We start from the raw sequence: 112,155 nt of genomic DNA, 5'->3' as shown, positions 1-112,155 counted from the left end.
CGTCGAAGATGCCGAACACGTCCCGCACGTGCGCCGCGTACTCGAGCGGGGACCACGTGCGCTCGTCGGGGCGCACCGCGACGTCGGGGCGAGCCAGCACGTCCAGCCAGCGCGGGATCGTCGCACGGACCGCGGGCCCCACCCTGTCCGGGTCGACCGTCCCCGACTCGAACCCGCACTCGGGGCACGGGCGGTCCAGGACCCAGGTCCAGTCCTTGGTGTCAGGGGTGATGCCGGAGGGGTCGGCCGGGCCGGGCTGCTGAGGCGTCGTCATGCCGGGATGCTAGGGCCCCGGCGCGCGGCGCGGAACCCCCGGTCCATCCCGTGGGCCTCACTCCTGCGGGGCGGGTGGCGGGATCTCGTCGAGGAGGAGGACGTCGAGCGGCTCGAGCATCCACTCCTCGAACGGCACGCTCCGGAACAGGTCGAACAACGCGTCCTCGCCCGCGGTGAAGGCTTCCGACGACTCCCAGGTCGTCGTGAGGACCAGCCGCTCCTCGTCGCCCTCGGACCACACCGCTGCCTGTACGAGCCCGGTGATCGACCGCGTGACGAGGGCAGCCTGCTGGAGGTAGGCGAGCGTCACGTCGCGGAACTCGGGGCGCGGACGGTGCACGACGACCTGCGTGAACATCGGTCCTCCCCGGTCTCGGCTTCAACGCTACGAGCCGCTGGCGACCCCTGGGAAGAGTACGACAGGGTGATGTCCTGAACGTCATGCTGCCCGGGCCCCGTCGCCCATCTGGTCGAGGGACCGTCCCTTGGTCTCCGGGAGGAACCGCAGCACGAAGAACACCGCGAACGCCGAGACGGCGGCGAAGGTCCCGTAGGTGGCGGGCAGCCCCCACACCTCGCTGACCACGGGGAACGACCGCGTCACGGCGTAGTTCACGAACCACTGCACGGCCGTCGCGACCGCCAGCGCCGTCGCCCGGATCGCGGGCGGGAACATCTCCCCGAGCAGCACCCAGCCGAGGGGGCCCCACGTGAGCCCGAACGAGACGACCATGAGGTTGACCGCGACGAGCGCCGTCATCGCCCACGCCATCGGGAAGACCAGCTCGCCCGAGGCCGACGTCGTCGCCTGCCCGAACGCGAACGCGGTCACCGCGAGCGCGACCGCCATGCCCACGGACCCGGCCGCGAGCATGGGCCGGCGCCCGAACCGGTCCGCGAGCCCGATCGCCACGACCGTGACCGCGATGTTGACGCCGGCGGTCACGAGCGACATCGTCAGGGCCTCGGACTCGGTGAAGCCGACCGACTCCCACAGCGACGTCGAGTAGACGAACACGGCGTTGATGCCGCTGAGCTGGATGAGGGCAGCGACGCCCAGGCCGATCCACACGATGGGCCGAAGCCCCAGGGCCGGGCCGCGGAGGTCCCGGAGCGAGGACGTGGCGTGCGCCCCGATCGAGGCGCGAAGGCGGTCGACCTCCTCGTCCACCTCGTCGTCGCCGAGGCCGGTGAACCCCTGCAGGACGCGCTGGGCCTCGATCTCGCGACCACGGCCCACGAGGTAGCGAGGCGACTCGGGCAGTCGCAGGGCCGCAAGCCCGTACAGCGCTGCGGGGACGAGCTCGGCCAGGAACATCCACCGCCACGCGGGAATGCCCGCCCAGAGGTCGTGCACCGCTCCCCCGGCCGCTCGCGACATCGCCAGCCCGACCGCGAGGGCCACGAAGATCCCGATCGTGATGAAGAGCTGCTGCAGCCCGCCGAGGCGACCGCGCGAGCGCGGCGGCGCGATCTCGGCGATGTACGCGGGGGCCATGACCGACGCCGCGCCGATCCCCACGCCCGCGAGGAAGCGCACGGGCAGGAGCACGCCCACCGACGGGGCGAACGCAGCAGCCACCGCGCAGAGACCGAACAGCAGCGCGGAGAGCAGCATGACGCGCACGCGCCCAAGACGCTCGGACACCGACCCGGCGAACCACGCACCCACCGCGCACCCGAGCAGCGAGAGCGAGGCCACCATGCCGCGCAGGCTCGCGCTCAGCTCGAAGTGCTCGCTCAGCGCCCCGACGGCGGAGTTGACCACCGACGTGTCGAACCCGAACAGCAGGCCGCCGAGCGCAGCGGCGACGCACGCGAGGACCACCTTGCCGGGGACCCGGGGTCGCGGCCGCGCGTCGGTGGTCATGGTCGGAACCGTTCGCTGCTCATGGTCCGAACACTGCCACGGGGTGGCGGGCCGGGTGCAGCGCACGGCGGGTGATCCTCGCCGCGGTCGCACGTGCCAGAACCGGCGAGCACCCGGGACCACGCGCGTCCTGACAGGACCTCAGAGCACCTGGCCCGCGAGCGCCGCCGACTCCTCGTCCGAGAAGAGCCGGGACCGGATGATGAACCGCACGCCCTCGGGCGCCTCGACGCTGAACCCCGAGCCGCGCCCCGGCACCACGTCGACCGTCAGGTGCGTGTGGCTCCAGTACTCGAACTGGCTGCGGCTCATCCAGAACGGCACGGTGAACGTCGGCCCCGCGAGGTCGACGGCGTCCGCGCCCCCGTCCCCGTCGAGCACGATCCCGGCACCCAGCGGACCCGCGGGGCCGCTCAGCGCGACGTCTGCCAGCTCGGGCTCCGCGAGCTCCGAGAACGAGTCGACGACGACCAGGTCGCCCAGGTGCACGTCGGCCTCCGACGTGAGGAACTCGCCCTGCGGGTAGCACATGGGTGACGACCCGTCGCAGCACCCCCCGGACTGGTGGAACATGAGCTCGCCGTACTGGACCCGCAGGCGGGCGAGCAGCTCGGCCGCGGCGGGGGTCAGCGCCACCCGCTCGGGCAGCACCCGGCCGGGCGAGGACCCCACCGCCCCGGGTGCGGTGACCTGCGGGCCGGACGTGACGTCGTCGGGCATGATCCTTCTCCCCTCGTGGCGGACTGGACGGCGGAGCCGCTGACTGGACGAGCGGGCGGGGCCGTGCTTTCTGGCCCCGCCCACGACGGCGGGCACGGCCTAGAAGAAGCCGAGCCTCGTGGCCGAGTAGCTGACCAGGAGGTTCTTGGTCTGCTGGTAGTGGTCGAGCATCATCTTGTGGTTCTCGCGGCCCACGCCCGAGCCCTTGTACCCGCCGAACGCGGCCGCCGCGGGGTACGCGTGGTAGCAGTTCGTCCACACGCGGCCCGCCTGGATCTCGCGGCCCGCGCGGTAGGCGATGTTGGCCTCGCGCGACCACACGCCCGCACCCAGGCCGTACAGGGTGTCGTTCGCGACCGTGATCGCGTCGTCGAAGTCCGCGAAGTCCGTGACCGCGACGACGGGCCCGAAGATCTCCTCCTGGAAGATGCGCATCGAGTTCTTGCCCTCGAAGATCGTCGGCGTCACGTAGTAGCCGCCCGCGAGGTCGCCGCTCATCTCCGCCCGGGTGCCGCCCGTGAGGACCTTGGCCCCCTCGGCCTTGCCGATGTCGATGTAGCTGAGGATCTTCTCGAGCTGGTCGTTCGACGCCTGCGCGCCGATCATGGTCTCGGTGTCCAGGGGGTTGCCCTGCTTGACGGCCCGGGTCCGCTCGATCGCGTCTCCCAGGAACTGGTCGTAGATCGACGTCTGGATGAGCGCACGCGACGGGCACGTGCACACCTCGCCCTGGTTGAGGGCGAACATCGTGAACCCCTCGAGGGCCTTGTCGTAGAAGTCGTCCTTCTCGCGCGCGACGTCCTCGAAGAACAGGTTGGGCGACTTGCCGCCCAGCTCGAGCGTGACCGGGATGATGTTCTGGCTCGCGTACTGCATGATGAGCCGGCCCGTCGTGGTCTCGCCCGTGAACGCGATCTTGCGGATGCGCGGGCTCGACGCGAGCGGCTTGCCCGCCTCGACCCCGAACCCGTTGACCACGTTGAGGACGCCCGGCGGCAGCAGGTCCCCGATGATGTCGATCAGGAACAGGATCGACGCGGGCGTCTGCTCGGCGGGCTTGAGGACCACGCAGTTGCCCGCAGCGAGCGCCGGGGCCAGCTTCCACACCGCCATGAGGATGGGGAAGTTCCACGGGATGATCTGCCCGACCACGCCCAGCGGCTCGTGGAAGTGGTAGGCGATGGTGTCCTCGTCGATCTCGGAGATCGACCCCTCCTGGGCCCGGATCGCGCCCGCGAAGTAGCGGAAGTGGTCGATCGCGAGGGGGATGTCCGCGGCGAGGGTCTCGCGCACGGGCTTGCCGTTCTCCCACGTCTCGGCGACCGCGATCTTCTCGAGGTTCGCCTCCATGCGGTCGGCGATCTTGTTGAGGATCACGGCGCGCTCGGTCGCGGTCGTCTTCCCCCAGGTCCGGGCGGCGCCGTGCGCGGCGTCCAGGGCGCGGTCGATGTCCTCGGCCGTGCCGCGCGCGACCTCGGTGAAGGTGCGGCCCGTGACGGGGCTCGGGTTCTCGAAGTAGCGGCCGCTCGCCGGGGCGACGTACTCGCCGCCGATCCAGTGGTCGTAGCGAGACTTGTACTCGGCGATGGCTCCGGGGGTGCCCGGGGCAGCGTAGACGGTCATGTGCGTCTGCCTCCTTGCAGTGCTCTGTGCCGTGCGTGGCCCGCCGCCTGCCGTCTGCCCGCCGTCCGGCGCGGTCCACATCCCGGGGCGCACCGTTGCGCCCGGGTGCACCGGACGTTACGCAGCGCAGGGTTGCAGGAGGGTTGCAGTCACGGTGTCAGAACGATCCCGGCGTCAGCGCAGCGAGCGGTCCAGCAGCGCGAGGCGCGCGCGGGCCCGGGCTGCCGCCGGGGTCCCGGGGGCCGCGAGCGCCGCGAGCCGGCGCCACGCCGCGTGGTCGTCGGCGCCCTCGTCGCTCGCGAGCCAGCGCCCCAGCACCCCGACGTCGCCCGACGCGACGACCGCCCCGCGCACCTCGGCCGACAGCTCGTCGCGCAGCCGCTCGACGCCCGGCGCGACCGACCGCGGCAGCACCGGGCCCGGGTACGCGGTGAGCGCGGCGTGGACGTCGCCCGCGGCGAGGAGGTCCCGCACGGTGTCGAGGTCGGTGCGCAGCGGCGCCCCGAGCCGGTAGGGCCGCGACCCGCCCAGCAACGGCCCGACGGCCCGCCGCAGCCGCGACACCTCCGCGCGCACCGTCACGTCGGACAGCTCGCCGGGGTGCAGCAGGACGGCCAGCTCGTCGGCGCCGAGCCCCCGCGGCGACGCGGCGAGCAGCAGCAGGATCTCGCTGTGGCGAAGGCTCAGCCGGCCCGACGGCGCAGCGTGCGTGCCGCCGTCGGGCGCGGACGCGTAGGCGCCCGGTGCGGGCCAGCCCGCTGCTGCGCCCGCCGCGGCGCGGAGCACCCCGTTGGACACGCCCAGCACGTCGAGGCGCGGCGCGAAGGGGCCGATCGGCAAGCCGGCGGCACTCTGCTCGAACTGCTCGGACCGCTCGGCGAGCTCGCGCTCGACCGCGGCGACCGAGGCGCGCACGAGGGACAGCACGAGGCCTGACGCCGCGACCTGGCCGCCCGTGACGTCGAGGACCCCGAGGATGCGCCCCGTGCGCAGGTCTCGCACGGGGGCGGCCGCGCAGTTGAACGACTGGACGGGGCGTGTGAAGTGCTCGGCACCGAGGACCTGGACGGGACGGCCCGTCGCGAGGGCCGTGCCGGGTGCGTTGGTCCCCACGCGCTCCTCGCGCCACACCGCGCCCTCGACGAAGCCGATGCGTCCGACGTCGTCGCGCACGCTGGCGCTGCCCTCGACCCACAGCAACCGGCCGGCGTCGTCGGTCATCGCGACGACCGCGCTCTCCCCCGCGAGCCCCGCGACGAGGAGGTCGCGCACGATCGGCATGGCGCGCGCGAGCGGGTGCCGGGCACGGTAGGGGCCGAGGTCGGCGTCCGACATGGACACGTCGGGGTGCGGGACGTCGGGGTCGACGCCGCTGCGGGCGCTGCGCCGCCACGACGCGGCGACGAGGGGGCGGACGCCGGGCGGGAGCGCTCCCGTGCTCAGGAAGGCGGCGTGCGCGGCGCTCACGGCCGTGGGGTCGGTCATGATCGCCTCCTTCGACGCCTTCGTCGAGTCCTGCCGGTCCTGGGGCCCAGTGTAGGTGGCTCGGGGCGCGGCGTCCTGGGCCGCGGAACGACACGAATTAGCAATCTGACACGTAGTGCCTATGATGTCAGCATGCCGAAGATCATCGGCGGTTCGCTCCACGAGCACCGCGCACAGACCCGTCAGAAGCTCTTCGCGGCGCTCTCGAACCTCATGATGGACCGCGGCTTCGACGCGATCTCCCTCGCGGACATCGCCGCCGCGGCGGGCGTGGGGCGCACCGCGGTGTACAACCACTTCCCCGACAAGGAGTCGCTGCTCCTGGGGTTCATCACGCACGAGACCGAGCAGTACGTCGGGACGCTGGAGCGCGCGCTGGAAGGCGTCGACGACCCGGTCGAGCAGCTGCGCACCTACATCCGCCAGCAGGCGCAGCTCAAGCGCGTCTTCCACCTGGCCCCCGGACCCGACCTGCGCACCGTGCTCTCGCGCGGCACGCAGCAGCGCCTGCGCGAGCACGCCGTGATCGTCGAGGACACGCTGCGCCGCATCCTCACCGCGGGCATCGCGTGCGGCGAGTTCCCCGAGCAGGACCTCGGCACCACGGTCCAGCTCGTCAACGCGTGCCTCTCGGGCCGCCTCATCCCCGAGGACCCCGCCCAGCGCGAGCGCGCGATCGAGGCGACCGAGGCGTTCGTCCTGCGGGCCGTGGGCACCCAGGAGCTCGTCGCCGGCTGAGGGTTGACACCCCGCGCAACAGGCTGCGAGCCTGCGGCGTGACCTCGACCGCCCCGACCCCAGCGCCCCGCGCCTTCCTCGCCCCGACCCTCACGTTCGTCCTGGCGACGTTCGTCGCGTCGGGCGCGCTGCTCCTCCTGCAGCCGGCCTCGGGGATCGACCCGTCGGTGCTCGCGCTCGTCCAGCTCGCCCCCGCGGTCGGGGCCGGGGTCACGTTCGCGATCTTCCGCAGCCGCCTCGCACCGCTCCTGCCCGACGCCGTACCGCGCCGTCAGGTCGTCGCTCACCTGGTCCTGGCGTTCGCCGCGTGCCTGCTCTACTGGGGCGTGCTCGTGGCCGTGCTCCTGGTGCAGGGTGAGCCCCTCGAAGGCGCGCACGGCGTCGCGGGCGTGCCGTTCGTCGTGCTGACGCTCACGTACCTCGTGGGTGCGGCCGGCGAGGAGATCGGGTGGCGCGGCATGCTCCAGCCGCTGCTCGAGAACCGGTTCTCGCTCCTGGTCGCGAGCATCGTGACGGGCCTCGTGTGGGGCGTGTGGCACGTGCAGATCTTCACGGCCGGCCCCGTCGTGATCGTGGGCTTCCTCCTCGCGACCGTCGCCCTGTCGGTGCTCCTCGGCCACTTCGGCCGCGGGACCGTGCGGCAGCGCGTCGCGCTCGCGACCCTCGTGCACTGGCTCGTGAACCTCGCGCTGCTCGTCACGCTCGGCGACCGGCACGGGACGCCCGACGGCGCCGTCGCCAACGCGATCGCCGCGCTCGTGACCACGGCCGTCTTCATGGCGATGTTCGCCGCGGCCCAGCGCAAGCGCGGCAGGAGCGCGCTCGTGGCACGCCGGACGCAGGACGTCGCGGCATAGAGCGCACGCGCGCGCCCACCGTCGTCTCTCGCCACACGGTGCGCGCGCGCCCACCGTCGTCGCTCGCCACACGGCCCTCCCCCAGGGGTGTGGTTCTACGAAGCCGCAACAATTGTTGCGGCCCCGCAGTAGACGAACCCTCCCGGAGCCGTCAGGATCCGCTGCCGTGGCGCGGCAGGACCGCACCCGACCGACGCGGCCGGCGCTCCGCCGTCGGGCCGTCGCGGGCTCGCGCCGACGGGCGCCTAGAGTCTTCCGGTGCCCCCAGCCCTCCCCCCGCTCCCCCCTGACGACACCCCGACGCCCCCCGGGCGCCCCGAGGAACCCACCCGCCGGGGGCTCGGCCGGTCCTTCACCAACGTCTTCACGGCGAACATCAGCTCGAGCCTGGCCGACGGGATCGCGCGCGTCGCCGCGCCGCTCCTCGCCACCCGCCTCACCGACGACCCGCTGCTCATCGCCGGCATCGCGGCCGTCGCGATGCTCCCCTGGCTGTTCTTCGCGATCCCGTCCGGGGTGCTGCTCGACCGCATCGACCGCCGCCACGCCATGGTGATCGCCAACGGCGCCCGCACCCTGCTCGCGGCCCTGCTCCTCACGCTGTTCGCGACCGGCACGCTGACCATCTGGTGGCTGTACGTCGTGATCTTCGCGTACGGCGCGCTCGAGACGCTGTACGACGGCGCGATCCGGGCCGTCGTCCCCGCGATCGTGCGCCGCCCCGACCTGCCGCGCGCCAACTCCCGCATCGAGGCGGGCGAGCTCGTGGTGCAGAACTTCCTCGCCGTGCCCCTGACGTCGGCGCTGTTCGCGGTGGCCGTCGTGATCCCGCTCGGGATCGGTGCCCTGTCCTACGCGGTCGCGGGGGTGCTCGCGTTCTTCCTGCCCGCCGCGGCGGCCGGCGCCCACCGGGCGCACCGGAACCGGCTGCGCCGCGCCGACAGACCCGACGGGCCCGGCGATCCCGCGGTGCTCGCGCCCGTCCGCACGACCTTCGCCCGCCAGCTCACCGACGGCTTCCGCTTCATCATGAGCCACCCCATGCTGCGCCCGCTGTGGTTCCTCAGCATCCTGATCGCGCTGTTCTTCGCGGCGGCCATCGCGACCGACGTGCTGTTCGTGCTCGAACGGCTCGACGTGCCCGAGCGGTGGTTCGGCGTGTTCATGCTCTCGGGGGCCGTGGGCGGGATCGTCGGCGCCGTGGTCGTGAGCCCGCTCAAGGTCCGGTTCGGGGCGGGCCCGGTCATGGCGGCGGCGAACTTCGTCGGGCCGGTCGCCCTCGTGGTCATGGGGTTCTTCCCGACGGTCCCGGTCGCGGTCGTGTGCTTCGCGGTGTCGTTCGGCTCGACGTCGGTGTGGAACGTCCTGGTCATGTCGCTGCGGCAGGCAGCGATCCCGGGGCACCTGCTGGGCCGGGTCCACGGCACGTGGCGCACGCTGCTGTGGGGGACCATGCCGCTCGGCTCGCTGCTGGGCGGGCTGCTCGCACGCGTCGACCTCACGACGCCGCTGCTCGTCGCGGGCGGGCTCACTGTCGTCGTCGCGGCCGTCGGCTACCGGTTCCTGCACGGCCTGCCCAACCCGGAGGACGTCGCAGAGCACGCGCTGCCCACGCGGTGAGGCTCCGTCGCCGCCTGCCCACTCCGTGAGACCTCCCCCACAGAGCATAGGTAAACCTCACCTCACTGTTGTATCGTTCCTGACGCGACGTCATGACGATGTGTCACGACACACCGCCGACCCGGCGCCGACCTCCTGGCGCACGTGCCGACGTCGTGCACGTGACACGACGAAACCGCAGGAGCCCGCTGAGATGACCGCCGAGACCCTTCCCCCCGTGGATGCCGCACCCGCGTCCCTGTCGCTGCGCCTGCGCGAGGGCACCCGCCCCGAGCACGAGCAGGCCGAGACCACGGGCTTCGTCGAGAAGCTCATGGGCGGCGAGCTCGACGTCGCCGCGTACACCGACCTCGCCGCGCAGCAGTACGCGATCTACGGCGCGCTCGAGCAAGCCAGCGCCCAGATCCGCGACGACGCCCAGGGCGCGACCCTCGTGTTCGACGAGCTGACCCGCACACCCTCGATCGAGAAGGACCTCGCGTTCCTCGTCGGCCCCGACTGGGCCACCGAGATCCGCATCCTGCCCGCGACCGAGGCCTACGTGGCCCGCCTCCTCCAGGTCGGCACGTCGCTGTCCGCCTACGCGGCGCACGCCTACACGCGCTACCTCGGCGACCTGTCGGGCGGCCAGATCATCAAGCGCATGATGGAGCGCCACTACGGACTCGGCCCCGACGGCCTGGCGTTCTACACGTTCGACGAGATCCCCAAGGCCAAGCCCTTCAAGGACGTCTACCGCGAGCGCCTCGACGCCCTCGACCTCACGGACGAGCAGATCGCCGAGACGGTCGAGGAGGCCAAGCTGGCGTTCCGCCTCAACAGCGCACTGTTCGCGGAGCTCGGCGCGGTCCACTGCTGACTGCGCACTGAGCAGCACCGGGCACCACCGAGCGCTGCTGCCGCTTCACCCCCCGGCCCCTCGGCCCTCGCGGTTGCCGAGCATGCGGTGGGCGTCGGCCGAGCATGCGGTTGTGGTCGAGATTCCCAGGATTCTCGACCACAACCGCATGTTCGGCACCGGGGGCGGCCGCGCCCGACGTCTCCAAGATCACAGAAGATCCTGGGGACCGGCATGCCTCCTGACGGGCTGCGTAGGTTAGCCTCAACTTACCCGAAGCCGCCCTCTCGCGTGGGCGGCCGACCTCTGCTGGAGCCCTGTGATGTCGCACCCTGCCCGCGTCCCGTCCCCCGAGCAGCGACGCCGTCCGCTGACGCGTGGCCTGCGCCGCTCGTCCGTCGCCGGTGTCGCGACGCTCGCCGCGGTGCTGCTCGCCGCAGGCTGCGCGCCGCTCCCGTACGAGGCACCGACACCGACGTCCGCACCCACCACCGACTCCGCGCCCGCCGAGGCCGAGGCCGAGGCCGAGGCGGTCACCCTCGACGCGTGCGTGGCCCTCGAGACGGGCGAGCGCCCCGCCGTGGACCCCGCGACGTTCCCGACCGGCCCCACGACCGCGACGTTCGCCGACAACGTGATCGACCCGATCACCACGGCGCCCGCCCCGACGCTGCCCGTGACGGTCCAGTCGCACGACGGCCGCCAGGTCACCGTCACCGACGCCTCCCGGATCATCGCCGTGGACCTGTACGGCACGCTCGGCGAGATCGTCTACAGCCTGGGGCTCGGCGACAACGTCGTCGGTCGCGACCTGCCGACCGGCTTCCCCGAGGCCGCCGACGTCCCCGTGGTCACGGGCGCCGGGCACGCCCTCAACATCGAGACCATCCTCGGCCTGAACCCGAGCGTCATCCTCACGGACGCCACGCTCCTCACGGACACCGCCCGCACCCAGCTCGAGTCCTCGGGCATCCCCGTCGTCTACTTCGACGAGGCCCGCACGCTCGACGGCATCGACGACCGCATCGTCGCGGTCGCGACCACGCTCGGCGTCCCCGAGGCCGGCGCGGCGCTCGTCGCACGCACCGACCAGCAGGTCTGCGCGGCCCTCGCGGGCGTCCCGGCGGACACGGGCAACCCGCTCGTCGCGTTCCTGTACCTGCGTGGTTCCAACATCAAGATGCTGTTCGGCCCGGGCTCGGGCGCCGACGACCTGGTCCGCGAGATCGGCGGCCAGGACGCCGGCACCGCGATCGGCCTCACCCAGCAGTACGCCCCCGTGACGAGCGAGGCCATCATCTCCGCGGCCCCGGCCGCGTACCTCGTCATGACCGACGGCCTCGAGTCGAGCGGCGGCCTCGACGCCATGATGGCGATCCCGGGCCTCGCCCAGACCCCTGCGGGCCAGAACCAGCGCGTGATCGACATGGACGGCAGCCGCCTCCTGACGTTCGGCCCCCGCACGGGCGAGACCATCGCGTCGCTCGTCGAGGCGTTCTACGGCGTGCCCGCACCGGACCTGAGCACGGTCGGCTCGGCCGCCGCCGCGGCGGACGCAGGGTCGACCACCCCGTGACGCAAGGCACCCGCCCCGCCGGCCCGACGACGTCACGCACCACCGCGGGCTCCCTCACCACCGAGCAGCGCACCCCGCCCGCGACGAGCACCACCGGCGGCGCGCCGGACGGACCGGTGAGCGGCGCCGTCGGGCCGGGTGCCGCGGGTGCCGCCGGTGCGCAGGACGCGCTCCCCGGCGCAGGGAGGTCGCGGCGACGTGCCGCGACCTGGCTCATGATCGGGCTGGGCGTCGCGCTGGTCGTGCTCACGGTGCTGTCCGGCATGACCGGGCAGGTGCCCGTGTCCCCGTCGGAGGTCCTCGGCTCGCTCATGCACCACATGGGCCTGAACATCGGCCCCATGCCCTCGCACCCGCAGGGCGAGAACACGCTGTGGGTCGTGCGCTTCCCGCGCGTGGTCCTCGCGATCCTGGTCGGGGCCGCGCTCGCGTGCTCGGGCGCGCTCATGCAGGGCGTGTTCGGCAACCCGCTCGCCGAGCCCGGCGTGATCGGGGTCTCGGCGGGCGCGGCCGTGGGTGCGTGTGCCGTCATCGTCACCGCGGGCTCGCTCGTGTCGGGGACCTGGGTCGCCGCCGCGGCCTTCCTGGGCGGACTGATCACGACGTTCCTCGTCTACGCGCTCTCCCGCTCAGGAGGCCGGACCGAGGTCGTGACGCTCGTGCTCACGGGCATCGCGGTCAACGCGTTCGCGGGCGGGCTGCTCGCGTTCTTCACGTTCGTCGCCGACCCCGCCGCGCGCGAGCAGATCGTGTTCTGGCAGCTCGGCTCCCTCGGTGGGGCCACGTGGGGGTCGGTCGCGGTCGTCGCACCCATCGCGGTCGTCGGCGTGACCGGCGCGATGCTGCTGCGCCGCCAGATGGACCTCCTGTCCCTCGGCGAGCGCGCCGCGCACCACCTGGGCGTGGACGTCGAGCGGCTGCGCCAGATCGTCATCGTCCTCGTCGCGCTGCTCGTCTCCGCGGGCGTGGCGTTCACGGGGATCATCGCGTTCGTCGGGCTCGTCGTGCCGCACCTGGTCCGCATGGTCTGCGGGCCGAGCCACCGCTGGCTCATCCCGGCCTCGACGCTCGGCGGCGCCGTGGTGCTGCTCCTCGCGGACCTGGTCTCACGCTCGCTCGTCGCGAACGTCGAGCTGCCGCTCGGCATGATCACCTCGCTCGTGGGCGGGCCGTTCTTCTTCTACCTGCTGCGCCGCACGCGCTCGCGGCAAGGAGGCTGGGCATGAGCCGCACGCTGGTCGAGCTCGACTCTCGGCACGAGGGCAGCAGCTTCCTGTCGTCGCTGCGGACCGCGGTCACGGGGCGGCGACGCTCCTCACGGCTGCCCTCTGTCGCGGTGGCCGGCGACGTCGTGACCGAGGCGCGCGACGCGACGCTCTCGCTCGACGGGACGCCCGTGCTGCGCGACGTGTCCGTCCAGGTGCGCGCGGGCGAGGTCCGCGCGCTGCTCGGCCCCAACGGCGCGGGCAAGTCCTCGCTGCTCGGGGCGCTCACGGGCGACCTGCCGCTCGACGGCGGGGCGGTGCTGGTCGACGGCGCACCCCTGCGGTCCTGGACACCGACCGAGCTCGCGATGCGCCGGGCCGTGCTCATGCAGCAGATCCACCTCAGCTTCCCGTTCACGTCGCTCGACGTGGTCCAGATGGGTCGCGCGCCCTGGCGCGGGACGCCCCTGGAGGAGCTCGACGACGAGGTCGTGGCCGAGTCCCTCGCCGCGACCGACGTGTCGCACCTCGCGGGCCGGCACTTCCCGTCGCTGTCCGGGGGCGAGAAGGCGCGCGTCGCGCTCGCCCGCGTCCTGGCCCAGCGGACCGGGCTGCTCATGCTCGACGAGCCGACCGCCGCGCTCGACCTCAAGCACCAGGAGCTCGTGCTGCAGATCGCGCGCCGACACGCGGCGGCCGGTGGCGCCGTGGTCGTGGTCGTGCACGACCTGGGCCTCGCGTCGGCCTACGCGGACCAGGTCACCCTGCTGTCCGGCGGGCGCGTCGTGGCAGACGGCTCTCCTCGCGAGGTCCTGACGGCCGAGCTGCTGAGCGAGGTGTACGACTACCCGGTCGAGGTGGTCGAGCACCCCGACGGCGGTGCGCCGATCATCCTGCCGACGCGGTCTCTGACGTCCTGAGGCCGAGGTAGAACGTGCCGCGCGAGATAGAACTCCCCGGGTTCTACCTCGCGCAGCACGTTCTACCTCGGTGCCTACAGGTTCCGCTCCGCGTACACCGCCAGGGCGTCGCGAACCAGGCGCGCACCCTCCTCGCCGCCGTAGTTCGCCGCGAACCGCTCGTCGGCCACGTACATCTCACCCAGCCCGACGACGTACTCCTTGACCGGCGCCCCACCGTGGCCCGGGGTGCCCGGGATGCTGCTCAGCCACTCGACGTGGCGCTGCGCGAGCGCCTGCGCCTCGTCGCTGTCCGGGGTGACGCCCGCCTGCGCGGCGGCCGTCCAGTCCGCCGCGAGCTGCCGGGTCCGTTCCTGGTAGGCCGTCTTGTCCTGCGCGGAGAGCCCGCGCCACCAGGTGTCGCCCGTCCGGTAGGCCTCGGCCCCCCACCGCTCGGTGACCTCTGCCTCGTGCTTCGTGTGGTCGAACCCGTCGAACATGTCGTCCGCCATGAGTCGCCCACCTCCTTCCATGGTCGTGATCGTGCGCTCGACCGACGCGATCTGTCGCGCCAGCCGCTGCTGCTCGGCCCGGAGGGCGTCCAGGTGGGTACGCAGAGCCCGCGCCTGCACGGCAGGGCTCTCCTCGTCGTCCCGCCCCAGGATCTCGGCGACGGCCGGGAGGCTCACGCCGAGGTCCCGCAGGAGGAGGATCCGCTGGAGGCGGACGAGCGCAGGCCCGTCGTAGTACCGGTAGCCGTTGTGCCCGACCCTGCTGGGCGCGAGCAGCCCGACGTCGTCGTAGTGACGCAGCGTGCGGCTCGTGGTCCCGGCGAGGCGGGCGATCTCCTGGATGGACCAGTCGGTCGCGGTCCCCGGTGTGCGTGCGGTCATGCGCTCTCCTCCTTTCCTGGGTGCTGGACGCCTCGGGTGAGGCAGCACGATCGACCCTAGAAGTTGACGTTACGTCAAGGTCAACCCCGTTCCCGACGGCGTCACTCCCCTCGCAGGACCCGTGCCAGCTCGTCGGTGGTCGTCACGACCCGGAGGGCGCCCGCCTCCTCGAGCTCGCCCGGCACCGCATAGCCCCACGAGACGCCGAGGCACCCGATGCCGTGCGCGGCGGCCCCGAGCACGTCGTGCTCCCGGTCGCCGACCATGACGGTCTCCTCGCGCGCCGCTGCACCGGCAGGTGACTCGGCCAGCGATGCGAGCGCGTGCTCGATCACGTCGGCCTTGGTGCCGCGCGAACCGTCGAGGGTCGCGCCGTAGACGCCCTCGACCAGGTCGTCGATCCCGAAGTGCGCGGTGATGCGGCGCGCGTAGACCTCGGGCTTGGACGTCGCGACCACGAGCCGGACGCCTGCGTCGCGCACCGCCGTCAGGCCCTCGAGGATGCCGGGGTAGAGCGAGTTCTCCATCATGCGCCCGGCGGCGTAGACGTCGCGGTACGCCGCGACCGCCTCGGGGACGCTGTGCGCCGGGACGCCGTGCAGCGCGAACGTCTCGGCGAGCGGGGGCCCGACGAACAGGCGCAGGGCCTCGTCGGTCGGCGGCTCGATGTCGAGGGTCGCGTAGGCGTGGCGGACCGAGGACAGGATGCCGGGGGCCGAGTCGGTCAGGGTGCCGTCGAGGTCGAGGAGGGCCAGTCGGTAGGGAGGGTTCACGGTGGTCACGGGACGATTCTCCCGCGGCCCTCTACCTCGACGGGTCGCTCGGCCCAGCCTGTCCGCCCCGACGCCTCGCGACCACCCACCCGGCGACGAAGCCGAGCACCAGCAGCCCGACGCCGACCGCGACCATCCCGAGGGTCTGCGCCCACGGCCTCGGCGGCGCGAACGTCTCGCCCGACAGCGGCGCGTAGGCGAACCACCCGAACGAGGTCCACCAGTAGGGCCGCGACGCGAGCCACGCCCCCACGCCCACGAGGAGCACCCCGCCCGCGAGCCCGAGCACGGCGCCACGGCTGCGGGGACGAGGACGGGGGGCGGGGGCGGGTGCGGGCGGCGTCATGCCGCACATCCTGGCGTGGCCACCGCGCGGTCGCAACGCCCCGCGCCGACCTCTATCTCGGGCCTGCGTGTGCGCGGCGTCGCGGTGATCATCGCGTCAGTCAAGCACGCGTCACTCCCCGACGAGCCCCCGCACCACGCGGTACGACAGGTGCGTGACGAGGTGGTTGCTGCTCACCGGCCCGGGCTCGACGCGCAGGCCTCCCAGGCCCTCGAGCAACCGCTCGCCGGCCCCCAGGAGCACAGGGGCGACGTGCAGCCCGAACTCGTCGACGAGCCCCGCGGCGAGGTACGCCCGCATGGTCGAGGCGCCGCCCGCGATCCCGACGTGCCCGTCCCGCGACGCGGCGAGCGCCTGCGACAGCGCGGACTCGATCCCGTCGGTCACGAAGAAGAACGTCGTCCCGCCCTCCATGACGAGGGGGTCGCGCGGGTGGTGCGTGAGCACGAACACGGGTGCGTGGTACGGCGGCTCGTCGCCCCACCAGCCCCGCCACGACTCGTCCCACGGGCCGCGTCCGGGCGCGAACATGTTGCGCCCCATGACGAACGCGGTGGGGGCCGCGACGGACTCGAGCGCGGCCGTGTTGGCCTCGGGCTCCTCGAACATCCACCGGTGGAGCTGCTCACCGCCCTCGCCGAGCGGGTTCTCGAGGGACTGGTGCGGTCCCGCGACGAACCCGTCGAGGGACAGCCCGACGTCGAACGTGACCCTGCCCACGGCGCTCACACCGACTTCCTGGTCCGACGGATGCCGACCCACAGACCGACGGCGCACGTGACCGCGGCCGCGACGACGCCCCACAGGACCGTGGTGCTCGCGAACGTCCCGCCGAACAGCTCGCGCTCGGCGTCGACCATGTAGGTCAGCGGGTTGAACTTCGCGGCGGTCTGCATCCACGACGGCCCGGCCTCGAGCGGGAGCATCATGCCGGACAGGATGAGCAGCGGGAACAGGAGCGACTGCTGGACGCCCCAGAACAGCCACTCGCGGTTCTTCGCGGCGAGCGCGAGCGCGCAGGACAGGGCCCCGACGCCGACCCCGAACAGCCCCAGGAGGGCGAGCCCCGCGAGCGCGTGCAGCGGGTAGAACGTGAACCCGAACGGGATGCACACGAGCGCGATGAGCAGGCCCTGGACCACGAGCGGCGCGAACTCCTTGAGCGCGCGGCCCACGAGGATCGCGGACCGGTCGAGCGGGGTCGCGAGGACGCGCTCGTAGGAGCCGGTCATCATCTCGTAGAGCAGGTTGGAGCCCGTCATGGAGGTCCCGAACAGGGAGATCATGACGATCACGCCGGGCACGAACCACTGGAGGGTCGCGGCCGTGGACCCGCCGGGTCCGCCCATGCCGCCGCCCACGGCGCCGGTCAGCAGCGGCCCGAACAGCCCCAGGAAGATCAGGGGCTGGAGCAGCGAGAAGATCAGGGTGAAGGGGTCGCGCAGGACCAGGAGGATCTCGCGCGTGAAGACCGCCCAGGTGTCGCCGAGGAACTTCGCGGCCCCCGAGCGCCCGACGTCGGAGCGCCGGTCGGTCGCCTGCCTCGCCGTGGCCTGTGGTGCGGTCCGGGTGTCGAGCCCGGGGTGCGTCAGGCTGCGCTGCCCGGTGGCCTGCCCGGTGCCCTGCCCGACCTCGGGCTCGGCCCCCTGGCCGGGGTTCGTCTGCTCGTCCATCACGCCGCCTCCTCGCGCAGGCTCCGACCGGTCAGGTTGAGGAACACGTCGTCGAGGCTCGCCTGCTTGAGCCCGGCCGACCGGACCGAGAGGCCCGCGACCCGCAGGGACTCGATCGCCTCGGGCAGGCGGTCCGCGCCGTGCGTCGTGGACAGGGTCACCGTGACGTCTCCCCCGGCCCCGACGGTCGCCTGCAGCCTCCCGTCCTCGGTACGTTCGGCACCGTCGCCTGCCCCGCCCTCGCCCACGACCGGGGCGAGGGCTGCGCGGACGCGCGTGACGTCGTCGGGCACCTCGCCCTGGGAGCCGGGCGTGCCGGCGACGACGAGCGTCACGACGTCGTCGGCGTGGTCGCGCTTGAGCGTGGCGGGCGGGGCGTCGGCGACGATCGTGCCGTGGTCGATGACGACGACGCGCTCGGCCATGGAGTCGGCCTCGTCGAGGTAGTGCGTGGTGAGGACGATCGTCATGCCGTACCGCTCACGCAGGACGCCGATGTGCTCCCACAGGTTCGCGCGGCTGTGCGGGTCGAGGCCCGTGGTGGGCTCGTCGAGGAACAGCAGCGGCGGGTGGTTCATGAGGCCGAGCGCGACGTCGAGGCGGCGACGCTGACCGCCCGACAGGCTCTGGACCGTGCGCTTGCCGAGGCCGTCGAGCTCGAGCGCCTCGAGGAGGTCCGCGGCCCGGCGCTGGTACTCCGAGGCCGCCAGGCCGTAGAAACGGCCCTGGTTGTGGAGCTCGTCGGCGACGCGGTAGGAGAACCCTCCCCCGTTGCCCTGGCCGATGTACCCGATGCGCGACCTGACCTCGGCGGGCTGGGTGCGGATGTCGAAGCCCGCGACCTCGGCCCGGCCCGACGTGGGTTCGAGGAGGCTCGTGAGCATGCGCAGCGTCGTGGACTTGCCGGCGCCGTTGGGGCCGAGGAACGCGACGAGCTCGCCCTCACGGACGTCGACGTCGATGCCCTTGACCGCCTCGACCACCTCCTTCTTGCGATGGAAGGTCTTGGTCAGCCCTTCGGTGTGGATCATGGCTCACGCCTCTCGCGTACGGTGTACTGGAATAGGTTTTCACGCTAGCATACGGTGTACGGGAATTGAAGGGTCCCCGGCACAGCGCGAAAGTGGGAGGATCAGGCACCATGGCCAGCAACACCGTCGCCCCGGTCCCCTCCGACGGGGTGGACTCCGCGCGGACCCAGGACTCATCGGCGGACGCGCCGCTCGACGTCTCGCTCGGCACCCCCGAGGACGACGCACCCGAGGACGACACCGCCCCGGACCCCACCGACCAGGTCCCCCGACCCGCCGACGTGACCCGGCGCCTCGCACTCCTGTGGGACCCGCCCGCTCCGCCGACCCGCGGCCGCAAGGCACGCCTGACGCTCGACGAGGTCGTGACCGCCGGGATCGCCGTCGCGCAGGAGGTCGGCCTCGACGCCCTCTCGATGCGCCGCGTCGCCGCCCGCCTGGGCATGGGCGCGATGTCCCTCTACACGTACGTCCCCGGGCGCACCGAGCTCGTCGACCTCATGATCGACCGGGCGTTCGCCGAGCTCGACCTCCCTGCGGCCGACGCCCCCTGGCGCGACGGGCTCTCGCGGTACGCGCGCGAGGTCTGGCACCTGTACCAGCGCCACCCCTGGATCCTCCAGACCAACATGTGGCGCCTGCCCCTCGCGCCGCACGTGCTCGACGCCCAGGAGGCCGGGCTGCGGACGCTCGTCGACACCGGCCTGTCCGCGGAGCGGGTCGTCGAGATCCTGGGGCTGGTCGACGCGTTCGTGCGCGGGCTCGCGCGTGCAGCCGTCGCCGAGTCCGTCGAGAACGACGCGAGCGGCATGAGCAGCGACGAGTACTGGACGTCGATGAGCAGCTTCTGGGCCGACTGGTTCGACGTCGAGCGGTACCCCGTCATGACGCGCATCTGGGAGGAGGGCGGGTTCCACGCGCCGAGCGACCCGTTCGACGCGTCGCTCGACCGGCTGCTCGACGGCGTCGAGATGACGATCGACCGGGCCTGACCCGGGTGCCGAGAACGAGGTTGAGGTCGTCCTGGCGCCCGTAGCGACCTCTACCCCGTTCTCGACCGCAGGGAACCTCGTGGTCGGCGGGCCAGCCTTTCGACGGGTCCGCCGCGCGCCCGCCGCACCCGCGCGCTACGTTCCGAGGACGAGGTCTGCGACGCCCCACGGACCCGCTGCGGGGCCGGCCGCGCGAGGACGGTGGATCCCATGACCGAGCAGGACGAGACGCTCACCGGACGCACCACCAAGATCGCCCGACGCCTGTGGGGCCTCGCCTACCTGCGCGGAGCCCTGTTCCTCGTGATCGGCGTCGTGCTGTTCGTCGCGCCGGACCGCGGCATCCAGTGGCTCACGTGGCTCGTCGCGGCGATGGCCGTCCTCCAGGGGATCCTCTTCCTGGTCGAGGCCGGGCGGCAGCGCAAGGACGGCGAGGGCGCGGTGTGGCGCTGGGTCGTGGGCGGCCTGAGCATCGTCGTGGGTCTCGTCCTCGCGTTCTGGCCGTCGGCGAGCGTGACGCTCGTGCTGCGGCTCGTCGGGGTCTGGGCGCTCGTCGCGGGGGTGATCGGCCTGGTCGGGGCGCTGCGCGCTCGCCGCACGCGCGAGCCCGGCTGGGACTGGGAGCTCGCGACGGCCGCGCTGTGGGTCGTGTTCGGCGTCCTGGTGCTCGTGAGCCCCGTGACCGGGCTGCAGACCATCACGGTGCTGCTGGGCCTGTACCTGGTCGTCACGGGCGTCGTGATCCTGGTGGCCGCGTTTGCGCAGAGCACGGCTGCGAAGGACGCCAAGGCGGCCCTCGCGGGGCCGACCCCTGCGGGCTAGCGGTCGAGCCCGTTGGTGGGTGAGCGGTCGAGCACGGGGTCGAGGTCGGGATCGGCGACAGAACGACCTCGACCCCGTGCTCGGCACGTCGGTCCTACCAGGCGTCCAGGTGCCGGTGCTCGTGGCCGGGCGGCGGCTGGTAGTCGGCGTGCGGCTCGGGCTGGAGGTAGGTGCGCGCGAACGCGAGCGACGCCGCGAGGTCCTCGTAGCGTTCTGCGGCAGTGCGGGCGCGCCGGGTCGCGATCTCGACGACGACGTCCCCCTCCCAGCCGCGGCGCACGAGCTCGCCGAGCACCTTGTCGCACGGCTGGGTGCCCCGCCCGGGGACCATGTGCTCGTCCTTCATGGAGTCGGTGCCGTCGGCGAGGTGGACGTGGGCCAGCCGGTCACCGAACACGTCGAGCAGGTCGAGACTGTTCTGCCGGGCGACGGCCGCGTGCGAGAGGTCGAGCGTCACGGCGTCGTAGGGGTGGTCGGTCGGGTCCCAGCCGGGCAGGTAGGCCTGGACCTCGCGCTTGCGCCCTCGCCACGGGTACATGTTCTCGACCGCGACCGTGACACCGGTGGCGGCGTTGAGCTCGCGCACGTGGTCGGCAAAGCCGCGCGCGTACAGGCCCTGCCAGCGGAACGGCGGGTGCACGACGACGGTCTGCGCCCCGAGCTCGAGCGCCAGGTCGACGGTCTGCTCGAGCTTGGGTCCGGGCAACCGTCCCCACACGCGCTGGCTCACGAGGAGCGTCGGGGCGTGGACGCTGCGGATGGGGATGCCGACGTCGGCCGAGAGCTTGCCGAGCGCCTTCGCGTCCTGCGTGGTCGTGTCCGACCAGACCATGACCTCCATGCCGTCGTAGCCCAGGTGGGCTGCTGCCTCGAAGGCGAACGGCGCCTTGCGCGGGTAGACGCTGGCGCTGGACAGGGTGACCTTGATCCGGGGCTCCTCTCCCCTGCCTGCTTCACCCCCTCTGGCCTCGCCCTGGGCGGGCGGCTGGGCGTCGGGCGTCGTCGCTTCACGCATGTCCGACACCCTAGACCCAGCGGGTGAGCGGTGTTCACAGGGGCGTCCTGGGCGCCGCTCGAACTCTGGCAGGATGCTGCTCGACCGAACCTCCCGGAGCACTGGAGTGCGCATGGACCGTCCCGACGCCGTCTCGTCCTCGACCGTCGGTACGACGCGTCCGGGCTTCGGCCCGGGCGACGACGTCGTCCTCTCGACCGAGACCGACGACGCGCGCGCGCTCGCCGCCCTCGAGTCGCTCGTGGCGTACCTGGAGCAGGACTCGGCCTGAGCGGGCGGGTCGGGCCGGGCTCCGGCCGCCGCCGTCGTCCGCCTCCGCTACAGTGGACTGGTCTATACCACTTCCAGGAGGAGCACGTCATGGAACGAACCGTCACCGTCGCCATCGCCGAGGGACTCCACGCACGCCCCGCGGCGCTGTTCGTGGCCGAGGCGGGCAAGCAGCCCGTCGCCGTGACCCTCACCAAGGAAGGCGCCGAGACCGTCGACGCCGCGAGCATCCTCGGCGTCATGACGCTCGGCGCGGCAGCAGGCGACCAGGTCGTGCTCGCGACCGAGACCGACGGCGCGGAGGCCGAGGCGGCCCTCGACGCCCTCGCCGAGTTCCTCGGGCGCGAGACGGTCTGACCTTCTCGTCCCGGCGCCGTCGCCGGGCCCACGCACGACAGCACTCAGCCCGTGGCCCCTCGTCCGAGGGGGCACGGGCTGAGTGCTGAGTGGCGGACGGTGAGGCAGCACCGCCGCAGGGCTACAGCCCCAGCTCCTCCAGCACGGGCAGCTGCGCACGGACCGCGTCGCGGGCGGCCGACGCGGTCGGCGAGGCCACCGCGATCTTCGCGAGCGCCGCGCACTGCTCGGAGGTCGTCGCCGCGAGGACGGCCGCGACGTCGCCGAGCGCGCGCGGCGTCATCGACAACGACGTGACCCCGAGGCCCACGAGGACCGGCGCCAGGGCCGGGTCGGCCGCAGCCTCCCCGCAGACGCCGACCGGGCGGCCGTGCTCGGCCCCGCCCGCGCACGCGGCACCGACGAGCGAGAGCACCGCGGGCTGCCACGGCGTCGAGAGCGCGGCGAGGTCCGCCGTCTCCCGGTCCGCGGCCATCGTGTACTGGGTCAGGTCGTTCGTGCCGATGCTCGCGAAGTCGACCTGCTCCAGGACCCAGCGCGACTGGATGGCCGCGGCGGGGACCTCGATCATGACGCCCGCGGTCGCCAGACCCCGCTCACGGCAGGCTGCCGCGAACTCCTGGGCCTCGTCCGGGGTCGCGACCATGGGGGCCATGACCCACACGTCGGCCTCCTCGGCGGCAGCGGCCTGGGCGATCGCGTCGAGCTGGCGCGCCAGGACCTCGGGGTGGCGCACCGCGGGGCGCAGCCCACGGACGCCGAGCGCGGGGTTGGGCTCGTCGTCGGCCGTGACGAACGGCAGGGGCTTGTCGGCGCCCGCGTCGAGCGTGCGGACGACGACCTTGCGGCCCCCGAACGCGCTCAGCACGGCCCGGTACGCCGCGACCTGCTCGTCGACACCGGGCTCCTCGGTGCGTCCCAGGAAGCAGAACTCGGTCCGGAACAGACCGACCCCCTCCGCGCCTGCGGCCACCGCGGCCTCGGCCCCGGCCGGGTCCGCGACGTTGGCGAGGAGCTGGACCCGCACGCCGTCGGCCGTCCTGCCCTGGCCGTCGAACGCACGCGGACCGCGCGGGCGGTCGAGCACACGGGCGACGTCCTCGGGCGACGGATCGCGCTCGACCGTGCCCTGCGAACCGTCGACCAGCACGGTCTCGCCGTCCGCGAGCTCGGTGGCTCGGGGCGCCGCGACGACAGCCGGGATCCCGAGCGAGCGGGCCAGGATCGCGGTGTGCGACGTGGGGCCTCCTCCGCTCGTGACGATCGCGAGGACCCGCGCGGGGTCGAGCGTCGCGGTGTCGGCGGGCGCGAGGTCGGTCGCGACGAGCACGAACGGGTGGTCGAGGTCCGGGACACCCGGCGCCCGGCGGCCCGTGAGAGCCGCGACGATGCGCTCGCGCACGTCACGGACGTCGTGCGCGCGCTCGGCCATCATGCCGCCGAGCGACTCGAGGCGGGCCGCGAGATCACCGGCCGCCTCCCACACGGCCCGCTCGGGGACGGTCCGCTCGTCGCGGACCTTGCGGGCGGACTCCTTGGACAGCGTGGTGTCGGCGGCCATGGCGGCCGTGACCGTGAGGACCTCGACGGCGGTGCCGGTCGCCCTCGCGGCGCGTGCCGCGAGGTCCGCCTGGACGCTGCGGACCGCGTCGTCGATCGCGGCGACCGCCGCCTCGACGTCCGCGTCCGGCCCGAGAGTCGCCGCGGCGGGCTCGGGCACGGGGGCCGGCATCGTCACGACGACACCGGCCCCCCGCCCGGGGCTGACGCCCACACCGTCGAGGACGGAGGTCACCTGCCGCCTCCGCCGTCGGCCTTCGCCCCGGAGCCTCGGGCATCGAGCTCCGCGGGAGACAGGTCGGCCTCGGCCGCCTTCTTCTCCTCGGCGACCAGGACCGGGTCTGCGGTCGGGTCGGCGCCCACGGCCGAGTCGTCGTCCTCGCGGCCCGGCGTGCGCAGGTTCCACTTGGTGATGACCCACCGGAACAGGAAGTAGTAGATCACCGCGTACCCGAGGCCGATCACGATGATCCACAGGGGCATCGTCGCGATGCGGAAGTTCAGGATGTAGTCGATCGCACCGGCCGAGAACCCGAAGCCGGACTTGATCCCCAGGGCGTTGACAAGGGCGAGCGAGGTGCCCGTGAGGACGGCGTGGATCGCGTACAGCGGGTAGGCGACGTACACGAACGCGAACTCGAGGGGCTCAGTCACGCCGGTGACGAACGCGACGAGCGCGGCCGAGCCCATGATGCCGCCGATGAGCTTGCGGTTCTTGGGCTTCGACGTGTGGATGATCGCGAGCGCGGCCGCCGGGAGGGCGAACATGAAGATCGGGAAGAAGCCCGTCATGAAGGTGCCGGCCGTGGGGTCGCCGTGCAGGAAGCGCGCGATGTCGCCGTGCCAGACGGCGCCGCTCGCGTCGGTGTAGCTGCCGAACTGGAACCAGGGCAGCGAGTTGAGCAGGTGGTGCAGGCCGATCGGGACGAGCAGGCGGTTGGCCGTGCCGTAGACGAAGGCCCCGAGGACCGTGGAGCCTGTGACCCAGTCACCGATGGCCGTGAAGCCCGCGTCGAACCAGGGGTAGATGAGCGCGCCGATCACGGCGATGATGACTGCGGCACCCGCGGTGACGATCGGCACGAAGCGGCGGCCACCGAAGAAGGCCAGGTAGGGCGGCAGCTTGATGCGGCTGTACTTCTGGAACATGATCGCGGCGGTCAGACCGATGACGATGCCGCCGAGGACGCCGTAGTTGATGAGCTTCTGCTCCGGCCCGCCCGTGATGGCCGCCGTGACCAGGTCGAGGAAGTTCCCGTCCTGCGCCGCGGTGATGGCGTCGGGGTCGGCCCCGGCCAGCCATGCGGCCGGGGTGTCGGGCTTGCCGAGCACGTACGGCGAGAGCGCGTCGCTCACGCCCTTGAAGACCAGGTACCCGATGACGGCGGCCAGGCCGGTCGAGCCGTCGGCCTTCTTGGCGTAGCCGACCGCGACACCGACCGCGAAGAGCAGCGCGAGGTTCGCGAACAGCGCGTTGCCGGCGGACGCGAACACGTCGGCGACGGGCTGCAGCCAGGGGAAGGTGCCCGCGGCGCCGTCGGCACCGAGCATGTCGGCCTGACCGAGGCGCAGCAGCAGTGCTGCGGCGGGCAGGGAGGCGATGGGCAGCATGAGGGATCGACCGACCCTCTGCAGCTGGGCGAAGCCGGGAATCCCCTTCTTCACCTTGGGTGTTTCGGCCACGGACGTCATGTTCACTCCTCGTTGATCGGGTGCATCCGAGGCCGTCGGACCGCACCGCTTGAACTGGGAACTGCCTTGATCACGACGCCGGCCCGGACTCTGGAGCGCGTCGTTGCTGTAACCCGAGCCATCACCACCGTCTGTGGTGGGATAGTTGTCTGGACCACTTGCGGACAGAGTGGTCTAGACATCATGATGTGTCAAGCCCCGGCAACTCCGGGGCGACCGAGAGCGAGGAACACGTGGCAGCGACGACGCAGGCCAGAGCACCTAAAGGCGGGCACAAGCACCAGATCGTGCGCGCCTACCTCAGCGACCTGATCGCGAACGAGCTGACCATCGGCGACGCCGTCCCCTCCGAGCGCGTGCTCACCGAGAAGTTCGGCGTCTCCCGCATGACGGTCCGCCAGGCCCTCGAGTCCCTCGTGGCCGACGGCGTCCTCCAGCGAGAGCAGGGCCGCGGCACGTTCGTCGCCCCGCAGCACACCGACTTCGAGATGCGCCTGACGACGTTCGGCGAGGAAGCACGACGTCTCGGTCTGGTGCCCAGCACCCAGGTCATCGACAGCGACACCCTCGCCGCGGGCCGGGTCGTCGCCGAGGCCCTCGGCATCGCTCCCGAGGACCGCGTGCACTACGTCGAGCGCCTGCGCTTCGCGGACGGCACGCCCATGGCCGTCGAGCGCGCGTGGGTGCCTGTGACGCTCGCCCCCGACCTGCTCGACAACGGTGTCCCCGACAGCCTGTACGGCGCACTGCGCGAGCGCGGCCACTCCCCGACCTGGGGCGAGGACACGATCATGGCGGCCGAGGCCAGCGCGGCCGAGCAGACGATCCTCGCCATGACGAGCGTCCGGGCCGTCCTGCGCGCGCACCGCAAGACCTACTCGGACGACGGCGCCTGCATGTACTCCCAGATGTGCTACCGGGGCGACCGGTACTCGGTCGTCGTCCCGCTCCGCGAGGCGCGGCCCACGATCGTCCCCCGGCCCGCCCCCGCACCGGAGCTCGAGGCCGAGCCCACCTCCGGGTCCGGCACGGCCGAGACCGCATGACCCCCACGACCGGCGCGACCGACGCCGTACCCACGACCCACGCACCAGAGAGGATGCAACGATGACTGCAGCCGATGCAGCACGGGCCGCCGCGATACTCGCCGGCCTCGGCGGGGTGAGCAACATCGAGGAGATCGACCCCTGCACCACCCGACTGCGGTCGCTCGTCAAGGACCCCAGCCTCGTCGACGTGGCCGCCCTGCGCGCCGCCGGCGCCTTCGGGGTCATGACGACGGGACGAGTGGTCCAGGTCGTCGTCGGCCCCCAGGTCGACACGATCGCCTCGGACCTCGCAGACCTCATGTGACCCCGTGCCCGCTGTCCGCGGGCACCTCGACGTACGTCCGCACCAGCACACGAAGGAGCACGACATGAGCAAGGCAGAGCAGATCCTCAAGGGCCTCGGCGGGGATGCGAACATCCTCGACCTCGAACCCTGCATCACGCGTCTGCGCGTGGAGGTCGAGGACCCGAGCCTGGTCGACGAGAAGACCCTCACGGGCGCCGGGGCCATCGCGGTCGTCCGGACGGGCAACGCGATCCAGGTGATCGTCGGCCCCGAGGCCGACAACCTCGCCTCGGACATCGAGGACCTCCGTTGACCGCAGCGCCCCTGACCGTCCTCTCCCCGGTCACCGGGACCGTCGTCGCCCTGTCGGACGTCGACGACCCCGTGTTCTCCGCGGGACTCGTCGGTCCGGGTACCGCGATCGCTCCCGACCCCGCCGAGGGCGGCCTCGTGTCGGCCCCGGTCAGCGGGACGGTCGTCAAGGTCCACCCGCACGCGTTCGTCATCAAGCACGACAGCGGCCAGGCCGTGCTGGTGCACCTGGGCATCAACACGGTCCAGCTCGCGGGCGAGGGCTTCACGCTGCACGTCGCCCAGGGTGACGTGGTCCACCAGGGCACGACGCTGGTCACCTGGGACCCTGCCGCGATCGAGGAGGGTGGCCGCTCGGCCGTCTGCCCCGTCGTCGCGCTCGAGGGCAAGCCCGACGCCGTGACCCCGCTGGCCCCGGTCGGGACCTGGGTCGCGCGCGGCGAAGAGCTCCTGATCTGGGAGTGATGCTGGCGTCAGAACGAGCGTGACCTCGAGGTCACGCTCGTTCTGGCATGTCTGCGCCCGTGGCGCTGGACCGGCGGCCGAGCGGTCGCGCGCCTATAAATGGTGCGCGGTCCTTCCTTATGCCAGGCTCTGTGATCGACGCCACGTCCACAGGGGGCGAGCATGGTGTCACGATGCCTCGTGCATCACGACCCTTCAAGGAGAACGATGAAGTTCAAGAAGGCCATCGCCGTCATCGCCACGACCGCCGCACTGATGCTGGCAGCACCCACCGCCGCCAACGCCGCCGAGACCAAGACGTACACGAACACGGCCTCGAGCTGCCGTCTTCTCGTGGTCACCTGGGTCAACGCCGGGGGTGGCGGCCCGTTCAACTCGACCTATGCCGTCAACAGCGGCCAGTCCAAGACCTTCAGCACCGCGGGTCACATCCTGAGCCACAAGTGGACGCCGGGCTGCTTCTGACGTACTCATCCCCGGGGCCGGGCTTCGTCGCCGAAGCCCGGCCCTGGGCGTGTCCCCGTCCGATCTCAGCCTGTCCGACGGCGCGGGCTCACCCCCGGAGCGGGAGCGTCAGCACCCGATCGTCCGGGGAACCGTCCACGACCCGCACCGGCACGCCCCAGTCCTGCTGCGCGAGGTGGCAGGCAGGGAACACGTCGGGGTCGGGCGTCCCGTCGTCGAGCAGCGGCACGACGTCGCACGACGCGGCCTGGGCGGTCACGTGCAGCACGCCCTCGCCCACCGCAGGGTTCACGACGAGGGCTCGGACGAGGTCGGTCCCGGTCCCGGCGCCGTCGAGCAGCAGCTCGGGCGGCGTCGCGCTCACGGTCAGGCGCGTCGAGGGCCCGTACCGGTCGTCGAGCTTCTGCCCGGGTGCGGGCGAGAACGGCACGTCGAGCCGCAGTTCCCCGGCCACGACGTCGGTGACGGGTCGCTGCGTGCGGTGCGCGCCGCCGTCGAGCACCTCTCCCGCGAGCGTCGCCGGGAGCGCGACGCGCGTGATGCGGTGCGCGGCGGACTCCACGACGAGCAGGTCGACGCGCGCCCCCGCCTCGGTGGCCTCACCGGGAGCCCAGGGCTCCCCGTCCAGGAGCACGACGACGTCGCTCGGCTCCGCGAGGCCCGTCGCCAGGGTCGTCACCGTGGCCGGTGACGCGTCCACCCCGGTGTCCGCGGGGACGTAGCGACGGATCGCCCCGTTGTAGGTGTCGGCGACGACCACGCTGCCGTCGGGCAGCGTCGCGACCCCGAGGGGGTGCTGGAGCAGCGCCTGGTCGGCGGCCCCGTCGCGGTGCCCGAAGTCGAACAGCCCCTGCCCGACGGCGGTGCTCACCTCTCCCTGCGTCGTCCCGGCGACCGGGGTCACCACGCGCAGCGCCGACGTCTCCGAGTCCGCGACCCACACGCGCCGGTCCGGGCCGACGGCCAGCCCGGACGGCTGCGCGAACCAGGCGTCGACGAGCGGCCCGTCGAGCAGACCTTCGTTCATGGTGCCGCCGACGAGGTCGATCGATCCCTGCTCTCCGTCGAAGGCCCACAGCGAGTGGTTGCCCGCCATCGCGACGAGGAAGACCCCCATCTGCTCGACCCAGGCCACGTCCCAGGGCGAGGACAGCTTCTGCAGCACCGCGCTGCCCGCGTTCTCGATCGTCGCGGGCAGGCCCGCGGGCCTGGGCTGCTCCGGCGTGTTCGCGCCGACGAGGACCGTGAGTCGCGACCCGAACGGACCGTCGACCTCGGCTAGCGTCCCACCGACCGGCGCACCACCGTCAGCGGCCGCGAGCACGTTGTCGACCGCCCCCACCATGTACTGCTGGCCGTTCCCCGCGACCGTCGTCACCCGGCCGTCCGCGAGGCGCACGCCGCGCAGCGCGTGGTTGACGGTGTCCGCGACCAGGACGTCGTAGCCGAGGTGGGCGCGCAGCTCGGTCGGGACCAGGCAGAGCCCGTTGGGCTCGCTGAACCGCGCCACGTCCGGCCCGCCGTCGACGAGCCCGCGCTCGCCCGAGCCGATGCGCCGGACGAGCGTCTCGCCGTCGGGCCCGAGCTCGGCGAGCGAGTGGTGCCCCGCGTCCGCGACCAGGAGGTTGCCCCCGGGGAGCGCGATCGCCTTGGCGGGGAAGCGCAGCGTGCCCGACGTCGGGGCGGGAGGCACATAGACGTCGCCCGCCCCCGCGGCCACAGAACGCAGCGTGCCCTTGGCGCGGTGCTCGGTCACGAGCTCGTCGACGAGCGCGGCGAGCGCCGACGCGTGCCCCTCGCCCGCCATCTGCGCGACGACGTAGCCCTCGGGGTCGATCACGACGAGCGTCGGCCAGGCCCGCGCGGTGTACGCGGACCAGGTGACGAGCTCGGGGTCGTCGAGGACGGGGTGGCGCACCTCATAGCGCTCGACCGCGGCGGCGAGCGCGACCGGGTCTGCCTCGTGCTCGAACTTCGGCGAGTGGACGCCGATGATGACGAGGTCGTCGCGGCGCGCCTCCTCGAGCTCGCGCAGCTCGTCGAGGACGTGCAGGCAGTTGACGCAACAGAACGTCCAGAAGTCGAGGACGACGACCCGCCCGCGCAGGTCCGCGAGCGAGACGTCGCGGCCGCCGGTGTTGAGCCACCCCCGGCCGACGAGCTCGGAGGCGCGGACGCGGGGCAGGCGGGCGTGGGGGGTCGTGGAGGTCACCGGACCATTCTGCTCGCACACCGGGCAGCGCTCGACCTCGCCCTGTCGGCAGCGGCTACCCCCGTGCGAGCAGTACGAGCCCTAGCCCGATCGGTCGATCCGCCCCGTGACGCGCACGACGACCGCGACGCCGTCGACCTCCTGCGGTACGTCGCCCGTCGCGGCGGCGTCGACGACGTTGACCTGGAGGCACCAGGTGTCGGCGGCCTCTGACCGTGCCTTCGCAGCACCGGAACGCCCGGCCGCGTCCGCCCCCTCGTGCCTCAGGCCGATCCCCGTCACGCCGTCCTGGCCCGCGAGGGCCTGCTTGAGCGCGGCCTTGGCCTCGCGGGCCTGCTCGATGCTCGCCACCGGTACCACCCTCCGACCGTCCGCCGCGGGTCGAGGCGGGCTCAGCGCGCGAGCCGGGCGTCGAGCGCGGCGAGGACGGTGTCGATCGGGTTGACGTACGTCAGCCCGGTCCCATTCTCTCCCCCGGTCTCCGACCCGGCAAAGAGCAGCCCGAGCGCGACGCCGTCCGCGCGGTACACGAGCGACCCCGAGTCGCCGCCGCGCGAGAACGGTCCGGTACCGGTCGACTCGACCTCGATCTGGTCGTCGAAGCGCAAGGCGCCGAGGTCCTCGCCGTAGCCGACCACGACGTCGTCGAGCTCGATCGCGGTGACACGCCCCGCGGTGACGGCGGTCGTCCGGCCGATCTTGCCGACCGTCTCGCCGCCGAGCGCGACGGCCGTGGTCGTGATGAGGCCCACGGGGTAGTCGAGGTCGACGTCGGGGTCGTCGAGCAGAGCGACCGCGGCGTCGACCGTCGCGGTCCGCCCGCGCGCGAGGGGCACGGTCGCGGCGAGGGTGCCCACCTGGTCGGCGGGGGCGCGTCCGCCGTCGGCGGGCCCGGGCTGCACGACGGCGTCCCCCACCTGCGCGCGCGGCGAGCCCGCGAGCACGTGGTAGTTGGACAGGGCGTGCAACGTGTCCCCGACGAGGACGAACGCGCCGAGCGTGCCCGCCGTGACGTCGACGTGCGCGATCGAGACCCCGGGGCGCAACGGCCGCACCCGGCCGGTCTCCCCCGCCGCCAAGGCGGTCACGACCGGCGGACGCGGGCCGGTGCCCGTCGACCGGGAGAGCGCACGGATCCGCCCCGTCCGGCGGACGTCCACGACCGGGCCCGCCTCGGACGCGACGCGTCGGGCGATGCTGCGCACGGCCGGGACCCCCAGGCGGTAGCGGACCGCGATGCCGTACCCGCCGCCCTCGCGCGGCGCCAGCCCGAGCGCGAGCGTGGGAACCCACGCGTCCCGGCCGTCGGGTGCTTCCTGCTCTCCGTCACCGGCCGGCTGCGCCGCGCTCGCCGTCGCGTCCGTGCCCGCGGCGAGATCGCGCGCGAAGTCCGCGAGCTGGCTCTTGATCTCCCGTGCCTCGTCCCTGTCCATGCGTCGAGAGTGGCACGGTCCACCGACACGCACGTGACGAGCGTCACCGTGTCGCTGAGGCCGTTCGCTTCACAAAACAGACTGTCAGGAAAACTTCTTCCGTGAAGTCGCGTCATGAAGTCCGGGTTCGCCCCTCTTGAGAGGTGTACACAGTTTCTCCGCCGCGAGACCCGCGGCCCTCACCTTGAGAGTGATCATGCACCTCGACCACGCGTTCCGGCCCTCGACCGACGAGCTCCGTTGCGCCATCCTCTGGGCCCTCGACCACGACCGTGCCGCCCTCGTCGAGCACCGGGCCTACGCGCACCTCAACCTGCGCAGCCCGGTGCGCCGGGCCGCGGACGCCCGCCTCGTGCGCCGCTGGCTCGAGGCCTCGGCCGTGTCGTCCGTCATGACCAGCTCCCTGGCCATGGCAGCATGACCGCGTGATCGACTTCGACAACGCCTCGTTCGTCAAGCTCAGCCCCTGGGACCTGACGAGCGCCCAGAAGGACCTCCAGCAGATCCTGCACGCCGACGAGCAGGTCTACCTGGCCTTCAAGGGCATCCGTGACTCCGTGACGTTCACGAGCAAGCGCATCCTCGCGCTCAACGTCCAGGGCATGACGGGCAGGAAGAAGGACTTCACGACGCTGCCGTACAGCAAGATCCAGGCGTACTCGGTCGAGACCGCCGGGACGATCGACCTCGACTCCGAGCTCGTCCTGTGGTTCTCGGGGCTGGGCAGGGTCACACTCGAGTTCGGGCGCGGCGTCGACATCTACACCGTGAACCGGCTCCTGGGCGACAAGGTCCTCTGACCTCCGCCGTCTACCGGCTGACGTCGACCCACTGCGCCCCGGCGAGCTCCGCGAGCCGTCCGGGCGTGATCGCGAACGCGCTCGTCGGGCTGCCCGCCGCCGGGTAGACCGTCTCGAAGCCCTGCAACGACACGTCGCAGTACACCGTCACGGGCCCGCTGTGCCCGAACGGCCCCACCCCGCCGATCGGCTGCCCTGTCAGAGCGGTCGCGCTCTCGGCGTCGAGCATGCGCGGCTTGGTCCCGAACGTCGCCTTGAACTTCGCGTTGTCGACCCGTGCGTCGCCCCGCGTCACGAGCAGGAAGCTGCGCTCGCCGTCGCGCAGCGCGAGCGTCTTCGCGATCTGCCCCGGCTCGACCCCGAGCGTCGCCGCGGCCATCTGGACCGTCGCGGTGTCCTCGCCCGTGTCGAGGACCGTGAGGTCGGGGGCCTGGGCGTCGAAGAAGGCGCGGGTGCGGTCGGTGCTCACGGCAGGTCTCCTCGGGGTCGGCAGGTGGCCATCATCGCGCGGACTCCTGGAACGCGAAACCCTCGACCGTTCAGGCGACGGGCACCGCGCCCGACGGCGGGGTCCCCACCTCCGCGACCGGCCGCGGCACGTACGTCTCGCCCGTGAGGTCCGCGCGCTCGACGCGGTCCAGGCGGAACCAGCGGACGGCGTCCCGGGACCGGCACCACGCGACGAGGTACCAGGCATCCTCCCTGTGCGCCAGGATCACGGGCTCGACCCGGCGGGCCGACTCGTGGCCGCGCGCGTCGCGGTACCGGATCGCGAGCACGAGCGACCGCGCGAGGGCCTGCTCGACCGCACGCAGGACCTGCAGGTGCACCCGGGCGCGCGGCACAGGTCCGCCTGTCGTGCCGTCGCCGTCGGTCGTCGCGCCGCCGGGCGCGGGGATCGTCCCGTCCGGGGCGGGCCGCGCCCCGGCACCCCGGTCGATCCACACCCTCGCCGCGAGGGCCGCCGCCCGCTCGCGCGCCTGCGGACCGAGCGCGTCCCAGACCTTGCCCTGTGCGGCCGCGGCGTCCACCGCGAACGGGCTGCCGGGTGGGAGGGCGGCGAGTGCGACCGCGACCGCGACCGCCTGCTGCGGCGTGAAGTTGACGGGTGGCAGGGACGCGGACGGGTCGAGCACGTAGCCGCCGCCCGGCCCGGCCTGCGCCCAGATCGGCAGGCCGGCCTGCTGGAGCGCCGAGACGTCGCGCTTGATCGTGCGCTCGCTCACCTCGAGCAGGCGTGCGAGCCGGGGGCCCGTGGTCCCGCCGGGCCCTGCGCGGCGCAGCTCCTCTGCCACGGCGTAGAGCCGCTCGGTCTTGTTCACGTGCCGCCTCCGTCGGGTCCGGGGCCGCGGACGCATCTCGCCCGGAACCCCTCGAACAATGGTGACAGACAGGTGTCACCAGCGCCCCGGCAGGCTGGGGGCATGACCACCACACAGCACAGCGAAGACCAGCAGGTCCACGTCGTCCTCGTCCCGGGCTTCTGGCTCGGGGCGTGGGCGTGGGACGACGTCGTCCCCCACCTCGAGGCCGCGGGCCTCGTACCGCACGCCGTGACGCTCCCCGGGCTCGACGACGTCGCGACCGACCGCAGCCACCTCACCCGCGAGGACCACGTCCAGGCCGTGCGCGACGTGATCGCGCCCCTCGACGGGGACGTCGTGCTCGTGGGGCACAGCGGCGGGGGGCCCGTGATCCACGAGGTCGTCGACCGCGACCCCGCGCGCATCCGTCGCACGGTCCACGTCGACACGGGGCCGCTGGTCGACGGCGCGTCGCTGTCCCCCGACCTGCCCGCGGGGACGGTCGAGGTCCCCCTGCCCTCGTGGGACGAGCTCGCGGCCGCGGGGTCGAGCCTCGACGGGATCGACGAGGCCGGGCTCGCCCGGTTCCGCGCACGGGCCGTCCCCCACCCGGGCGGCGTCGCCGGCGGCCGGGTGCACGTGAGCGACCCCGGGCGGCTCGACGTTCCCGCGACCGCGATCTGCACGAGCCTGCCCTCGGAGGTGCTGAAGCAGATGGCGCACCCCGGGCCGCCCCTGCACACCGAGCTCGGCGAGCTCGACGTCACGTACGTCGACCTCCCGACCGGGCACTGGCCCATGTTCTCGCGGCCCGCCGACCTCGCGGCCGAGATCGTCCGGGCGGCGAGGGCGTAGTCCCGAGCCGTTCCGGGGCCGAGCCGTCCCACCGGGTGCAGCACCGCCGAACGGGTGCATCCTGGAAGGAAGGGGTTCCGCCCGGAGCTCCCCGCTCAGGGAGGAACGTCATGTCCGGTCTCACGCTCGCCGCCAGCGTCGACGCCGCGGTCTACGTGCCCACGGGGTCGGGCCCCGCGAACTGGTTCCTGCTCTTCGGCATCGTGCTCGTCGCGTCCATCATCGTGTTCATGGTCGTCGAGCTGGTCCGTGCCGCGCACGACCGGCGCCTCCCGCCGCACCGGCGCCTGTCGCACTGACCGCGAGGTCGGGTCGCAGACGGCCGGCGCCCCGCCGAGGCAGGACGTGCCGCGGGGGGGGGGGCGCGACGCGCCCTGCCTCGCCCCAGCACGTCCTACCTCGCGCGGCCGCGGGTACCCGGTCAGCCCAGCGTCGACGGGAGCCGGGCCGCACCCTCGCCCGGGGCCTGGCCGAGCACGCGCTCGGCCAGGAACGCCTGCACCACCTGGTACCAGACGATCGAGTGCTGCGGCTGGAGCACCCAGTGGTTCTCGTCGGGGAAGTACAGGAACCGGTGGTCGGTGCTCCCGTCCGCGGCCGCGGGGAGCCCCGACGCCGACAGCAGCTCGTACCAGAGGCGCAGGCCCTCGCCGATCGGGACGCGGTAGTCCTTGTCGCCGTGGATCACGAGCATGGGCGTCACGATGTCCCCGACGTAGCGGTGCGGGGAGTGCTCGGCCGCCATCTCGGGCGTCATCTCCCGCTGCCAGTAGTACGACGCGTCGGTCGTGGGACCGAACTGGTCCAGGGCCCACAGGCTCGCGTGCGTCACGATGGCCTTGAACCGGTCCGTGTGTCCCGCGACCCAGTTCGCCATGTACCCGCCGAACGAGCCGCCCATCGCGGCGGTGCGGGTCTCGTCGACCTCGGGCAGCTCCTCGGCCGCGTCGGTGATCGCGAGCAGGTCCGTGTAGGGCGCCGCACCCCACGACCCCCAGCCGCGCTGCACGAAGTCCTGCCCGTACCCCGTCGACAGCGCGGGGTCCGGCAGCAGGACCGCGTAGCCCTGGGCCACGAGGATCCACGGGTTCCAGCGCCAGCTCCACGCGTTCCACGAGCCGAGCGGCCCGCCGTGGATCCACAGCAGCAGCGGCGCGGGGTTCTCGGCGCTCGCGCCGTGCGGCAGGGCCAGCCAGCCCCGGACGCGCACGTCGTCCGACGCCGCGGTCTCGATCTCGGTGAGCGTGCCGGGCAGGTCCGGGCTCTCCACGGGCCCGCGCAGCGCGGTCGCCGCGACGGGCGTGCGCTCGCCGGCGGGGGCCGCGAGGAAGTCCGCGAGCTCGATCCGCACGGGGTGCGAGGGCTCGAGGTAGCTCGTGCGCTGGGCGTACGCGGCCGAGGCGTCGGGGGCGACGCGGACGTCGGTGAACGTCGCGTCGTCCGAGGTGAGGCGTGACACGGTGCCGTCGGCCCCCGACCCGTCGGGCGTGAACGCGACGTGGAAGACCGGGCCGCGCCCGTCGTCGTCGGCCGTCACGAGGAGGCCCGAGCCGTCCGGCAGCCACGCGGCCGACGTGGGCCAGCGGTCCCAGCTCGCCGCGAGGGAGCGCAGGCCGTGGTTCGCGCCACCGTCGTCGGGGTCGCCGTCCGAGCCGTCGCCCGGGCGCAGCGGCACGACGGCGAGGCCCTGCTCGGGCGCGTCCTGCGGGGTCGAGAGGGTCTCGCGCACGAACACGACCCACGCACCGTCGGGCGAGATCACGGGCGAGGACGCCTCGGCGCCGGGCTCGTCGACGAGCGTGCGGCGCTCCCCGGTCGAGGTGTCGATCGCGACGAGGATCGAGCGCTGGGACGCGCCCGGTCCGGCGACGGTCCAGGTCGTCACGAGCGTGGTCCCGTCCGCGGACAGGTCCGCGGAGTGCTCGCGCAGCGCGGGCCCGACGGCGGAGGTCACGTCGCGCAGCTCGACGCGTCCTGCGGGGAGGTCGGGGGCGGCGTCCTCGGCGGTGCTGTCGTCCGCCGGGAGCGGACGGGCCGGCTCGTCGGTCAGGTGCGAGAGGTCGGCGACGAAGCGGTGCGGCTCGGACGGGCCCAGGTCGTGGTCCCAGTACCGCACGGGGTAGCCCGTGTGGAGGATCGCGGCGACCTTCTTGTCCTTGCGGGCCGTGCGCAGCTCGGCGTCGTGCGCGAGGTCGCGCGCGCTCGGCAGGACGTCGGCCGCGAGCGAGAGGACGGGCGCGCTGCGCGCGACGAGCGGGGCCGATACCCCGGCGGGGGCCGAGGCGACGACGCGCGCCTCGCCACCCGTCACGGGCAGGAGCCACAGGGCCGACGTCGGGTCGCCCTCGGTCGATGCCGAGGCGTCGCTGTCGGGCCGGGCCGAGGTGAAGAGCAGGTCCCCCTCGGCCGTGAAGGCGGCGCCCGACTCTCCCTTGGTGCTGCGCGTCAGGCGGCGGGCGGGCGACTGACCCGTCGGGTCGACCTCCCACAGCGCCGAGACGTAGGCCGTGCGCTTGGCGTCGAGCGTCGACACGCTCGTCACGAGGCGCCGCCCGTCGGGCGACATCACGAGGCCGCCCGTGCGGGGGATCGCGACGTACCGGTCGAGGTCGTGGAAGGGGGTCGGGACGGAGTCTGCGTCGTCAGTGGTCACTGCACCGTCCTATCACGACGCCCCGCCCTCGGTGCCGAGCAGCGCATACTGGACCCGTGCCCAAGGCTCCCTTCCTCCCCCTGACCGTGAGCGCCGTCGTCGGGCTGCTCCTGACCGGGTGCGGGTCCGAGCCCGCGCAGGACCTCGACGACACCGTGCTCGCCGGGATCGCCGCCGCCGGCCGCGCGGACGGCGACCTCGACCTCATCTCCACGACCCACTTCGACTGGCAGAAGGCCGTGATCGTGTGCCCCGGTGACGATCCGACCGAGGTCGCGGAGGCAGCCGGGGCCGACGGCCCCGTGCAGGGCGAGCTCCCGAGCACGGTCGACGTCGGCACGGGCTACCTCGTGTTCGTCAACGACGACGAGGTCGCGCAGGTCGCGGACCTGCGGCTCGCCCAGGCCGACGTGTGCTCCGAGGACCTCTCGATCGCGAACCGCGTCCTGAGCCCGGGCGCGAGCCTGCACGTCGCCCGCGGCACGGGCGACGGCTGGGTCGTCACCCGGGGCTGAGACCCCCGCGCTCCGGGGTGCCGGGTGGGGGTCAGGCGTTGAGGCGCGCCACGAGCTCCGGCAGGTCGGCGACCGAGTCGAGCAGGAAGTCGTGGCGCTCGCGCCCCAGGTCCGCCGCGCCGAGCTTGCCCGAGAGCACCCCGACGACCGCCCCTGCGCGAGCGTTGACCCCCGACCGCAGGTCGAGCACGGTGTCGCCCGCGACGAGGACGCGCGCGACGTCGAGGACGCCCGTGCGCTCCATGTCGCGGTGGACCATGTAGGGCGCCGGGCGGCCCAGCGGCACCTCGTCGGCACACGTCACGGCGTCGAGCGTGACCTCGGGCGAGAGCCACTGCTCGGGGCCGGACGCGACGGTCCAACCGAGCACGTCGAGGATCCCTCGGGTCACGTCGCGCGTGAAGCCCGTGGTCAGCGCGACCTTGACGCCCGCGGCGCGCAGGGCCGCGAAGGCCTCGGGCGCGCCGGGGACCGGGGTCGGCGGGTTCAACCGGTAGGCCTCGTGGAGCAGCGCGGTGAAGCGCGCGAACGCGGCGTCGACCGTCGCGTCGTCGGGAGCGTCCCCCGGCGCGCCGGAGGTGCTGGCACCGATCGCGAGCAGGGCGGTGATCGCCGCGCGCTTCTCGGCCCCCATCCAGTGCTGGATGTCCGACGACCTCGCACCGCTCCCGTGCTCGAGGACCGCCGTGTGCAGCGCGTCGTAGACCGCGCCACCCTCCTCGACGGTCGTGCCCGCGACGTCGAGCGCGACGAGCTCGATCGCGAGGGGCGGGCGCGGGGCGGGCACGGTGCCGGGAGTGCTGGTGCTGTTGCTAGTCATGCGGAGGGCTCCTGGGTCGGTTCGATTTCGGTGGTGCCGGTGGTGGGCGACACGAGGGACGCCGCGGCGACCGACGCCGTCGGGAAGCGGACCATCGAGAGCGACGTGTCCTGGGTGTTGTCGATCGTGAAGGCCGCGAGCTCGGGCAGGTAGCGGTCGTCGGCGTACTCGACGGGGACGCCCGCGGCGTTGCGCGTGGTGCGGCGCTCGCGCAGCAGCGGGGCGCCCGCGGGCACCTCGAGCAGGTCGGCGTCGGTCTCGTCGGCCGCGACGGCGTCGATCACGTGGCGCGCCGCGTGCAGGTCCGCGCCGCGCGAGATGAGGTGGTCGTAGATCGAACCGGTGTCCGGGTCGAACTCGAAGATGAGGCGCCCCACGGGCTCGATGAAGGTGTCGCGCTCGACCATCGCCGGGACCCCGTCGAGCAGGCGCAGGCGCAGCACCTCGACCACGGGCGTGCCCTCCTCGAGCCCCAGGGCGTCGGCCGCGACGCCGTGCACACCGCGTCGTGCGACCTCGACCGTCCGCTGCCCGGGCACGCGCCCCACCCCCGCGGCCCAGCGGCTGAACGACAGGAACGTCTCGAACGGCTGCGGGACCGCGCGCGAGCGCACGACCGGCGGACGTCCCTGTCCCCCGCCGATGAGCCCCTCGCTGCGCAGCGTCCCGAGCGCCTGGCGGACCGTGCCGCGCGAGATCGAGAACTCGGCGCACAGCGCGGACTCGGACGGCAGGGAGTCGCCGATCGCGTAGGTGCCGGACACGATCCGACGGCGCAGCTCGCCCAGGACGTGCTGGTGCAGCGGGCCGTTCGACGGCTGGGGCGGGTGGGGCGGACGGGCTGACGACGACGGCCGGGCCTGCTGGTTCGGCGGGGACGGAGCGGTACGCGGGGACGACGAGGACGGAGCCATGACTTGACCATACAGGCCGCTCCCGCACCGAGAACGGCGTACCGATGACGGCCGCGTGAACCCCGCGCACGGAGCGTCAACGCCAGGTGAACACTCCGGAAACTTGTCTGGACAAGTCCTGGAATCGCTTGCTCCGTGCTCGTTCTGCACGGCAGTGTCCGTGTCGTGAGCAGCACAGCACCTCGACGCCCGGCCTCGTCCGGCCGCACCCACGCCCTCCCCGCCGGCCACCCCGGCACGCGCAGCCCGTCCACCGGGAACGACCTCCCCGCCCGCGTCGACCTCGTGGTCGTCGGCGCCGGGATCGTCGGCCTCGCGCACGCCGTCGAGGCCGTCGGCCGCGGCCTGTCCGTCCTCGTGGTCGAGCGCGACGACCGCGCCGTCGGCGCCTCGGTCCGCAACTTCGGGCACGGCTGCTTCACCGCGCAGGACGGCACGGCCCTCACGTACGCCTTCGCGGCCCGCGAGCGCTGGATCCAGCTCGCCAAGGAGGCCGACTTCTGGCTGCGCGAGTCCGGGACCGTCGTCGTGGCCCGCGCGGACGACGAGCGGCAGGTCCTCGAGGACTTCGCCCACGGCCGCGACGGCCACGTCCGGCTGCTCGACCGCGACCAGGTCCTCGACCGCGTCCCGGGCGACCCCGCCGAGGTCGTCGGCGGCGCGTTCCTGTCCCAGGACATCCGCGTCGACCCCCGCGAGGCGGTCCCCGCGATCGCCCGCTGGTACGCCGAGCAGCGCGGCGCGCACCTCGCCTGGTCCACGACCGTCCAGGGCTTCGAGGCCGGCAGCGGCGTGACCCTCGTGCGCACCTCCCGGGGCGACGTCGTCGCGACCAAGGTGATCCTCGCCGTCGGGCACGACGTGGACCGGTTCTTCCCCGACACCGCCGCCGCCGCGGGCATCCAGCGGTGCACGCTGCAGATGCTGCGCGTCGACGCCCCCGCGGGCGCAGACGGCGGCCCCCGGGAGATCGGCCCCGCGATCTTCACCGGCACCTCGCTGCTGCGCTACGACGGCTTCCGCCACTCCCCCGCGACCGCCGCCGTCCGCGAGCGCCTGAGGGTCCAGCACCCCGCCCTGATCGACGCCGCGGTGAACCTCATGATCACCCAGCGCCCCGACGGGACGCTCACGCTCGGCGACACGCACGCCTACGCGACCACTCCCGGGCCGTTCCACCCCGAGGCCCTCGACGAGCTCCTGCTCACCGAGGCCGCGCGGCTCCTCGGCAGCGGTCCCCTCACGGTCCGCGAGCGCTGGCAGGGCGTCTACGCCTCCGCGCCCGCGCCGTTCCTCGACGTCACGCCCATGCCGGGCGTGCGCGCGGTGTCGGTCACGTCCGGCATCGGCATGACCACCGCGCTCGGGCTCGCCCCGCGCGTGCTCGACGGCTTCCTCTGACAGACGACCCTCTCTCTCGCCCCTCCGACCAGTCCAGCCTCTCTCGCGAAACCCCCACCCCAGGAGAAGACATGCACCGCAGCCGCACCGGCCAGGCCACCTCGGTCCTCGCCGCCGCACTGCTCCTCGGCGCCCTCAGCGCCTGCTCGACCGGCACGGCCGACGCAGGGACCAGCACCGACGGTGCCGCGTCCGCGACGTGCCCGAACGGCGCGATCCGGTTCGGCATCGAGCCCTACGAGGACCCCGCCAAGCTCGAGCCCGCCTACCAGCACCTCGCCGACGCCCTGTCGGAGAAGCTCGACTGCCCCGTCGAGCTGACGATCGTCGAGGACTACTCGGCCGAGGTCCTCGCCATGGAGAACGGCAAGCTCGAGCTCGCGCAGTTCGGCCCGCTCGGGTTCGTGTTCGCGAGCGAGCGCGCCGACGCCGAGCCCCTCGCCTCGTTCGGCCTCGCCGACGGCTCGCTCTCGAGCTACACCGCGGGCATCTGGGTCCCCGTCGACTCCCCGATCCAGAGCATCGAGGACCTGCCGGGCCACTCGCTCGCGCTCGGCTCGACCGGCTCGACGTCGGGAGACGCCCTGCCCCGCTTCGCGATCCTCGACGCGGGTCTCGCCGAGACCGACGTCGAGATCACCTATGCGGGCGGCCACCCCGAGGCGCTGCTCGCCCTGACCAACGGCCAGGTCGACGCCGCGCAGATCAACTCCCAGACGCTCGCGACCGCCGAGCGCGAGGGCACGTTCGACGCGTCGACGTTCCGCCAGGTCTGGGAGTCCGACGCGATCCCGAACGACCCCATCACGGTCGCCGGGTCGCAGAGCCAGGAGTTCAAGGACGCCGTGCGCGAGGCCCTCCTCACGCTCGACACCGCCGACGTCGAGGCCATCGGCGCGTTCCTCGACGTCGACCCGGCGGGCCCGCTCGTCGAGGTCGACGTCGACACGTACCAGCCGCTGTTCGACCTCGCGAAGACGCTGAAGCTGACCGCCGACGACGTCTGACCCCTCGCGGGCGGTGCGGGTGGACGCCGGGTCCACCGGGCCCGGCGGCCCACCCCGCTCGTCCCGTCCGGTCGGCCGCGATCCCGGTCGACCGCCCTCTCTCCCTCGCGGGCTCGCGTCCCGCTCCAGCAAGGAGTTGTTCCAGATGGCTTCACACCACGGCGCAGCCGAGGGCGTGCTGCACCTGCCCGACGGCGTCCGCTCACCCGGTCTGCACGTCCGTGACCTGCGGGTCCAGTTCAGCACGCGCTCCGAGACCGGCGACGCCGTGCTGCGCAGCGCGGTCGACGGCATGGACCTCGACGTCGCGGCGGGCGAGCTCGTCGCGATCCTGGGCGCCAACGGCTGCGGCAAGTCGACCACGCTCAAGTCCGTGATCGGGCTCGCGCCCGTGACGTCGGGCGAGGTGTGGGTCGACGGCGAGCAGGTCCTCCCCCACCACCGGACCTCGGCGGCGGAGCAGCACGAGGCCAGGCGCCGGGTCGCGATGATCTTCCAGCAGGTCAACCTCGTGCGGCGACGCACCGTGCTCGACAACGTGTGCGCCGGGGCGCTCGGGCGGCTTCCGCTGCGACGGTCGCTCGTCGCGTCGCTGTTCCCCCGCGAGCTGCGCGCCGAAGCCATGCTCTGCCTCGACCGCGTCGGCCTCGCCGACCGCGCGCTCGACCGGGTCGGCCAGCTCTCGGGCGGCCAGCAGCAGCGCGTGGCCGTCGCGCGCGCCCTGTGCCAGCGGGCGAGCGTCCTGCTGGCCGACGAGCCGACCTCGGCCCTCGACCCTGCCGCCTCGACCCAGGTCATGGAGCTGCTCGCGACCCTCGCGCACGACGAGGGGCTCGCGGTCGTCGCCGTCCTCCACGACCCCGAGCTCGCACGCGAGCACGCCGACCGTCTCGTCGGGATGGTCGCCGGACGCGAGCGCCTCAACGGTGCGCCGGACGCGGTGACGCGCGACGCCGTCGAGCACCTGTACTCGGCCGAGACGGCGACCGTGACCGTCACACGGACGACCGTCGGAACGAGGGTCCCCGCATGACCGCCACCGCCCCCACCCGCTCGCCCCGCTCCCCGCGCGGCGGCTCCCCCGCCCGGGCCGAGGGGCCGTCGCCCGAGAGGCTCGCGCACGTCGTCGTGCCCACGGCCCACCGCTCGGGCCGACAGGTCACGACCTGGGTCACCGCGGGCGCGGTGCTGCTCGGGCTGCACGTCCTCGCCTGGCAGGGCACGGGCTTCTCGATCAGCGCGCTCGTGGGCGGCTGGGAGGGCATGGCCCGGTTCGTCGGCGAGGCGTTCCCGCCCGACCTCGACTGGTCGACCGTCGTGGCCCCCGGCCTCCAGGCCACGCTCGTGACCCTGTGGATCGGGCTGCTCGGGACCACGCTGTCCGTCCCGCTGTCGCTCCTGCTCGCGGTGCTCGCCGCGCGCGGCAGCACGCCGGGGTCGGTCTGGTACCAGGGGTCGCGCGCGATCCTGTCGTTCTTCCGCGCCGTGCCCGACGTCGTGTTCGCCCTGATCTTCGTGACCGCCGTGGGGCTCGGACCGTTCGCGGGGGTGCTCGCGCTCGTCGTCCACAACACGGGCGTCATGGGCAAGCTGTGGGCCGAGGCCATGGAGGAGATCGACCCCGGGCCCGCCGACGCGCTGCGCACCAACGGCGCGGGCCGCACCCAGGTCGTCACGCACGCGGTGCTGCCCGCGGTCGTGCCGCAGTTCCTGGGGCTGCTGCTCTACCGGTTCGACGTCAACGTGCGGTCCTCGCTCGTGCTGGGGCTCGTGGGCGCGGGCGGGATCGGGTTCCTCATCAACAAGTCGATCAAGCTGTTCCGGTTCGACGAGATGCTGACCTACATCCTCATGGTGCTCGTGCTCGTGTGGGTCGTGGACCGCTTCTCGTCATGGGCGAGGGCAAGGATCGCGGTCTGAGGCCTGAGCTCTCGAGCCGTCGGTGCCGAGAACGGGGTTGAGGTCGTTATCCGTCGGATGGCGGCCTCAACCCCGTTCTGGATCGCACGGAACGTCGTGCTCGGTCCAGGAAGGCGCGGATCTCCAGCCCCACCCGCCCCACGACCGCAAGGTCCCGGGCCGTGAAGCGGAGCAACGCGACGCCTCGTGACGCGACGAGCAGGTTCTGCCGTCGACGGTCGACGAACAGGGCTTCGGGAGCTCCGTGCACCTCGGCCCCGTCGACCTCGGCGATCAACCACCGCTCGTCCGGGAGGCGCCAGCCCAGGTCGCCCCGGGCCAGGAACTGACCCTCGTCGCCTGAGATCACCACCTGGAGCTCGTCGGGCGGGACACCGGCGTCGAGGCAGTCGAGCCGGGCAAGGGTCTCGAGCGGGGACTCGGCGCGCCGGTCGCTGATCTCCCACCACGAATGCGTCCTGGCGACCCCTCGTCGACCTCGGGCCATGTCGTGCGCGCGGTCGAGTCCACGGACGTCGAGCAGGCCGCGGTGCTGCGCACTGTCCATCAGGGCGACCGCGGTGCGGCGCCCGACCTCCGGGACGGTCTGGGCGAGCGCCCAGTCCGGGGTGGCGACGTACCGGCCGGCGACGCGCGTGACGGTCATCCCGTCGTCGAACTGCCTCAGCAGGATGCCGTCCCGTGAACCTGTCGCACGCCCGCCCGGGAGCGCCGCCTGCGCAGTGATCTGCAGCGGGAGTCCCTGGATGCCGAGCAGAGCCACTGCGCAGGGGCCGACCGCGATCGCCTCCGGCCCGAAGGCGAGGAGACCTGCCCAGGCGGCGCGTCGACGGCGATGGTCCGGGACCCCCGGCCCTTCCCGGCGGGCCGGTGGCACCGGGTCGATGTCGTAGACACCACGTGTCACCTGCGTCCATCGCCGTTGCTCGACGAGCCGAGAGCGTCGGTGCGAACGGAGTCCGTGCTCTTCGCACTGCGCCGCCGACACGAGCCCCTCCTGACGGCGCGCGACGACGAGCAGCTCCTCAGGTACCGGCGACAGGTGGCGCATCGAGGCATCCCAGCAGGTGACGCCGACCACGCGCCGCTGCCCGGTGGTGCTCTGTGGACGGCCCTCTCGGCTGGCCCCCTGTGGACGACCGCCAACACGGGAAACCGCGCGGTCCAGGACGGGGTTGAGGTCGTCATCGAGCGAATGACGACCTCAACCCCGTGTTCGGCACCCGGGCACCGGGCACCTCGAGGGCACCGGGAGAGCGCCGCTCAGGCCTTGTCCTGCTCCGCCATCTTCGCGAGCATCTGGTTGTACTCGTCCATCTCGACGTCGCCGTCCTTGTCCACCCGGCGGTCGCGGCGCTTGGCGTCCTTCTCGTCGGACCGCGCCCACATGACCGCGACGACGATCGCGAGCGACAGCGTCGGCAGCTCCCCGATGCCCCACGCGACGCCGCCGCCGCGCTGCTGGTCGGCGATCGCGGTGATCCCCCAGTCGTGCCCCATGAGCCCGAACCACTCGGGCACGAGGAGCTGCGTCCCGGTCGTGAGGGACACGCCGAAGAAGGCGTGGAACGCCATGGTGACGAGCAGGAGCAGGAGCCGCTGGGGCCAGCCGGGCCGGTGCGGCCCGGGGTCGATCCCGACGAGCGCGTTCGCGAACAGGTACCCGGCGAGCGTGAAGTGCAGGAGCATCGCGAGGTGCCCGATGTACGTCGTCATCGCGAGCTCGAACGCGGGCGTGTAGTAGAAGACGATCATCGACCCGGCGAAGTTGATCGCGGCGACGATCGGGTTGGCGAAGAACTGCCCCCACTTCGAGGTCACGAGCGCGAGCACCCACTCGCGCGGTCCGCGCGAGCCGTCCTTGCGCACGGGCACGGCCCGCAGCAGCAGGGTCACGGGCGCGGCCAGCACGAGGAAGATGGGCACGACCATCGCGAGCACCATGTGCTGGACCATGTGCGCGCTGAACAGCACGTGCCCGTACACCGCGGGCCCACCGTTGGTCACCCAGAACAGGACGACGATGCCGAGCGTCCACGAGATCGTCCGCCCGACGGGCCACCGGTCGCCGCGCTTCGCGAGCCGCCGGACCCAGCGCAGGTACACGACGAGGGCCGCGACGCACGCGAACGCGGGCAGCAGGTCCCAGCGCCACTCGGAGAACCAGCGCCCGAGGTCGGGCTCGGGGGGCAGGGGGTGCCCGGTCACGAGCTCGGCGGGCGTCGGCAGCGCGATCGGCTCGTCGGGCACGGGGGGCGCCGTCGAACCGAGCGCGACGGCCACGCCCGACACCGCGCCCATGACGAGCAGCTCGACCGCGACGAGCCGCCAGAACAGCCACGTCGCGGCCTTCTCGGTGGCGGCCGCCGCACCGCCCTTCCCGGCGGCGGCCGGACGCTTCCCGGCGTCCTCGTGCCCGACGCCGGAGCCTCCCGCCGTCCTGGCCTCGCCCGCCGCGGTGGCCGTCCCGGCGGACGTGCTGGTCGCGCGCGGGCCGCGGGCGGGACCGCCCACGCCCTGGAGCCGTCGGACGACGAGCTCGCGGTGCGCGAACCCGATCGCTCCGAGCACGACGATGAGCCCGACCTTCGTGAGGATGAGCACGCCGTAGTCGGTGCTGAGCCCGGCGACGCCGCCGAGCCGGATCCAGGCGTTGGCGACGCCGGAGACGGCGACCGCGACGAAGGACCAGCCGGCGATCGAGGAGTAGCGCGCGACCGAGGACGCGAAGGCCGTGCGGTCGAGGCCGCCGCGCAGCCGCACGATCGCGAGCACCCCGAGCCCGCCGATCCACAGGGCCGCCCCGCCGAGGTGGAGGAACATCGAGGAGATCGCGAGCTCGTGGCTCGCGGCGCCGGCCGTGTGACCGGTGTTGGCCTGGAACGCGAGGGCCGAGATCGCGAGCAGGGCTGTCCACAGGGCTCCGGTCGCGGTGCGGACCGCGAAGGCGCACGCCGACGTCAGGGCCGCGACGACGATGACGCCGAGGAGGCTGCGGCCCAGCGAGATCTGCGTGACGAACGCCGCGAGCTGCTCACCGAAGCCGATGCTCGTGACGGGCATGCTCGACAGGACCGAGTAGCGCAGGACGGTCTGGACCACGGTGAGCACGGCCCACACGGCCGAGGCGGCCCCGGCGACCCCGAGGGCCTTGCGCAGCGGCGGTCCGGCGGGCAGCACGCAGGCCGCGAGCACGAGCGAGCCGATCGTCAGGGCGATCGCGAGCTCGGTCAAGGTGGTCGAGACCGGCAGCCCCCAGCGAGCGAGCGCCCCCGGGTCGGCGAAACCTGCGAGGGGCTGGAACGCCCCGGAGAAGGCTCCCGCGGCGACGACCGAGAGGATCGCGACGACCACGGCCGCAGGTCCGGCGAGCACGAGCCACCAGGGGTTGCGGGGAGCGTCGGCAGCGCCCCGACCGGGGGTCTGCGCGGCCCGGTCGGGCGCGGTTCCTGAGGTGCTGCGGGGGGCGGTGGCGGTCACCCGACCAGGGTAGGCGGCATGCGGGTCATCGCGGTATTCCCCTCGGGGAGCGGGGCCCCCTCGCGGAGCCGTCGGAGCGGCGTCGGGCCGCGCGGTGGGCACCTCTCCCCCTGGCTCGGCTGTGGAGAGAGCGGCGTGCCGAGAGGTGCCGCTGGCATACTGGGCCGGGTTCGCACGGCGTCCTCCTCGTGAGGGACGGCCGTGACGACATCTCCGGCAGAACCCGAGCACACGCGAAGGACCTCACCATGGCCACAGGTCACGGCAGCATCTCCACGACCGACCTGGACCGCGCGGGTCACCTGCTCAAGCGTGTCGAGCAGGTGTTCGACCAGCGGGTCGTCGGGCAGGAGGCGCTGCGCACGGCCCTGGTCAGCTCGCTCCTCGCGGGTGGCCACATCCTGCTGGAGTCCGTGCCGGGGCTCGCCAAGACCACCGCCGCACAGACCCTCGCGTCCGCGATCAACGGCTCGTTCCGCCGCATCCAGTGCACGCCGGACCTCATGCCGAACGACATCGTGGGCACGCAGATCTACAACTACGCGACCGGGTCGTTCACGACGCAGCTCGGGCCCGTGCACGCGAACCTCGTGCTGCTCGACGAGATCAACCGGTCGAGCGCCAAGACGCAGTCGGCGATGCTCGAGGCCATGCAGGAGAAGCAGACGTCGATCGGCGGCGAGAACTTCCCGCTGCCCTCGCCGTTCATGGTCCTCGCGACGCAGAACCCCATCGAGGAGGAGGGCACGTACGTGCTGCCCGAGGCCCAGATGGACCGCTTCCTCATGAAGGAGGTGCTCACGTACCCGGCCCCGGCGCAGGAGCTGGAGATCCTCGACCGCATCTCGACGGGCCGCATGACGGCACCCATCACGGCCGAGCCGATCAGCATCGACGACGTGGTCTTCCTCCAGCGACTGGTCGACGACGTGTACGTGGACGAGTCGATCAAGCGGTACATCGTCGACCTGATCAACACGACGCGCCTGTCGGGCCCGCGGCCCGTCCCTGGTCTCGACCAGCACGTGCGCGTCGGCGCGAGCCCGCGCGGCGGTATCGCGCTCATGCGCGTGGGCCAGGCGCTCGCGATCCAGGCCGGGCGCGCGTACGTCGTCCCGGACGACATCAAGGCCGTCCGCTACTCGGTCCTGCGCCACCGCCTGGTGCGCACGTTCGACGCGCTCGCCACGAACGTGCAGCCCGAGCAGCTCATCGACGCCGTGTTCGACGCGGTCCCGACCCCGTAGGCCCGGCCCATGACCGACGTGTCGCGACTGGCCCAGGTCCGGGCCAGGCTCGAGCTCCCGCTGGCCCGGCGGGCCTCGGGGCTGCTCGAGGGGCGGCACCGCTCGATCCTCAAGGGGCACGGGCAGGACTTCGACGACCTCCACCTGTACGCGCCGGGTGAGGACGTGGGCGACATCGACTGGAAGTCGAGCGCCCGCGCGGGCATCCCCGTGGTGCGCCGGTTCGTGCGCGAGTCCAACGTCAACCTGGTCCTCGTCGTGGACACGGGCCGCAACATGGGGGCGACGGCCGCGAGCGGCGAGCCCAAGGCCGACGTCGTGAGCTTCTGCTGCGCGCTCGTGGCCTACCTGGCGCGCGACCGCGGGGACCGGGTCGCGCTCGTCGCGGGGGACGCGCAGCGCCTCGTGCAGCTCCCGCCTCGGGCCAGCACGCAGGACCTCGAGCTCCTGCTCCGCACGGTCGAGCGGCAGCTGCGGGTCGAGGCCCCGCCGAGCGACCTGAACCGGGCGCTCGACCGGGCGCTCAACGCGTTCCGACGCCGCTCGATCATGGTCGTCGTGACGGACGAGGCACGACCGGGGCCCGAGCACGAGGCCCTGCTGCGGCGCCTGCGCGTGCGCCACGAGGTCATGGTCGTCGCGGTCGCGGACCTGTCGCCCGTCGGGGTCCCTACGCCGGACTCGGCCCCGGGCGGCGCCGCGGCGGCGCACGGCGCCCCCGGGCAGGTCGCGGACGTCGACGGCACGCTCGACCTGCCGCCGTTCCTGCGGGGGCGCGCGGACATCGTGGCGGGCGCGGCGCAGGCCGCCGTGTCCCGGCGGGCGTCGGTCGTGGACCTGCTGCACGCCCTCCAGGTGGAGGCCGTGAGCGTCACCGGGACCGACGACGTCGTGCCTCGTTTCGTCGAGCTGCTGGGGAGGGCGAAGCGTGCCCGACGATGAGCTCTACGCGCCGGCCCTCTACAGCGGCTGGTGGGCTGCCCTCGGGGTGGTGATCGTGCTGCTGGTCGTGGCATGGGTCGTGCTCGCGTTCCGCTCGACCCGGGCGTCGGCCGAGGAGAAGGCCCTGCGGTTCAGGCCGTCGTGGGCGACGGGTGCCCTCGACCCGTACGCGGGGCTGCGGACCGAGTTCGAGGCGCACCTCGACGCGGTCGAGGCGGCCTACCTCGCGGGTGGGCTCGACGAGCGCGGGCTGCACCTGGCGCTGTCGAAGGAGGTCCGTGGGTTCGCGTCGGGTCGCCTGGGCGTGGACGCCTCGGTGCTGACCCTGTCCGAGATCGAGCGCATGACGGGCACGGCGCACCTGACGCGCCTGATCGCGCGGTACTACCACCCGTCGTTCGCGGAGGACGAGGCCCTCGACGCGTCGTCCCGGCCGGGGCCGGGCGGCTCGCCCGACGGCCGGGAGTCGATCAACCGCGCCCGCTCGGTGGTGAGGACGTGGTGACGCCGGGGCCGCAGGGCGCCTCGATCCTGTGGCCGTGGCTGCTCGCCGCGGTCGTGGTCCTGGTCCTGGCCGCGGGTGCGGCGGCGTGGTGGCTCGCGCGCCGTCGTCGGGCACGGGCGCTCAAGGCGCAGCCCGACGACGTCACGTGGGTCGCGAACTCTTCCTACCTCGCGCAGGTCCCGGCCTTCGCGGCGTGGGTGCGCCGCTACCGCAGGCTCCAGGTCGCGGGGCTCGCGGGGCTGCTCGTCGCGCTCGTCGGCGTCGGCGCGGTCGCCGCCCGGCCGGTCGAGACGGACCTGGTCGTGGACCGCCTGGGGACGCGGGACATCGTCCTGTGCCTCGACGTGTCCGGGTCCATGACGGCGTACGACGGCGAGATCCTCAAGGTGTACTCGGAGCTCGTCGACAGCTTCGAGGGCGAGCGCATCGCGCTGTCGATCTTCAACTCGACGTCGAGGACCGTGTTCCCCCTGACGGACGACTACACGTTGGTCCAGGAGGAGCTCGCGGCGGGCATCGCGGCGTTCGACAAGGACCCCAGCACGCTCGACTTCAGCAGCGAGCGCGACCAGAAGGACGTCCTGGAGTTCCTCACGTACACCGCGGGGACCCTCGCGAACGAGTCCGCGGCGAGCCTCATCGGCGACGGGCTCGCGAACTGCGCGCTGCAGTTCGACGAGGAGACCACCGACCGGTCGCGCTCGATCATCCTCGCGACGGACAACTACGTCGCGGGCGAGCCCATCTACTCGCTCGAGGAGGCCTCGGCGCTCGTCGCCTCGCGCGACATCACGCTGCACGGCATCTACGGCGGCTCGGAGCTCTACGAGGGCACCCCCGAGGAGACGCAGTACCGCGAGGTCGTCGAGGCCGGCGGCGGGCTGTACTTCCTCGCGGGCGACCCGCGGGCCGTCGAGGGCATGGTCGAGGACGTGGTCGCGCAGCAGGCCGTCGAGCTCGACGCGAGCCCGGAGGTCGTCGTGACGGACCTGCCCACGATCTGGTTCCTCGTGGCGACCGCCGGTGCCGCCCTGCTCGTCGTCGTCGCCTGGAGGCTGCGCGAATGACCTTCCAGCCGTTGATCCCGCTGTGGGCGTGGGCCGTCGTGTTCGTCCCGCTGCTCGGCCTCGCCGGGTGGCAGCTCGTCGTCGCGCTCCGTGGTCCGTCGCGCGGTGCAGCCGGTCAGGGCGTGCCCGCCGGGCCGCGCGGTGCGTGGGTCCGGCGCACGGCCCTCGTCGCGGTCCTCTCCGTGATCGGGCTCGGCCCCTCGGTCCCCGTGACGGACCGCGACACGTCGGTCGCGAACGTGGACATGTTCTTCGTGGTCGACCGCACAGGCTCCATGGCGGCCGAGGACTTCGACGGCACGAACGAGCGCCTCGTGGGCGTCCGGCACGACGTCGCAAGCCTCACGGCCGACATCCCGGGCGCCCGCTACTCGATCATCTCGTTCGACTCCCAGGCGAGCCGCCAGGTCCCGCTCACGACGGACGCCCGGGCCATCACGTCCTGGGCCGACACCTTCAAGCGCGAGATCACGCTCTACTCGAAGGGGTCGCTCACCGACCGGCCGCTCGATGCGCTCCGCTCAGCGCTCGAGGGCGCAGCGACCGACCACCCGTCGAACGTCCGGCTCGTCTTCTTCCTGTCGGACGGCGAGCAGACCGCAGACGGCGAGCCCCGCTCGTACGAGGACCTCGCGCCCTTCGTCGACGGCGGCGCCGTCCTCGGCTACGGCACCCCGGAGGGTGGACGCATGAAGGAGTACGCGCCCGACGAGGACCCGGCCGACGCCGCCTACCTCAAGGACCCGTCCCGGGCGACCCTCGACGACCCCGAGTCGCCCGACGCGCTCTCGGTGATCGACGAGGACAACCTGCGCGCGGTCGCCACCCAGCTCGGCGTGCCGTACGTGCACCGCGAGACCACGGGCCCGACGGCGGAGCTCGTCGCAGGCGTGGACCCGCAGCAGGTCGCGGCGGACGGCAGGCGCCTGGTCACGGCGTACCGTCCGGTCGTGTGGCCTCTCGCGCTCGTGGGCGCCGCCCTGCTCGGGTTCGAGGCGTGGGCGGCGGGCCGGTCGGCGTCGCGCCGGGTGGGGGTGCGCGCATGACCGACAAGAGCCTGCCCCCGCGGCCGGGCGAACGCTCTGCCCAGGCCGCGGCGATGCGCGGACGGCGGCTGCGCCGTCGGGCACTGATGCTCCTGCTGCCCCTGCCCCTGCTGGTCGCCGCGCTCGTGCTCGGCACCAAGCTGGCCTTCCTCCCCGTGATCGCGTCCTACGCGTCCGGCCGGTACGAGGCGAGCGACTTCTCGGAGGCCGCCACGAACTTCGGCCTCCAGAAGACGATGAACGTCGTCGACCCGTGGAAGGCGTGGTTCAACACGGGGACCTCGAACCACCGGGCGGGCGACGACACCGCCGCCATCTCCGAGCTCCACCGCGCCTACGACCTCGCCGAGCACGAGGCGCCCATGGTCCGCTGCGAGATCCAGGTCAACCTGTCGATCTCCTACGAGACCGCGGGCGACTACGAGTCGACCACGGGCGAGGACTACCTGTCGCAGAAGGCCGCGCTCGAGGAGGCGCTCGCCGCGCGGGCGGCGGGCCAGGACTACAACTCCTACCTCATCGACCCGTACGGCACGGGCGAGGAGCTCGTCCCCGAGGACCTCCAGGACCAGGCCGCCCAGTGGTTCTCGTACGCCGAGCGTTCCTACGCGACGGCCGAGCAGGTCCGCGGGTGGCCGGGCTGCGAGGAGCAGCCGCCCCCGGAGAAGGAGCAGAACGAGGCATCGGTCCAGCGCCTGCAGGACAAGCAGCAGCAGGCGAAGGACGCACAGCCGCAGCAGCCCCAGGACCCGCAGGGCGGCACCGAGGGTGCGGAGCCGCCGCCCGAGACCGACCAGAGCGAGCAGGAGCGGGCCGAGGCCGAGCGGCAGGAGAAGCTCCAGCAGCAGAACTCCGAGGCCCGCGACGACGAGGACCAGAGCCGGCAGGAGTACCAGGAGTTCTTCGGCGACGACCCGGCCGGCGGGCCGGGCGACTCCGGAGGGTCCACCAAGAACTGGTGAGGGTCTCGCGGCGTAGGTCGTCGGGCGGTCAGTCGTCGAGCGCCTCGACGAGCAGGGTCCGTGGACCGGGGCCCTCCTCCGCGAGCACGTCGTGCGGGTTGGCCAGGACGCACTTGCGCAGCGACAGGCACCCGCACCCGATGCAGTCCGTGAGGTGGTCACGCAGGCGCACGAGCTGTTCGATCCGGGCGTCGAGGTCGGCGTGCCACATCCGCGACAGGCGTCGCCAGTCCTTGGCGGTCGGCGTGCGGTTCTGCGGGAGCGTGCCGAGGGCCTCGCGGACCAGGGCGAGCGGGATCCCGACGCGCTGCGAGACGCGGATGAACGAGACGCGGCGCAAGGTCTCCCGGGGGTAGCGACGCTGGTTGCCGGGCGTGCGGCGGGACGTGAGCAGGCCTTCGCGCTCGTAGAAGTGCAGGGCGGACACCGAGACGCCGCTGCGGCGTGCGAGCTCGCCGACCGTGAGCTCGTCATCGGGGTGCGGCCCGTCGTCAGGCATGATTGCTCCAGGCATTCGTCAATCCGTCCATCGACGAGACGAACAGCACTTGACCTCGACAATGGTTGAGGTTCGAGACTAGTCGAAGCGCTCGTTCGAGCACACCCCACCGCGCAGCCCCCACGGGGCCGCGCCCACCCCTGCGAGGAAACATGGAACCGCCACGCCCCGAGGCCCCCGAGGCCGAGGTCGCCGCCGCGATCGGCGACGCCCACACGCCGACCGCTCCCCCGTCGACCGCAGGGACGTCCGCACCGACCGAACCGTCCACCGCCACCTCTGCGGCACAGGCCCCCGCCGGCGCGGGCCTGTCGCCCGCGACCCAGCGCACCGTCCTCGTCGGGATGGTGGCCCTGGTGCTGCTCGGGGCGTTCGAGGCCCTCGCGGTGGCGACCGCGATGCACACGGTCGCCACGGCCCTCGACGGCATGGCGCTCTACGCCGTCGCGTTCGCGGGCTCGATCGCGGCGAGCGTCGTCGGCATGGTCGCAGCAGGCCGCTGGAGCGACCGGTTCGGACCGAGCCCGTCGCTGTGGGGCGGCGTGGGCATGTTCCTCGCGGGCCTGGTCGTCTCGGGGCTCGCCCCGACCATGGAGGTCTTCGTCGCGGGTCGCGTGGTGCAGGGGCTCGGCACCGGCATGTACATCGTGGCGCTGTACGTGCTCGTCGCCCGCGTCTTCCCCGAGGCCCGTCGGCCCGCCGTGTTCGCTGCCTTCGCCGCGGCATGGGTCGTGCCCTCGCTCGTCGGCCCGGTGATCTCGGGGCTCATGGTCCAGCACCTCGGGTGGCGCTGGGTCTTCCTCGCCGTCCCCGTGCTCGCCGTCCCGGCAGTGCTCATGATGCGCCCGGGACTACGCGCCGTCGACCAGGACCGCCGCGAGGTCACCCCCGACACGTCCGGGAACGCCGCCCTGTGGTGGGCGGTCGCCGCTGCCGTGGGCATCGGGCTGCTGCACTTCGCCGGTCAGCAGGAGGGGGCGCGACTGTACGTCCCGCTCGTCGTCGCGCTCGCGCTCGTCGTCGCCGCCGTCCCGCGCCTGCTCCCGCGCGGCACGGCCCGTGCCGCCCGAGGCCTCCCGTCGGTCATCGCGATCCGCGGCCTGGTCGCCGCGGCGTTCACCGGGACCGAGGTCCTGCTGCCCCTGCTCCTCCAGTCCGAGAGAGCCCTGTCCCCGACCCAGGCCGGCGGGATCCTCACCTTCGGGGCGATCGGCTGGTCGGTCGGCGCGTGGCTGCGCGGCAAGGCGCACTGGGGCTGGTCGCACGCGCGGTTCGTCCTCGTCGGGTCGTTGTTTGTCGCGGGCGGCATCTCCGGCACGGTGCTGCTCGCCTGGGCCGCGGTGCCGCCGATCGTCGGCATGCTCGCCTGGACGTTCGCGGGCCTGGGCATGGGCCTGGTCCATCCGACGCTCTCGGTGCTCACGCTCGCACTGTCCCCCGAGGACCAGCAGGGCGCGAACAGCTCGGCGCTCCAGGTGTCCGACGCGCTGTCCGCGGCCATCGCCCTCGCCGTGGCCGGGTCGATGCTCGTCGTGCTGCGCGAGCCCCTGGGGCTCGGGGCGTACGTCGTGTGCTTCGGGGTCATGGTCGCGATCGCGCTGCTCGCGGCGTTCGTGTCACCGCGGACCCGGGTCCCGGCCTGAGCCGACCGGCTTCTCGACGCCCTGCCGGGTCAGCGCGGGTCGTCGACACCGCCCGCGAGCGCCGCGGCGCCCTCGGCGTAGCGGTCGAGCACGATCGCTGCCAGGCGCGCGTCGGGCGCGAGCGGGGCCGTGACGAGGTCGGCACCGGTCTCGAGGAGGCGGTCGTGGAAGAAGCCGGGGGCGAGCAGGTAGGCGGCGACGACCACGCGCGGGACGTCGGTCGGCTCGCTGCCCGACGACGCCGCGAGGTCGTCGTCGAAGGGCTCGCCCGGGGCGGTGGTCGTCCGACCCCGAGGAGGCGTCGCGGCGAGCGTCTCGCGGGCGGACGCGACGGCCTCGCGCACGGACGGGGTGGCCATGGCGCCGAACCCGACCGTGACGGGGCCGTCATGGTGCGCGCGCAGGAGCTCGGCGACGTCCTCGACGTCGCGCGCGGCGCCCGCCTTGCTCGACCCGGCCGCTGCCAGGACCACGGCGTCGTGCGGGCGGACCCCGGCCTCGGCCAGGCGGTCGGCGAGGATCTCGGCGAGGCGCGGGTCGGGGCCGAGCGCACGGGCCGCGGTCGCGGGTCCGTGCTGGGGGCCGCGACCGGAGTGCGCGGGCGAGACGGCCTCGGTGATGTCGACGTCCACGTGGAAGCCCGTGGACAGCAGCAGCGGCACGACGACGGCCGCCCCGCCGGGGCCCGCGCCCGTGGCGGGCGGCGCGACGGCCTGCGTGACGACGTCGGCGACCTCGGGCTGCTGGACGTCGACGAACGCCTCGCGGACGTCGAGGTCGGGGCGGGTCGCGCGGACGTCCGCGAGGATCGCGCGGATCGCGGCCTGACCGTCCGGGTTGTTGGTGCCGTGCGAGCAGCCGACGAGCACGGCTGCGCCCACGCCGCTCGCACGGCTGCCCGCGGCGGCGGACGGCGCGCTCCCCTCGGTCGCGTCGGAGGGGAAACCCAGGATCTCCGTGCTCATGCCAGCTCCAGTCGATAGCCACGTTTGACGACGGTCTTGACGAGGGTGCGGTCACCGACCGCCTCGCGCAGCCGGGCGACCGCGACCTCGGCGGCGTGCGGGTCGCGCGAGTCGCCGGGCAGGGCCGCGAGGACCTGGTCCCGCGTCACGATGTCCCCGGCACGGGCGGCCAGCAGACGCAGTACGTCGAGGCCCGTGGGCGAGAGCGGCAGGACGCGGCCGTCGAGCACCGCGACGCGCGAGCGGATCTGCAGGTTGCCCGCGACGGTCACGAGCGCCAGGGTCTCGGCGTGCTCGTAGTGCCCGACGAGCGTGCGGACCAGCGCCCCGAGGCGGCCGCGGTCCGGCTGGAGCGTCGGGATGCCGCGGTGCGCGAGGGGTCGGGCCGTGATGGGGCCGACCGCGGCCGCGATCATGGCGCCGCGCGTGAACCGCGCCACGACCGCGTCGCCGACGCCCGCGGACTCGGCCGCCGCGAGCCATGCCTCGGCGCCCGGGGCCGACGTGAAGACGACCGCGTCGATCTCGCCGCCCGCTGCCGCGTGGACCGACGACCGGAGCGCGGTCTCGTCCGGCGGCGGCCCCCAGCGGTACACGATGAGGCTCGCGACGTCGGCCCCCGCCTGTGCGAAGACCACGTCGAGGCCGTCGGCCCCCGCCCCGTGGTGCTGGACCGCGATCCGCAGCCCGTCGACCCCTTCCCCGAGCAGCACGTCGGCGATCTCGCCCGACGTCTCCGACTCGGCGACCCAGTCGGCCTGGAGTCCTGCGGCCTGGATCGCGCCGCGCGCCTTGGGACCGCGCGCGACCAGTCGGGCGCGGCTCATGACGTCGAGCAGCTCGTCGGCCAGGCCGTGCGCGTCGGCGGCCTCGATCCAGCCGCGGAAACCGATGCCCGTGGTCACGACCACGACGTCGGGCGGGCGTGCGATCAGGTCGCGCGTACCCGCGAGCAACGCCTCGTCGTCCTCGTTGGGCACCATGCTCAGGGCCGGCGCGTGCCGCACCTCGGCGCCCCGGCGGGACAGGGCCGCGGCGAGCTCGGCCGAACGGCGGTCGGCCGTGACGAGGACCGTGCAGCCGGCCATGACCTGGCCCAGCGCGGGCCGGTGCTCGCCGGTGGGCTCGTCCGTGGCATCGGTGACGTCCGTGGCCTGCCCCGTCACAGGGCGGGCTCCGGCACGAGCACGGTCAGCCCGGGCAGGGGCGTCGTCGCGTCCGGGACGAGCAGCCCCTCGGCCGCGACGTCGCCCACGACGACGACCGCCGGCGCGCGGATCCCGGCGTCGGCCGCGCGGCGGACGAGCGTCCCGAGGGTGGCGCGCGTGACCCGCTGGTGCTGCGTGGAACCGGACTCGACCACGGCGACGGGCGTGGCGACGTCGGCCCCGGCGGTGACCGCCTGGTCCGTGATCTCGCTCAGCATCGACACTCCCATGAGGATCACCAGGGTAGCCGTGCGGTCGCGCACCGCGGCCAGCGCGACCACGCCCAGGGGCTCATGACCGTTGACGACCAGGAACGCGCCGACCGTCCCGCGGTGCGTGAGCGGGATGCCCGCGAGCGCCGGCACGGACAGCGCGCTGCTCACGCCGGGCACGACCTCGACCGGGACGCCCGCGGCCCGGCACGCGAGGACCTCCTCCCCGCCCCGCCCGTAGACGAACGGGTCGCCGCCCTTGAGCCGGACCACGCGTCGCCCGCGGCGGGCCTGCTCGACGAGGATCGCGTTGATCTGGTGCTGCGGGACAGGGTGGTGGCCCGGGGTCTTGCCGACGTCGATGATCTCGACGCCCGCGGGCAGGTCGGCGAGGACCTCGGTAGGCCCGAGGCGGTCGGTCACGACGACGTCGGCGCTCACGAGCGCACGCCAGGCGCGCACCGTGAGGAGGTCGGCGGCACCAGGTCCGCCGCCCACGAGCACGACCGAGCCGCCGGGCCCGGTGCCGCCGGCGCCGAACATGCGGTGACCGTCCGCCGAGCATGCGGTGGGCGTCCGATCCGGGCCGGATCCCGACGACAACCGCATGCTCGGCACCGAGGCGGCCCTCACGGGGTGGGGCCGGTCGGCGCCGCGACGTGCACGACGCCGTCGCGCACCTCGACCGGCCACGTCGCCAGGTCCGGGCCCGCCACGAGCACGGGGAGGAACCCGACCGCGTCGAGGCACTCTCCCGTCTCGAGCGCGAAGACCTGCTTGTACATCGGCGACGCGACGGTCGGCACCCCGCGGCGCGTCCCGACGATGCCGCGCGACATGACGTTCGCGCCGCTGAACGGGTCGAGCTGCTGGACCGCGAGCACGCGGTCGTCGGTCAGGCGGAAGAGCGCGACCTGCTGCCCGCCGACGAGCGCCGCGGCCCCGCGCTCGACCGCGAGGTCCGCGACGCGGCACACGGGCTGCCACGCCGGGCCGACCTGTGCGTCCTGCGCCGCACCCACCGACGCGCCCACCGACGCAGTCGTCGGGGCCGTCGTGCCCGTCGTGCCCACGATCTGCGCGCTCATGCCCGCACCTCCAACGTCGTCCCGGCGATCAGCACGGCACCTGCACGCTCCGCGGTCGTCGCCGGCCGTGGCTGCCCGCGCTCGGCCACGTACGCGAGGTCCGGGTCCGCCGTCGTGGGCGCGTTGACGAACGACCCGAACCGCTTGAGCTTCTCGGGGTCCTCCAGGACCGCGCGCCACTCGTCCTCGTACGCGTCCACGTGGAGCGCCATCGCGGCGTCGAGGTCGGCCGCGATGCCCAGCGAGTCCTCGAGGATCACGGCGCGGATCCCGTCGAGCCCGCCCTCGACCTCCTCGACCCACACCGACGTGCGCTGGAGCCGGTCCGCGGTGCGCACGTAGTACAGCAGGAAACGGTCGATCGTCCTGATCAGCGTCTCGTCGTCGAGGTCCTCCGCGAGGAGCCGCGCGTGCCGGGGCGTGAAGCCGCCGTTGCCGCCCACGTACACGTTCCAGCCCTTGTCGGTCGCGATCACGCCCACGTCCTTGCCGCGCGCCTCGGCGCACTCGCGCGCGCAGCCCGAGACGCCGAGCTTGATCTTGTGCGGCGAACGCAGGCCGCGGTACCGCAGCTCGAGGCGGACGGCCATGCCCACCGAGTCCTGCACCCCGAACCGGCACCACGTCGACCCCACGCACGACTTCACGGTCCGCAGCGACTTCCCGTACGCCTGCCCCGACTCCATGCCCGCGTCGACCAGCCGGCGCCAGATCAGCGGGAGCTGCTCGATCCGCGCCCCGAACATGTCGATCCGCTGGCCGCCCGTGATCTTGGTGTAGAGCCCGAAGTCCTTCGCGACCTGCCCGATCACGAGCAGCCCCTCGGGCGTGATCTCCCCACCCGGGATGCGCGGGACCACCGAGTACGTGCCGTCCTTCTGCATGTTCGCCATGACGTGGTCGTTGGTGTCCTGGAGCGCGGCCTGCTCGCCCGTCAGGATGTGACCGTTGCCCAACGAGGCCAGGACCGACGCCACGACCGGCTTGCAGATGTCGCACCCACGGCCGGGGCCCGCGGCCGGGAGCCCGGCCGGGGCGACGCCGTCGGGCATCTCCTCGACGGCGGCCGGGACGCGCCCGAACCGCGCGATGATCTCGCTGAACGTGTGCAGGTCCGCGACGCGGACCGCGTCGAAGAGCTGTGCACGCGAGAGCTCGAAGTGCTCGCACAGCGCGTTCGAGACCTCGATCCCGGCCTTCTCGAGCTCGGTCGTCGTGAGCCTCTTGACGAGAGGGAGGCACGAGCCGCAGCTCGTGCCCGCCCGGGTGCAGGCCTTGACCGCGGCGACGTCGGTGCACGCGTGCTCGGTCACGGCCCCGCGGATCGTCCCTGCGGCGACGTTGTTGCACGAGCACACCGTGGCGTCGTCGGGCAGCTCGAGCCCCGCCGCGCCGCCGGCCGCAGCGCCCTCGGGCAGGAGGTACGAGCCGGGGTCGCCCGGCAGCTCGCGCCCGACCATGGGCCGCAGGGCCGCGTACGGCGTCGCGTCGCCCACGAACACGCCGCCCAGGAGCGTGCGCGCGTCGTCGGACAGGACGAGCTTCTTGTAGACGCCCGCGACGGGGTCCGCCCAGACGAGCTCCATGGCGCCCTCGGTGCGCGCGAACGCGTCGCCGAAGCTCGCGACGTCCACGCCCCGCAGCTTGAGCCTGGTCGCGGTGTCCGCGCCAGGGAACGTCGCCGCGCCGCCCAGCAACCGGTCCACGACGACCTCGGCCATCGCGTACCCCGGGGCCACGAGCCCCAGGCACCTGCCCTCGATGCACGCGACCTCGCCGACCGCCCACACGTGCGGGTCCGGCGTCCGGCACGACAGGTCGACGACCGCGCCGCCGCGCTCGCCGACCGGCAGGCCCGCGTCCCGGGCCAGCTCGTCGCGCGGCCGGACGCCCGTCGCCAGGACGACCACGTCGACGTCGAGCCGCCCGCCGTCCACGAAGTCGAGGCGGCCCACGTGACCCGTGGCGCGCGCGGGCCGCATCTGCTGGGTCGCGGTGCTCACGCGCACCGCGATGCCCATGTCGTTGATGAGGCGACCGAGCGCCTGCCCGCCGCCCAGGTCGACCTGCGCGTCCATGAGGTGCGTCCCGAACTGGATGACGGTCGCCTGGGCGCCGAGCGCCTTGAGCGCTCCCGCGGCCTCGAGCCCCAGGAGGCCGCCACCGATGACCGCGCCGCGCACCGGGCGGTCGTACGACGTCCCGGCCCGCTCCTCGCGCTTGGCCTCGACCCACCCGCGCAGGGCCGCGACGTCGTCGATCGTGCGGTACACGAACACGCCCGGCAGCTCGTTGCCCGGGATCGGGGGGCGCGCCGCGTCGGAGCCCGTCGCGAGCACGAGCTCGTCGTAGTCGTGGACCCGGCCCAGGCGGTCGGTGACCTGACGTGCCTCGCGGTCGATCGAGTCGACGCGGCAGTCGCGCACCAGGCGCACGAGCGGGTCGTCCCACAGCGCGGGGTCGCCGAGGGTGAGCTCCTCGGGGTCGCGCGCCGAGAAGTACGAGGTCAGCGCCACGCGGTCGTACGGGTGGCGGGGCTCCTCGGCGAAGACGGTGACCCGCCACTCGCCGGCGGTGTCACGGGCGCGCAACGCCTCGACGAGACGCTGGGCGACCATGCCGCCGCCGACGACCACGAGGTGACGGGAAGATCTCGATGATGCGGTCACGGGGGCTCCTGGGGGGTGCGGTCCGGGTGTCCGGGAAGCGGCTGCTGCTCCGGACACTAGGGATGCGCGGTTTCCGCGCCGCTCCCGCCCCTTTGCCCCGCCGTAACGTTCTTCTCACGCGCACGGCGGCGTGCGCGTGAGAACGCGCCGCGCGCCCTCGAGCGGCGCCCCGGGAGCCCTGTCAGCGCGGGGCGCCAGCCGGTTCCGGGGCGGCGGGGAGCGCGGGTGCGGGGCCGCCCTGCTCCGGGTCCGCGCGCCGCAACCAGTCGGCGAGCCCGCACACGACGTCCTTGCAGCCGCCGCACCCGGTCGTCGCGCGCGTCGTGCGGGCGATGTCCATGGTGCTGCGCGCCCCCTCGCGCCAGCTCGCGACGACGTCGCCCTTGGTCACCCCGTTGCAGCTGCACACCGTGGTCCGGTCGGGCATGTGCGTGGGGTCCGACGCCGGAGCGGCCGCCTGCGCGACGGGTCGCAGCAGCAGGTGGGCCGGGTCCGCGGGCACGGGGACCCGGCGCGTGTAGGCCGCGGTGAGGTCGGCACCGATCTGCGGGGCGCCGACCACGGTCGCCCCGACGAGGAACCCGCCCGCGACCACGACCTCGACGTGCCGCCCCGCGTCGGGGTCGGTCAGGCGGAGCGTCCGATGGGTCGGGTCGTGGGGACGCCGTGACCCGCAGACACCCATCGCGACCACGTCGAGGCCCGCGGCCTTGAGCCGCACGACGTCGGTGGGTGGCGCCGTGGGCGGCGAGGGCGGTGCGCTGGGCGCGGGCGGCACCTCTCGCGCCGGCATCTCTCCGGGCGACGACCTCGCCCCACCGCCGCGAGGGTCGTCCCCAGGTGCGGCCAGCCGGGGTTCCTGGGCGCCGTGGACCCCCGTTGGCCGCGTCTCGCGCAGGCTGCGACTCGGCGGACCCCCTGCGCTCCGCTCGACGTCGAGCGCGATCCGCAGCGCCATGCTCGGCCGGTCCTCGTCGACGAACCGGACGCGGGGTCGCGGCCTCGCCCCGGCGGGGTCGTGCGCAGGACTCCCCGGCGCGCCCCCAGGTTCCGTCCGCGACCCCCACAGGGCGAGCCGCGCCGCGAGCCGCCGCGACTGCTCCCACCCCTGCGCGATCAGCCCCGTCCCGCCCTCGGGCGGCTGCGCGCAGTCACCGATCGCGTACACGTCCGGGTCGTCGGGGCTCGACAGCCCCTGCCCGACGACGACGCCCCGGTCCACCGTCAGGCCAGCGGTCCGGGCGAGAGTCGCCTCGGGCACCGTCCCGCACGCGAGCACGAGCAGGTCGGCCGGGATCTCGTCGGCCGGGCCCGCGGCAGCGGGCACTCCGGTGGCCCCAGCCCCCGGTGCGCCGGTCGCGCGAGGCGTGCGTCCGCCGTCGGGCACGAGGACGAGCCCCGAGAGCGCCGCGCCCCCGTCGCCGACGCGGCGCACCACGACCTCGCGTGTGCGTGCCCCGGTCCGTACCGTGATCCCGAGCTCGGCGAGCGTGCGCAGGGCCGCGAGGCCCGCGTCGGGGCCGAGCTGACGGTCCATGGGGCTCGCACCACCGTGCACCACGGTCACCGCGAGACCGCGGCGAGCCAGGCCGCACGCGACCTCGAGCCCCAGGACCCCGGCCCCGATCACGACGGCGCGTCGCGCGTTGGCGGTCGCTGCGACGATCTCGCGCGCGTCGTCGAGCGTGCGCAGGGCGTGCACCCCCGCGGGCAGCGACCCGCCGGGTCCCGACCGCAGGCCCGGGACGTCCGGGACGCGCGCGGCAGAGCCCGTCGCGAGCACCACCGCGTCGTAACCGAAGGCCCCGTCGCTCGTGAGCACGGTGCGCGCGGCGCGGTCGATCGCGATCGCGGGCGCACCGCGGTGCACCTCGACCCTCCCGTCGCCCGCCGAGGGCATGGTCAGCGCACCGATGTCGGCCCGACCCGCGACGACCTCGCTCAGCAGGACGCGGTTGTACGGCTCGTACTCCTCGCCGCCGAGCACCGTGACGCGGACCCGACCCGGTCCGACGCTCGCCAGCAGGTCGGCCACGAACCTCGACCCGACCATGCCGTCGCCCACGACGACGACCCGGAACATGGTGTCGGTCATGCGACCACCTCCCCGGAGCGCTCGAGAGTCCGGCCCACGTGCGCATCCGGGTCCGCGTCAGGATCCGGCGCGACCGCGACCGCGCAGACCTTGAACTCGGGCATCCCGGAGATCGGGTCCGTCGCGTCGGTCGTGATGCGGTTGACGCTCCCGGCGCCGCTCCAGTGGAAGGGCATGAAGACCGTGTCGGGGCGGATCCTGTCGCTCCACCGCGCGGGCGCCCGGACCTCGCCTCGCGCCGACGTGAGGCGCACCGGGTCCCCGTCCTGGACACCCAGGCGGAAGCCGAGGATCGGGTGCATCTCGACGAACGGACCGGGCACGATCCGGTCGAGGTCGGCGACGCGGCGGGTCTGCGCTCCCGACTGGTAGTGCTGCAGGACGCGGCCCGTCACGAGGTAGACCGGGGCGTCGGGCCGCAGGTCGTCGCTGGGGCCGACGTGGTCGACCGCGACCATGCGCGCGCGCCCGTCGGGGGTGTGGAAGCGGTCGAGGAACATCCGCGGGGTGCCGGGGTGCGCCTCTCCCCCGACCGGGCCGGCCGGCACCGGCCAGAACAGCCCCGGCCCGCCCGCGGCCTCGTCGGCGTCGAGCCGCGCGTGGCTGAGCCCCGAGTAGTCCGCGACGCCGCCCGCCGAGGCCCGGGCCAGCTCGTCGAACACCTCGGCCGGTTCCAGCGGGAAGGGCACGGTCGAGCCCAGCCTGCGCGCGAGCTCGGCGAAGACCCACAGCTCGGACCGCACGCCGGCCGGCGGCGTCACGGCCTGCCGGCGGCGGATCACGCGCCCCTCGAGCGAGGTCATGGTCCCCTCCTCCTCGGCCCACTGCGTCACGGGCAGCACGACGTCGGCGCGCAGCGCGGTCTCGGACGGCACCAGGTCGCACACCACGAGCAGGTCCAGGGCGTCGAGCCGCTCGGCGACGGACGTCGCGTTAGGCGCGCTGACCAGCACGTTCGACCCGTGCACGAGCAGCGCGCGCGGCCCTCCCGGTGTCCCGAGCGAGCGCAGCAGCTCGACCGCAGGCTTGCCCGGCCCGGGCAGCGAGGCGGGGTCCACGCCCCACACCGCGGCGACGTGGGCGCGCGCGGCCGGGTCGTCGATCTTGCGGTAGCCGGGGAGCTGGTCGGCCTTCTGTCCGTGCTCCCGGCCGCCCTGCCCGTTGCCCTGCCCCGTGATCGCGCCGTACCCGGAACCGGTCCGACCGGGCAGGCCGAGCACGAGCGCCAGGTCGATCGCCGCGGTGACGGTCGCGGTGCCCTGCGTCGACTGCTCGACGCCCCGCCCCGTCAGGACGTACGCACCGCGCCCGCCGCGCGAGGGCGAGGCCGCCGCGAGCAGCCGCGCGACCCGGCGGAGGTCGTCGGCCGCGATCCCGCACACGGTCTCGGCGCGCTCGGGCCACCAGGCCGCGACCGCGCGGCGCACGTCCTCGACCCCGGACACGCGCGCGGCGAGGTACTCCTCGTCGGCGAGACCCTCGGCCCACACGACGTGCAGGAGCGCGAGCAGCACCACGAGGTCGGTGCCCGGCACCGGCTGCAGGTGGACGCCCTGCGGCGGCGCGTCCGCCGCACCGCCGGGCGCCCCCGCGCCCGTGAGCGCGGCCGTCGCCGTGCGTCGTGGGTCCACGACCACGAGCCCGCCGCGCGAGCGCACCCCCGCGAGGTGCTGGACCGAGGGCGGCATGGTCTCGGCCGGGTTCGAGCCGAGCAGCAGCACCGCGTCGGCCCCCGCGAGGTCCGCGAGCGGGAACGGCATCCCCCGGTCGGCACCGAACGCCCGGTTCGCCCCGGCCGCCGCGCTCGCCATGCAGAAGCGCCCGTTGTAGTCGATGTTCGCGGTCCGCAGGACGGTCCGTGCGAGCTTTCCCAGCGCGTACGCCTTCTCGTTGGTGAGTCCCCCGCCGCCGAAGACCGCTACCGCGTCCCGCCCGGAGTCACCCTGGATCGCGGTGATCTCGCGGGCGACCCGGTCGAGCGCCTCGTCCCACGTCGCGGGCCGCAGCTCGCCGCGGGTCACGTCGCCCGCCGCGTCGACCGTGCGGTCGCGCACGAGCGGGACCGTGAGCCGGTCGCTCGCCGTGAGCAGGCTCGCGCTGGTCCAGCCCTTCTGGCACAGCCCGCCCTTGTTGGTGGGGAACTCGCGCGGTGCGACGACCGCGCGGGGCGAGCCCGCGCCGTCGGGCCCACGGTCCTGCGCGGGCGTGAGCGTCATGCCGCACTGCAGCGCGCAGTAGGGGCAGTGCGTGTCACTGCCCGACGGCGCCGCTCGCCCGGGGAGTGCGGCCACGCCGGGGCCGGGAGCCGAGCGGGCCACGCTCAGATCCCCGCCGAGGCCAGTGCCGCACCCCGGCGCTGGTAGACGGCCCACGTGACCGCGGCCATGACCGCGTACACGCCGATGAAGATCCACAGCGCCGGGACGAGCGACCCCGCGAGGTCGTTCGAGACCGCGAAGCCGCGCGGGATGAGGAACCCGCCGAACGCCCCGACGGCCCCTGCGATCCCGATGCAGCCCGCGGCCGCCTTGCGGACGCGGGTGCGGTGGGCGGCGCGCTCGTCGTCTGGCAGCCCCTTCGCCGTCGCCTCCCCCGACGCCGCGAAGACCGCGGGGATCATGCGGTAGGTCGCGCCGTTGCCGATGCCCGTCGCGACGAACAGCAGCAGGAACGAGCCGAAGAACAGCCCGAACGAGTGCGACCCCAGGGCCTGGATCGCGCCGAACGCCCCGACGGCCATGACACCGAACGCCGCGATCGTCACGCGTGCGCCCCCCACCCTGTCGGCGACGATCCCGCCGAGCGGGCGGGACACCGCACCCACGAGCGCACCGAGGAAGGCGATTGAGAGCGTGACCTCGGGGAACTGGTTCTTGAGGAGCGTCGGGAACGCACCCGAGTAGCCGATGAACGACCCGAACGTCCCGATGTAGAGGAACGAGATGATCCACGTGTGCCGGTTGCGGGTCGCGGACGCGAACGAGCGGACGTCGGCCGTGGCGTGCGACAGGTTGTCCATGTACCGCCAGGCGAGGAACGCCGCGACCAGGACGAACGGGATCATCATGAGACCCGCACGTTCCAGGGCGATGCCCGCCCCCGTGACGATCACGAGCGGCACCGCGAGCTGGACGGCGGCGGTCCCGAGGTTGCCGCCTGCGGCGTTGAGGCCGAGCGCCCTGCCCTTCTCCCTCTCCGGGTAGAAGAACGAGATGTTGGCCATGGAGGACGCGAAGTTACCGCCGCCGAACCCGGCGAGCGCCGCGACGAGCAGCATCACGCCGAACGGCGTCTGCGGGTCCTGCACGACGACCGCGAGCGAGACCGTGGGCACCAGGAGCAGCAGCGCGGACGCGATCGTCCAGTTGCGTCCGCCGAACAGCGGCACCGCGAACGTGTACGGGATGCGCAGGGTCGCGCCCACGAGGCTCGGGACGGCGATGAGCCAGAACTGCTGGTCCACGGTGAAGGCGAAGCCGGCCGTGCCGAGCTGCGGCACGACGATCGACCACAGGGCCCACACGGCGAACCCGAGGAACTCGGCGAAGACCGAGATCCACAGGTTGCGGGTGGCGACGGCGCGGCCGCCGTCGCGCCAGAAGGTCGGGTCCTCGGGGTCCCAGTGCTCGATCCAGCGGCCACGACGACGAGACGACGGGGTCGCTGCGGCGGACGGGGCCGCCGGTGGCACCGACGGCCGCCTGGGCGTTGCGGTCGTGACCTGCGGGGTAGGGCCTGCGGGGACGGACATGGCGCCTCCTGGGGGGACCGGGGTGGGACCTGGGACCGGGTGAACCGGCACGTCGAGCGACGCCCGACCGGTACCCGTGACCGTAGGAAGCGCGTGTTTCTGCCGGACGCGGCGCCCGTTTCTCGTCCGTAAGGGTTTGCGCACACCGCGGCCGGCCCCGCTGTGAGAGCCTCTGCAGCACCCGCCCGGAGGACTGCCGGGGAGCACAGTGACCAAACCGTCAGGTGATATCCGGGCCGTCCGGCGTTTCATCCTGCCCGAGCCCGACCGACCCGGTTTAGACTCGCGCCAGTCCCTTCGACGGCGGCCGGGCTGGGCGCGCTCCGACCGCTGCACGACGGGGCGAACCGCTGGACCCACGTCCAGGGGTTGAGATTCGAGAAAAGGATCCACGCATGCCGCGACAGAGCACCGCTGCATCCGGAGCGGTCAACCCGCTGCGCGCGCTCGCCGCGCTCGTCCGCCTGACGAGTGCGTCCGCACCGAAGGACGTCGACCACAGCGCGGCCCTGTGCCGCGTGTGCGCCTGGTACCTCGACGAGCCGGGCTGGACGCTCGACGGCCCCACCCACACGATCTGCGACTGCTGCGGGTCCGAGAGCGGGATCGACGACACGACCCCCGAGCGCATCATCGCCTACCGCCGCCGCTGGACCCGTGGGGGCCACGTCTGGTTCGACCCCACGCGACGACCCGCCGGCTGGACCTACGACGACGGCCTGCCGTCGGACACGCAGGACCGCTGGAGCGCCGCGAGTCACTGACGTCTCCCCGCACCACCTGCCACGCCCGGCCGCTCCCGGCCGCCGTGAGGTCCTACCCCTGGCCGGGTGCTCCCCACGTCCCTCCGCCAGGGGGCGGGGCACAGGGGCCGGGGGCGACGAGCGCCGCGATCTCGGCCCGCACCGCCACGCCGTCGCCTGTCCTCATGACGGTGTAGACGACTCCTTCGTGCGAGCTCGACGCAGGCGCGTTGCCGACCATCGCGGAGTCGACCGGCGGATCGTCGGGCACGGGCGCCCAGGCTGTCGTGACGAGGTCCGCGGTCGGGTTCTCCCTCAGCCAGTTGGCCGTCTCGCTGACGGTCGCACCAGGGATCTTCCAGAACGCCTCGAGCTCTTCGACCGGCCCGCACGACCAGCCGGTGAAGGAGGTGAAGGTGGCGACGCTGGAGTCGGATCGGATCGCTCCGGGCGGCACGACCGCCGCGTCCAGCCAGGCCTGGGCCCGCTCGCGTGCTGCTGCACCGTCGGCCCCCGGTGCGGAGGTCGCCTCACCGCTCGACGTGACGGCGACGGGGCCTGGGGTCGCCGGCCCGCCGTCGCCGTCGTCACCGGCGGCGGGGACGGAGACGGGGGCGGGGGCGGAGGCGGGGGCGGGGGCGGCACAGCCGGTCACCGAGAGGGTCACGAACAACGCACCGATCACCAGGCCTGAGCGACTTCGCATGCGCACACCCTAGCGGCGAGGGGACTGCCCGACCGCACACCGATCATCGTGCATCCGCTGAGGCGTCGGCGGTCTCTCCGCAGCGCCCGGCGGGGCCGTCAACCCCAGACGAGCGCCTGGGCCGGGTCCTCGAGGATCTTCGCGACGTCGCTCAGCACGTACGCTCCGAGCGCGCCGTCGACCAGGCGGTGGTCGAAGCTCAGCGCGAGCTGCGTGACCCAGCGCTTCTTGATCTTGCCCTTGTGGACCCAGGGCTGCTCGCGGATCGCGCCGAACGCGAGGATCGCGGCCTCGCCCGGGTTGAGGATCGGGGTGCCCGTGTCGATCCCGAACACGCCCACGTTGGTGATCGTGATCGTCCCGTCGGACATGTCGGCGGGCGACGTGCGACCCGCGCGGGCCGTGGCCGTGAGGTCGGAGAGCCCTTGGGCGAGACCCTTGAGGTCGAGGCGGTGCGCGTCCTTGATGTTCGGCACGACGAGCCCGCGGGGCGTCGCGGCCGCGATCCCCAGGTTCACGTAGTGCTTGTAGACGATCTCCTGCGCGGCCTCGTCCCAGCTCGCGTTGATGTCGGGGTGGCGGCGCACCGCGAGCAGCAGCGCGCGGGCCGTGATGAGCAGGGGTGTGACGCGCACGTCCTTGAACTCGCGGTCCTCGCGGAGCCTCGCGACGAGCTTCATGGTCTTGGTGACGTCGACCGTGTGGAACTCGGTCACGTGCGGTGCCGTGAACGCGCTCTGGACCATCGCTTCGGCCGTGCGCTTGCGGACGGACTTCACGGGCACGCGGGTCTGGCGTCCGTCGGGGGTCACGGACGACCCGGTGCCCGCGTCGTTGAGCCAGGGCGAGTCGTCGCCCGCGTAGGTCGCGAGCGTGCGCGGCTCGGAGCGCGCGTTGTAGGCGAGCACGTCCTCGCGCGTGATGATCCCGCCGGGCCCGGTCGCGGGCACGGACGCGAGCTCGACGCCCAGGTCGCGCGCGAGCTTGCGCACGGGGGGCTTGGCGAGGACGGTCCGTCCGGCGGTCGCGGCGGAGACCAGGGCACGGATGGGGCCCGACGGCGCCGGTCGCGTCGCCTGCGCGGGTGCGCCGGGCGCCGGGGTCGCCGGAGCGGAGGGCGCGTCGGCGGGAGCGGGGCGCTGCGCCGTCGGGCCTGCGGCGGAGGCCGTCGCGGCGCCGCGGCGCGGGCGACGCGCGCTCGCCTGCTCGGCGACGCCGTAGCCGACCAGGACCGCACCGCTGCCCTCGGCAGCGGGGGCTTGCTCCGCGGGGGCGGCGGGAGCCGACGGCCCGCCCGTCGGGTCGGTGTCGACCACGATGATCGGCACGCCGACCTCGACCGTGTCGCCCTCGGCCGCGAGGAGCTCGGTCACGACGCCCGTGTAGGGCGAAGGGAGCTCGACGAGCGACTTGGCGGTCTCGATCTCCACGATCGTCTGGTTGACCGTGACCTCGTCGCCGACGGCGACGTGCCACTGCACGATCTCCGCCTCGGTGAGTCCCTCGCCGGCGTCGGGGAGCTTGAACTGCTCGAAGGTGGGCACTGCCTGCTCCTCGTGTGAACTGGTCTGCGGGTCGGAAGGTCGGGTGCGGCGCGGGGCCGTCAGAACGCCATGGCGCGGTCGACCGCGTCGAGCACCCGGTCGAGGCTCGGCAGGTACTCGTGCTCGAGCTTCGCGACGGGGTACGGCGTGTGGAAGCCGCCGACGCGCAGCACGGGCGACTCGAGCTCGTAGAAGCACTCCTCGGTCACGCGGGCCGCGATCTCGGCGCCCGAGCCGAGGAACGTCGCGGCCTCGTGCACGACGACGCAGCGTCCGGTCTTGCGCACCGACGCGACGACGGTCGCGGTGTCGAGCGGGGAGATGGCGCGCAGGTCCACGACCTCGATCGACCGCCCCTCGGCCGCTGCCGCGGCGGCGACCTTGAGCGCGGTCGGCACGGTGGGGCCGTACGCCACGAGCGTGAGGTCCGTGCCCTCGCGCACCACGACCGCGGAGTTGAGGGTCGAGTCGCCGACGGGAGCGTCGAGCACGACGTCGCCCTTGTCCCAGTAGCGGCCCTTGGGCTCGAAGAACAGCACAGGGTCCGGGGACGCGATGGCCTCGCGGATCATCGTGTACGCGTCCTGCGGCGTCGACGGCGAGACGACGCGCAGCCCGGGGGTGTGCGCGAACAGCGCCTCGGGGCTCTCGCTGTGGTGCTCGACCGCGCCGATCCCGCCGCCGAACGGCACCCGGATGACCACGGGCAGGTTCAGGCGACCGCGCGAGCGGTAGTGCATCTTGGCGAGCTGCGTCGTGATCTGGTCGTAGGCCGGGAAGATGAAGCCGTCGAACTGGATCTCGCACACGGGCCGGTAGCCGCGCAACGCCAGACCGATCGCGGTCCCGACGATGCCCGACTCGGCGAGCGGCGTGTCGACCACGCGGTCCTCGCCGAAGCTCGCCTGGAGCCCGTCGGTCACGCGGAAGACGCCGCCGAGCTTGCCGATGTCCTCGCCCATGAGCAGGACCTTGGGGTCGCTCGCGAGCGAGGCGCGCATGCCCTCGTTGATGGCCTTGCCCAGCGTGAGGCGGGCCGTGCCGGTCGCCGTGGCCGGTGCGGTGGTGGTCGGCGCGCTCATCGTGCTCCTCCGTGCTGGTCGTGCGTCCTCGAGGCTCCCTCGTCCGTGAAGGACGCCTCGTACTCCTCGAACCACCGGCGCTCGGTCGTGACGACCGCGTGCTCGGTCGCGTACACGTGCTCGAACATCGACTCGGTCGACGGGCGGCCCAGGCCGCGCACGAAGGTCCGCAGGCGCTCCCCGAGCGCGTCGCCCTCGGCCTCGAGGTCTGCGGCCCACTGCTCGTCCCACGCACCCTCGGCCTCCAGGAGGAGGCGCAGGCGGTCGATCGGGTCCCGACGGCGCCACAGCTCCTCCTGCTCGGAGGTGCGGTAACGGGTGGGGTCGTCCGAGGTCGTGTGCGCGCCCATGCGGTACGTGTAAGCCTCGATGAACGTGGGGCCGCCGCCCGAGTGCGCGCGCTCGAGCGCCTCGGCCGTCGCGGCGTAGCACGCGAGGACGTCGTTGCCGTCGACCCGCAGGCTCGGGATGCCGAAGCCGTGGGCCCGCTGGTGGATCGGCACGCGCGACTGCTTGGTCGTGGGCTCGGAGATGGCCCACTGGTTGTTCTGGCAGAAGAACACGACCGGGGACTCGTTGACCGCGGCGAAGACGAGGGCCTCGCTCACGTCGCCCTGGGACGTCGCGCCGTCGCCGAAGTACGTCACGACCGCGGTGTCCTTGGCCGGGTCGCCCGTGCCGACGAGCCCGTCGCGCTGGACGCCCATCGCATAGCCCGTCGCGTGCAGCGTGTGCGAGCCGATCACGAGCGTGTAGAGGTGGAAGTTGTGCTCCTCCGGGTCCCAGCCGCCGTGGTCGATGCCGCGGAACTGGCGCAGGATGTCGGCGACGTCCACGCCGCGCGTGTACGCGACCCCGTGCTCGCGGTAGGACGGGAAGACGTAGTCCTGCGGGGCGAGCGCCCGACCCGAGCCGATCTGCGCGGCCTCCTGGCCGAGCGCCTGGGGAAAGAGCCCGAGCTCGCCCTGCCGCTGGAGCGACGTCGACTCGTCGTCGAAGCGGCGGGTCAGGACCATGTCGCGGTACAGGCCGCGCAGGGCGTCGGCGTCCAGGTGGGCGACGCGCTCGCGGTAGGCCGCGTTCTCCGGGGTCTCGACCCGCACACCGGTCGGGGTCAGGAGCTGGAGCAGGTCCGCGTCGACGGGGAGGGTCGCCCCGGTGTCCGTCGTTCCGGAGTCCGTCGAGGCCGCCAGGGGACCGCCGGCAGGCTCGGCTGCGAGGTCGGCCGCAGGGGCCGTGTGCTGCTGGTTCACGCGTTCTCCTTCGGTGCGGCCCGAGGCGTGAGCCCGGGTCGCTCGGGGGCGGTCCTCGGCCGTTCCCGACCGAACCTACGACACCGTAGCTTACGCAAGCGTAGGCTACGAGCGGGTAGCCTCCTGCGCCATTGGAGGACAAACCTTCCCCGGTCGTCTTTGGAGGTTCCCTCCAACTGCACGTCCACGTCTCGCCACGAACCAGGGCGTCGCGGACGGATCCGTTGGCGCAACCCCTCAGAACAGGCGAGCCCCGCAGCACGACGGCCACCGCAAGCACCGCCCGCACCGCGCGTCCGCACGACGGGACTCGGGGGTCAGCCCTGCGGCTACGGACCGGTGTACCCCGCCCGCGCACGGAGGGCGTCCCGCTCCCGGACGACCGGCCACGTCGAGAACGCGAACACCAGGAACATCACGACGTTCAGCAGCGGCACGATCCCCACCAGGACCCACCAGCCCGAGTAGCCGGCCTTGCGGATGATCTGGATGTAGGCGATCAGGAAGATGATCGCGACGGCCGCCCAGACGATCAGCGCCGCCGTGCCGAAGAGCCAGCCGTAGTCGTCCTGGAGCTGGTCGTACGAGGGAGTGTCCATACCGGGAGTCTTCTCCCAGGGGCCCGCTCCGGCAACAGGTACCGGTGCCGCTACCGCCAGCGTGCCGCGACCCTCAGGAACGCCTCGGTCGCCTCCTCCTCACCCACGCTCACCCGGATGCCCTCGCCCGCGAACGGGCGCACCAGGAGACCTGCCGCTGAAGCGCCCGCGGCGAGCTCCGCCGTCGGGCCGCCGAGCGGGAACCACACGAAGTTCGCCTGCGTCTCCGGCAGGTCCCAGCCCTGGTCCCGCAGCCCCTCGACCAGGCGCTCGCGCCGCGCGACCAGGTGCTCGACGCGCTCCAGCAGCTCGCCCTTGACCGACAAGGCCGCGAGCGCCGCGCGCTGCGCGACGTGCGAGACGCCGAACGGCGTCGAGACCGCGCGGACGCCCGCCGCGAGCGCGGGCTCGGCGACCGCGTATCCGACCCGCAGCCCCGCCAGCCCGTAGGCCTTGGACAGCGTGCGCAGCAGGACCACGTTGGGGTGCGCCGCGAGGACCGCGAGGCCGTCGGGCGCCTGCGGGTCGCGCACGAACTCCAGGTAGGCCTCGTCGAGGACCACCAGGACGTCGGTCGGGACCGCCGCGAGGAACGCGTCGAGCTCGCCCGCGTGCACCACGGGGCCCGTCGGGTTGTTGGGCGTGCAGACCAGGACGACGCGCGTGCGGTCGCTGATCGCCGCGGCCATCGCGGGCAGGTCGAGGCGACCGTCCCGGGTCACCGGGACGCGCACCGACGTGCCGCCCGCGACCGCGACCGCGATCGGGTACGCCTCGAACGAGCGCCACGGGTAGACGACCTCGTCCCCCGCGTCCACGACGGCCGACAGGATGTGCGCGAGCACGGCCACCGAGCCGTTGCCCACGACGACCTGCGCCGCGTCCACGCCCAGGTCGGTCGCGAGCGCCTCGGTCAGGTCCGTCGCATACATGTCCGGGTAGCGGTTGGTGTCCGCGGCCGCGTCGACGATGGCCGCGACGACCGCGGCGGGCGGCGGGTACGGGTTCTCGTTGGACGACAGCTTGAACGCGCTCGACCCGGGAGCGAGGCGCGCGCCCGGCACGTAGGCGGGCAGCGCGGCGACGGCGGGACGGAGGGGGACGCCTGCGGCGGGGGGCGTGGGGACGGAGGGCGCGGGGCTGGTCACGCCACCAGGATGCCACCGTCCCTCGCCGCCCGACGGCGTCGCTCACGTCGTGGGCCGGGTGCGCGCTTCGCACGGAGACCGCGTGTGTGGATGCCGACCCACGCCAGCCGATGGCAGGATGACACGCATGAGCTTCGTCATCCGCGTCATCGTCACCGGCATCGCGATCTGGCTCACGAGCCTGTTCATCGACGACCACTTCTCGATCGTCGGCTCCGACACCGTCGGCGGCCAGATCGTGATCGTCCTGGCCGTGGCCCTCATCTACTCGCTGGTCAACGCGATCATCAAGCCGATCGTGGCGATCATCTCGATCCCGCTCTACATCCTCACCCTGGGACTGTTCACGCTCGTCGTGAACGCCCTCATGCTGATGCTCACGGCGTGGATCACCGAGCAGACGGACTGGGGCATCCGGATCGAGGGTGGGTTCTGGTGGGCGCTGCTGGCCGCGCTCATCATCGGCGTCCTGAACTTCGCGATCTCCGCGGTGGTCGCACCCAAGTCGCGGGTCTGACCCGGAGCGGTCCTGCGCGCCGTCGTCGACCGCAGGCAGGCCGCGGTCAGTCGGTGCGCGTCCGCACGAGCCCTGACTCGTAGGCCAGCACGACTGCCTGCAGGCGGTCCCGGACGCCCAGCTTGGCCAGTATCCGCCCGACGTGCGTCTTGACCGTCGTCTCCGACAGGAAGAGCAGCTCGGCGATCTCGGCGTTCGACCGGCCCTCCGCGATGCTGTGCAGCACGTCCGTCTCACGCGGCGTGAGACCCCCCAGCAACGGGTGCGGTGCGTCGATCTCGGGGGCGGCGCCGGACTCCGGGAACCTCCCCGCGAACAGGTCGAGCATGCGCCGCGTCACGCGCGGCGAGACCACGGCGTCGCCCGACGCCACGGTGCGGACCGCCGCCACGAGCTCGGCGGGACCCGCGTCCTTGAGGAGAAAGCCGCTCGCCCCCGCGCGCAGTGCCGCGAATGCGTACTCGTCGAGGTCGAAGGTCGTCAGGACGAGTACCCGGACGGCCGGGTGCTCGGCGACGATGTCGCGCGTCGCGTCGATACCGTTGACACCAGGCATGCGCACGTCCATGACGACGACGTCCGGACGCAGTGCACGCACCTGGTCGATCGCGGTGCCGCCGTCCGCAGCCTCCCCGACGACCTCGATGCCGTCCGCGCTCTCGAGCAAGAGCCGAAACCCCATGCGGACCAGCGCCTGGTCGTCGACCAGCAGGACCTTCGTCATACGTCTCCCTCGTTCAGCGGCAGGACCGCCCGGACCTGCCATCCTGCCCCTTGCTGCCCCGTCTCGACCGTCCCCCCGAAGACCGCCGCACGCTCGCGCATGCCGACGAGCCCCCGTCCCGACCCGTAGGTCGCCTCGACCGGGAGCGTGGGACCGCCGTCGGTCACCACGACCTCGACCTGACGTTTGCGGCGAAGCACGGACACCTCGACCGACGGCGTGCCCGGTGCGTGGCGCAGCACGTTGGTCAGCGCCTCCTGGACGATCCGGTAGACCGCGAGCTGCATGCTCGCAGAGAGGTCGCCGAGCCCGTCGTCCGACTGCCCCGTGGTCGTCACCGGCAACCCTGCGGCGCGGAAGCGGTCGACGAGCGAAGCCAGGTCGAGGGTGCCGGGCTGGGGCCCGAGGGGCGCTGCTCCGGTGACCTCCTCCGCCCCCGCCGTCCGCGGTCCGTCGCCCAGGTCCTCGCCGCCGCCGTCGTCGAGCACTCCGAGGACGCGCCGCATGTCGCCGAGCGCCGAGCGGCCCGTCGAGACCAGCTCGCCGAGCGCCGCGCGGGACCGGTCCGGTGCCCAGTCGATCGCGGCCGCCGCGCCGCCGCCCAGGGCGACCATGACGGAGATGGAGTGGGCGACGACGTCGTGCATCTCCCGGGCGATGCGCGCTCGCTCGGCCGCCTGCGCCAGGCGCTCTCGCTGCTCCAGGTCCCGTGCGAGCGCGTTGGCCGCGTCCACGAACGCCGCGACGTGCAGCCTGCGGTTGCGCACGTTCGTACCCAGCGCCACCGCGACGAGAGACAGCACGAGGACCGGCACCGCGGTCTGGTACCAGACCGCGCTCTGGAGGAAGCCCCCGGCGCCCGCGACAGCCGCGAGGTCGTCCGCGTCCGCCGGACCGAGCCCCAGGCTGATGCTGCCCACGGTCGCCACCAGCGGGAAGACCCGCGCGCCGACCAGCAGGACAGCGACCGTCCCGGCGCACACCGCCCACGTCACGGCCGGTCGCTCGGTCCGGGCGACCGCGTACAGCGCGATCGCGAGCCCGACGTCGAAACCTGACGTCGCCCCCGTGGTCGCGAGCGCGACGACCCCCAGGAGACCCATGACCAGCGCGACCAGGACCGGACGTCGCCGACGCCAGAAGAGGGCCACCGCCCCGCCGACCGTCAACGCAAGAGACGCGTACTGCATCTGCAGGACCTGCTCCCCGCCCAGGTAGGCGTGGAGCGCGTACATGGAGTCGGCCCCCGCCCCCATGAGCACCGCCCATCCCGTGAAGCCGGCGACGAGCAACGCGTCCATGATCACCGGGCGCCGGGCGAGGTATCGCCGGACAGGTCCGACCCGGCGCGCGGACAGCTCGGTGAAGACCGGGGCGGGGCTCGGTGGCTCGCTGCTCATGCTTCCTCCTCGTCGACGCTCCCGGCTGGACGCGTCGGGGCCGTCCTCACGCGTCCCGGCGACGCAGCAGCACCGCCGCGACCACGAGCACCGCGACCACCCATGCGAGCAGTACACCGTAGCCGCCCCAGGGCGAGAGGCCCGTGCCGCTCGACGTCGTGATCACGGAACCGACCGCGTCGGACTGCAGCAACCGGCTGCCGGCGCTCGACGGCAGGTACGTGACGAACGTCTGGACAGGCTCCCAGGGGATGGCACCGAGGCCGTTCTCCACGACCAGCAGGAGGCCGAGCACGATCGCGATGCCTGCGGCCGAGCTGCGCACGATCGTGCCGATGCCGAACGCGAGAGCCGTGACGGCCGCCAGGTAGAGCGGGACCCCCAGGACGATGCGGGCGTCCTCGGCCCGTGCGAGATCGATCGACATCCCCGTGCGCTCGAACCACGCCGCACTCCCGGCCCACGCCATCGCCAGCCCGACGAACGAGGCCAGCACCACGGACCCCACGGTCACCAGGAGCTTCGCCCCCAGTGCCGACGTGCGTGCGGGGGCGGCCGCGAGCGTCGACCGGATCTGGCCTGTCCCGTACTCTCCCGTGACGGCCAGGACGCCGAGGGTGCAGAAGGCCAGCTGTGTCAGCGCGACGCCCGACGTGACGTAGACGGCGGCCACCATCCCCGGGCTCCCGACGGCCTCCGGGACCTGGGCGATGCTCATCATCCTCGACACCGCGAGCGCGGGCAGGAACAGCAGGCCGATCCCGAGGACCCACCAGCTCGACCGGAGCGAGCGGAACTTGGTCCACTCGGCCGCGACGAGCCGGCCGAAGGTCACGGGCCGGACGTCCACCCGTCGGTGCGCCGCGACGGCGGGCGAGCTCGTACCGACCGCGGGAGCGACGGAAGAGGTGGCTGGTGTGGTCATCGGGGGCCTCCGACAGTGAAGTGGTCGGACGTGGACGCGCCCGGGACCGGGGTCGAGCGGTACTCGACCGCATCCGAGGTCAATCGCATGTAGGCGTCCTCGAGCGAGGTCCGCACGGGGGCCAGCTCGTGGATGACGACCCCGGCCACGCTCGCGGCGGTGGCGATCTCCGGCGCCGTGCAGCCGGACACGTCGAGCACGTCGTGCTCCACGGTCGTGACGCTCACCCCGGCTCGGCGACACAGCTCCTGCGTGAGCTCCGCGCTCATGGGTGTCCTGACCCTGACGGAGGACGTCTGGGCGCGGGCCACGATCTCCGTCAGAGGTGCATCCGCGATCACGCGGCCCCGACCGAGGACGATGAGGTGGTCGGCCGTGAGCGCCATCTCGCTCATGAGATGGGAGGAGAGGAGCACGGTCCGCCCTTCCGCTGCCAGGCCCCGGAGCATGGTCCGCACCCACACGACACCCTCGGGGTCGAGCCCGTTGACCGGTTCGTCGAGGATCAGCGTGCGGGGGTCACCGAGCAGGGCCGACGCGATGCCGAGTCGTTGCCCCATGCCGAGCGAGAACGTTCCCGCACGCCGACGGGCGGCCGTTCCGAGCCCGGTGGCCTCGATGACCTCGTCGACCCGGCGGCGGCCGAGGCCGTGCGTCCTCGCCTGCGCCAGCAGGTGGTCACGGGCCGACCGGCCCGGGTGGACGGCCCGCGCGTCGAGGAGGCTGCCCACCTCGCCCAGCGGGGCGCGGTGCCGCACGTACGGCGCACCGTTCACCGTGACCGTGCCTGCGGTCGGCCGGTCCAGCCCGACGATCATCCGCATGGTCGTCGACTTCCCCGCACCGTTGGGTCCCAAGAACCCCGTGACCACCCCGGGGCGGACGGTGAACGAGACGCCGTCGACGGCCGTCGTGTCCCCGTACCTCTTCGTCAGGCCAGCTGCCTGGATCATGTGTGTCCTCCTTCGTGACGTCCTCAACGTAGGAGCGGAGACGTCACCTCAGGGACGTCCACAGGGACGAGATCCAGGGCGACGCGGGGTCCTCCGAAGGGAGGACCCGTGCCGACGCTCCCTGCCCTCGCTGGCCCCGGCCGGCACGTCATGGCGGCGCGACCGGCAGCGGGTCGAGCGCCCCACGGAAGTAGCGCGCCTCGACGCGGTCACCCGAGACGGCCTTCTCGAGTGCGTCGAGATTATCCATGAGACCTGGGTGGCCGATCTCCCGGGCCCGGGTCAGGACGTCGACGTGGTGCGGCACGCCGTGCGGGATGCCGTCCTGCCTCCTGGGCGCGCCCGGGGCGTCGAGGTCCGCGCGGACCGTGACCTGGTGCGGACCGACCGGGTTGTCGGTGCCGTCGAGCTGCGAGACCACCTCCTGCTCGTTCTCGACGTGCGTGGCGCGGACGCCTGAGGGCAAGGCCGCCAGCCCGACCGGCGCCCCGGCGGTCAGGACCTGACGGACGTCGTAGCGGGGCACGGCCCCCGCCGAGCCCGCAGCCCCCGTCGCACCGGTCGCCGCCGCCGCGACGGCCATCGCGACCATGCCGCCCTGCGAGTGGCCCACCAGGACGACCTCCTCCCCCTCGGGGATCTCGGCCTGGCGCATCGCGTCGAGGACGTACGCGGTGCTGTCGGCGGGCTCCCCCTGCACCAGGTCGAAGTTCGACGTCATGCTGAACGGGGTCGTCAGCCTGCCGAGCTGCGTCCCGGGAACCGTCACCACCCACGTCGCCCGCTGGTCGTCGCCGACGTACTTCTCGACCGAGACGACCGAGTCCGGGAGGTCGTTGCCCTTGCCGTAGACCACGTCGATCCCGGACAGGAGATCCTCCGCGCTGCGCGCGGCGGGCTTGCTGAAGCCGTCGGGCAGGGTGTCCTCCGTCAGCTCGGTCGTGACGACCTCCGCGGCGAAGTTCCGCCGGTAGGCGTCGGACACACCGCGCAGCATGCCCGCGGCCTCTCCCACGTCCGAACGCCCCTCGAGGTCCGGCACAGGACTCAGGACCGTGAGGACGGTGCCCAGGTCACGGACGGCCTCGTCGTGATACGCCCCGGATCCGCTGACGAACCGGTCCCAGCGGACGCCGCGCCCCGCGGCCGCCCACACCGCGACGTCCGCGAGCCCTGCTCCCACCGTCAGCCCGACCCCGGTCCCGGGGATGCCCGCGAGCCACGAGAGGAAGCGCTCCGCGCCCGACTCGCCCTCCTCGTAGATCCCGGCGGCCTTCCGGAGCCGGTCGAACAGCCCCATGAGCACCTCCTGCGCCCGGATCAGCGCGTCGGTGTAGGCCACGGTCTCGTCGAGCAGCGCGGAGCGGGCGGCGGCGACCTCGGGCGGGACGGGCACCCACGCCGACGAGGTCCCCGTACCGAGCGTGCTGTAGCACGCCGCGATCCCGCCGACCCACCGCACCGACGACGACGGCCCGTCCACGAGACCGCTGACGAGCCCGTACGCGCGCCGGCTCTCGTCGGCGGCGGCCTCGACGTGCAGCGCCGCCTCGAGGACGGTGGCGGCGGCCTCGACCAGGTGGGCCGTCTCGACCCGGGTCACTCCTCCGGAGACGACGATGCCCGCGGTCGGGTCCGGCGGCCTGCTCATCGCAGGCTCGCCTCGGCGTTGGCTGCCTCGAGCGTCCTGACGTAGCGCGCGGCAGCCCCCACGGCCCGGTCGGCGGCGAGGTCCGTCCGGTACAGCTCGTGGACCGCGTCGACGACGAGGTCTCGGTACCCGTCCGAAGCCGGCCCTTCCCACGCGGTGCCCGCGGTCCGGCTGACGATCGCGATCGCCTCCGCGGCGAGGTCGGCGGCGCGGCGCAGCTCGGGTCGTGGATCGACCACGTCGAGGGCGGGTGACCCGCCCGACGCGGCGCCGGCGAGGGCGAAGGAGGTCGACATGCGCACGACCGTAGGGAAGGTCCGCGAGGTCCCGCCCGGCCCGCGCGCGCGGCTGTGGGCAGTCGTCCGCGGGCCGTGCCTGTGCACGGCCAGGACTCCTGCGCCGCGCAGGTGCCGGAGACGAGCCGGGCCGCCCGACTCCCGACCCCTCCGAGCGACGCGACGACCGCGAGACGCCCGCTCCGCCGTCGGGCGCCCGTGGGAGAATGGCGCCATGCCTACGGACTCCGCCGACTCCGCCGCGCCTGTGACCACCACCCAGCGCGCCACGCTCGCCGACATCACCCCGCCCATCGCCCTGGGGCCGCTCGACGGGCGCTACCGCGGCGCCGTCGCGCCCCTGGTCGACCACCTGAGCGAGGCCGCGCTCAACCGCGAGCGCCTCCACGTCGAGGTCGAGTGGCTCATCCGTCTCACCGAGGGCCCCGTGGTCCCGGGCGCGCCCACGCTGAGCGACGCCGAGAAGGCGTACCTGCGCGCGATCGTCACCGACTTCGACGCCGCGGGCATCGCCGAGCTGGGCGAGATCGAGCGCGTCACGGTGCACGACGTCAAGGCGATCGAGTACTACATCAAGCGTCGCCTCGAGGCCGCTCCTGGCGTGCTGGGCGAGGGCACGGTCCTGCCGTCGGCGGGCGAGCTGGTGCACTTCGCGTGCACGAGCGAGGACATCAACAACCTGTCGTACGCGCTCATGGTGCAGGGCGCGGTGCGCGACGTGTGGCTGCCCGCCGCGACGGCTCTCGCGGACCAGCTCGCCGAGATGGCCCGCGAGCACGCGGCCGTCCCGCTGCTGAGCCGCACCCACGGCCAGCCCGCGACGCCGTCGACGCTCGGCAAGGAGCTTGCCGTGCTCGCGCACCGCCTGCGCCGCCAGCTGCGCCGCATCGAGGGCGCCGAGTACCTCGGCAAGCTCAACGGCGCGACGGGCACCTACGGGGCGCACACGGTCGCGGTCCCCGGCGTCGACTGGCCCGCGGTCTCGAGGTCCTTCGTCGAGAGCCTCGGCCTCACATGGAACCCGCTGACGACGCAGATCGAGTCGCACGACTGGCAGGCCGAGCTCTACAGCGACATGGCCCGCTTCAACCGCATCCTCCACAACCTCAGCACCGACGTGTGGACGTACATCTCGCTGGGCTTCTTCAAGCAGATCCCGGTGCCGGGCGCGACGGGGTCCTCGACCATGCCGCACAAGGTCAACCCGATCCGCTTCGAGAACGCCGAGGCGAACCTCGAGATCTCCTGCGCGCTGCTCGACACGCTCGCCTCGACGCTCGTGACCTCGCGCCTCCAGCGCGACCTCACGGACTCGACGACGCAGCGCAACATCGGCCCGGCGTTCGGCCACTCGCTGCTCGCGGTGGACAACGTCTCGCGCGGCCTGCGCGCCCTCGCGGTCAACGCGGACCTGCTCGCCGCGGACCTCGACGCCAACTGGGAGGTGCTCGGCGAGCCCATCCAGTCGGCCATGCGTGCGGCGTCGGTCGCGGGCGTGCCCGGCATGGAGAACCCGTACGAGCGCCTCAAGGACCTCACGCGCGGGCACCGCCTGACGGGCGAGGAGATGCGGGAGTTCGTCCAGGGCCTCGGCCTGCCCGACGACGTCACGCGCCGCCTCACCGACCTCACCCCGGGCACGTACACGGGCATCGCGGAGCAGCTGGTGGGCGACTACCTGGACTGAGCCTCGGCTCGTTCGCCGAGAAGTGAGTAGATGCCCCTGATCCCGCCGGATCAGGGGCATCTACTCACTTCTCGGCGGGGCTGGTGCTGACCCGCAGCGTCAGGCCGGGGTGGGGCCGGTCGACCGTCCAGCGCAGTGCCAGGAACGTCGCGGCCGCGACCAGCAGCAGGACGGCGACGTCCACGCGCTCGTACCCGTAGAAGGGGTAGGTGCGCGACCCGAAGATCCCCACGCGTCCGATCATGAACGCCGCGAAGATCCCACCGAGCAACGGCACCGCGTCGCGCGTCGCCGGGATCACCACGAGCACGACCAGCCCCACGACCACCGGCACGACGATCGTGCCCGTCGTGAGATGCCAGAACGGTGAGACGTATCGCCACGACGGCCCGGCCCCCGTGAACTCGCCCCAGGTCAGCGCGGCGAGCAGCGTGGCGATACCGGCCGGAGCGATGCCCCAGCGCCACCCGTACGGCCGTTCGCCCGTCCGGGTCCGTTCGACCAGGGCGAGCGCGAACGCCGCCATGCCCACGACCCACACGGCCTCGACATAGGCCGCCTGCAACGCGTCCTGCCAGATCATCACACCCAGCGCGACCGTCGAGACGACGGTTCCCGCGACGACGAGGGTCCGGCCGGTACGGACGAGACCGCACAGCACCAGGACGAGGCCCGCCCCCCACAGGACCCACCCCGGCGCGAACGGGTGGCTGGACACGGCGAGCCACGGGCCGCGGTATTCGAACGTGACGGCGGCCGCCACGAAGGTCTTGGCGGCCGGAACCATCAGCAGGAGCGGCAGCACGAGCACGAGGAACGTCGCGGCCGATCGTCGGCGGCCCGGGGTCGGTCCGAGCGGGACGACCGCCCACTCGCGCACAGCGGCCAGCAGCAGGTCGCGGCGCTCGGCCGACGACGGACGCGACTGCCCGGGGCGCGCACCGTCGAGCAGGTGCCCGAGCATCTCGGCCTCGTGCTCGCGGCGGTAGGCGAACGGGAAGAGCCGCACGAGGCGGCGGTAGTCGCGGACGAGCACGGGCGCGACGGGCAGCACGGGCAGAGCCTCGTCGGCGGATCCCGCCTGCTGCGGGCCGTCGGCGGTCATGCGGGCACCGGCCCGGCACCCAGGCCCGACGGCGCCGCTCCGGTCGTGCGACCGGGCGCGCTCGCGCGCGGCTCCCGGGCGGCCAGTCGTGCGAGGGCGCGTCGTGCGTGCGCCTCGGCCCGGTGCGCCTCTGCCTCGAGCCGCACGCCGCCCTCGGCGGTGAGCCGGTAGTACCGGCGCAGTCGCGAGTCGACGACCTGTTCGTGGTCGACCTCGACGAGACCCGCCGCGACGAGCCGGTCGATCGCGCCGTAGAGGGTGCCGACGCGCAGCGTGATGCGACCGTCCGAGCTGGCCTCGACGTCCTTGGCGATGCCGTAGCCGTGCAGCGGGCCGGCAGCGAGCGCCGACAGGATGAGGAACGCCGGTTCCTGGAGAGGTTTGGATGCCATGCCGAGGAACATACTCTCGTCACGAACCTATGAACGCCGACACTCCGATGGCGCCGAGCGCCGAGCGCCGAGAAGTGAGCAGACGCCCCCGATCCCGTCGGATCAGGGGCGTCTGCTCACTTCTCGACACAGGCTCACGCGGCAGATTCCTTCACAATCAAGCGGAACTGTGAAATTCTCTTCCATGCATCGGACCCGTACCAACGGAGGCATGGACATGACGCACCACCCGAGCGACCCCACCGCGGTCGCCCCCGCTCCCACCACCCCCTCGCCCGAGACCCCGGGCCTCGGCCGCCGCGGTTTCCTCACGCTCGCGACCGCCGGCGTCGCGGCCAGCACGCTGAGCGTGACGATCGGCTCCTTCTCCCCCGCCGCGGCCGCACCCGTCCCTGCGACGGGAGCGACGCCGTCGGGCCCCGTGCCGCGCAAGCGCGAGCTGCGCGCCATGTGGATCTCGAGCGTCGTCAACATCGACTGGCCCTCGGCCCCCGGGCTGAGCGCCGAGCAGCAGAAGGCCGAGTACCTGCACTGGCTCGACGTGGCCGAGCAGTACCGGCTCAACGCCGTGTTCGTGCAGGTCAGGCCGACGGCCGACGCGTTCTGGCCCAGCCCCTACGAACCGTGGTCGCAGTACCTCACGGGCACCCAGGGCAAGGACCCCGGCTACGACCCGCTCGCGTTCGTCGTCGAGGAGTCGCACAAGCGCAACATCGAGATCCACGCCTGGTACAACCCGTACCGCGTCTCGATGCAGGCAGACCCTGCCCAGCTCGTCCCCGAGCACCCCGCCCGACAGCACCCCGAGTGGGTGTGGGCCTACGGCGGCAAGCTCTACTTCGACCCGGGCCTGCCCGAGGCCCAGGAGCACATCCAGCGCGCGATCCTGCACTCGGTCGAGAACTACGACCTCGACGGCGTGCACTTCGACGACTACTTCTACCCCTACGCGGTCGCGGGGCAGACCATCCCCGACGCGCACACCTATGCGACGCACGGCACGGGTTTCGCGACGGTCGAGGAGTGGCGCCGCCACAACGTCGACACGTTCGTGCAGTCCATCTCGCAGCGCATCAAGCAGGTCAAGCCGTGGGTCAAGTTCGGGATCAGCCCGTTCGGGATCTGGCGCAACGCCTCGACCGACCCGCGGGGCTCGGCGACCAGCGGCTCGCAGTCGTACGACATGCAGTTCGCCGACACGCGCAAGTGGGTCACCGAGGGGTGGCTCGACTACATCAACCCGCAGATCTACTGGCAGATCGGTCTCGTGGTCGCGGACTACGCGAAGCTCGTGCCCTGGTGGGCCGAGGTCGCGGCGCAGTCCGGCACGCAGCTCTTCGTCGGCGAGGCGCTCTACAAGGTCACGTCGGGCGTCTTCACCGACCCCGCCGAGATGTCGAACCACCTGACGTTCAGCCAGCAGGTCGACGCCGAGGTCGGCCCCGTGCTCGGGAACGTCTACTTCTCGGCCAAGCACGTGCCCGCCGACCCGCAGGGCTCCATGAGCCGCGTGCTCGAGGACCACTACCGCCACCCCGCGCTCGTGCCCGCCTCCCCCAGGCTGCCCGCGCAGCCGCTGCGCACCCCCGTGCTCGCATGGGCCGGGTGGCGCGACGACGGCGTCCGCGTCCACTGGACCGACGCCGGGGGCCGCCGCTTCCCCGCGACCTCGTTCGCGATCTACCGCGTCGACGGATGGGTCAAGAAGGTCGACGTCGAGAACCCCGCGCACCTGGTCGCGACGCAGCGCGCCGAGGGGCGGATCCTGCAGGACTACCTCGACGAGACCGCGCTGCGCGGCAAGAAGTACACCTACGTGGTCACGGCGCTCGACCGGCTGTGGAACGAGTCGCGGCCGAGCGAGGTCCGCTGGTCGGTCTGACCCTGACGTCCCGCTCCACGATGCCGAGGGAGCACGGTGCTCCCTCGGCATCGGGGCGGGTCACGCCGCCTCAGGCGGGCAGCGCGAACCTCCCGTCGGGGTCGAGCTCGCGGCGCACGGTCGCCAGGTGCGCCTGGTCCGCCGGGGACCACAGGTCGATCGGCGCGGCCTCGCTGATCGCGCCGGCGAAGTTCGCCTGGGTGCGCCCCAGCGACCAGGGCTGCGCCGCCTCGAGCAGGCCGTTGATCGCTGCCGGGACGGCCGTCTCGAAGAGCTCGGGGACGGGGAGCCCGATCGTGAAGAGCGCGAACGCGGCGTCGCGCCCCGTGACCGAGTCGGCGCCGTGCGACCCGTCGGCGAGCGCCCCGCCGAGCTGGCGGATCTCGGTCATCATGAGCGGGGCCTGCGACTGCGGCCCCGCGACCGCGAGCACGGCCTCGGCGGTCTGCGGCCCGAACGTGTGCAGCAGGGTGGACCCGTCGAGGATCGGCATGGGGTCGGTCGGGTCGGCGTGCACTCCCCCGATCGCCGCGTAAGGGATCTCGGCGATCGAGTCCAGGAGGATCGGCACCGCGGTGCGCAAGGGCGCGATGGCCCGCTCGACCTCGGCCAGAGGCCGGGTCGAGGCGACGCGGAGGTTCGCCACGTACTGGCCGCGCAGCGGCTCAGGCAGGAAGTCGAGCGGAGGCAGGCGCAGCAGCGCGATGGACGTCGTGATGTCCGACGGCGCGCTCTGGACCCAGTCGGCGTAGGTCCGGAAGAGCGTCGCGGCGTCGTCCCCGAGGGCGAAGAAGCTCCCGCCGGTGACGGTCTCGAGGTTCAGCAGGCGCACCGTCACCGAGGTCACGACGCCCAGCCCCCACTTGCCGCCACGCAGCGCCCGCAGGATCTCGGGGTGGTGCTCGTCGTCGACGTGGAGCAGGGAGCCGTCGCCCGTGACGAGGTCGGCCGCGACGAGGTAGTTCGACCCGAAACCGACCTCGCGCGCGAGCGGCCCGATCCCGCCGCCGAGGAGGAATCCGACGGCTCCCACGTCGGGGGACGACCCCGTGACGGCCGCGAGACCGAGCGGCGTGACGGCGTCGAGCACGTCCCTCCATCTCGATCCTGCGGCGATGCGGGCCGTGCGCGCCGGCTCGTCGACCTCGACTCCGGTCAAGCCTGCGGTGCTCAGGGCGATACCGCCGTCGATCCCGCGCGCGAAGCCGTGACCCGTGCTGAAGACGGTCACCGGCAGGCCGAAGCGCTGGGCGGTGCGGACGGTCGCCTGGACGTCGTCGGCGGACGTGGCGTGGACGACGTAGTCGGGGCGGTGCTCGACTGCGACGTTCATCCCGGAGAGCCGGGCGTCGGGGTCGGTGCCGGCGAGGACCCGGCCGGTCACGCCCTGTGCGAGCGCGGCGAGCACGACGTCCTGCGTGGTCTCGTGGGCAGTCATGGAAGTCCCTCTCGAACGATGGGAGCGCGGAGCAGCGCTACCCCAGAGAGAGGGTTGGGAGCGCTCCCGGTGACATGTCCGCCGAGGGTGACGGAAATGTCCGCCGAGGGTGACGCCCGCCTGCGCCCAGGGTGCCCGAAACGTCCGCCGACGGTGACGCTCCCCCACGCCCACGGTGACCGCGCGCACGGTGACCCCGCGCGCCATGATGAGCGAGGGCGCGCCGCACGCCCCGGACCCGAGGAGCGACGATGCCCCACCCCGCGACGGACCAGCCCGCCACCCAGCCCACCCCCCAGCCCCCCACCCGGCCCGACGGCCGCCCGCCCCTGCGCGGGACGCCGTCCCCCGAGCAGCGCAAGGAGGAGGGCCGCGCCGCCCGCGCGCTCCTGCACCGCCGCGGGACCGCTTCCTGGGAGCCTGCCGCCGACCGCCGCGACCCCGTCGCGATCCTCCAGGCCCAGAACGCCAGCCGCGTCCCCGAGCTCGTCCCGCTGCGCATGGGTCGCATGGCCGCGACGCCGTTCTCGTTCTACCGCGGGGCCGCGGCGGTCATGGCGGGAGACCTCGGGGTCGGGCCCAGGACGGGACTGACCGTCCAGCTGTGCGGCGACGCGCACCTCGCGAACTTCGGCGGCTTCGCCTCCCCGGAGCGTTCGCTCGTGTTCGACATCAACGACTTCGACGAGACGCACCGCGGCCCCTTCGAGTGGGACGTGCAACGGCTCGTCGCGAGCCTCGAGATCGCGGGCCGTCACCGCGGCATGTCGCACCACGAGCGCGAGCGGATCGTGCTGGGCGCGGGGCGGGCCTACCGCGAGACCCTGCGGTCCTTCGCGGACCTGGGCCACCTCGACCTGTGGCACGTGCAGCTGCGTGGCGACGAGATCGTCGACAGGTGGCGCGGCTCGGTCCCGCCGGCCGTCATGGAGAACCTCCGCAAGGCCCTGCGGAAGGCGCGCACGAAGGACCGGCAGAAGGCCCGCCGTCGGCTCACGGTCCTCCACGACGACGGCGAGCTGCGCTTCCAGAGCAACCCGCCCCTGCTCGTGCCCGTGCGCGAGCTCTTCGACGCCGACGAGCAGGCCCGTCTCCTCGGCGTCGTGACCACGGCCCTCGCGACGTACGGCGAGTCGCTCACGGGAGCCCGCCGCATCCTGCTCGAGCGCTACCGCCTGGTCGACCTGGCGCGGCGCGTGGTCGGGGTGGGGAGCGTCGGGACGCGCTGCTGGGTCGCGCTGCTCGTGGGCCGGGACAACGACGACCCGCTGTTCCTGCAGGTCAAGGAGGCCGAGCCGTCGGTGCTCGAGCCGTACACCTCGGCGAGCCCCTACCCCGAGAACGGGCGGCGCGTGGTCGAGGGGCAGCGCCTCCTGCAGGCGACGAGCGACGCCCTGCTGGGCTGGAACACCGTGCACGGCGCCGACGACCGTCGCCACGACTACTACTTCCGCCAGCTCTGGGACTGGAAGGTCTCGGCCGACCTCGAGACCATGCTCCCGGTCGCCATGGCCGCGTACGCGCAGATGTGCGCGTGGGTCCTCGCGCGCGGCCACGCCCGCTCGGGCGACGCCCTCGCGATCAGCGCGTACCTCGGCAAGGGCGACGTCGCGGACCGCTCGTTCGCCGAGTTCGCGAAGCGCTACGCGGACCAGAACGCCCTGGACCACCGGGCGCTCGTGGACGCGATCGCCGCGGGCGACGTGGAGGCGGTCCTGGGCGTCTGACGCCTGGGCTGTCTTCCGGGCCCGACGGCGCCGCTCACCCCGGGCGGCACCGTCGGCAGGACGCGGGGGCGACTCGCCGCGGTGGGGTCAGATCTGGTCGAGGCGGCGCAGGATCGCGCCCTCGCGCAGAGCCCACGGGCAGATCTCGACCTCGGCGACCTTGAGCGCCTTCATGGTCTCCTCCGCGACGACGCCTCCGGCCACGATCTGGTACGTCCTCTCGGCCGTGATGCCCGGCAGCTCGGTGCGGCCCGTGGCGGGGATGCGCGCGAGGCGCGGAACCCAGTCGGAGAGCTGCGAGCGCTCCATGCGCCACCGCTCCTCCGGCCCGACGACCGCGACCTTCATGCCCGCGAGCCGCGCGAGCGACCGGAACGTCTTGGACGTCGCGACCACGTGGTCCGGGCGCGGCAGCCGCTTGACCTCGCCGAGCGCCCCGGCCAGCACCTCCCGGACATGAGCCCGGAGCGCGGCGACCTGCTTGGCCGAGGGCGGGTCGTCCGGCAGGAACTCGATCGTCATCCGTCCGGCGCCGAGCGGCACCGAGACCGCGACGTCCGGCTCCTCGTCGAGGCCCGACGCGATCTCGAGCGAGCCCCCACCGATGTCGAGCACCATGAGCCGACCCGACGCCCAGCCGTGCCAGCGGCGCGCGGCGAGGAACGTCAGGCGCGCTTCCTCGGGCCCAGAGAGGACCTCGATCGGCACGCCCACGCGCTCCTCGATCGCGGCCAGCACCTCGGCGCCGTTGCTCGCCTCCCGCAGCGCCGACGTGGCGAGCGCCAACGACTCCTCGACCTCGTACTCGCGGGCCAAGGCCGCAGCCTTGTCGGCCGCCTCCAGGAGGGCGTCGACCCCCTCGGCCGAGATCGAGCCGTCGGGCTGGAGGTACCGCATGAGGCGGACCACGGACCTGCCCGACGCCGCCGGGTCCGGACGCGCGCCCCGCTCGGCGTCCACGACGAGCATGTGGACCGTGTTGGAACCGATGTCGAGCACTCCCAGTCGCATCCGCCCACGGTAACCGCCCCCGCCTGGGGCACGCGGGAGCCCGCACCGCGGCTGCCGCCCCACATGGGGAGTTCTCTCCCTGTCGACGCCTACGCCCCGTCCGCTAGGGTGTGGCCCGCCGTCCAGCCCCGAGAGACGAAGTAGGCATGCCCGACATCCAGCTCGACCTCGCCGCCATGGCGGACACCGCGACCCTCCTGCGCAGGCTGCGCGAGGAGTTCCTCGCCGCCGAGGAGTTCAACCGTGGCCTCGCCGACGCCGCAGGACACTGGCACCTGAGCGGCGCGATCGGCGACTTCGCGAGCGCGTGGAACGTGCGACGCGAGCAGCTCGGCGAGGAGATCCAGGCCGTCGCCGACCTGACGCAAGCGGTGTGCGACACGTTCCACGAGGTCGACGCCGCCATGGCCGCCCAGCTGCGCACCGTGGAGCTCTGACATGGTCCACGCCTCGGCCGTCCACCTCATGCCGCCGCTCACAGGAGAGCCCGACACGCTCGCCCTGGCAGCGGACCGCTACCTGTCGGTCGCGGAACAGATCCGGGCGGTGAGCCGCGGGCTCGCCGACCTCGCCGACCGCAGCGAGTCCTTCGGTCGGGCGGCGGACGCCCTCGACGACCGGGCCCTCGACCTCGCCGACGACATCGACGCGACCGTCCCCCGCTACGAGACCACCGCGCACGCGATGAAGGAGTACGCGGTCGTGCTCCGCGACTCCCAGGCACAGGCCGACGCCTCGCTCGTCGTCATCGAGGACGCCCGCACCCACCTGTGGCCCCTGTACACGAAGCGCGACGAGGCCGAGTCGGACCTTCGCGACGCAACGGCGTCCGGCGCCCCCGCACACGTCGTGGACGCCCTGTACGACGCCCTTCGCGGGCTCACCCTCCAGATCCAGGAGCACGAGGGCTCTCTCGACATCGCGCTCCACAGCTTCGCGGAGGCCGAGGAGACGAAGGACCTCGCGGCCCGCCGCGCCGCCGACGCGATCCAGCCCGTCCTCGACCAGCTCAACGACAGCTTCGGGGACAAGGTCGGGGCGTTCTTCGCCCCCGTCGGGGACTTCCTCGCGATGATCGACACGTGGATAGACAGCGTCCTGGAGCAGGTGCTGCAGTGGCTGTCCGACCTGGTGATCGTCGTCCTCGCCCTCACCGTCCTGGTGACCGCGTTCGTCCTGTACTCGCTCTCGGTCCTGTTCGGGGTGATGACCTGGGACCAGGTCCTCGACGCCGGGATCGGCGCCACGATGCTCTTCCTCAAGGGGCTCGCGCCGATCCTCGTGCCCGTGCTGCAGACCGAGGTGGGCAAGCCGACGCCGGAGATGCGGCTCACGGGGGCGACGGCGAAGTCGCCCACGAACGACCCGTACTACCGAGCCTTCGAGGACGCCGCGACCGTGGACGAACTCGGCGAAGCCGACACGACGGTCGTTCAGATCGTCAGAGTCGGGACTGGGCCAGACGGCCTGCCCATCTGGCGGGTGATCCCGCCCAGCACGCAGGACTGGGAGCTGGGCAGCGACACGGGGGCCGCGAACGACCTGGGGTCCAACCTGACCCTCATGCTGGCTCCTGACCAGAAGGCCGCGTACGAGCGCATGGTGCTGCAGGCCATGGAGAAGGCCGGTATCGGGCCGGAGGACCACGTCATGATGGTCGGCTTCAGCCAGGGCGGCATCCTGGCCGGCAAGTTCGCCGCTGATCCGGACCTCCCGTACAACATCGAGGCCATCGTCGTAGCGGGAGCGCCGATCGACGCCATGGGCATCCCCTCGGACGTCTCTGTCGTCTCGCTCCAGCACCGGGGCGACCCGGTTCACCGACTGGACGGGATGGCACCGCCCCCACCGCACGACAACTGGGCCACAGTAGAGACGGACACGTGGGCGGGACCCACCGCACCTGCATCCAGCCCGTTCTTCGACGCAGGTCGCCACGACGCCGCGAAGTACTCCATCACTGCCGAGCATCTCTCCAACGGGTCGCTCCACGATGGCGGCTACGTCCCGTCCGCCACCCAGTCGACCTTCGAGGCCATCAGGGCGGACCAGGCGATGTTCTTCGCCGACACCGAGACCTACTACACCTACGAAGGAAGCGAACAGTGACTTTCTCCCCTCGGCGTCGCACCGCGACCGGTGTCGCCCTTGCCGCACTCCTGCTCCTGACCGGCTGCTCGGGCTCCTCCGAGAAGGACGCAGAGAAGATCCGCGAAGCCATCCTCGACAACGCCCCCGGCGTCGAGGACGCCATCGTGCGCTACAACACCGACATCTTCACCAACAACCTCAGCATCCAGCTCTCCATGCCCACGACAAGCAGCACAGACGACGAAGCCCTGACCACCGCCATCGTCGAAACCCTTGAACAGGCCTGGAACACCTCACCCTCAGAACCCTCGAACATCCGCATCCGTGTCAGCGTCGTCCCCTTCGCCGAAGGCGACCGCATCGGAGATCCATCTGCCGTCACCTTGAACGGCCGAGGAGTCGACGAGGCGCTAGGCCTCTACTCCGACGTGTCCTGGGACGTCCTGACTGTCTCAACGGAAGAACTGACCGAGCGCTTCGGGCCACGGGACGGCTCGTGAGCGTCAACCAGTCAAGCCGCCCAAGCCTGCCTCGCAGTGTTCGTCCAGGTCACGCACATCTCATCCATGGCACCGGTCGCAGCGACGTCCGTCGTGACCAGCAGCGTCGCACCACGACCGGTGTCGTCCTCGCCGCGCTCCTGCTCCTGACCGGGTGTTCAGGCTCCTCCGAGAAGGACGCCGAGAAGATCCGGGAAGCCATCATCGACAACGCCCCCGGCGTCGAGGACGCCATGGTGCGATACAGCACCGACGTTTTCGTCAACAACCTCAGCATCCGGCTCGAAGGCAGAGCACTCGACACGTCCCTCGGACTCGAGAACGACGCCTACAGGTTCACCCTGTCCGTTCCCACACACGAACTCGCGCAACGCTACGGATCCCAGGTGGCCCCGTGACCCACCACGCGCTGAGCGTCCGCACCACGACCCGAGACGAGGCAGACCCACGATGAGCGCCGCGACGACCGGCCCGTCCGCCCCGCAGGAGCCTCTTGTGCCCGCTCCCCTCCCGCGGCTTCGCCTGCGCCTGCCGGGGAACTGGTGGCAGGTCCCGTTGCACGACCGCACCGAGGCGCGCGCCTCGGTGCGACGCCTGGTCGCCGCCACGGTGGGCCCCGCCGACGACCGTGCCGCCCTGAGGATCGAGCTCGAACGGCGCGTCCTGGGAGCGCTCGACGACGCCATCGACGGGGATGGACAGGCGTTCCACGTGGCCCTGTCGATCGTCCCGGGGGCGCCGATCCCCGTGACCGCGATGGTCTCGCTCCCCGCGCAGCAGCTCACTCCCGCGGTCGGCACGAGCGCGACCGCGACCATGGCGATCCTCGAACGCGGCCTCGCGGACCTCACCCCGGGCGGGGCCGGGGCGCTTCACCGCTTCACGGCGGGTCCCTCCGAGGTCGCCCGGCGGACGCGCAGGCACGTCCTCGTCGACCCGGACAGCGACGAGACCCTCCCGACGGTCGCCGTCGAGTACTGGATGACGGTCCCCGGCACCAAGCGGTTCGTCCTCGTGGCCTTCAGCACTCCGGCCGGCGAGCTCGAGGAACCGCTCACGGGGCTCTTCGACCAGATCGTGCGCGTCAGCTCCTGGGAGTGACACCAGCCGCGCGCCGGCATCGCCGGGGCTGGCCCTCCCCGTCGCACGAGCCGCCGGTGCCGCCGGAGCGGCTGGTGGCGGCGTCTACGTCAGGTGGTTGGCGTCGTTCATCGAGCTGTTCGACCGCCCGGTGACGCGCCTGACGTGCGCATCCGACCCGCGCTCGTCGAGCGTGACGGACTTGGTTTCGCGGCGGTGGTCGTGCCGCTTGCCCGTGTTGCGGTACCGCGCCCACGTGAACCAGTAGAACAGCGGCCCTGCGAGCAGCAGCACCACCACGACGACGGCCTTCACGGCCTCCTCCTCCCCGGAGGAGGAGGCGACGGTGAGCGCGTCCAGGGCGAGCGCGTGCATCAGAACCCGATCATGACGAAGAGTGCCGCGACGGCCGCCACGGCCTCGACGACGACGGACACCGCCAGCAGGCGGCGGTGGTTGACCGGGACAGACCCCATGGTCTCGCCCGTGCGGCCGTTGACCGCGACGTAGTGCAGCAGCGACGACCCGTTCTTGCGGACCTCGTGGTACGAGTACAACCACACGGGCAGGTAGGCCGCGACCCAGCGCTGCCCGACGACGTCGAGCCGTTCGCGGTCCCACCGGACGCCACGGTCGTAGAACTCGATCATGTCGCGCGCCCGGAACCGGGCGATCTCCTTCGCCTGCGCGAACGCGGGATCGCGCAGGTCCTCGACGTCGCTGTCGCGGCGCTCGGCCGTGAACCCCGACAGGTAGTTCGAGTCGTAGCGCACGGCGTTCTCGACGTCGAACGGCAGGATCGTGTTGATGACGTTGTTCGTCCGGGCCTTGCCGCCGTGGTCTCGCCGGTCGGCCGAGGACTCGATCGTGAGGTCGTCGACGTGCAGGTCGAACTCGCGCACGACGTCGTACAGGTCGTAGTCGTAGCGCGTCTCCGTCGTGTCCTTGCCGTCGGAGCCCCGGACGGTCACGGTGTACCTGCGCACGAGGTGCTCCCCCTGCCCCTCGAGGCGCGCCTTCGCATTGAGGTCCGCGACGAGGTACGGAAGGTAGACGCCGACGACGTTCTCCGGGCTGAACTCCGCCCGGAACCGGGGGTGCGCGTAGAACTGGCGTCGGCCGACGAACTGCCGGATGCCCACGACCGCGTCCTCCTGGGGGAGGCGGAACGGCAGCAGGACGTCGGGCACGGCCCCGTTGGGGACCTGCTGGTTCACCGACAGGACGTTGCGGCACCAGTGGCAGCGGGCCTGGGTGCCGTGCGCGGTGTCGACGACGACGTCGGCCCCGCAGCCCGCGCAGCGGAACGTCAGGATCTCCTCGGCGGACGGCACGATGTCGGCGCTGCCCGAGCCCAGGACGACGCCCTCGAGCCCGCCGATGTTCCCGTCGAGCCCGAGGTCGGCGAGCGTCACCGTGCTCACCCACTCGTAGCGACAGAAACCGCACCGCAGCGTCGCCTTGGCGACGTCGTACGCGATCTCGGTCGCGCCGCACCGGATGCACTTGACGAGGCCGTCGGTCGCGCCGGTGTCGGTCCGCACGACGGTCGGGCCGCCAGCCGACGGAGGCCCGGCGTTCGTCGTCGGGCCGGCTCCCGGCGGGGGCGGGCCCTCGGGGACGGGAGCCGACTGCGGCTCGTGAACGGTCATGGCCTCAGAACCCGAGGATCTTGGCCTTGGCGGCGTCGTAGTCGGCCTGGGTGATGAGGCCCTGGTCGAGCAACGACTTGAACTGGGTGAGCTTCGCGACCGGGTCCTCCGCGGCCGGGGCGGGCGCGGCCGGGGCGGGCGCGGCCGGCGCCGCCGCCTGCTGGACCGGGACCTGCTGGACCGGCACGACGGGCTGCTGCAGACCGGACATGGCGCCGCCGGCGGCGTTCATCCCCATGCCGAGGATCGCCATGTTCGCGGCGCCGCCCGGGTTCTCCCCCGCGGCCTGGATGCCGCGCGCGGCGGCCTGCTGCAGGAACGAGTTCCCACGGGCCCCTGCGAGCGCGTCGGCCTTCTTGACGTCACTCAGCAGCGCGCGCGTGTCGTCGTCGTACTCGATCGCGGCGAGGGCGACCTTGACGATCGACAGTCCGCGGTAGGACGTCCACTGGTAGCCCTCCTCGACGGCCCCCGCCAAGGACAGCGCAAAGCCGACCGAGTCGCTCTGGATCCGGGTGATCCGGTTCCCCTTGTCGGGGTCGTTGGTGTAGCTCGAGAAGGCCGCCGCGAGCGAGCCGACGACCTCGGTGAAGAGCTGGCTCGCGGCGTCGTTGTCGAGGTCGGAGAAGTCGAAGACCTTCGCGCTCGCCCCGAGGTACGTGAGCGGCACGAACTGCTTGACGAAGAGGATCGGGTCGACGATGCGCAGGGAGTACGTGCCGCGCGTGATCGCGCCGACCTGGGCGCCGAGGTAGGCGTCGTCCCAGTAGATCTCGGACTGCGTGCCGAACCTGTTGTTCGGCAGCTCCTTGAGGTTCACGTAGAAGCCGAGCTGCTGCGACCCGGGCTGCCCGCCGAACTTGAACCGCTCCCACGACGTCGTGATCAGGGGGCTCAGGAAGCCGTTGTCGGCGAAGATCGACTGGGAGTTCTGGTCGTCGGACGTGTACAGGTACCCGCCCGGCTCGGCCACGAAGCCCGTGAGGGCACCGTCCTGGAAGGTCAGGAGCCCGTAGCCCTCGGGGACGACGAAGCGGCTCCCGTTGGTGATGATGTTCGCCGAGCCCTTGGTGTTCGCCCCGCGCCCGGCGTTGCGCCCCTGCGCGACGGCCGGGAAGAGCGCGGCGGTCGGCGCGAGGTTCGTCGGCGGCGTCAGGAAGTCCTTCCACTGGTCCGCGAGCGTGCCTCCGAGGGCACCAGCAAAGGCCTTGATGAATCCCATCGAGCTCTCCGTCCGATCGGGCGGACGGCGCCGCGCGTGACCTGTGTTCGTCGCGTCGGGCCGTGGGGGCCCGCCCGCGACCCGCACAGTATCGGAGTTCTGCCCCGGAACGGAACGATCGCGTGGATACGGGACCACTCGTCCCGTGCTGCGGTCGAAGGGTGACGCACGGGACCGCCGACGGTGACGTACCCGACCGCCGACGGGTGACCGACCAGCCCGCCGACGGTGACGCGCCGGATGACAGGATGTTCCCCGTGACCTCCCCCTCCCCCCTCGCAGAACCCCTGAAGACCGTCGGCTGGATCCACGTCGTGGACGGTCGGCTGCTCGTCGTCCGCAGCCGGGACAACGACCTGTTCTTCATGCCGGGCGGAAAGATCGATCCCGGCGAGAGCGACGAGCAGGCCCTGGTCCGGGAGATCGAGGAGGAGCTCGGCGTGCTGCTCGACCCGGCCACGGTGCGGTCCGGGTTCGTCGCCGAGGCGCCCGGTCACGGCCTCGGCGGGCGGCTCGTGCACATGCACTGCCTCTACGCCGAGCCGCTGCCCGGGTCCCCCGAGCCGGCACCCCGTGCCGAGGTCGGCGAGCTCACCTGGGTCGGTGCGCAGGACGCGCACCGGGTGCCGCCCGCGGGCCGGATCGTCCTGGAGCGCCTGGCGGCGACCGGCGAGCTCGCGGCCTGACCCTGCGGGCCGGCCAGTCGAGCAGGCCGGCCGAGCCGGCCAGTCGAGCAGGCCGGCCGAGCCGGCCAGTCGAGCAGGCCGGCCGAGCGGGCCGGCCGAGCGGGCGGGCCGGGCCGGCCAGTCGAGCGGGCCAGTCGAGCGGGCCTGCGGCGAACATGCGGTTGCCGTTCGCCGAGCATGCGGTCAGCGTCCGGATCCGGCCCGATCGCGACGCCGACCGCATGTTCGGCACCGAGAGGTCGGCTCAGCGGCCGGCGCACACCTCGTCGCGGCCCGACACGTCGGCACCCAGGATCGCCGCCTCGGCGTCGGCCACCACGGCCGAGGCCTCCTCGCGGGCCGCGGCCAGCGCCGACGCCCGTGCCGCGACGATCGCGTCGTGCAGCTCGGCGTGCACGCGTCGCCGGACGGAGCGGGCGAGCGCCTCGGTGTCTGCATCGTCGACCTCGCCGCCCGCGGCACGACGCTCGGCCACACGTTCGGCGACCTCGGCCGCGATGCGCCGGTCGGCGTCGTCGAGCAGCGCGACCACGGCCGTGTCGGCCGCGCGCCCCAGGCGGGTCTCCTCGAAGTCCTGCGTCGCACGGTCCACGATCGTCCGCGCCTGCCCGACGACGAGCGACCCCAGGGCGGGTGAGTGCGCCTTGAGGGAGGCCAGGTCGTAGAGCAGGACGCCGTCGAGGTCCGCGACCCGCGGGTCCACGTCGCGGTGAAGGGCCAGGTCGAGGACGACCATGGGCCGGTGCGGCGCCTCGTCGCCGGCGGCCTCCGCGGCGCGGGACCGGGCGCGGACGACCGCGGCGGCGTCGAGCACGTGGCCCAGCACGTCACCCTCGCCACCCACCCCGGTCACCGTCGGCGCACCAGCACCAGCACCAGCACCAGCCAGCGCCCGTCCCCGCGCACCGCTGCACGACACGACGAGGTCGGCGTCCTCGAGGGCCGCCACGAGGTCGGTCACGGCGGCGACGCCGCGGTCGGCCGCGAACTGCTCGGCGCGCCCCGAACCCGAGTACACGCGCACGTCGTCGCAGCCGCGGGCCCGCAGCGCCGCGAGCGACGCCCCGGCGTAGGACCCGGTGCCGATGAGCACGGCGCGGACCTGGCGCCACGGCGGCAGCTCGGCGCTCGCGAGGTCGAGCCCGAGGGACACGACGGACCGGCCGTTGCCCCCGAGCGTCGTCTCGTTGCTGATCTTCTTGGAGGTCCGCGACGCGGTCTGGAAGAGGAGCTCGAGCGTGGACGAGGTCACGCCGCCCTCGCGTGCTTCCTCCAGGGCGCGCTTGACCTGCCCGGCGATCTCCCGCTCGCCCACGACCATCGAGTCGAGGCCCGCGGCGACCTCGAAGAGGTGGGCGGCGACGTCGGGCCCGGTGCGGGTCGAGAACGCGCGGACCGCGACGTCCTCGCTGACGCCCGACGCCGCGGCGACCAGGCGCGCGACCTCGTGCGACGCGTGCTGCACGCCCCAGCCGTCGACAGGCGACTCGACGTCCAGGTACACCTCGAACCGGTTGCACGTCGAGACGACGACGGCACCGGTGATCGCTTCGCAGGTCGCGACGGCTGCCCGTCCGACCGACCCGGCTCCGGTGGACAGGAGCTCGAGGGTGGACATGTCCAGCTCGTGGTGACTTGCAGTCATCGACAGGAGAACCACAGTGCTCCGATTCAATCACCGCGTCGGGCACAAGGCAGAATCGGTTCTTGTGACGTTCACCGCGCTTTCCGACAACCACCCTCTCGTCGACGGTCGGACGACGAATTCTCCGCTCGTGCGCGCATTGCGCGGCGAGCGGCCGGAGACCACCCCCGTGTGGTTCATGCGACAGGCCGGGAGGTCGCTGCCCGAGTACCGCGAGCTGCGCCAGGGCATCGGGATGCTGGACTCGTGCCTGCGCCCCGACATGGCGAGCGAGATCACGCTCCAGCCGGTGCGCCGGCACGGCGTGGACGCGGGGATCTTCTTCTCGGACATCGTGATCCCGCTCAAGCTCGCGGGGGTCGAGGTGGACATCGTCCCGGGCGTGGGCCCGGTCATGGGCCAGGCATACCGGACACCCGACGACGTCGCGCGCCTCGTGGAGCACGAGCTCACCCCGGAGTCGCTCGCCCCGGTGACGGAGGCGGTCGCGCTCACGGTCGCGGCGCTCGGGTCGACTCCTCTCATCGGTTTCGCGGGGGCGCCGTTCACGCTCGCGGCGTACCTGGTCGAGGGGCGGCCGTCGCGCGACCACCTCGCGGCGCGCACCCTCATGCACGCGGACCCCGAGTCGTGGGCGCGGCTCACGGCGTGGACGGCGCAGATCACGGGCGCGTTCCTGCGCGCTCAGGTCCTCGCGGGGGCCAGCGCGGCCCAGCTGTTCGACTCGTGGGCCGGGAGCCTGTCCCTGGAGGACTACCTCGCGGGCGCCAAGCCGGGGAGCACGGTCGCGTTGTCCCAGGTCAGCGACCTGGGGGTGCCCGCGATCCACTTCGGGACGGGCACGGGGCACCTGTTGGGCGCCATGCGTGACTCGCTCACGGAGGCGGGCGTGACGCACCCGACCGTGGGTGTCGACTACCGCACGCCGCTCGACGAGGCCGCGGCCACGCTCGGCGGGTACGTGCCGGTCCAGGGCAACATCGACCCGGCGCTGCTCGCGGCGCCGTGGCCCGTGCTCGAGGCGCACGTGCGCGACGTGCTGCGTCGTGGCAGCGCGGCTCCGGGGCACGTCGTGAACCTCGGTCACGGCGTGCCGCCCGAGACGGACCCGACGGTCCTGACCCGCGTGGTCGAGCTGGTCCATTCCGTCCGGAACGTGTCAGAACCTGCGTGACCTCGGGGTCACGCACGGTCTGACACACCCTCGCAGCGGGGGCACACTTGACGTGTGCACCCCGTTGCTGATGGATCGTCCGGCCCTTCCCCGTCGTCCGACGCCACGTCCGACGCCTCGTCTCACGGCTCGTTCGACGCCGTGGTCGTCGGCGCCGGCATCGCCGGTCTGACCGCTGCGCGCACCCTGCGCCGTCGCGGCCTGCGGGTCCTCGTCCTGGAGGCGGCCGACCGCCCGGGCGGGCCCGTGCACGGCGACAAGCTCGGCTCGACCGGCCTGTCCGTCGACGTGGGAGCCGAGTCGTTCGCGGCGCGCGGCTCCGCGGTGGGCGACCTGGTCACCGTCCTGGGTCTGACGGTCGTCGAGCCCGCTCCGCTCAGCGCGTGGGGTTACGCCGCGAGCCGCGCGTTCCCGCTGCCGAAGGCCGGGATCATGGGCATCCCGGCCCACCCGTTCGCGGCGGACGTGCGGCGCGCGGTGGGTTGGCCCGGTGCACTGCGGGCCGGGCTGGACCGGGTCAAGCCGCGCCGCTGGGTCGACGAGGAGAACCTCGAGACGTTCGCGCGCTCGCGCCTGGGGCGCCGTGTCGCGGAGCGCCTCGTGGCCCCGGTCGCCGCGGGGGTGCACTCGGCTCCGCTCGAGCGGCTCGACGTCGACGCGGTCGCCCCGGGCCTGCGCGAGGCGTACGCCCGGGAGGGTTCGCTGACGCGCGCGGTCGCGGCGATGCGCGCGCAGGCGCCGGCCGGCTCGGCGGTGCGCGGCATCGAGGGCGGCATGCACCGCCTGGTCGAGGAGCTCGTGCTCGCCGTGACGAGCGAGGGGCCCGACGGCGCCGCACCGGCCGGGAGCACCGGCCCTGCCGGGGTGCTGCTCACGCGCCACGAGGTGGTGGACCTGAGCCGCGCCGTGGGCGGGGGCTGGAACGTCCAGGTCGAGACCCCCAGCGGCCCGGAGACGTTCCGTGCCCCGCGTCTGCTCGTGACGACCCCCGCGGTCGTGGACCTCGTGTCCCCGCTTGCGGGCCGCACGGCCGACCCGGTCCCGGACCCCGAGCCGGGCGCCGACATCCGGCTCGTGACGCTGCTGCTCGAGGCCCCCGCGCTCGACGCGGCCCCGCGCGGGAGCGGCCTCCTGGTCGCTCCGAAGCCGCGCACGTGGTCGACGCGCGACGAGAACCACCGGGCGGGCGCGCACGACCCGGTCCAGGCCAAGGCCCTGACCCACTCGACCGCGAAGTGGCCGTGGCTGGCGGCCCGGGTGGCGGACGCCGTCGGGCCGGGGAACCACGTGGTGCGCCTGAGCTACGGGCGCATCGGGGAGACGGTCGAGCCGACCGTCGACCAGGTGGTCCGCGACGCGTCGGTGCTGCTGGGCGTGGACCTGGAGGGCAAGGTGCGCGAGCACCTGTCGACGCGGTGGAACGGGTCGCTCCCGCCGCCCACGCCCGTGTACCGGCGCGAGGTCGCGGCGTTCGTGGAGCGGGTGTCGCACGTCGACGGCCTGGGGGTCACGGGAGGCTGGATCGCGGGCACGGGGCTCGCGGCGATCGTGGGGCACGCGCAGGAGTCCGCCGAGCAGCTCTGAGCATTTGTCGCGTCGGCGACATTTCCCGACGTGCTGACAATTCGTCTCTTTGTCATGACTTCATGTCAGGTCGATGTCACTCGGTGGACAATTCCCCGGAAATCCGCACCGGACGGGTTGGTGCGCATTTCGACATCACCGCCCGGCAGAGGACACTGGAAGCGTGAGCATTCGTGTCGGAACCCGTGGCAGCGCCCTCGCGACGACCCAGACGGGTCTGGTCGCCAGGCGCATCGAGACCCTGACCGGACGGCCGGTCGAGATCGTGCGCGTCCGCACCGAGGGTGACGTCCGCACCGGCTCGCTCGCCCAGATGGGCGGCACCGGGGTGTTCGTGACCGCGCTGCGCGAGGCTCTGCTTGACGGCCGCTGCGACGTCGCCGTGCACTCCCTCAAGGACCTCCCGACCGGCGCGGCCGAGGGCCTGACCCTCGTGACGCCCGAGCGGGAGAACCCGCGCGACGTGCTGTGCGCACGCAACGGCTGGACGCTGGAGTCCCTTCCCCGCGGCGCCAAGGTCGGCACGGGCTCGCCCCGCCGCGCGGCCCAGCTCCTCGCGGTGCGCCCCGACCTCGACGTGCTCGACATCCGCGGCAACGTCGACACGCGTCTCGCACGGGCGCTCGGCCCCGACGCCGACCTCGACGCGGTCGTCCTCGCCTACGCCGGGCTCTCGCGCCTCGGCCGCCTCGACGCGGTCTCCGAGGTCATCGACGTGCGGGTCATGGCGCCGGCCCCCGGCCAGGGGGCGCTGGGCGTCGAGGTCCGGACCGCGGACCTCTCGCCGCTGTCCTCGTTCGACCTCCGGCCCGACGGCGCCACGGACCGTCCGCTCGACCTCGCCGACGTCGTCGCCGGCCTCGACCACCTCCCGACCCGCCTCGCGGTGCTCGCCGAACGCGCTCTCCTCGCACGCCTCGAAGCGGGCTGCGCGGCGCCCGTCGGAGCGCACGCCGTGGTCGAGGACGACGAGATCCGGCTCTCGGCCGTCGTCGCCCGGCTCGACGGCGGGCAGGTCCTCACGCACTCGGCACGGGTCGCGCTGCCGTCACCTGCGGGCGTCGCAGGCAGGGCCGCTGGCGCGGGGGGTCCGTCCGCCGAGGGGCGCGACGTCACCGACGCGCTCGCGAGGGGGCTCGGGGTCCAGGTCGCCGACGCGCTGCTGGCCGCCGGAGCCGCCGAGCTCGCGCCGCTGCGCGCGACCGGGCCAGGAGGTGGCTCGCTCCCCCAGGCCGAGGCGCCTGCGCTCTGGGCCCCTGGCACCGCGCCCTCGGACGACGCCCACGGCTCGGACGACGAGCCCACGGTCGGCGGCACCGACGCCCCCGTGCGCTCGGAGCGGCGCTGATGCCAGGCCGACTGCGCGACCCGCAGCGCGGTCGCGCCCTGCCGCCAGCAGGCCCGGCCCCGGCCGCCGCGAACACCGCGACCTCCGGGCCGCTGACCGGGACCACCGTCCTCCTGCCGCGCTCCCCCGAGCGTGCCGCTCCCCTCGCGGCGCGGCTGCGCGCTCAGGGCGCGACCGTCCTCGTGAGCCCCGCGATCGAGCGTGCCCCCATCGAGGACACCGCGGCGATGGACGCCGCCGTGGCAGACCTCGCGGGCTTCGCGTGGGTCGTGGTCACGAGCGTCAACGCGATCGACGAGCTGATCGCGAGCGCCGCACGCCGGGGCCGCACGCTCGCCGAGCTGTCAGGACGAGCGAGGACCGGAGCACGCGCTGGTTCTGGCACGAGGTGGGCCGCGGTCGGGCCCGCGACTCGGCGAGCGCTCGAGGCCGCGGGGGTCCACGTGGATCTCGAGGCGGGCGTGAACTCGGCGCGCGGGCTGCTCGCGGCGTTCGACGCGCTCACCGAGGCTCCCGACCACGGGCCCGAGGCCCGGACCACGTTCGACCACCCGGCCGCCGACGCGACGCGGGACGTCCTGCTCCCGCAGGGCGACCTCGCGAAGCCCACCATGGCCGACGGCCTGCGTGACCGCGGCTGGGTCCCGCACGTCGTGACCGCGTACCGGACGGTCGCGCACACGCTCTCCCCGGAGGTCGCGGACGCGTGGCGCGCGGGCGAGGTCGACGTGGTCGTGCTGACGTCGGGCAGCGTCGCGCGCGAGGTCGCGACCCAGCTCGGTGCGGACCCGCACGTCGCGGGCGTCGCGATCGGCGAGCCGACGGCGGAGGCCGCGCACGCCGTCGGGCTGCGGATCGACGCCGTGGCCGCCCAGGCGACCGACGACTCCCTGGCGGAGGCCGTGCTGCGCGTCGCCGCCCACCCGTCAGAACCTCGTCCTGACGACTCATCCCCGACAGAAGGCAGGAACCACCCGTGATCCGTCCCCGCCGCCTGCGCTCGACCCCGCAGATGCGCCGGCTCGTCGCCGAGACCCGGCTGCACGCCGCCGACCTGGTCCTCCCCCTGTTCGTCAAGGAGGGCCTGACCGAGCCCAAGCCGCTCGGGTCCATGCCCGGCATCGTGCAGCACACCGAGGAGAGCCTCGCCGGCGCCGTCGCGCAGGCGACCGCGGCCGGGCTGGGCGGCGTCATGCTGTTCGGCATCCCCGCGCACCGCGACGCGACCGGCTCGCAGGCGGACGCCCCCGACGGCATCCTCAACCGTGCGATCCGCATCGCACGCGACGCCGCTCGGGACGCCGCCGCGGGCACGGGCCGTCCCGCCCCCGTCGTCATGGCCGACCTGTGCCTCGACGAGTTCACCGACCACGGGCACTGCGGCGTCCTCTCGCCGGGCCCGGACGGCGACGTGATCGTCGACAACGACGCGACCCTCGTCCGCTACGCGTCGATGGCACTCACCCAGGCCGAGGCGGGCGCGGAGGTCGTGGCGCCGTCGGGCATGATGGACGGCCAGGTCGCCGTGATCCGCGAGGCCCTCGACGACGCCGGGCACACGGGCGTGAGCATCCTGGCGTACAGCGCCAAGTACGCGAGCGCGTTCTACGGGCCGTTCCGCGAGGCCGTCGACTCGACGCTCCAGGGCGACCGCCGCACCTACCAGATGGACTCGGCGAACTTCCGCGAGGGCCTGCGCGAAGCGGACCTGGACCTGGCCGAGGGCGCCGACATGGTCATGGTCAAGCCCGCGGGCTCGTACCTCGACGTGCTCGCGGCCGTGGCCGAGCGCAGCGACGTCCCCGTGGCGGCGTACCAGGTGTCGGGCGAGTACGCGATGATCGAGGCGGCCGCCGCGAACGGCTGGATCGACCGGCGCGGCGCCGTCCTGGAGTCCGTGCTCGGCATCAAGCGCGCGGGCGCCGACATCGTCCTGACCTACTGGGCCCTCGAGATCGCAGAATGGATTCGGTGACACCGATGACCATCCACCCGACCGGTTCGCCGCTGCGCGCGACCACCCTCCACGACAACCACGAGGCGTTCGTGCGCGCCCAGGGCGCGATCCCGGGCGGCGTGAACTCGCCCGTGCGGGCCTACGGCTCGGTCGGGGGCGACCCGCGCTTCATCGCGAGCGCGCGCGGCGCGTACGTCACCGACGTGACGGGCCGCGAGTACGTCGACCTCGTGTGCTCATGGGGTCCCGCGCTCCTGGGGCACGCTCACCCCGCGGTCGTCGCGGCCGTGCAGGACGCCGCCGCGCGCGGCCTGTCGTTCGGCGCCCCGACGCTCGGCGAGGTCGACCTCGCGGAGGAGGTCCGCCGCCGGGTCCCCGCGGCCGAGCGCGTGCGTCTCGTCTCGACGGGCACCGAGGCGACCATGACCGCGGTGCGCCTGGCGCGCGGCGTCACGGGTCGCAACCTGCTGGTGAAGTTCGCCGGCTGCTACCACGGGCACGTCGACGCGCTGCTCGCCGAGGCGGGCTCGGGCGTCGCGACGCTCGCCCTGCCCGGGTCGGCCGGCGTGACCGAGGCCAGCGCGGCCGAGACCCTGGTCCTGCCGTACAACGACCTCGAGGCCGTCGAGCGTGCGTTCACCGAGCGCGGCTCGGAGATCGCCGCGGTCATCACCGAGGCGGCACCGGCGAACATGGGCATCGTGCCGCCCGGCCCGGGCTTCAACGAGGGCCTGCGCCGCATCACGGCCGAGCACGGCGCCCTGCTGATCCTCGACGAGGTCCTCACGGGCTTCCGCGTGGGGCCGAGCGGCTGGTGGGGCCTGGAGTCGGGTGCAGCGGCGGGCGTGACCGCGGGCGAGCAGCCCTCGTACACGCCCGACCTGTTCACGTTCGGCAAGGTCGTCGGCGGTGGCATGCCCGTCGCGGCCCTGGGTGGTCCGGCCGCGATCATGGACCAGCTCGCGCCGCTCGGCCCGGTCTACCAGGCAGGCACCCTGTCCGGTAACCCGGTCGCGGTCGCGGCGGGCCTCGCGACGCTGCGCCTGGCCGACGACGCCGTGTACGCCCGCGTCGACCACGTCGCCCAGGTCGTGGGGGACGCCGCGAGCGCGGCCCTCGCCGCCGAGGGGGTCCCGCACGCCCTGCAGCGCTCGGGGAACCTGTTCTCGATCATGTTCGGCGACTTCGCCGCCGCGGCCGGGGTGCGTACCTACGCGCAGGCCCAGGCGCAGGACGTGTTCCGCTACAAGGCGTTCTTCCACGCGATGCTGGACGCGGGGGTCAACCTGCCGCCGTCGGTCTTCGAGGCGTGGTTCGTGTCGTCCGCGCACGACGACGACGCGGTCGAGCGCATCCTCGCCGCGCTCCCGGCCGGGGCGAGGGCTGCGGCACGCGCCCAGCGCTAGACCTCGCACGGGGCGAGGTGCCCGGCGGGGTGAGCTGCGCCGTCGGGCACCTTCCTCCGTGCCCGACGGCGCCGCTCACCTCACGCCCGACCTCGCCGTCGTGAACGGCTCGGCAGGCGGCTCCGGCTCGGTCAGTAGCTGATCTGGCCGACCTTCTTGCCCAGGCTGCGGATCTGGAAGCCGAACGCGATGAGCGCGACGCCCCAGACCAGGGCGACGATCGCGAGGATCCACACGATCGACACGACGCCTGCGCCCACGTTGAACAGGACCAGGACACCGAAGACGAGGGACAGCAGACCCGCGAAGACTCCCCAGCCCCAGCCGCTGCCGGGGACCTTGCGGAGCTCGACGCTCGCGATCGTCTGGAAGATGCCCAGGACGACGGCCCACAGACCGATGATCCACACGAGGACCTCGGCGGTCTTGCCGGGCCACACCAGCAGCACGATGCCGACCGCGACGCTCACGAGGCCGATCGTGACCAGGGCCGCCGTGCCGCCGGTCCCTCGGCGGCGGATACCCTCGACGATCTCGAACAGGCCGTCGACGAGCGTGAAGATCGCGACGATCCAGATGAAGACGACGGCCGTGATCTCGGGCCACACGAGCGCGACGATGCCGAAGAGGATCGCGACGACGCCGCGGATCACTGGCCAGTACCAGACCTGCTTGGCGGTGGTGGAGAAGGCGGTGAGGATCGGGTCCTGCGTGGTCATGGCGGGCTCCTGACGTCGTGTCGTGTCCCGCCAGGAACGCTGGAGCACCGTCCGTGCGGGCTGTTCGACTCTCATCGAACACCCGAAACGGCCGCATGTCGTGGCGAACCGCGCATTCGTCGCGGAGGGACCCTCGCCCCCTTGACAAGGCGATACCCCGCCGGGGTACCTTGGAGGGTTGGTACCCAGTAGGGGTATCCGAGCGAGTGACACGGAGGCCCAGCATGAGCGACACGACCACCCAGCGCCCGGTCGAGCCGGGCCCTGCCCCCGCCCACACCGGCCCCCACGGGTACGCCTCCGACAAGGAGGCCTACCTCAAGCGCATGCGCCGCATCGAGGGCCAGGTCCGCGGCATCGCCCGCATGATCGACGAGGACGTCTACTGCATCGACATCCTCACCCAGGTCTCCGCGGTGACCAAGGCCCTCCAGGCGGTGTCCATCGGACTCGTCGAGGACCACCTCGGCCACTGCGTCGTCGACGCCGCCCGGTCCTCCGAGGCCGAGGGCGCCGCCAAGGTCCGCGAGGCGTCCGACGCCATCGCCCGTCTCGTCCGCAGCTGACACCCCACCCCTCCCCAAGGAGCACCATGAGCACCGTCACCACCCTCGGCGTCACCGGCATGACCTGTGGCAACTGCGTCTCGCACGTCACCAAGGACGTGGGCGCCGTCCCCGGCGTGGAGAACATCAGCGTCGACCTGAACGTCGGCGGCGCCTCCGAGGTCACCGTCTTCTCGGACGACCCGCTCGACGAGGCCGCGCTGCGCGAGGCCGTCGACGAGGCCGGCTACGAGGTCGTGAGCTACGACGTCCAGCTCGACGCCCAGGCCGCGCAGTCGGCCGAGCAGGCCGCCGACCGCAAGGCCCACAACTGCGGCTGCGGCTGCGGCACGGACTCCGCCGCGGACGCCGCGCCCGCCCAGAAGACGTACGACCTCCAGGTCCCGCAGGCCTGACCGCTCGACCCGCCCGACGACGGAGCACCGGCCGGACTCCCGGCCGCCGCTCGGTCGTCGGGCACCGCTCGGACCGCACCCACCGCCCGCCGACCGCGGGCCGCGGGCCGCGGGCCGCGACGGAGCACCCCACCCGGCGAGACCCGCCGGACGCACCACACTGTCGAGGAGCACCGATGACCACCCCCACCGGCCTGACCGCCGGCCCGACGCTCGTCGAGGTCGACCTCGCGATCGAGGGCATGACGTGCGCGTCGTGCGTCGCGCGCGTCGAGAAGCGGCTCAACCGCGTCGACGGCGTCGAGGCCACCGTGAACCTGCCGCTCGAGAGCGCGCACGTCGTGCTCCCCGAGGGCGTGACGGACGCCGAGCTCGTCGCTGCCGTCGAGAAGGCCGGCTACCAGGCGCGGGTCACGGGGCGTCGCGCGGCAGCGCCTGCGGTCGGGGCGGTACCCGCGGTCGGGGCGGCGCCTGCGCCCGAACCTGTCCCCGTCGTGTCAGAACCAGCGAGCACCCCGGCTCACGCTGGTTCGGACGACCCGGCTTCGGACGACCCGGCTTCCGACGACCCGGCGGCGGCCGGGACCGCGCCCACCGCGACCGACACCTCGGCCCCCACGCGCGACCGCGGCGCCGACCTCGGGCGCCGCCTCAAGGTCGCCGCGGTCCTCACGCTGCCGGTCGTGCTGCTGTCGATGGTCCCTGCCCTGCAGTTCCCGGGCTGGCAGTGGGTCGTCACGGCCCTCGCGCTGCCCGTCGTCACGTGGGGTGCGTGGCCCTTCCACACCGCCGCCTTCCGCGCGGCCCGCCACGGCGCCTCGACCATGGACACGCTCGTGTCGATCGGCGTGGTCGCCGCGACCCTGTGGTCCCTGTGGGCCCTGCTGCTGGGCGGCGCGGGCGAGATCGGCATGCGCATGTCGGTCTCTCTGCTGCCCTCGCGCGCGCACGGCTCCATGCCCGAGCTCTACTTCGAGGTCGCGGCCGTCGTCACGACGTTCCTCCTCGCGGGCCGCTGGTCCGAGCACCGCTCGCGCCGCAAGGCCGGCGACGCGCTGCGCTCCCTGCTCGCGATGGGCGCCAAGGACGCCGAGCGCGTCACGACCGGTCCCGACGGCCAGCGCGTGACCGAGCGCGTGCCCGTCGCGGCCCTGCGCGAGGGCGACCTGTTCACGGTCCGCCCGGGCGAGAAGGTCGCGACCGACGGCGTCGTGGTCGAGGGCGCCTCCGCCGTCGACACCTCGCTCCTGACGGGCGAGCCCGTGCCCGTCGACGTGACGCCCGGCGACGACGTCACGGGCGCGACCGTCAACACCTCGGGCCACCTGCTCGTCCGCGCGACGCGCGTGGGCGAGGAGACGACGCTCGCGCAGATCGGTCGCCTCGTGAGCCAGGCGCAGACGGGCAAGGCCCCCGTGCAGCGCCTCGCGGACCGGATCTCGGCGGTGTTCGTGCCGATCGTCCTGGTCCTGGCCGTGCTCACCCTGGGGGGCTGGCTGCTGGCGGGGGCGAGCACGCAGTTCGCGTTCACGGCCGCCGTGGCCGTGCTGATCATCGCGTGCCCGTGCGCCCTGGGCCTCGCGACGCCGACCGCCCTGCTCGTCGGCACGGGGCGTGGCGCCCAGCTCGGCATCCTCATCAAGGGCCCCGAGGTCCTCGAGTCCACGCGCCGTGTCGAGGTGATCGTGCTCGACAAGACCGGCACCGTGACGCAGGGCCGTATGGCCCTCGAGCGCGTGGTCACCCGCGAGGGCACGCTCGACCTGTCCTCGGACGCGGCGAGGGCCGCAGCAGGCTCGTCGAGCGAGGCGCCCGACGCCGCCGCCCGCCACGCCCTGCGCCTCGCCGGCGCGGTGGAGGGGCTGAGCGAGCACCCGATCGCGCAGGCGATCGCATCTGCTGCGACGCGAGTCTCAGGGAGCGTCGACGACACCCCGTCCGGTGCGCCCGTCGAGACCGGCGCCGACGGTGTCGTCATCGGTTCCGCGCAGGTCTTCGACTTCGTGAGCTCTCCTGGCGGCGGCGTGAGCGGCCTGGTCCGCACCGCGCACTCGGGCCTGTCCCCCGCAGGCGCGCTCAACGCGCAGCGGGTCCTGGTCGGGCGCCCGTCGTGGCTCGCCGAGCAGGGCGTCGCGTTCGACGTGTCAGAAGCGGCGAGGCCTCAGGGTCACACCCGCACTGACGACACGGGGACCGACCTGCGCCGCGCGTTCGACGAGGCCGAGGCCACGGGCGCGACCGCCGTCGTCGTCGCCTGGAACGGAACCGCCCAGGGCGTCCTCGTCCTGCGCGACCCCGTCAAGGAGACCTCGGCCCAGGCCGTGGCCGAGCTCCGCGCGCTGGGCCTGCGTCCGATCCTCCTCACGGGCGACAACGCGGGCGCGGCGCGGGTCGCCGCCCGGCAGGTCGGCATCGCGGAGGAGGACGTGATCGCGCAGGTCCTGCCGCAGGACAAGGTCGACGTCGTCGCACGCCTGCGCGCCGAAGGTCGGGTCGTCGCGATGGTCGGGGACGGCGTGAACGACGCCGCCGCGCTCGCCGGGGCCGACCTCGGCCTGGCCATGGGCACGGGCACCGACGTCGCGATCGAGGCGAGCGACATCACGCTGGTCCGCGGCGACCTGCGCGCGACCGCGACGGCGATCCGGCTCTCCCGCCAGACGCTGCGCGTCATCAAGCAGAACCTGTTCTGGGCCTTCGCCTACAACGTGGCCGCGATCCCGCTCGCCGCCGCCGGGCTGCTCAACCCGATGATCGCGGGGGCCGCGATGGCGATGAGCTCGGTCCTGGTCGTCGGCAACTCGCTGCGCCTGCGCCGAGCGGGCTGAACCCGGCTGCCCCCCGGCTGCCCCCGGCTGCCCCCGGCTGCCCCCGGCTGCCGAGAACGAGGTTGAGGTCGTCATCGTGAGGATGGCGACCTCAACCTCGTTCTCGGCACTCTGCTCGGCAGCGAGTGCCGGTCAGTCCGCCGACGGGCGGCCCGGGCGGCGCGGCGGACGCACGTCTCGTGGGAGCCGCCCCTCGGCGTCGAGTGCCCGGCGCAGCACCATGTCGATCTGCGCGTTGACGCTCCGCAGCTCGTCCGACGCCCAGCGCGCGAGCGCGTCGTGAACCGCCGGGTCGAGGCGCAGCAGGACCTGCTTCCGGTCGGTCCGGGGGCGTCGCGGCGCACCCTCACGCCCGGCGTCCGCACCGCCGTCGGGCCCACCCACGCGCGGCGCAGCCTCACGCCCGGCGTCCGCTCCGCCGTCGGGCCCCTGCGCGCCGCCCCCCGGCGACCCGCCGGGGGCGGGTGCCGGGACCTCGGGGGTCACGAGTAGAGCGACCCGGCGTTGACGACGGGGGTCGCGCGGCTGTCGCTGCACAGCACGACGAGGAGGTTCGACACCATGGCGGCGCGGCGCTCGTCGTCGAGCGTGACGATCGACTCGGCCTCGAGGCGCTGGAGCGCGTCCTCGACCATGGACACGGCACCCTCGACGATCCTCGACCGGGCCGCGATGATCGCCCCGGCCTGCTGGCGCTGCAGCATGGCCTGCGCGATCTCGGGGGCGTACGCGAGGTTGGAGATGCGGGCCTCGATGACCTCGACGCCCGCCACCACGACACGTGCGGCGACCTCCGCGGCGATCTCCGCCGACACGACCTCCGTCGCGCCGCGCAGCGACTGCTCGCCGGCCTCGGCGTCGTCGTACGGGTGGGACATGGCCACGTGACGCAGCGCCGACTCGGCCTGGACGCGGACGAAGTCGGTGTAGTCCTCGACGGCGAAGCTCGCCTTCGCGGTGTCGGCCACCTGCCACACGACGATCGCCGCGATGTTGATCGGGTTGCCGTCGGCGTCGTTGACCTTGAGCTCGCTCGTCTCGAAGTTGCGGACGCGGACGGACACGCGCTTGCGCGTCGAGAGCGGCACGGTGGCGACGAGCCCGGTACGGCGGATCGTCCCGAGGTACCGGCCGAAGAACTGGACGACGAGCGTCTGGCCCGGGTTGATGACCTTGACGGCGGTGAGCACGAGGAGACCGAGCACGATCGCGACCACGCCGAGCAGGGTGCCGACCGGGGTGCTGCTCATGAACAGGGGGACCGACCCGCCGAGAAGGGCGAGGACGAGGAGGATCGCGAGGCCACCTCCGCCGGCGCCGAGCGACCACGCGGGCTGCTCGGTGACGTCCACGCGGGTGCCGTCGTGCCCGACGGGGCGTCCGCTCGGCTCTCCGCCCAGGGACTCCTGCGGGGGGACGGTGGTGTCGCTCATGACGTGTTCCTCTCGTCGCTGACGGGTGCCGGGCGCCCCGCGTCTATCAAAGTGATATCACATTAAACGCGGCGGACGGAATCGAGGTGCGCAGCGCCGTCGGCGCCGAACATGCGGTTGCCGCTGCCCGAGCATGCGGTGGGCGTCGCGAATCACGGGATTCAC

The 112,155-nt window shown here is 73.3% G+C and carries 109 protein-coding genes (1 of these 109 cut by a window edge); 52 read left to right on the top strand and 57 right to left on the bottom strand.

Annotated elements, in window-relative coordinates:
- The 6 genes from H9640_RS08345 to H9640_RS08320 form a co-directional block, all read right to left on the bottom strand.
- On the bottom strand, positions 1-274 hold the beginning of the coding sequence (locus H9640_RS08345) for a DinB family protein (protein ID WP_191790238.1). The gene continues 290 nt to the left of window position 1, outside the view; only the first 274 of its 564 coding nucleotides appear in the window; the start codon lies at positions 272-274; the stop codon falls past the left edge of the window.
- 57 nt (positions 275-331) lie between these two features.
- Positions 332-634 (bottom strand): antibiotic biosynthesis monooxygenase, encoded by a 303-nt coding sequence (locus H9640_RS08340; protein WP_191790237.1) that lies wholly within the window; start codon positions 632-634, stop codon positions 332-334.
- An 81-nt stretch (positions 635-715) separates the two neighbouring features.
- Positions 716-2,146: a sugar porter family MFS transporter gene (locus H9640_RS08335; RefSeq protein ID WP_191790236.1), complete on the bottom strand. Its 1,431-nt coding sequence runs from the start codon at positions 2,144-2,146 to the stop codon at positions 716-718.
- A gap of 141 nt (positions 2,147-2,287) precedes the next feature.
- Positions 2,288-2,866 (bottom strand): DUF779 domain-containing protein, encoded by a 579-nt coding sequence (locus tag H9640_RS08330; protein WP_191790235.1) that lies wholly within the window; start codon positions 2,864-2,866, stop codon positions 2,288-2,290.
- 99 nt (positions 2,867-2,965) lie between these two features.
- Positions 2,966-4,489, bottom strand: a complete 1,524-nt coding sequence (gene adh / locus H9640_RS08325) for an aldehyde dehydrogenase (protein WP_191790234.1) — start codon at positions 4,487-4,489, stop codon at positions 2,966-2,968.
- A gap of 174 nt (positions 4,490-4,663) precedes the next feature.
- Positions 4,664-5,974, bottom strand: coding sequence for a sigma-54-dependent transcriptional regulator family protein (locus tag H9640_RS08320; RefSeq protein ID WP_191790233.1), 1,311 nt, complete (start codon positions 5,972-5,974; stop codon positions 4,664-4,666).
- Between the two features lie 132 nt (positions 5,975-6,106).
- Here H9640_RS08320 and H9640_RS08315 point away from each other — a divergent pair, with 132 nt between their 5' ends.
- From H9640_RS08315 to H9640_RS08285, 7 genes are all read left to right on the top strand, one after another.
- Positions 6,107-6,712 (top strand): TetR/AcrR family transcriptional regulator, encoded by a 606-nt coding sequence (locus H9640_RS08315; protein WP_056644728.1) that lies wholly within the window; start codon positions 6,107-6,109, stop codon positions 6,710-6,712.
- A gap of 38 nt (positions 6,713-6,750) precedes the next feature.
- Positions 6,751-7,569, top strand: coding sequence for a CPBP family intramembrane glutamic endopeptidase (locus H9640_RS19625; RefSeq protein ID WP_191790232.1), 819 nt, complete (start codon positions 6,751-6,753; stop codon positions 7,567-7,569).
- 258 nt (positions 7,570-7,827) lie between these two features.
- Complete coding sequence (locus H9640_RS08305) at positions 7,828-9,189, top strand: MFS transporter (protein ID WP_191790231.1); 1,362 nt, start codon at positions 7,828-7,830, stop codon at positions 9,187-9,189.
- A gap of 193 nt (positions 9,190-9,382) precedes the next feature.
- Positions 9,383-10,048 (top strand): biliverdin-producing heme oxygenase, encoded by a 666-nt coding sequence (locus H9640_RS08300; RefSeq protein WP_191790230.1) that lies wholly within the window; start codon positions 9,383-9,385, stop codon positions 10,046-10,048.
- A gap of 301 nt (positions 10,049-10,349) precedes the next feature.
- Positions 10,350-11,603, top strand: coding sequence for a heme/hemin ABC transporter substrate-binding protein (locus H9640_RS08295; RefSeq protein WP_191790229.1), 1,254 nt, complete (start codon positions 10,350-10,352; stop codon positions 11,601-11,603).
- 215 nt (positions 11,604-11,818) lie between these two features.
- A complete protein-coding gene (locus H9640_RS08290; RefSeq protein ID WP_191790302.1) occupies positions 11,819-12,829 on the top strand; it encodes a FecCD family ABC transporter permease in 1,011 nt (336 codons plus the stop codon).
- Entirely contained in the window at positions 12,826-13,728 is a 903-nt protein-coding gene (locus H9640_RS08285) for a heme ABC transporter ATP-binding protein (RefSeq protein WP_191790228.1), read from the top strand. The genes H9640_RS08290 and H9640_RS08285 overlap by 4 nt, the downstream gene beginning before the upstream one ends.
- A 74-nt stretch (positions 13,729-13,802) precedes the next feature.
- Here H9640_RS08285 and H9640_RS08280 read toward each other — a convergent pair whose 3' ends face one another.
- The 6 genes from H9640_RS08280 to H9640_RS08255 all read right to left on the bottom strand — a co-directional run bounded on the left by H9640_RS08280 (position 13,803) and on the right by H9640_RS08255 (position 18,423).
- A complete protein-coding gene (locus H9640_RS08280; protein ID WP_191790227.1) occupies positions 13,803-14,600 on the bottom strand; it encodes a MerR family transcriptional regulator in 798 nt (265 codons plus the stop codon).
- 101 nt (positions 14,601-14,701) lie between these two features.
- A complete protein-coding gene (locus H9640_RS08275; protein ID WP_318243707.1) occupies positions 14,702-15,382 on the bottom strand; it encodes an HAD hydrolase-like protein in 681 nt (226 codons plus the stop codon).
- Between the two features lie 22 nt (positions 15,383-15,404).
- A complete protein-coding gene (locus tag H9640_RS08270; RefSeq protein ID WP_191790226.1) occupies positions 15,405-15,719 on the bottom strand; it encodes a hypothetical protein in 315 nt (104 codons plus the stop codon).
- A 111-nt stretch (positions 15,720-15,830) separates the two neighbouring features.
- Positions 15,831-16,439, bottom strand: coding sequence for a dihydrofolate reductase family protein (locus H9640_RS08265; protein WP_191790300.1), 609 nt, complete (start codon positions 16,437-16,439; stop codon positions 15,831-15,833).
- Positions 16,440-16,444: 5 nt separating this feature from the next.
- On the bottom strand, positions 16,445-17,392 hold the full coding sequence (locus H9640_RS08260) for an ABC transporter permease (protein WP_191790225.1): 948 nt from the start codon (positions 17,390-17,392) through the stop codon (positions 16,445-16,447).
- On the bottom strand, positions 17,392-18,423 hold the full coding sequence (locus H9640_RS08255; protein ID WP_191790224.1) for an ABC transporter ATP-binding protein: 1,032 nt from the start codon (positions 18,421-18,423) through the stop codon (positions 17,392-17,394). The genes H9640_RS08260 and H9640_RS08255 overlap by 1 nt, the downstream gene beginning before the upstream one ends.
- Positions 18,424-18,533: 110 nt before the next feature.
- Here H9640_RS08255 and H9640_RS08250 point away from each other — a divergent pair, with 110 nt between their 5' ends.
- Both H9640_RS08250 and H9640_RS08245 read left to right on the top strand, forming a co-directional pair.
- Positions 18,534-19,415: a TetR/AcrR family transcriptional regulator gene (locus tag H9640_RS08250; protein WP_191790223.1), complete on the top strand. Its 882-nt coding sequence runs from the start codon at positions 18,534-18,536 to the stop codon at positions 19,413-19,415.
- A 210-nt stretch (positions 19,416-19,625) separates the two neighbouring features.
- Entirely contained in the window at positions 19,626-20,237 is a 612-nt protein-coding gene (locus tag H9640_RS08245) for an HdeD family acid-resistance protein (protein WP_191790222.1), read from the top strand.
- A 94-nt stretch (positions 20,238-20,331) separates the two neighbouring features.
- On the opposite strand, the gene H9640_RS08240 is transcribed toward H9640_RS08245, so the two are convergent.
- A complete protein-coding gene (locus H9640_RS08240; protein WP_191790221.1) occupies positions 20,332-21,252 on the bottom strand; it encodes a sugar phosphate isomerase/epimerase family protein in 921 nt (306 codons plus the stop codon).
- 112 nt (positions 21,253-21,364) lie between these two features.
- Between H9640_RS08240 and H9640_RS08235 the strand changes: the two genes are divergently transcribed.
- Together H9640_RS08235 and H9640_RS08230 are read left to right on the top strand one after the other, a co-directional pair.
- Positions 21,365-21,523 carry a hypothetical protein gene (locus H9640_RS08235; RefSeq protein WP_191790220.1) on the top strand — a complete coding sequence of 53 codons (159 nt, stop codon included), beginning with the start codon at positions 21,365-21,367 and terminating at the stop codon, positions 21,521-21,523.
- Positions 21,524-21,612: 89 nt separating this feature from the next.
- Positions 21,613-21,879, top strand: coding sequence for an HPr family phosphocarrier protein (locus H9640_RS08230; RefSeq protein ID WP_030150259.1), 267 nt, complete (start codon positions 21,613-21,615; stop codon positions 21,877-21,879).
- Positions 21,880-22,000: 121 nt separating this feature from the next.
- On the opposite strand, the gene ptsP is transcribed toward H9640_RS08230, so the two are convergent.
- Together ptsP and H9640_RS08220 are read right to left on the bottom strand one after the other, a co-directional pair.
- The gene (gene ptsP / locus H9640_RS08225; RefSeq protein ID WP_191790219.1) at positions 22,001-23,674 is read right to left on the bottom strand and encodes a phosphoenolpyruvate--protein phosphotransferase; all 1,674 of its coding nucleotides are present in this window, start codon (positions 23,672-23,674) and stop codon (positions 22,001-22,003) included.
- Positions 23,671-25,131: a PTS transporter subunit EIIC gene (locus tag H9640_RS08220; RefSeq protein WP_191790218.1), complete on the bottom strand. Its 1,461-nt coding sequence runs from the start codon at positions 25,129-25,131 to the stop codon at positions 23,671-23,673. The genes ptsP and H9640_RS08220 overlap by 4 nt, the downstream gene beginning before the upstream one ends.
- 233 nt (positions 25,132-25,364) lie before the next feature.
- On the opposite strand from H9640_RS08220, the gene H9640_RS08215 reads away from it, so the two are divergent.
- The 5 genes from H9640_RS08215 to H9640_RS08195 all read left to right on the top strand — a co-directional run bounded on the left by H9640_RS08215 (position 25,365) and on the right by H9640_RS08195 (position 27,708).
- Positions 25,365-26,177 carry a GntR family transcriptional regulator gene (locus H9640_RS08215; RefSeq protein WP_191790217.1) on the top strand — a complete coding sequence of 271 codons (813 nt, stop codon included), beginning with the start codon at positions 25,365-25,367 and terminating at the stop codon, positions 26,175-26,177.
- Between the two features lie 61 nt (positions 26,178-26,238).
- Positions 26,239-26,484: a PTS transporter subunit EIIB gene (locus H9640_RS08210; protein WP_056644676.1), complete on the top strand. Its 246-nt coding sequence runs from the start codon at positions 26,239-26,241 to the stop codon at positions 26,482-26,484.
- Positions 26,485-26,548: 64 nt separating this feature from the next.
- Positions 26,549-26,779, top strand: a complete 231-nt coding sequence (locus H9640_RS08205) for a PTS transporter subunit EIIB (RefSeq protein ID WP_138822375.1) — start codon at positions 26,549-26,551, stop codon at positions 26,777-26,779.
- A complete protein-coding gene (locus H9640_RS08200) occupies positions 26,776-27,243 on the top strand; it encodes a PTS sugar transporter subunit IIA (RefSeq protein WP_191790216.1) in 468 nt (155 codons plus the stop codon). The genes H9640_RS08205 and H9640_RS08200 overlap by 4 nt, the downstream gene beginning before the upstream one ends.
- A 207-nt stretch (positions 27,244-27,450) precedes the next feature.
- Entirely contained in the window at positions 27,451-27,708 is a 258-nt protein-coding gene (locus H9640_RS08195; protein WP_191790215.1) for a hypothetical protein, read from the top strand.
- 88 nt (positions 27,709-27,796) lie between these two features.
- Here H9640_RS08195 and H9640_RS08190 read toward each other — a convergent pair whose 3' ends face one another.
- From H9640_RS08190 to H9640_RS08180, 3 genes are all read right to left on the bottom strand, one after another.
- On the bottom strand, positions 27,797-29,920 hold the full coding sequence (locus tag H9640_RS08190) for an NHL domain-containing thioredoxin family protein (protein ID WP_191790214.1): 2,124 nt from the start codon (positions 29,918-29,920) through the stop codon (positions 27,797-27,799).
- 81 nt (positions 29,921-30,001) lie between these two features.
- On the bottom strand, positions 30,002-30,271 hold the full coding sequence (locus H9640_RS08185) for a hypothetical protein (RefSeq protein ID WP_191790213.1): 270 nt from the start codon (positions 30,269-30,271) through the stop codon (positions 30,002-30,004).
- A gap of 41 nt (positions 30,272-30,312) precedes the next feature.
- Entirely contained in the window at positions 30,313-31,353 is a 1,041-nt protein-coding gene (locus H9640_RS08180; RefSeq protein ID WP_191790212.1) for a chymotrypsin family serine protease, read from the bottom strand.
- A 196-nt stretch (positions 31,354-31,549) separates the two neighbouring features.
- On the opposite strand from H9640_RS08180, the gene H9640_RS08175 reads away from it, so the two are divergent.
- The gene (locus tag H9640_RS08175) at positions 31,550-31,774 is read left to right on the top strand and encodes a hypothetical protein (protein WP_191790211.1); all 225 of its coding nucleotides are present in this window, start codon (positions 31,550-31,552) and stop codon (positions 31,772-31,774) included.
- Positions 31,775-31,778: 4 nt separating this feature from the next.
- Positions 31,779-32,153, top strand: coding sequence for a PH domain-containing protein (locus H9640_RS08170; protein WP_191790210.1), 375 nt, complete (start codon positions 31,779-31,781; stop codon positions 32,151-32,153).
- A gap of 10 nt (positions 32,154-32,163) precedes the next feature.
- Here the strand turns inward: H9640_RS08170 and H9640_RS08165 are convergent, their stop codons facing one another.
- Together H9640_RS08165 and H9640_RS08160 are read right to left on the bottom strand one after the other, a co-directional pair.
- Complete coding sequence (locus H9640_RS08165; protein WP_191790209.1) at positions 32,164-32,622, bottom strand: YbaK/EbsC family protein; 459 nt, start codon at positions 32,620-32,622, stop codon at positions 32,164-32,166.
- Between the two features lie 70 nt (positions 32,623-32,692).
- The gene (locus tag H9640_RS08160; RefSeq protein WP_191790208.1) at positions 32,693-33,475 is read right to left on the bottom strand and encodes a helix-turn-helix transcriptional regulator; all 783 of its coding nucleotides are present in this window, start codon (positions 33,473-33,475) and stop codon (positions 32,693-32,695) included.
- A 102-nt stretch (positions 33,476-33,577) separates the two neighbouring features.
- Between H9640_RS08160 and H9640_RS08155 the strand changes: the two genes are divergently transcribed.
- The gene (locus H9640_RS08155) at positions 33,578-34,312 is read left to right on the top strand and encodes an alpha/beta fold hydrolase (RefSeq protein WP_191790207.1); all 735 of its coding nucleotides are present in this window, start codon (positions 33,578-33,580) and stop codon (positions 34,310-34,312) included.
- A 110-nt stretch (positions 34,313-34,422) separates the two neighbouring features.
- Entirely contained in the window at positions 34,423-34,611 is a 189-nt protein-coding gene (locus tag H9640_RS08150) for a hypothetical protein (RefSeq protein ID WP_191790206.1), read from the top strand.
- Between the two features lie 122 nt (positions 34,612-34,733).
- Here H9640_RS08150 and H9640_RS08145 read toward each other — a convergent pair whose 3' ends face one another.
- On the bottom strand, positions 34,734-36,965 hold the full coding sequence (locus H9640_RS08145; protein ID WP_404821888.1) for a S9 family peptidase: 2,232 nt from the start codon (positions 36,963-36,965) through the stop codon (positions 34,734-34,736).
- Positions 36,966-37,021: 56 nt separating this feature from the next.
- On the opposite strand from H9640_RS08145, the gene H9640_RS08140 reads away from it, so the two are divergent.
- Positions 37,022-37,480: a hypothetical protein gene (locus tag H9640_RS08140; protein ID WP_191790205.1), complete on the top strand. Its 459-nt coding sequence runs from the start codon at positions 37,022-37,024 to the stop codon at positions 37,478-37,480.
- Positions 37,481-37,511: 31 nt separating this feature from the next.
- On the opposite strand, the gene H9640_RS08135 is transcribed toward H9640_RS08140, so the two are convergent.
- Both H9640_RS08135 and H9640_RS08130 read right to left on the bottom strand, forming a co-directional pair.
- A complete protein-coding gene (locus tag H9640_RS08135; protein ID WP_191790204.1) occupies positions 37,512-38,300 on the bottom strand; it encodes a phosphonatase-like hydrolase in 789 nt (262 codons plus the stop codon).
- A complete protein-coding gene (locus H9640_RS08130; RefSeq protein WP_191790203.1) occupies positions 38,297-39,214 on the bottom strand; it encodes a GntR family transcriptional regulator in 918 nt (305 codons plus the stop codon). The genes H9640_RS08135 and H9640_RS08130 overlap by 4 nt, the downstream gene beginning before the upstream one ends.
- A 165-nt stretch (positions 39,215-39,379) precedes the next feature.
- On the opposite strand from H9640_RS08130, the gene H9640_RS08125 reads away from it, so the two are divergent.
- From H9640_RS08125 to phnE, 4 genes are all read left to right on the top strand, one after another.
- Entirely contained in the window at positions 39,380-40,615 is a 1,236-nt protein-coding gene (locus H9640_RS08125; RefSeq protein WP_318243706.1) for a TIGR03364 family FAD-dependent oxidoreductase, read from the top strand.
- A gap of 71 nt (positions 40,616-40,686) precedes the next feature.
- Positions 40,687-41,622 carry a phosphate/phosphite/phosphonate ABC transporter substrate-binding protein gene (locus H9640_RS08120; RefSeq protein WP_191790202.1) on the top strand — a complete coding sequence of 312 codons (936 nt, stop codon included), beginning with the start codon at positions 40,687-40,689 and terminating at the stop codon, positions 41,620-41,622.
- 145 nt (positions 41,623-41,767) lie between these two features.
- Positions 41,768-42,655 carry a phosphonate ABC transporter ATP-binding protein gene (locus H9640_RS08115; protein WP_225226870.1) on the top strand — a complete coding sequence of 296 codons (888 nt, stop codon included), beginning with the start codon at positions 41,768-41,770 and terminating at the stop codon, positions 42,653-42,655.
- A complete protein-coding gene (gene phnE / locus H9640_RS08110) occupies positions 42,652-43,542 on the top strand; it encodes a phosphonate ABC transporter, permease protein PhnE (protein WP_191790201.1) in 891 nt (296 codons plus the stop codon). Before H9640_RS08115 ends, phnE begins: the two co-directional genes overlap by 4 nt.
- Before the next feature lie 46 nt (positions 43,543-43,588).
- On the opposite strand, the gene H9640_RS08105 is transcribed toward phnE, so the two are convergent.
- Positions 43,589-44,593: a hypothetical protein gene (locus H9640_RS08105; protein ID WP_191790200.1), complete on the bottom strand. Its 1,005-nt coding sequence runs from the start codon at positions 44,591-44,593 to the stop codon at positions 43,589-43,591.
- 212 nt (positions 44,594-44,805) lie between these two features.
- On the bottom strand, positions 44,806-47,022 hold the full coding sequence (locus H9640_RS08100; protein ID WP_318243705.1) for a cytochrome c oxidase assembly protein: 2,217 nt from the start codon (positions 47,020-47,022) through the stop codon (positions 44,806-44,808).
- A 248-nt stretch (positions 47,023-47,270) separates the two neighbouring features.
- Between H9640_RS08100 and H9640_RS08095 the strand changes: the two genes are divergently transcribed.
- The 6 genes from H9640_RS08095 to H9640_RS08070 are packed head-to-tail and all read left to right on the top strand — an operon-like array spanning position 47,271 to position 52,791.
- Positions 47,271-48,269: an AAA family ATPase gene (locus H9640_RS08095; RefSeq protein WP_191790199.1), complete on the top strand. Its 999-nt coding sequence runs from the start codon at positions 47,271-47,273 to the stop codon at positions 48,267-48,269.
- Positions 48,270-48,278: 9 nt separating this feature from the next.
- On the top strand, positions 48,279-49,211 hold the full coding sequence (locus tag H9640_RS08090; protein WP_191790198.1) for a DUF58 domain-containing protein: 933 nt from the start codon (positions 48,279-48,281) through the stop codon (positions 49,209-49,211).
- Positions 49,198-49,716 (top strand): hypothetical protein, encoded by a 519-nt coding sequence (locus H9640_RS19620; RefSeq protein WP_191790197.1) that lies wholly within the window; start codon positions 49,198-49,200, stop codon positions 49,714-49,716. Before H9640_RS08090 ends, H9640_RS19620 begins: the two co-directional genes overlap by 14 nt.
- A complete protein-coding gene (locus H9640_RS08080; RefSeq protein ID WP_191790196.1) occupies positions 49,713-50,783 on the top strand; it encodes a vWA domain-containing protein in 1,071 nt (356 codons plus the stop codon). Before H9640_RS19620 ends, H9640_RS08080 begins: the two co-directional genes overlap by 4 nt.
- On the top strand, positions 50,780-51,829 hold the full coding sequence (locus H9640_RS08075) for a vWA domain-containing protein (RefSeq protein ID WP_191790195.1): 1,050 nt from the start codon (positions 50,780-50,782) through the stop codon (positions 51,827-51,829). The genes H9640_RS08080 and H9640_RS08075 overlap by 4 nt, the downstream gene beginning before the upstream one ends.
- Positions 51,826-52,791, top strand: coding sequence for a hypothetical protein (locus H9640_RS08070; RefSeq protein ID WP_191790194.1), 966 nt, complete (start codon positions 51,826-51,828; stop codon positions 52,789-52,791). The genes H9640_RS08075 and H9640_RS08070 overlap by 4 nt, the downstream gene beginning before the upstream one ends.
- A gap of 28 nt (positions 52,792-52,819) precedes the next feature.
- On the opposite strand, the gene soxR is transcribed toward H9640_RS08070, so the two are convergent.
- Positions 52,820-53,290 (bottom strand): redox-sensitive transcriptional activator SoxR, encoded by a 471-nt coding sequence (soxR, locus tag H9640_RS08065; RefSeq protein WP_191790193.1) that lies wholly within the window; start codon positions 53,288-53,290, stop codon positions 52,820-52,822.
- A 152-nt stretch (positions 53,291-53,442) separates the two neighbouring features.
- Between soxR and H9640_RS08060 the strand changes: the two genes are divergently transcribed.
- Positions 53,443-54,933 (top strand): MFS transporter, encoded by a 1,491-nt coding sequence (locus H9640_RS08060; RefSeq protein WP_191790192.1) that lies wholly within the window; start codon positions 53,443-53,445, stop codon positions 54,931-54,933.
- Between the two features lie 29 nt (positions 54,934-54,962).
- Here the strand turns inward: H9640_RS08060 and H9640_RS08055 are convergent, their stop codons facing one another.
- From H9640_RS08055 to H9640_RS08020, 8 genes are all read right to left on the bottom strand, one after another.
- A complete protein-coding gene (locus tag H9640_RS08055; RefSeq protein ID WP_191790191.1) occupies positions 54,963-55,898 on the bottom strand; it encodes a sirohydrochlorin chelatase in 936 nt (311 codons plus the stop codon).
- On the bottom strand, positions 55,895-56,986 hold the full coding sequence (locus H9640_RS08050; protein WP_191790295.1) for a uroporphyrinogen-III synthase: 1,092 nt from the start codon (positions 56,984-56,986) through the stop codon (positions 55,895-55,897). Before H9640_RS08050 ends, H9640_RS08055 begins: the two co-directional genes overlap by 4 nt.
- 74 nt (positions 56,987-57,060) lie before the next feature.
- The gene (cobA, locus tag H9640_RS08045; RefSeq protein WP_225226868.1) at positions 57,061-57,861 is read right to left on the bottom strand and encodes a uroporphyrinogen-III C-methyltransferase; all 801 of its coding nucleotides are present in this window, start codon (positions 57,859-57,861) and stop codon (positions 57,061-57,063) included.
- Between the two features lie 86 nt (positions 57,862-57,947).
- Positions 57,948-58,406, bottom strand: a complete 459-nt coding sequence (nirD, locus tag H9640_RS08040; RefSeq protein ID WP_191790189.1) for a nitrite reductase small subunit NirD — start codon at positions 58,404-58,406, stop codon at positions 57,948-57,950.
- Complete coding sequence (gene nirB, locus H9640_RS08035) at positions 58,403-61,024, bottom strand: nitrite reductase large subunit NirB (protein WP_191790294.1); 2,622 nt, start codon at positions 61,022-61,024, stop codon at positions 58,403-58,405. Before nirB ends, nirD begins: the two co-directional genes overlap by 4 nt.
- A 232-nt stretch (positions 61,025-61,256) precedes the next feature.
- The gene (locus H9640_RS08030) at positions 61,257-63,170 is read right to left on the bottom strand and encodes an FAD-dependent oxidoreductase (protein ID WP_225226867.1); all 1,914 of its coding nucleotides are present in this window, start codon (positions 63,168-63,170) and stop codon (positions 61,257-61,259) included.
- On the bottom strand, positions 63,167-65,386 hold the full coding sequence (locus H9640_RS08025) for a molybdopterin oxidoreductase family protein (RefSeq protein ID WP_191790188.1): 2,220 nt from the start codon (positions 65,384-65,386) through the stop codon (positions 63,167-63,169). Before H9640_RS08025 ends, H9640_RS08030 begins: the two co-directional genes overlap by 4 nt.
- Positions 65,387-65,490: 104 nt before the next feature.
- A complete protein-coding gene (locus H9640_RS08020; protein ID WP_191790187.1) occupies positions 65,491-66,921 on the bottom strand; it encodes an MFS transporter in 1,431 nt (476 codons plus the stop codon).
- A gap of 395 nt (positions 66,922-67,316) precedes the next feature.
- Here H9640_RS08020 and H9640_RS08015 point away from each other — a divergent pair, with 395 nt between their 5' ends.
- Positions 67,317-67,685: a hypothetical protein gene (locus tag H9640_RS08015; RefSeq protein WP_191790186.1), complete on the top strand. Its 369-nt coding sequence runs from the start codon at positions 67,317-67,319 to the stop codon at positions 67,683-67,685.
- Positions 67,686-67,737: 52 nt separating this feature from the next.
- Here H9640_RS08015 and H9640_RS08010 read toward each other — a convergent pair whose 3' ends face one another.
- From H9640_RS08010 to hisC, 6 genes are all read right to left on the bottom strand, one after another.
- Positions 67,738-68,370, bottom strand: coding sequence for a hypothetical protein (locus H9640_RS08010; protein WP_191790185.1), 633 nt, complete (start codon positions 68,368-68,370; stop codon positions 67,738-67,740).
- Positions 68,371-68,468: 98 nt separating this feature from the next.
- Positions 68,469-69,914 (bottom strand): dihydrolipoamide acetyltransferase family protein, encoded by a 1,446-nt coding sequence (locus tag H9640_RS08005; RefSeq protein WP_191790184.1) that lies wholly within the window; start codon positions 69,912-69,914, stop codon positions 68,469-68,471.
- Between the two features lie 59 nt (positions 69,915-69,973).
- Positions 69,974-70,996, bottom strand: coding sequence for an alpha-ketoacid dehydrogenase subunit beta (locus tag H9640_RS08000; RefSeq protein WP_191790183.1), 1,023 nt, complete (start codon positions 70,994-70,996; stop codon positions 69,974-69,976).
- On the bottom strand, positions 70,993-72,126 hold the full coding sequence (gene pdhA, locus H9640_RS07995) for a pyruvate dehydrogenase (acetyl-transferring) E1 component subunit alpha (RefSeq protein WP_225226899.1): 1,134 nt from the start codon (positions 72,124-72,126) through the stop codon (positions 70,993-70,995). Before pdhA ends, H9640_RS08000 begins: the two co-directional genes overlap by 4 nt.
- Positions 72,127-72,578: 452 nt before the next feature.
- Positions 72,579-72,848: a DUF805 domain-containing protein gene (locus tag H9640_RS07990; RefSeq protein ID WP_204810035.1), complete on the bottom strand. Its 270-nt coding sequence runs from the start codon at positions 72,846-72,848 to the stop codon at positions 72,579-72,581.
- 50 nt (positions 72,849-72,898) lie between these two features.
- Positions 72,899-73,996: a histidinol-phosphate transaminase gene (hisC, locus tag H9640_RS07985; RefSeq protein ID WP_191790181.1), complete on the bottom strand. Its 1,098-nt coding sequence runs from the start codon at positions 73,994-73,996 to the stop codon at positions 72,899-72,901.
- 127 nt (positions 73,997-74,123) lie between these two features.
- Between hisC and H9640_RS07980 the strand changes: the two genes are divergently transcribed.
- The gene (locus H9640_RS07980) at positions 74,124-74,513 is read left to right on the top strand and encodes a phage holin family protein (protein ID WP_191790180.1); all 390 of its coding nucleotides are present in this window, start codon (positions 74,124-74,126) and stop codon (positions 74,511-74,513) included.
- Positions 74,514-74,559: 46 nt separating this feature from the next.
- Here the strand turns inward: H9640_RS07980 and H9640_RS07975 are convergent, their stop codons facing one another.
- The 6 genes from H9640_RS07975 to H9640_RS07950 all read right to left on the bottom strand — a co-directional run bounded on the left by H9640_RS07975 (position 74,560) and on the right by H9640_RS07950 (position 80,462).
- Positions 74,560-75,237 carry a response regulator transcription factor gene (locus H9640_RS07975; RefSeq protein WP_191790179.1) on the bottom strand — a complete coding sequence of 226 codons (678 nt, stop codon included), beginning with the start codon at positions 75,235-75,237 and terminating at the stop codon, positions 74,560-74,562.
- Entirely contained in the window at positions 75,234-76,637 is a 1,404-nt protein-coding gene (locus tag H9640_RS07970; protein WP_191790178.1) for a sensor histidine kinase, read from the bottom strand. Before H9640_RS07970 ends, H9640_RS07975 begins: the two co-directional genes overlap by 4 nt.
- Before the next feature lie 46 nt (positions 76,638-76,683).
- The gene (locus H9640_RS07965; protein ID WP_191790177.1) at positions 76,684-77,562 is read right to left on the bottom strand and encodes an ABC transporter permease; all 879 of its coding nucleotides are present in this window, start codon (positions 77,560-77,562) and stop codon (positions 76,684-76,686) included.
- Complete coding sequence (locus tag H9640_RS07960) at positions 77,559-78,515, bottom strand: ABC transporter ATP-binding protein (RefSeq protein WP_191790176.1); 957 nt, start codon at positions 78,513-78,515, stop codon at positions 77,559-77,561. The genes H9640_RS07965 and H9640_RS07960 overlap by 4 nt, the downstream gene beginning before the upstream one ends.
- Positions 78,516-78,663: 148 nt before the next feature.
- A complete protein-coding gene (locus tag H9640_RS07955; protein ID WP_191790175.1) occupies positions 78,664-80,166 on the bottom strand; it encodes a hypothetical protein in 1,503 nt (500 codons plus the stop codon).
- Complete coding sequence (locus H9640_RS07950; protein WP_191790174.1) at positions 80,163-80,462, bottom strand: hypothetical protein; 300 nt, start codon at positions 80,460-80,462, stop codon at positions 80,163-80,165. Before H9640_RS07950 ends, H9640_RS07955 begins: the two co-directional genes overlap by 4 nt.
- A 214-nt stretch (positions 80,463-80,676) precedes the next feature.
- On the opposite strand from H9640_RS07950, the gene purB reads away from it, so the two are divergent.
- Complete coding sequence (purB, locus tag H9640_RS07945; protein WP_191790173.1) at positions 80,677-82,149, top strand: adenylosuccinate lyase; 1,473 nt, start codon at positions 80,677-80,679, stop codon at positions 82,147-82,149.
- 64 nt (positions 82,150-82,213) lie between these two features.
- Here purB and H9640_RS07940 read toward each other — a convergent pair whose 3' ends face one another.
- Both H9640_RS07940 and H9640_RS07935 read right to left on the bottom strand, forming a co-directional pair.
- The gene (locus tag H9640_RS07940; RefSeq protein ID WP_191790172.1) at positions 82,214-83,254 is read right to left on the bottom strand and encodes a hypothetical protein; all 1,041 of its coding nucleotides are present in this window, start codon (positions 83,252-83,254) and stop codon (positions 82,214-82,216) included.
- Positions 83,251-83,646, bottom strand: coding sequence for a PadR family transcriptional regulator (locus tag H9640_RS07935; RefSeq protein ID WP_191790171.1), 396 nt, complete (start codon positions 83,644-83,646; stop codon positions 83,251-83,253). Before H9640_RS07935 ends, H9640_RS07940 begins: the two co-directional genes overlap by 4 nt.
- A gap of 211 nt (positions 83,647-83,857) precedes the next feature.
- Here H9640_RS07935 and H9640_RS07930 point away from each other — a divergent pair, with 211 nt between their 5' ends.
- Positions 83,858-85,528, top strand: coding sequence for a glycoside hydrolase family 10 protein (locus tag H9640_RS07930; RefSeq protein WP_225226866.1), 1,671 nt, complete (start codon positions 83,858-83,860; stop codon positions 85,526-85,528).
- 70 nt (positions 85,529-85,598) lie between these two features.
- On the opposite strand, the gene H9640_RS07925 is transcribed toward H9640_RS07930, so the two are convergent.
- Positions 85,599-86,966: an FAD-binding oxidoreductase gene (locus tag H9640_RS07925; RefSeq protein ID WP_191790170.1), complete on the bottom strand. Its 1,368-nt coding sequence runs from the start codon at positions 86,964-86,966 to the stop codon at positions 85,599-85,601.
- Between the two features lie 251 nt (positions 86,967-87,217).
- Between H9640_RS07925 and H9640_RS07920 the strand changes: the two genes are divergently transcribed.
- Positions 87,218-88,693 (top strand): DUF2252 domain-containing protein, encoded by a 1,476-nt coding sequence (locus tag H9640_RS07920; protein ID WP_191790169.1) that lies wholly within the window; start codon positions 87,218-87,220, stop codon positions 88,691-88,693.
- A gap of 87 nt (positions 88,694-88,780) precedes the next feature.
- Here H9640_RS07920 and H9640_RS07915 read toward each other — a convergent pair whose 3' ends face one another.
- Positions 88,781-89,704 carry a Ppx/GppA phosphatase family protein gene (locus H9640_RS07915; RefSeq protein WP_191790168.1) on the bottom strand — a complete coding sequence of 308 codons (924 nt, stop codon included), beginning with the start codon at positions 89,702-89,704 and terminating at the stop codon, positions 88,781-88,783.
- A 146-nt stretch (positions 89,705-89,850) separates the two neighbouring features.
- On the opposite strand from H9640_RS07915, the gene H9640_RS07910 reads away from it, so the two are divergent.
- Genes H9640_RS07910 through H9640_RS07890 form a run of 5 tightly spaced genes read left to right on the top strand, consistent with a single transcriptional unit; the run spans position 89,851 to position 93,396 of the window.
- Positions 89,851-90,141 (top strand): hypothetical protein, encoded by a 291-nt coding sequence (locus H9640_RS07910; RefSeq protein ID WP_191790167.1) that lies wholly within the window; start codon positions 89,851-89,853, stop codon positions 90,139-90,141.
- 1 nt (position 90,142) lies between these two features.
- Positions 90,143-91,813 carry a hypothetical protein gene (locus H9640_RS07905; protein ID WP_191790166.1) on the top strand — a complete coding sequence of 557 codons (1,671 nt, stop codon included), beginning with the start codon at positions 90,143-90,145 and terminating at the stop codon, positions 91,811-91,813.
- Positions 91,810-92,295 carry a hypothetical protein gene (locus tag H9640_RS07900; RefSeq protein ID WP_138822270.1) on the top strand — a complete coding sequence of 162 codons (486 nt, stop codon included), beginning with the start codon at positions 91,810-91,812 and terminating at the stop codon, positions 92,293-92,295. Before H9640_RS07905 ends, H9640_RS07900 begins: the two co-directional genes overlap by 4 nt.
- Positions 92,292-92,693 carry a hypothetical protein gene (locus H9640_RS07895; RefSeq protein WP_191790165.1) on the top strand — a complete coding sequence of 134 codons (402 nt, stop codon included), beginning with the start codon at positions 92,292-92,294 and terminating at the stop codon, positions 92,691-92,693. Before H9640_RS07900 ends, H9640_RS07895 begins: the two co-directional genes overlap by 4 nt.
- A 52-nt stretch (positions 92,694-92,745) precedes the next feature.
- Complete coding sequence (locus tag H9640_RS07890; RefSeq protein WP_191790164.1) at positions 92,746-93,396, top strand: hypothetical protein; 651 nt, start codon at positions 92,746-92,748, stop codon at positions 93,394-93,396.
- 84 nt (positions 93,397-93,480) lie between these two features.
- Here H9640_RS07890 and H9640_RS07885 read toward each other — a convergent pair whose 3' ends face one another.
- Genes H9640_RS07885 through H9640_RS07875 form a run of 3 tightly spaced genes read right to left on the bottom strand, consistent with a single transcriptional unit; the run spans position 93,481 to position 96,249 of the window.
- A complete protein-coding gene (locus H9640_RS07885) occupies positions 93,481-93,750 on the bottom strand; it encodes a growth/differentiation factor (protein ID WP_191790163.1) in 270 nt (89 codons plus the stop codon).
- Entirely contained in the window at positions 93,750-95,027 is a 1,278-nt protein-coding gene (locus H9640_RS07880) for a TFIIB-type zinc ribbon-containing protein (RefSeq protein WP_225226865.1), read from the bottom strand. Before H9640_RS07880 ends, H9640_RS07885 begins: the two co-directional genes overlap by 1 nt.
- Before the next feature lie 4 nt (positions 95,028-95,031).
- Positions 95,032-96,249, bottom strand: coding sequence for an SHOCT domain-containing protein (locus tag H9640_RS07875; RefSeq protein ID WP_191790162.1), 1,218 nt, complete (start codon positions 96,247-96,249; stop codon positions 95,032-95,034).
- A gap of 257 nt (positions 96,250-96,506) precedes the next feature.
- Between H9640_RS07875 and H9640_RS07870 the strand changes: the two genes are divergently transcribed.
- A complete protein-coding gene (locus tag H9640_RS07870; protein WP_318243704.1) occupies positions 96,507-96,935 on the top strand; it encodes an NUDIX hydrolase in 429 nt (142 codons plus the stop codon).
- A 244-nt stretch (positions 96,936-97,179) separates the two neighbouring features.
- Here H9640_RS07870 and H9640_RS07865 read toward each other — a convergent pair whose 3' ends face one another.
- Entirely contained in the window at positions 97,180-98,595 is a 1,416-nt protein-coding gene (locus H9640_RS07865) for a glutamyl-tRNA reductase (RefSeq protein ID WP_191790161.1), read from the bottom strand.
- 49 nt (positions 98,596-98,644) lie between these two features.
- On the opposite strand from H9640_RS07865, the gene hemE reads away from it, so the two are divergent.
- The 6 genes from hemE to hemL all read left to right on the top strand — a co-directional run bounded on the left by hemE (position 98,645) and on the right by hemL (position 106,049).
- Entirely contained in the window at positions 98,645-99,754 is a 1,110-nt protein-coding gene (hemE, locus tag H9640_RS07860; protein WP_191790160.1) for a uroporphyrinogen decarboxylase, read from the top strand.
- Positions 99,755-99,808: 54 nt separating this feature from the next.
- Entirely contained in the window at positions 99,809-101,338 is a 1,530-nt protein-coding gene (locus H9640_RS07855; RefSeq protein ID WP_191790159.1) for a protoporphyrinogen/coproporphyrinogen oxidase, read from the top strand.
- A 163-nt stretch (positions 101,339-101,501) separates the two neighbouring features.
- Entirely contained in the window at positions 101,502-102,686 is a 1,185-nt protein-coding gene (gene hemC, locus H9640_RS07850) for a hydroxymethylbilane synthase (protein WP_318243703.1), read from the top strand.
- On the top strand, positions 102,686-103,666 hold the full coding sequence (locus H9640_RS07845) for a uroporphyrinogen-III synthase (protein WP_191790157.1): 981 nt from the start codon (positions 102,686-102,688) through the stop codon (positions 103,664-103,666). Before hemC ends, H9640_RS07845 begins: the two co-directional genes overlap by 1 nt.
- Positions 103,667-103,698: 32 nt before the next feature.
- The gene (gene hemB, locus H9640_RS07840; protein ID WP_404821892.1) at positions 103,699-104,661 is read left to right on the top strand and encodes a porphobilinogen synthase; all 963 of its coding nucleotides are present in this window, start codon (positions 103,699-103,701) and stop codon (positions 104,659-104,661) included.
- 5 nt (positions 104,662-104,666) lie between these two features.
- Complete coding sequence (gene hemL, locus H9640_RS07835; protein ID WP_191790288.1) at positions 104,667-106,049, top strand: glutamate-1-semialdehyde 2,1-aminomutase; 1,383 nt, start codon at positions 104,667-104,669, stop codon at positions 106,047-106,049.
- 131 nt (positions 106,050-106,180) lie between these two features.
- Here hemL and H9640_RS07830 read toward each other — a convergent pair whose 3' ends face one another.
- Positions 106,181-106,768, bottom strand: a complete 588-nt coding sequence (locus H9640_RS07830; protein ID WP_191790155.1) for an HdeD family acid-resistance protein — start codon at positions 106,766-106,768, stop codon at positions 106,181-106,183.
- A 224-nt stretch (positions 106,769-106,992) separates the two neighbouring features.
- Here H9640_RS07830 and H9640_RS07825 point away from each other — a divergent pair, with 224 nt between their 5' ends.
- The 3 genes from H9640_RS07825 to H9640_RS07815 all read left to right on the top strand — a co-directional run bounded on the left by H9640_RS07825 (position 106,993) and on the right by H9640_RS07815 (position 110,557).
- Entirely contained in the window at positions 106,993-107,334 is a 342-nt protein-coding gene (locus H9640_RS07825; RefSeq protein ID WP_191790154.1) for a metal-sensitive transcriptional regulator, read from the top strand.
- A gap of 26 nt (positions 107,335-107,360) precedes the next feature.
- On the top strand, positions 107,361-107,729 hold the full coding sequence (locus H9640_RS07820; protein ID WP_191790153.1) for a heavy-metal-associated domain-containing protein: 369 nt from the start codon (positions 107,361-107,363) through the stop codon (positions 107,727-107,729).
- 176 nt (positions 107,730-107,905) lie between these two features.
- Complete coding sequence (locus tag H9640_RS07815) at positions 107,906-110,557, top strand: heavy metal translocating P-type ATPase (RefSeq protein ID WP_191790152.1); 2,652 nt, start codon at positions 107,906-107,908, stop codon at positions 110,555-110,557.
- A gap of 132 nt (positions 110,558-110,689) precedes the next feature.
- Here H9640_RS07815 and H9640_RS07810 read toward each other — a convergent pair whose 3' ends face one another.
- Positions 110,690-111,043 carry a hypothetical protein gene (locus tag H9640_RS07810; RefSeq protein WP_225226863.1) on the bottom strand — a complete coding sequence of 118 codons (354 nt, stop codon included), beginning with the start codon at positions 111,041-111,043 and terminating at the stop codon, positions 110,690-110,692.
- Positions 111,040-111,990, bottom strand: a complete 951-nt coding sequence (locus H9640_RS07805) for an SPFH domain-containing protein (RefSeq protein ID WP_191790151.1) — start codon at positions 111,988-111,990, stop codon at positions 111,040-111,042. Before H9640_RS07805 ends, H9640_RS07810 begins: the two co-directional genes overlap by 4 nt.
- Positions 111,991-112,155 lie beyond the last annotated feature (165 nt).

Source organism: Oerskovia gallyi, assembly GCF_014836745.1.
Classification (GTDB): Bacteria; Actinomycetota; Actinomycetes; order Actinomycetales; family Cellulomonadaceae; genus Oerskovia; species Oerskovia paurometabola.
This window is presented reverse-complemented; position numbering and strand designations above follow the sequence as displayed.

Excerpts from the sequence above, each read along its gene's own strand:
- H9640_RS08340 (WP_191790237.1), bottom strand. The coding sequence starts at position 634 with ATGTTCACGCAGGTCGTCGTGCACCGTCCGCGCCCCGAGTTCCGCGAC.
- H9640_RS08335 (WP_191790236.1), bottom strand. The coding sequence starts at position 2,146 with ATGACCACCGACGCGCGGCCGCGACCCCGGGTCCCCGGCAAGGTGGTC.
- H9640_RS08330 (WP_191790235.1), bottom strand. The coding sequence starts at position 2,866 with ATGCCCGACGACGTCACGTCCGGCCCGCAGGTCACCGCACCCGGGGCG.
- adh (WP_191790234.1), bottom strand. The coding sequence starts at position 4,489 with ATGACCGTCTACGCTGCCCCGGGCACCCCCGGAGCCATCGCCGAGTAC.
- H9640_RS08320 (WP_191790233.1), bottom strand. The coding sequence starts at position 5,974 with ATGACCGACCCCACGGCCGTGAGCGCCGCGCACGCCGCCTTCCTGAGC.
- H9640_RS08315 (WP_056644728.1), top strand. The coding sequence starts at position 6,107 with ATGCCGAAGATCATCGGCGGTTCGCTCCACGAGCACCGCGCACAGACC.
- H9640_RS08300 (WP_191790230.1), top strand. The coding sequence starts at position 9,383 with ATGACCGCCGAGACCCTTCCCCCCGTGGATGCCGCACCCGCGTCCCTG.
- H9640_RS08295 (WP_191790229.1), top strand. The coding sequence starts at position 10,350 with ATGTCGCACCCTGCCCGCGTCCCGTCCCCCGAGCAGCGACGCCGTCCG.
- H9640_RS08290 (WP_191790302.1), top strand. The coding sequence starts at position 11,819 with ATGATCGGGCTGGGCGTCGCGCTGGTCGTGCTCACGGTGCTGTCCGGC.
- H9640_RS08285 (WP_191790228.1), top strand. The coding sequence starts at position 12,826 with ATGAGCCGCACGCTGGTCGAGCTCGACTCTCGGCACGAGGGCAGCAGC.
- H9640_RS08280 (WP_191790227.1), bottom strand. The coding sequence starts at position 14,600 with ATGACCGCACGCACACCGGGGACCGCGACCGACTGGTCCATCCAGGAG.
- H9640_RS08270 (WP_191790226.1), bottom strand. The coding sequence starts at position 15,719 with ATGACGCCGCCCGCACCCGCCCCCGCCCCCCGTCCTCGTCCCCGCAGC.
- H9640_RS08260 (WP_191790225.1), bottom strand. The coding sequence starts at position 17,392 with ATGGACGAGCAGACGAACCCCGGCCAGGGGGCCGAGCCCGAGGTCGGG.
- H9640_RS08255 (WP_191790224.1), bottom strand. The coding sequence starts at position 18,423 with ATGATCCACACCGAAGGGCTGACCAAGACCTTCCATCGCAAGAAGGAG.
- H9640_RS08250 (WP_191790223.1), top strand. The coding sequence starts at position 18,534 with ATGGCCAGCAACACCGTCGCCCCGGTCCCCTCCGACGGGGTGGACTCC.
- H9640_RS08245 (WP_191790222.1), top strand. The coding sequence starts at position 19,626 with ATGACCGAGCAGGACGAGACGCTCACCGGACGCACCACCAAGATCGCC.
- H9640_RS08240 (WP_191790221.1), bottom strand. The coding sequence starts at position 21,252 with ATGCGTGAAGCGACGACGCCCGACGCCCAGCCGCCCGCCCAGGGCGAG.
- H9640_RS08235 (WP_191790220.1), top strand. The coding sequence starts at position 21,365 with ATGGACCGTCCCGACGCCGTCTCGTCCTCGACCGTCGGTACGACGCGT.
- H9640_RS08230 (WP_030150259.1), top strand. The coding sequence starts at position 21,613 with ATGGAACGAACCGTCACCGTCGCCATCGCCGAGGGACTCCACGCACGC.
- H9640_RS08220 (WP_191790218.1), bottom strand. The coding sequence starts at position 25,131 with ATGACGTCCGTGGCCGAAACACCCAAGGTGAAGAAGGGGATTCCCGGC.
- H9640_RS08210 (WP_056644676.1), top strand. The coding sequence starts at position 26,239 with ATGACTGCAGCCGATGCAGCACGGGCCGCCGCGATACTCGCCGGCCTC.
- H9640_RS08205 (WP_138822375.1), top strand. The coding sequence starts at position 26,549 with ATGAGCAAGGCAGAGCAGATCCTCAAGGGCCTCGGCGGGGATGCGAAC.
- H9640_RS08195 (WP_191790215.1), top strand. The coding sequence starts at position 27,451 with ATGAAGTTCAAGAAGGCCATCGCCGTCATCGCCACGACCGCCGCACTG.
- H9640_RS08180 (WP_191790212.1), bottom strand. The coding sequence starts at position 31,353 with ATGGACAGGGACGAGGCACGGGAGATCAAGAGCCAGCTCGCGGACTTC.
- H9640_RS08175 (WP_191790211.1), top strand. The coding sequence starts at position 31,550 with ATGCACCTCGACCACGCGTTCCGGCCCTCGACCGACGAGCTCCGTTGC.
- H9640_RS08155 (WP_191790207.1), top strand. The coding sequence starts at position 33,578 with ATGACCACCACACAGCACAGCGAAGACCAGCAGGTCCACGTCGTCCTC.
- H9640_RS08150 (WP_191790206.1), top strand. The coding sequence starts at position 34,423 with ATGTCCGGTCTCACGCTCGCCGCCAGCGTCGACGCCGCGGTCTACGTG.
- H9640_RS08135 (WP_191790204.1), bottom strand. The coding sequence starts at position 38,300 with ATGACTAGCAACAGCACCAGCACTCCCGGCACCGTGCCCGCCCCGCGC.
- H9640_RS08130 (WP_191790203.1), bottom strand. The coding sequence starts at position 39,214 with ATGGCTCCGTCCTCGTCGTCCCCGCGTACCGCTCCGTCCCCGCCGAAC.
- H9640_RS08120 (WP_191790202.1), top strand. The coding sequence starts at position 40,687 with ATGCACCGCAGCCGCACCGGCCAGGCCACCTCGGTCCTCGCCGCCGCA.
- H9640_RS08115 (WP_225226870.1), top strand. The coding sequence starts at position 41,768 with ATGGCTTCACACCACGGCGCAGCCGAGGGCGTGCTGCACCTGCCCGAC.
- phnE (WP_191790201.1), top strand. The coding sequence starts at position 42,652 with ATGACCGCCACCGCCCCCACCCGCTCGCCCCGCTCCCCGCGCGGCGGC.
- H9640_RS08105 (WP_191790200.1), bottom strand. The coding sequence starts at position 44,593 with ATGCGCCACCTGTCGCCGGTACCTGAGGAGCTGCTCGTCGTCGCGCGC.
- H9640_RS08095 (WP_191790199.1), top strand. The coding sequence starts at position 47,271 with ATGGCCACAGGTCACGGCAGCATCTCCACGACCGACCTGGACCGCGCG.
- H9640_RS08090 (WP_191790198.1), top strand. The coding sequence starts at position 48,279 with ATGACCGACGTGTCGCGACTGGCCCAGGTCCGGGCCAGGCTCGAGCTC.
- H9640_RS08075 (WP_191790195.1), top strand. The coding sequence starts at position 50,780 with ATGACCTTCCAGCCGTTGATCCCGCTGTGGGCGTGGGCCGTCGTGTTC.
- H9640_RS08070 (WP_191790194.1), top strand. The coding sequence starts at position 51,826 with ATGACCGACAAGAGCCTGCCCCCGCGGCCGGGCGAACGCTCTGCCCAG.
- soxR (WP_191790193.1), bottom strand. The coding sequence starts at position 53,290 with ATGCCTGACGACGGGCCGCACCCCGATGACGAGCTCACGGTCGGCGAG.
- H9640_RS08060 (WP_191790192.1), top strand. The coding sequence starts at position 53,443 with ATGGAACCGCCACGCCCCGAGGCCCCCGAGGCCGAGGTCGCCGCCGCG.
- H9640_RS08055 (WP_191790191.1), bottom strand. The coding sequence starts at position 55,898 with ATGAGCACGGAGATCCTGGGTTTCCCCTCCGACGCGACCGAGGGGAGC.
- H9640_RS08050 (WP_191790295.1), bottom strand. The coding sequence starts at position 56,986 with ATGGCCGGCTGCACGGTCCTCGTCACGGCCGACCGCCGTTCGGCCGAG.
- cobA (WP_225226868.1), bottom strand. The coding sequence starts at position 57,861 with ATGTTCGGCGCCGGCGGCACCGGGCCCGGCGGCTCGGTCGTGCTCGTG.
- nirD (WP_191790189.1), bottom strand. The coding sequence starts at position 58,406 with ATGAGCGCGCAGATCGTGGGCACGACGGGCACGACGGCCCCGACGACT.
- nirB (WP_191790294.1), bottom strand. The coding sequence starts at position 61,024 with ATGGTCGCCCAGCGTCTCGTCGAGGCGTTGCGCGCCCGTGACACCGCC.
- H9640_RS08030 (WP_225226867.1), bottom strand. The coding sequence starts at position 63,170 with ATGACCGACACCATGTTCCGGGTCGTCGTCGTGGGCGACGGCATGGTC.
- H9640_RS08025 (WP_191790188.1), bottom strand. The coding sequence starts at position 65,386 with ATGACGCTCACGCCCGCGCAGGACCGTGGGCCCGACGGCGCGGGCTCG.
- H9640_RS08020 (WP_191790187.1), bottom strand. The coding sequence starts at position 66,921 with ATGTCCGTCCCCGCAGGCCCTACCCCGCAGGTCACGACCGCAACGCCC.
- H9640_RS08015 (WP_191790186.1), top strand. The coding sequence starts at position 67,317 with ATGCCGCGACAGAGCACCGCTGCATCCGGAGCGGTCAACCCGCTGCGC.
- H9640_RS08010 (WP_191790185.1), bottom strand. The coding sequence starts at position 68,370 with ATGCGAAGTCGCTCAGGCCTGGTGATCGGTGCGTTGTTCGTGACCCTC.
- H9640_RS08000 (WP_191790183.1), bottom strand. The coding sequence starts at position 70,996 with ATGAGCGCGCCGACCACCACCGCACCGGCCACGGCGACCGGCACGGCC.
- H9640_RS07990 (WP_204810035.1), bottom strand. The coding sequence starts at position 72,848 with ATGGACACTCCCTCGTACGACCAGCTCCAGGACGACTACGGCTGGCTC.
- H9640_RS07980 (WP_191790180.1), top strand. The coding sequence starts at position 74,124 with ATGAGCTTCGTCATCCGCGTCATCGTCACCGGCATCGCGATCTGGCTC.
- H9640_RS07975 (WP_191790179.1), bottom strand. The coding sequence starts at position 75,237 with ATGACGAAGGTCCTGCTGGTCGACGACCAGGCGCTGGTCCGCATGGGG.
- H9640_RS07970 (WP_191790178.1), bottom strand. The coding sequence starts at position 76,637 with ATGAGCAGCGAGCCACCGAGCCCCGCCCCGGTCTTCACCGAGCTGTCC.
- H9640_RS07965 (WP_191790177.1), bottom strand. The coding sequence starts at position 77,562 with ATGACCACACCAGCCACCTCTTCCGTCGCTCCCGCGGTCGGTACGAGC.
- H9640_RS07960 (WP_191790176.1), bottom strand. The coding sequence starts at position 78,515 with ATGATCCAGGCAGCTGGCCTGACGAAGAGGTACGGGGACACGACGGCC.
- H9640_RS07955 (WP_191790175.1), bottom strand. The coding sequence starts at position 80,166 with ATGAGCAGGCCGCCGGACCCGACCGCGGGCATCGTCGTCTCCGGAGGA.
- H9640_RS07950 (WP_191790174.1), bottom strand. The coding sequence starts at position 80,462 with ATGTCGACCTCCTTCGCCCTCGCCGGCGCCGCGTCGGGCGGGTCACCC.
- purB (WP_191790173.1), top strand. The coding sequence starts at position 80,677 with ATGCCTACGGACTCCGCCGACTCCGCCGCGCCTGTGACCACCACCCAG.
- H9640_RS07940 (WP_191790172.1), bottom strand. The coding sequence starts at position 83,254 with ATGACCGCCGACGGCCCGCAGCAGGCGGGATCCGCCGACGAGGCTCTG.
- H9640_RS07935 (WP_191790171.1), bottom strand. The coding sequence starts at position 83,646 with ATGGCATCCAAACCTCTCCAGGAACCGGCGTTCCTCATCCTGTCGGCG.
- H9640_RS07930 (WP_225226866.1), top strand. The coding sequence starts at position 83,858 with ATGGACATGACGCACCACCCGAGCGACCCCACCGCGGTCGCCCCCGCT.
- H9640_RS07925 (WP_191790170.1), bottom strand. The coding sequence starts at position 86,966 with ATGACTGCCCACGAGACCACGCAGGACGTCGTGCTCGCCGCGCTCGCA.
- H9640_RS07920 (WP_191790169.1), top strand. The coding sequence starts at position 87,218 with ATGCCCCACCCCGCGACGGACCAGCCCGCCACCCAGCCCACCCCCCAG.
- H9640_RS07915 (WP_191790168.1), bottom strand. The coding sequence starts at position 89,704 with ATGCGACTGGGAGTGCTCGACATCGGTTCCAACACGGTCCACATGCTC.
- H9640_RS07910 (WP_191790167.1), top strand. The coding sequence starts at position 89,851 with ATGCCCGACATCCAGCTCGACCTCGCCGCCATGGCGGACACCGCGACC.
- H9640_RS07905 (WP_191790166.1), top strand. The coding sequence starts at position 90,143 with ATGGTCCACGCCTCGGCCGTCCACCTCATGCCGCCGCTCACAGGAGAG.
- H9640_RS07890 (WP_191790164.1), top strand. The coding sequence starts at position 92,746 with ATGAGCGCCGCGACGACCGGCCCGTCCGCCCCGCAGGAGCCTCTTGTG.
- H9640_RS07885 (WP_191790163.1), bottom strand. The coding sequence starts at position 93,750 with ATGCACGCGCTCGCCCTGGACGCGCTCACCGTCGCCTCCTCCTCCGGG.
- H9640_RS07880 (WP_225226865.1), bottom strand. The coding sequence starts at position 95,027 with ATGACCGTTCACGAGCCGCAGTCGGCTCCCGTCCCCGAGGGCCCGCCC.
- H9640_RS07875 (WP_191790162.1), bottom strand. The coding sequence starts at position 96,249 with ATGGGATTCATCAAGGCCTTTGCTGGTGCCCTCGGAGGCACGCTCGCG.
- H9640_RS07845 (WP_191790157.1), top strand. The coding sequence starts at position 102,686 with ATGCCAGGCCGACTGCGCGACCCGCAGCGCGGTCGCGCCCTGCCGCCA.
- hemB (WP_404821892.1), top strand. The coding sequence starts at position 103,699 with ATGCGCCGGCTCGTCGCCGAGACCCGGCTGCACGCCGCCGACCTGGTC.
- hemL (WP_191790288.1), top strand. The coding sequence starts at position 104,667 with ATGACCATCCACCCGACCGGTTCGCCGCTGCGCGCGACCACCCTCCAC.
- H9640_RS07830 (WP_191790155.1), bottom strand. The coding sequence starts at position 106,768 with ATGACCACGCAGGACCCGATCCTCACCGCCTTCTCCACCACCGCCAAG.
- H9640_RS07825 (WP_191790154.1), top strand. The coding sequence starts at position 106,993 with ATGAGCGACACGACCACCCAGCGCCCGGTCGAGCCGGGCCCTGCCCCC.
- H9640_RS07820 (WP_191790153.1), top strand. The coding sequence starts at position 107,361 with ATGAGCACCGTCACCACCCTCGGCGTCACCGGCATGACCTGTGGCAAC.
- H9640_RS07815 (WP_191790152.1), top strand. The coding sequence starts at position 107,906 with ATGACCACCCCCACCGGCCTGACCGCCGGCCCGACGCTCGTCGAGGTC.
- H9640_RS07805 (WP_191790151.1), bottom strand. The coding sequence starts at position 111,990 with ATGAGCGACACCACCGTCCCCCCGCAGGAGTCCCTGGGCGGAGAGCCG.